This window comes from Shewanella sp. SM21, assembly GCF_025654335.1.
In the GTDB taxonomy this organism is placed as follows: Bacteria; Pseudomonadota; Gammaproteobacteria; order Enterobacterales; family Shewanellaceae; genus Shewanella; species Shewanella oncorhynchi.
In genome coordinates this window covers 57,672-173,014 of the sequence record NZ_JAKKRL010000010.1, presented here as the reverse complement: position 1 = coordinate 173,014, position 115,343 = coordinate 57,672, and the positions used below count along the sequence as shown (strand labels likewise).

At 45.3% G+C, this 115,343-nt stretch carries 105 protein-coding genes and 1 pseudogene (2 of these 106 cut by a window edge); 56 read left to right on the top strand and 50 right to left on the bottom strand.

From position 1 onward, the window contains the following. A protein-coding gene (locus tag L5L94_RS15175) for an EAL domain-containing protein (protein WP_263163841.1) crosses the window boundary here: on the top strand, positions 1–571 show its final stretch. Its footprint begins 950 nt before the window's first position; 571 of the gene's 1,521 nt are visible here — the last part of the coding sequence; the start codon falls outside the window, past its left edge; its stop codon occupies positions 569–571. A 91-nt stretch (positions 572–662) separates the two neighbouring features. Here L5L94_RS15175 and L5L94_RS15170 read toward each other — a convergent pair whose 3' ends face one another. The 4 genes from L5L94_RS15170 to L5L94_RS15155 all read right to left on the bottom strand — a co-directional run bounded on the left by L5L94_RS15170 (position 663) and on the right by L5L94_RS15155 (position 4,031). Further along, positions 663–1,976, bottom strand: coding sequence for an ammonium transporter (locus tag L5L94_RS15170; RefSeq protein ID WP_263163839.1), 1,314 nt, complete (start codon positions 1,974–1,976; stop codon positions 663–665). Then, the gene (locus tag L5L94_RS15165; protein ID WP_105250140.1) at positions 1,973–2,311 is read right to left on the bottom strand and encodes a P-II family nitrogen regulator; all 339 of its coding nucleotides are present in this window, start codon (positions 2,309–2,311) and stop codon (positions 1,973–1,975) included. The genes L5L94_RS15170 and L5L94_RS15165 overlap by 4 nt, the downstream gene beginning before the upstream one ends. 350 nt (positions 2,312–2,661) lie before the next feature. Continuing rightward, on the bottom strand, positions 2,662–3,618 hold the full coding sequence (locus tag L5L94_RS15160; protein WP_263163838.1) for a ketopantoate reductase family protein: 957 nt from the start codon (positions 3,616–3,618) through the stop codon (positions 2,662–2,664). A gap of 50 nt (positions 3,619–3,668) precedes the next feature. After that, positions 3,669–4,031 (bottom strand): VanZ family protein, encoded by a 363-nt coding sequence (locus L5L94_RS15155; RefSeq protein WP_105250138.1) that lies wholly within the window; start codon positions 4,029–4,031, stop codon positions 3,669–3,671. 155 nt (positions 4,032–4,186) lie between these two features. On the opposite strand from L5L94_RS15155, the gene L5L94_RS15150 reads away from it, so the two are divergent. After that, positions 4,187–4,672, top strand: coding sequence for a YajQ family cyclic di-GMP-binding protein (locus L5L94_RS15150; RefSeq protein ID WP_006080274.1), 486 nt, complete (start codon positions 4,187–4,189; stop codon positions 4,670–4,672). Between the two features lie 123 nt (positions 4,673–4,795). On the opposite strand, the gene L5L94_RS15145 is transcribed toward L5L94_RS15150, so the two are convergent. The 4 genes from L5L94_RS15145 to L5L94_RS15130 all read right to left on the bottom strand — a co-directional run bounded on the left by L5L94_RS15145 (position 4,796) and on the right by L5L94_RS15130 (position 8,070). Further along, entirely contained in the window at positions 4,796–6,211 is a 1,416-nt protein-coding gene (locus L5L94_RS15145) for an AmpG family muropeptide MFS transporter (protein WP_263163836.1), read from the bottom strand. Positions 6,212–6,495: 284 nt separating this feature from the next. Then, a complete protein-coding gene (locus tag L5L94_RS15140) occupies positions 6,496–6,816 on the bottom strand; it encodes a hypothetical protein (protein ID WP_028761869.1) in 321 nt (106 codons plus the stop codon). A 73-nt stretch (positions 6,817–6,889) separates the two neighbouring features. Beyond that, positions 6,890–7,474, bottom strand: a complete 585-nt coding sequence (locus L5L94_RS15135) for a peptidylprolyl isomerase (protein ID WP_028761870.1) — start codon at positions 7,472–7,474, stop codon at positions 6,890–6,892. A 29-nt stretch (positions 7,475–7,503) separates the two neighbouring features. Further along, positions 7,504–8,070 (bottom strand): YajG family lipoprotein, encoded by a 567-nt coding sequence (locus L5L94_RS15130; protein ID WP_105250136.1) that lies wholly within the window; start codon positions 8,068–8,070, stop codon positions 7,504–7,506. Positions 8,071–8,297: 227 nt separating this feature from the next. Here L5L94_RS15130 and L5L94_RS15125 point away from each other — a divergent pair, with 227 nt between their 5' ends. The 9 genes from L5L94_RS15125 to L5L94_RS15085 all read left to right on the top strand — a co-directional run bounded on the left by L5L94_RS15125 (position 8,298) and on the right by L5L94_RS15085 (position 16,561). Next, positions 8,298–8,822, top strand: coding sequence for a porin family protein (locus tag L5L94_RS15125; RefSeq protein WP_411569224.1), 525 nt, complete (start codon positions 8,298–8,300; stop codon positions 8,820–8,822). A 215-nt stretch (positions 8,823–9,037) separates the two neighbouring features. Beyond that, on the top strand, positions 9,038–10,069 hold the full coding sequence (locus L5L94_RS15120) for a DUF2804 domain-containing protein (RefSeq protein ID WP_263163834.1): 1,032 nt from the start codon (positions 9,038–9,040) through the stop codon (positions 10,067–10,069). 131 nt (positions 10,070–10,200) lie between these two features. Continuing rightward, positions 10,201–11,067, top strand: coding sequence for a sterol desaturase family protein (locus L5L94_RS15115; RefSeq protein ID WP_263163832.1), 867 nt, complete (start codon positions 10,201–10,203; stop codon positions 11,065–11,067). Positions 11,068–11,236: 169 nt separating this feature from the next. After that, positions 11,237–11,860 (top strand): hypothetical protein, encoded by a 624-nt coding sequence (locus tag L5L94_RS15110; protein WP_131523720.1) that lies wholly within the window; start codon positions 11,237–11,239, stop codon positions 11,858–11,860. Between the two features lie 198 nt (positions 11,861–12,058). Then, positions 12,059–13,453 carry a UDP-N-acetylmuramate:L-alanyl-gamma-D-glutamyl-meso-diaminopimelate ligase gene (mpl, locus tag L5L94_RS15105; RefSeq protein ID WP_263163831.1) on the top strand — a complete coding sequence of 465 codons (1,395 nt, stop codon included), beginning with the start codon at positions 12,059–12,061 and terminating at the stop codon, positions 13,451–13,453. Between the two features lies 1 nt (position 13,454). Continuing rightward, positions 13,455–14,114 carry a flavin prenyltransferase UbiX gene (locus L5L94_RS15100; protein WP_263163829.1) on the top strand — a complete coding sequence of 220 codons (660 nt, stop codon included), beginning with the start codon at positions 13,455–13,457 and terminating at the stop codon, positions 14,112–14,114. Positions 14,115–14,121: 7 nt separating this feature from the next. After that, entirely contained in the window at positions 14,122–14,652 is a 531-nt protein-coding gene (gene hpt / locus L5L94_RS15095) for a hypoxanthine phosphoribosyltransferase (protein WP_028761726.1), read from the top strand. 203 nt (positions 14,653–14,855) lie between these two features. Next, complete coding sequence (locus tag L5L94_RS15090) at positions 14,856–15,794, top strand: ABC transporter ATP-binding protein (RefSeq protein ID WP_263163828.1); 939 nt, start codon at positions 14,856–14,858, stop codon at positions 15,792–15,794. After that, entirely contained in the window at positions 15,791–16,561 is a 771-nt protein-coding gene (locus L5L94_RS15085; protein ID WP_263163826.1) for an ABC transporter permease, read from the top strand. Before L5L94_RS15090 ends, L5L94_RS15085 begins: the two co-directional genes overlap by 4 nt. Before the next feature lie 68 nt (positions 16,562–16,629). On the opposite strand, the gene L5L94_RS15080 is transcribed toward L5L94_RS15085, so the two are convergent. From L5L94_RS15080 to rluA, 3 genes are all read right to left on the bottom strand, one after another. Beyond that, positions 16,630–20,493 carry a S8 family serine peptidase gene (locus tag L5L94_RS15080; RefSeq protein WP_263163824.1) on the bottom strand — a complete coding sequence of 1,288 codons (3,864 nt, stop codon included), beginning with the start codon at positions 20,491–20,493 and terminating at the stop codon, positions 16,630–16,632. 206 nt (positions 20,494–20,699) lie between these two features. Further along, positions 20,700–21,161 (bottom strand): transcriptional regulator AsnC, encoded by a 462-nt coding sequence (gene asnC / locus L5L94_RS15075; RefSeq protein WP_006080290.1) that lies wholly within the window; start codon positions 21,159–21,161, stop codon positions 20,700–20,702. A gap of 95 nt (positions 21,162–21,256) precedes the next feature. Then, positions 21,257–21,934, bottom strand: a complete 678-nt coding sequence (gene rluA / locus L5L94_RS15070; protein WP_263163822.1) for a bifunctional tRNA pseudouridine(32) synthase/23S rRNA pseudouridine(746) synthase RluA — start codon at positions 21,932–21,934, stop codon at positions 21,257–21,259. A gap of 203 nt (positions 21,935–22,137) precedes the next feature. On the opposite strand from rluA, the gene L5L94_RS15065 reads away from it, so the two are divergent. Together L5L94_RS15065 and L5L94_RS15060 are read left to right on the top strand one after the other, a co-directional pair. Further along, positions 22,138–24,054, top strand: a complete 1,917-nt coding sequence (locus L5L94_RS15065) for a peptidase U32 family protein (RefSeq protein ID WP_168824801.1) — start codon at positions 22,138–22,140, stop codon at positions 24,052–24,054. Positions 24,055–24,254: 200 nt separating this feature from the next. After that, on the top strand, positions 24,255–24,629 hold the full coding sequence (locus L5L94_RS15060) for a PH domain-containing protein (RefSeq protein WP_105250128.1): 375 nt from the start codon (positions 24,255–24,257) through the stop codon (positions 24,627–24,629). Positions 24,630–24,772: 143 nt separating this feature from the next. Here L5L94_RS15060 and L5L94_RS15055 read toward each other — a convergent pair whose 3' ends face one another. Beyond that, positions 24,773–27,169: a toxin-antitoxin system YwqK family antitoxin gene (locus L5L94_RS15055; RefSeq protein ID WP_263163820.1), complete on the bottom strand. Its 2,397-nt coding sequence runs from the start codon at positions 27,167–27,169 to the stop codon at positions 24,773–24,775. Between the two features lie 180 nt (positions 27,170–27,349). Here L5L94_RS15055 and L5L94_RS15050 point away from each other — a divergent pair, with 180 nt between their 5' ends. Beyond that, positions 27,350–27,667, top strand: a complete 318-nt coding sequence (locus L5L94_RS15050; protein ID WP_263163818.1) for a cupin domain-containing protein — start codon at positions 27,350–27,352, stop codon at positions 27,665–27,667. A gap of 13 nt (positions 27,668–27,680) precedes the next feature. On the opposite strand, the gene L5L94_RS15045 is transcribed toward L5L94_RS15050, so the two are convergent. From L5L94_RS15045 to L5L94_RS15030, 4 genes are all read right to left on the bottom strand, one after another. Then, a complete protein-coding gene (locus L5L94_RS15045) occupies positions 27,681–28,853 on the bottom strand; it encodes an AAA family ATPase (protein WP_263163816.1) in 1,173 nt (390 codons plus the stop codon). Between the two features lie 83 nt (positions 28,854–28,936). Next, entirely contained in the window at positions 28,937–30,103 is a 1,167-nt protein-coding gene (locus L5L94_RS15040) for a dipeptidase (RefSeq protein ID WP_263163815.1), read from the bottom strand. A 176-nt stretch (positions 30,104–30,279) separates the two neighbouring features. Next, a complete protein-coding gene (locus L5L94_RS15035; RefSeq protein WP_263163813.1) occupies positions 30,280–30,726 on the bottom strand; it encodes a SufE family protein in 447 nt (148 codons plus the stop codon). Between the two features lie 69 nt (positions 30,727–30,795). Further along, entirely contained in the window at positions 30,796–32,145 is a 1,350-nt protein-coding gene (locus tag L5L94_RS15030) for a cysteine desulfurase (RefSeq protein WP_263163812.1), read from the bottom strand. A 347-nt stretch (positions 32,146–32,492) separates the two neighbouring features. Here L5L94_RS15030 and L5L94_RS15025 point away from each other — a divergent pair, with 347 nt between their 5' ends. From L5L94_RS15025 to L5L94_RS15005, 5 genes are all read left to right on the top strand, one after another. After that, positions 32,493–34,193, top strand: coding sequence for a methyl-accepting chemotaxis protein (locus L5L94_RS15025; protein ID WP_263163811.1), 1,701 nt, complete (start codon positions 32,493–32,495; stop codon positions 34,191–34,193). Between the two features lie 280 nt (positions 34,194–34,473). Further along, positions 34,474–35,313 (top strand): MipA/OmpV family protein, encoded by an 840-nt coding sequence (locus L5L94_RS15020; protein ID WP_028761859.1) that lies wholly within the window; start codon positions 34,474–34,476, stop codon positions 35,311–35,313. Between the two features lie 9 nt (positions 35,314–35,322). After that, positions 35,323–35,712, top strand: a complete 390-nt coding sequence (locus L5L94_RS15015) for a DUF3019 domain-containing protein (RefSeq protein WP_219254491.1) — start codon at positions 35,323–35,325, stop codon at positions 35,710–35,712. 1 nt (position 35,713) lies between these two features. Continuing rightward, positions 35,714–36,418, top strand: a complete 705-nt coding sequence (locus L5L94_RS15010) for a response regulator transcription factor (RefSeq protein WP_105250123.1) — start codon at positions 35,714–35,716, stop codon at positions 36,416–36,418. After that, on the top strand, positions 36,415–37,707 hold the full coding sequence (locus tag L5L94_RS15005; protein ID WP_263163808.1) for an ATP-binding protein: 1,293 nt from the start codon (positions 36,415–36,417) through the stop codon (positions 37,705–37,707). The genes L5L94_RS15010 and L5L94_RS15005 overlap by 4 nt, the downstream gene beginning before the upstream one ends. Before the next feature lie 261 nt (positions 37,708–37,968). Here the strand turns inward: L5L94_RS15005 and L5L94_RS15000 are convergent, their stop codons facing one another. The 4 genes from L5L94_RS15000 to L5L94_RS14985 form a co-directional block, all read right to left on the bottom strand. Then, positions 37,969–38,427, bottom strand: a complete 459-nt coding sequence (locus tag L5L94_RS15000; RefSeq protein ID WP_028761861.1) for a CC0125/CC1285 family lipoprotein — start codon at positions 38,425–38,427, stop codon at positions 37,969–37,971. A gap of 21 nt (positions 38,428–38,448) precedes the next feature. Next, entirely contained in the window at positions 38,449–39,222 is a 774-nt protein-coding gene (ompV, locus tag L5L94_RS14995) for an outer membrane protein OmpV (RefSeq protein WP_168824821.1), read from the bottom strand. Positions 39,223–39,454: 232 nt separating this feature from the next. Next, positions 39,455–39,883, bottom strand: a complete 429-nt coding sequence (locus tag L5L94_RS14990; RefSeq protein ID WP_173246641.1) for a hypothetical protein — start codon at positions 39,881–39,883, stop codon at positions 39,455–39,457. A gap of 107 nt (positions 39,884–39,990) precedes the next feature. Further along, positions 39,991–41,031, bottom strand: coding sequence for an NADP(H)-dependent aldo-keto reductase (locus L5L94_RS14985; protein ID WP_105250120.1), 1,041 nt, complete (start codon positions 41,029–41,031; stop codon positions 39,991–39,993). 454 nt (positions 41,032–41,485) lie between these two features. Between L5L94_RS14985 and L5L94_RS14980 the strand changes: the two genes are divergently transcribed. The 6 genes from L5L94_RS14980 to nqrF all read left to right on the top strand — a co-directional run bounded on the left by L5L94_RS14980 (position 41,486) and on the right by nqrF (position 47,417). Beyond that, positions 41,486–42,859, top strand: a complete 1,374-nt coding sequence (locus L5L94_RS14980) for a Na(+)-translocating NADH-quinone reductase subunit A (RefSeq protein ID WP_105250119.1) — start codon at positions 41,486–41,488, stop codon at positions 42,857–42,859. Next, entirely contained in the window at positions 42,859–44,091 is a 1,233-nt protein-coding gene (locus L5L94_RS14975) for an NADH:ubiquinone reductase (Na(+)-transporting) subunit B (protein WP_028759366.1), read from the top strand. Before L5L94_RS14980 ends, L5L94_RS14975 begins: the two co-directional genes overlap by 1 nt. Next, complete coding sequence (locus L5L94_RS14970; RefSeq protein WP_105250117.1) at positions 44,081–44,887, top strand: Na(+)-translocating NADH-quinone reductase subunit C; 807 nt, start codon at positions 44,081–44,083, stop codon at positions 44,885–44,887. Before L5L94_RS14975 ends, L5L94_RS14970 begins: the two co-directional genes overlap by 11 nt. Continuing rightward, a complete protein-coding gene (locus L5L94_RS14965) occupies positions 44,884–45,504 on the top strand; it encodes an NADH:ubiquinone reductase (Na(+)-transporting) subunit D (RefSeq protein WP_028761892.1) in 621 nt (206 codons plus the stop codon). Before L5L94_RS14970 ends, L5L94_RS14965 begins: the two co-directional genes overlap by 4 nt. 9 nt (positions 45,505–45,513) lie before the next feature. After that, the gene (nqrE, locus tag L5L94_RS14960; RefSeq protein ID WP_105250116.1) at positions 45,514–46,122 is read left to right on the top strand and encodes an NADH:ubiquinone reductase (Na(+)-transporting) subunit E; all 609 of its coding nucleotides are present in this window, start codon (positions 45,514–45,516) and stop codon (positions 46,120–46,122) included. 77 nt (positions 46,123–46,199) lie between these two features. Further along, a complete protein-coding gene (gene nqrF / locus L5L94_RS14955) occupies positions 46,200–47,417 on the top strand; it encodes an NADH:ubiquinone reductase (Na(+)-transporting) subunit F (protein WP_105250115.1) in 1,218 nt (405 codons plus the stop codon). Between the two features lie 119 nt (positions 47,418–47,536). On the opposite strand, the gene L5L94_RS14950 is transcribed toward nqrF, so the two are convergent. After that, positions 47,537–47,854 carry an ankyrin repeat domain-containing protein gene (locus L5L94_RS14950; RefSeq protein ID WP_105250114.1) on the bottom strand — a complete coding sequence of 106 codons (318 nt, stop codon included), beginning with the start codon at positions 47,852–47,854 and terminating at the stop codon, positions 47,537–47,539. A 166-nt stretch (positions 47,855–48,020) separates the two neighbouring features. On the opposite strand from L5L94_RS14950, the gene L5L94_RS14945 reads away from it, so the two are divergent. Both L5L94_RS14945 and L5L94_RS14940 read left to right on the top strand, forming a co-directional pair. Further along, on the top strand, positions 48,021–48,338 hold the full coding sequence (locus L5L94_RS14945; protein WP_173246633.1) for a hypothetical protein: 318 nt from the start codon (positions 48,021–48,023) through the stop codon (positions 48,336–48,338). A gap of 252 nt (positions 48,339–48,590) precedes the next feature. Then, positions 48,591–49,793, top strand: a complete 1,203-nt coding sequence (locus L5L94_RS14940; RefSeq protein WP_263163806.1) for a serine hydrolase domain-containing protein — start codon at positions 48,591–48,593, stop codon at positions 49,791–49,793. Between the two features lie 118 nt (positions 49,794–49,911). On the opposite strand, the gene L5L94_RS14935 is transcribed toward L5L94_RS14940, so the two are convergent. The 3 genes from L5L94_RS14935 to yjjX form a co-directional block, all read right to left on the bottom strand. Then, entirely contained in the window at positions 49,912–52,374 is a 2,463-nt protein-coding gene (locus L5L94_RS14935; protein ID WP_263163804.1) for an ankyrin repeat domain-containing protein, read from the bottom strand. A 241-nt stretch (positions 52,375–52,615) separates the two neighbouring features. After that, on the bottom strand, positions 52,616–53,665 hold the full coding sequence (locus L5L94_RS14930; protein ID WP_263163803.1) for a bifunctional helix-turn-helix transcriptional regulator/GNAT family N-acetyltransferase: 1,050 nt from the start codon (positions 53,663–53,665) through the stop codon (positions 52,616–52,618). A 4-nt stretch (positions 53,666–53,669) separates the two neighbouring features. After that, positions 53,670–54,230, bottom strand: a complete 561-nt coding sequence (yjjX, locus tag L5L94_RS14925; RefSeq protein ID WP_263163802.1) for an inosine/xanthosine triphosphatase — start codon at positions 54,228–54,230, stop codon at positions 53,670–53,672. A 258-nt stretch (positions 54,231–54,488) separates the two neighbouring features. Between yjjX and L5L94_RS14920 the strand changes: the two genes are divergently transcribed. Both L5L94_RS14920 and L5L94_RS14915 read left to right on the top strand, forming a co-directional pair. Further along, positions 54,489–57,053 (top strand): acylase, encoded by a 2,565-nt coding sequence (locus tag L5L94_RS14920; protein ID WP_263163801.1) that lies wholly within the window; start codon positions 54,489–54,491, stop codon positions 57,051–57,053. A gap of 451 nt (positions 57,054–57,504) precedes the next feature. Further along, positions 57,505–58,800 carry an aromatic amino acid transport family protein gene (locus L5L94_RS14915; protein ID WP_028761640.1) on the top strand — a complete coding sequence of 432 codons (1,296 nt, stop codon included), beginning with the start codon at positions 57,505–57,507 and terminating at the stop codon, positions 58,798–58,800. Between the two features lie 109 nt (positions 58,801–58,909). Here L5L94_RS14915 and L5L94_RS14910 read toward each other — a convergent pair whose 3' ends face one another. Continuing rightward, positions 58,910–59,353, bottom strand: coding sequence for a GNAT family N-acetyltransferase (locus L5L94_RS14910; RefSeq protein ID WP_105250107.1), 444 nt, complete (start codon positions 59,351–59,353; stop codon positions 58,910–58,912). 213 nt (positions 59,354–59,566) lie between these two features. Here L5L94_RS14910 and L5L94_RS14905 point away from each other — a divergent pair, with 213 nt between their 5' ends. Beyond that, on the top strand, positions 59,567–59,863 hold the full coding sequence (locus tag L5L94_RS14905) for a hypothetical protein (RefSeq protein ID WP_113939800.1): 297 nt from the start codon (positions 59,567–59,569) through the stop codon (positions 59,861–59,863). A 209-nt stretch (positions 59,864–60,072) separates the two neighbouring features. Then, positions 60,073–61,407, top strand: coding sequence for a dicarboxylate/amino acid:cation symporter (locus L5L94_RS14900; protein WP_198572839.1), 1,335 nt, complete (start codon positions 60,073–60,075; stop codon positions 61,405–61,407). 71 nt (positions 61,408–61,478) lie between these two features. Here the strand turns inward: L5L94_RS14900 and L5L94_RS14895 are convergent, their stop codons facing one another. Continuing rightward, a complete protein-coding gene (locus tag L5L94_RS14895; protein ID WP_113939802.1) occupies positions 61,479–61,895 on the bottom strand; it encodes an META domain-containing protein in 417 nt (138 codons plus the stop codon). Positions 61,896–61,966: 71 nt separating this feature from the next. Between L5L94_RS14895 and L5L94_RS14890 the strand changes: the two genes are divergently transcribed. Then, positions 61,967–62,197, top strand: coding sequence for a hypothetical protein (locus L5L94_RS14890; protein ID WP_263163800.1), 231 nt, complete (start codon positions 61,967–61,969; stop codon positions 62,195–62,197). Between the two features lie 36 nt (positions 62,198–62,233). On the opposite strand, the gene L5L94_RS14885 is transcribed toward L5L94_RS14890, so the two are convergent. Continuing rightward, the gene (locus L5L94_RS14885; protein ID WP_263163799.1) at positions 62,234–63,250 is read right to left on the bottom strand and encodes a GGDEF domain-containing protein; all 1,017 of its coding nucleotides are present in this window, start codon (positions 63,248–63,250) and stop codon (positions 62,234–62,236) included. Between the two features lie 168 nt (positions 63,251–63,418). On the opposite strand from L5L94_RS14885, the gene L5L94_RS14880 reads away from it, so the two are divergent. Together L5L94_RS14880 and L5L94_RS14875 are read left to right on the top strand one after the other, a co-directional pair. Continuing rightward, complete coding sequence (locus L5L94_RS14880) at positions 63,419–63,961, top strand: GNAT family N-acetyltransferase (RefSeq protein ID WP_226060231.1); 543 nt, start codon at positions 63,419–63,421, stop codon at positions 63,959–63,961. Positions 63,962–64,022: 61 nt separating this feature from the next. Further along, complete coding sequence (locus tag L5L94_RS14875; protein WP_263163798.1) at positions 64,023–64,373, top strand: hypothetical protein; 351 nt, start codon at positions 64,023–64,025, stop codon at positions 64,371–64,373. Positions 64,374–64,405: 32 nt separating this feature from the next. Here L5L94_RS14875 and L5L94_RS14870 read toward each other — a convergent pair whose 3' ends face one another. Beyond that, entirely contained in the window at positions 64,406–64,810 is a 405-nt protein-coding gene (locus L5L94_RS14870; protein WP_263163797.1) for a GNAT family N-acetyltransferase, read from the bottom strand. A 159-nt stretch (positions 64,811–64,969) separates the two neighbouring features. Between L5L94_RS14870 and L5L94_RS14865 the strand changes: the two genes are divergently transcribed. Continuing rightward, complete coding sequence (locus L5L94_RS14865) at positions 64,970–67,384, top strand: TonB-dependent receptor domain-containing protein (protein ID WP_212599759.1); 2,415 nt, start codon at positions 64,970–64,972, stop codon at positions 67,382–67,384. A 130-nt stretch (positions 67,385–67,514) separates the two neighbouring features. On the opposite strand, the pseudogene L5L94_RS14860 reads toward L5L94_RS14865, so the two are convergent. From L5L94_RS14860 to metK, 3 genes and pseudogenes are all read right to left on the bottom strand, one after another. Beyond that, positions 67,515–67,840, bottom strand: a pseudogene (locus L5L94_RS14860) (transposase); the annotation flags it as partial. Positions 67,841–67,917: 77 nt separating this feature from the next. Then, the gene (locus L5L94_RS14855) at positions 67,918–68,403 is read right to left on the bottom strand and encodes a hypothetical protein (protein ID WP_263163796.1); all 486 of its coding nucleotides are present in this window, start codon (positions 68,401–68,403) and stop codon (positions 67,918–67,920) included. A gap of 155 nt (positions 68,404–68,558) precedes the next feature. Continuing rightward, positions 68,559–69,710: a methionine adenosyltransferase gene (gene metK, locus L5L94_RS14850; protein ID WP_028761631.1), complete on the bottom strand. Its 1,152-nt coding sequence runs from the start codon at positions 69,708–69,710 to the stop codon at positions 68,559–68,561. 445 nt (positions 69,711–70,155) lie between these two features. Between metK and tkt the strand changes: the two genes are divergently transcribed. From tkt to nhaD, 6 genes are all read left to right on the top strand, one after another. After that, positions 70,156–72,150: a transketolase gene (gene tkt / locus L5L94_RS14845; protein ID WP_263139495.1), complete on the top strand. Its 1,995-nt coding sequence runs from the start codon at positions 70,156–70,158 to the stop codon at positions 72,148–72,150. 116 nt (positions 72,151–72,266) lie between these two features. Next, a complete protein-coding gene (gene epd, locus L5L94_RS14840) occupies positions 72,267–73,283 on the top strand; it encodes an erythrose-4-phosphate dehydrogenase (protein ID WP_105250098.1) in 1,017 nt (338 codons plus the stop codon). 135 nt (positions 73,284–73,418) lie between these two features. Continuing rightward, positions 73,419–74,594 (top strand): phosphoglycerate kinase, encoded by a 1,176-nt coding sequence (locus tag L5L94_RS14835; RefSeq protein ID WP_263163795.1) that lies wholly within the window; start codon positions 73,419–73,421, stop codon positions 74,592–74,594. A gap of 221 nt (positions 74,595–74,815) precedes the next feature. Next, complete coding sequence (gene fba / locus L5L94_RS14830; protein ID WP_028761627.1) at positions 74,816–75,883, top strand: class II fructose-bisphosphate aldolase; 1,068 nt, start codon at positions 74,816–74,818, stop codon at positions 75,881–75,883. Between the two features lie 204 nt (positions 75,884–76,087). Next, a complete protein-coding gene (locus tag L5L94_RS14825) occupies positions 76,088–76,825 on the top strand; it encodes a YdiY family protein (protein WP_028761626.1) in 738 nt (245 codons plus the stop codon). Positions 76,826–77,056: 231 nt separating this feature from the next. Continuing rightward, entirely contained in the window at positions 77,057–78,526 is a 1,470-nt protein-coding gene (gene nhaD / locus L5L94_RS14820; RefSeq protein WP_105250095.1) for a sodium:proton antiporter NhaD, read from the top strand. A 193-nt stretch (positions 78,527–78,719) separates the two neighbouring features. Here nhaD and L5L94_RS14815 read toward each other — a convergent pair whose 3' ends face one another. Both L5L94_RS14815 and L5L94_RS14810 read right to left on the bottom strand, forming a co-directional pair. Next, positions 78,720–79,238: a hypothetical protein gene (locus tag L5L94_RS14815; protein ID WP_113939812.1), complete on the bottom strand. Its 519-nt coding sequence runs from the start codon at positions 79,236–79,238 to the stop codon at positions 78,720–78,722. A gap of 10 nt (positions 79,239–79,248) precedes the next feature. Continuing rightward, positions 79,249–80,070, bottom strand: coding sequence for a cytochrome c3 family protein (locus tag L5L94_RS14810; RefSeq protein ID WP_263163794.1), 822 nt, complete (start codon positions 80,068–80,070; stop codon positions 79,249–79,251). A gap of 429 nt (positions 80,071–80,499) precedes the next feature. Here L5L94_RS14810 and L5L94_RS14805 point away from each other — a divergent pair, with 429 nt between their 5' ends. The 3 genes from L5L94_RS14805 (at position 80,500) to L5L94_RS14795 (ending at position 83,295) form a co-directional block, all read left to right on the top strand. Next, positions 80,500–81,249 (top strand): transcriptional regulator, encoded by a 750-nt coding sequence (locus L5L94_RS14805; protein WP_105250092.1) that lies wholly within the window; start codon positions 80,500–80,502, stop codon positions 81,247–81,249. Beyond that, complete coding sequence (locus L5L94_RS14800; protein WP_263163793.1) at positions 81,242–81,796, top strand: hypothetical protein; 555 nt, start codon at positions 81,242–81,244, stop codon at positions 81,794–81,796. Before L5L94_RS14805 ends, L5L94_RS14800 begins: the two co-directional genes overlap by 8 nt. 95 nt (positions 81,797–81,891) lie before the next feature. Continuing rightward, on the top strand, positions 81,892–83,295 hold the full coding sequence (locus tag L5L94_RS14795; protein ID WP_028761621.1) for a hypothetical protein: 1,404 nt from the start codon (positions 81,892–81,894) through the stop codon (positions 83,293–83,295). Here the strand turns inward: L5L94_RS14795 and L5L94_RS14790 are convergent. From L5L94_RS14790 to L5L94_RS14765, 6 genes are all read right to left on the bottom strand, one after another. After that, on the bottom strand, positions 83,276–85,513 hold the full coding sequence (locus tag L5L94_RS14790; protein ID WP_263163791.1) for a PAS domain-containing protein: 2,238 nt from the start codon (positions 85,511–85,513) through the stop codon (positions 83,276–83,278). The genes L5L94_RS14795 and L5L94_RS14790 overlap by 20 nt on opposite strands. A gap of 190 nt (positions 85,514–85,703) precedes the next feature. Further along, positions 85,704–86,411, bottom strand: coding sequence for a TatD family nuclease-associated radical SAM protein (locus L5L94_RS14785; protein ID WP_263163790.1), 708 nt, complete (start codon positions 86,409–86,411; stop codon positions 85,704–85,706). Positions 86,412–86,639: 228 nt separating this feature from the next. After that, positions 86,640–89,831: an efflux RND transporter permease subunit gene (locus L5L94_RS14780; RefSeq protein WP_173246595.1), complete on the bottom strand. Its 3,192-nt coding sequence runs from the start codon at positions 89,829–89,831 to the stop codon at positions 86,640–86,642. After that, positions 89,831–91,042, bottom strand: coding sequence for an efflux RND transporter periplasmic adaptor subunit (locus tag L5L94_RS14775; protein ID WP_113939815.1), 1,212 nt, complete (start codon positions 91,040–91,042; stop codon positions 89,831–89,833). The genes L5L94_RS14780 and L5L94_RS14775 overlap by 1 nt, the downstream gene beginning before the upstream one ends. Before the next feature lie 362 nt (positions 91,043–91,404). Next, the gene (gene srmB / locus L5L94_RS14770) at positions 91,405–92,664 is read right to left on the bottom strand and encodes an ATP-dependent RNA helicase SrmB (RefSeq protein ID WP_105250089.1); all 1,260 of its coding nucleotides are present in this window, start codon (positions 92,662–92,664) and stop codon (positions 91,405–91,407) included. A gap of 236 nt (positions 92,665–92,900) precedes the next feature. Further along, positions 92,901–93,617 (bottom strand): tRNA1(Val) (adenine(37)-N6)-methyltransferase, encoded by a 717-nt coding sequence (locus tag L5L94_RS14765; protein ID WP_263163788.1) that lies wholly within the window; start codon positions 93,615–93,617, stop codon positions 92,901–92,903. A 528-nt stretch (positions 93,618–94,145) separates the two neighbouring features. On the opposite strand from L5L94_RS14765, the gene brnQ reads away from it, so the two are divergent. From brnQ to L5L94_RS14735, 6 genes are all read left to right on the top strand, one after another. Then, positions 94,146–95,558, top strand: coding sequence for a branched-chain amino acid transport system II carrier protein (gene brnQ / locus L5L94_RS14760; protein ID WP_173246583.1), 1,413 nt, complete (start codon positions 94,146–94,148; stop codon positions 95,556–95,558). 120 nt (positions 95,559–95,678) lie between these two features. Beyond that, positions 95,679–96,581, top strand: coding sequence for a site-specific tyrosine recombinase XerD (gene xerD / locus L5L94_RS14755; protein WP_105250086.1), 903 nt, complete (start codon positions 95,679–95,681; stop codon positions 96,579–96,581). Between the two features lie 140 nt (positions 96,582–96,721). Then, on the top strand, positions 96,722–97,447 hold the full coding sequence (gene dsbC / locus L5L94_RS14750) for a bifunctional protein-disulfide isomerase/oxidoreductase DsbC (protein ID WP_105250085.1): 726 nt from the start codon (positions 96,722–96,724) through the stop codon (positions 97,445–97,447). 94 nt (positions 97,448–97,541) lie between these two features. Next, positions 97,542–99,266 carry a single-stranded-DNA-specific exonuclease RecJ gene (gene recJ, locus L5L94_RS14745; RefSeq protein ID WP_263163785.1) on the top strand — a complete coding sequence of 575 codons (1,725 nt, stop codon included), beginning with the start codon at positions 97,542–97,544 and terminating at the stop codon, positions 99,264–99,266. Between the two features lie 17 nt (positions 99,267–99,283). Continuing rightward, a complete protein-coding gene (locus L5L94_RS14740) occupies positions 99,284–99,613 on the top strand; it encodes a hypothetical protein (RefSeq protein WP_113939820.1) in 330 nt (109 codons plus the stop codon). A 34-nt stretch (positions 99,614–99,647) separates the two neighbouring features. Continuing rightward, on the top strand, positions 99,648–100,088 hold the full coding sequence (locus L5L94_RS14735) for a GNAT family N-acetyltransferase (protein WP_263163784.1): 441 nt from the start codon (positions 99,648–99,650) through the stop codon (positions 100,086–100,088). A 68-nt stretch (positions 100,089–100,156) separates the two neighbouring features. Here L5L94_RS14735 and ahpF read toward each other — a convergent pair whose 3' ends face one another. The 4 genes from ahpF to L5L94_RS14715 all read right to left on the bottom strand — a co-directional run bounded on the left by ahpF (position 100,157) and on the right by L5L94_RS14715 (position 105,192). Beyond that, entirely contained in the window at positions 100,157–101,728 is a 1,572-nt protein-coding gene (gene ahpF, locus L5L94_RS14730; protein WP_113939822.1) for an alkyl hydroperoxide reductase subunit F, read from the bottom strand. Between the two features lie 161 nt (positions 101,729–101,889). Beyond that, entirely contained in the window at positions 101,890–102,459 is a 570-nt protein-coding gene (gene ahpC / locus L5L94_RS14725) for an alkyl hydroperoxide reductase subunit C (protein ID WP_105250080.1), read from the bottom strand. Positions 102,460–102,823: 364 nt separating this feature from the next. Then, positions 102,824–104,359, bottom strand: a complete 1,536-nt coding sequence (locus tag L5L94_RS14720) for a leucyl aminopeptidase (protein ID WP_263163781.1) — start codon at positions 104,357–104,359, stop codon at positions 102,824–102,826. An 89-nt stretch (positions 104,360–104,448) separates the two neighbouring features. Then, the gene (locus L5L94_RS14715) at positions 104,449–105,192 is read right to left on the bottom strand and encodes a spermidine synthase (protein WP_113939824.1); all 744 of its coding nucleotides are present in this window, start codon (positions 105,190–105,192) and stop codon (positions 104,449–104,451) included. Positions 105,193–105,298: 106 nt separating this feature from the next. Between L5L94_RS14715 and L5L94_RS14710 the strand changes: the two genes are divergently transcribed. The 3 genes from L5L94_RS14710 (at position 105,299) to L5L94_RS14700 (ending at position 106,857) form a co-directional block, all read left to right on the top strand. After that, complete coding sequence (locus L5L94_RS14710; protein ID WP_106651494.1) at positions 105,299–105,844, top strand: mechanosensitive ion channel family protein; 546 nt, start codon at positions 105,299–105,301, stop codon at positions 105,842–105,844. Between the two features lie 16 nt (positions 105,845–105,860). Continuing rightward, complete coding sequence (locus tag L5L94_RS14705; RefSeq protein ID WP_263163779.1) at positions 105,861–106,304, top strand: hypothetical protein; 444 nt, start codon at positions 105,861–105,863, stop codon at positions 106,302–106,304. Between the two features lie 91 nt (positions 106,305–106,395). Next, positions 106,396–106,857 (top strand): hypothetical protein, encoded by a 462-nt coding sequence (locus tag L5L94_RS14700; protein ID WP_263163778.1) that lies wholly within the window; start codon positions 106,396–106,398, stop codon positions 106,855–106,857. 136 nt (positions 106,858–106,993) lie between these two features. Here the strand turns inward: L5L94_RS14700 and L5L94_RS14695 are convergent, their stop codons facing one another. The 4 genes from L5L94_RS14695 to fccA all read right to left on the bottom strand — a co-directional run bounded on the left by L5L94_RS14695 (position 106,994) and on the right by fccA (position 111,180). Then, positions 106,994–107,281 carry a hypothetical protein gene (locus L5L94_RS14695; protein ID WP_263163776.1) on the bottom strand — a complete coding sequence of 96 codons (288 nt, stop codon included), beginning with the start codon at positions 107,279–107,281 and terminating at the stop codon, positions 106,994–106,996. Between the two features lie 51 nt (positions 107,282–107,332). Further along, complete coding sequence (locus tag L5L94_RS14690) at positions 107,333–108,070, bottom strand: dienelactone hydrolase family protein (protein WP_173497333.1); 738 nt, start codon at positions 108,068–108,070, stop codon at positions 107,333–107,335. A 68-nt stretch (positions 108,071–108,138) separates the two neighbouring features. Then, entirely contained in the window at positions 108,139–109,128 is a 990-nt protein-coding gene (locus L5L94_RS14685; protein WP_105250073.1) for a 2-hydroxyacid dehydrogenase, read from the bottom strand. Positions 109,129–109,386: 258 nt separating this feature from the next. After that, positions 109,387–111,180, bottom strand: a complete 1,794-nt coding sequence (gene fccA, locus L5L94_RS14680; protein ID WP_113939829.1) for a fumarate reductase flavoprotein subunit FccA — start codon at positions 111,178–111,180, stop codon at positions 109,387–109,389. Between the two features lie 498 nt (positions 111,181–111,678). Between fccA and L5L94_RS14675 the strand changes: the two genes are divergently transcribed. Genes L5L94_RS14675 through L5L94_RS14665 form a run of 3 tightly spaced genes read left to right on the top strand, consistent with a single transcriptional unit; the run spans position 111,679 to position 112,985 of the window. After that, entirely contained in the window at positions 111,679–112,089 is a 411-nt protein-coding gene (locus tag L5L94_RS14675) for a hypothetical protein (RefSeq protein WP_105250071.1), read from the top strand. Positions 112,090–112,094: 5 nt separating this feature from the next. After that, positions 112,095–112,664 (top strand): class I SAM-dependent methyltransferase, encoded by a 570-nt coding sequence (locus L5L94_RS14670; protein WP_219254551.1) that lies wholly within the window; start codon positions 112,095–112,097, stop codon positions 112,662–112,664. A gap of 30 nt (positions 112,665–112,694) precedes the next feature. Then, entirely contained in the window at positions 112,695–112,985 is a 291-nt protein-coding gene (locus tag L5L94_RS14665) for a hypothetical protein (RefSeq protein WP_105250069.1), read from the top strand. 83 nt (positions 112,986–113,068) lie between these two features. Here L5L94_RS14665 and L5L94_RS14660 read toward each other — a convergent pair whose 3' ends face one another. The 3 genes from L5L94_RS14660 to L5L94_RS14650 all read right to left on the bottom strand — a co-directional run. Next, positions 113,069–113,254, bottom strand: a complete 186-nt coding sequence (locus L5L94_RS14660) for a cytoplasmic protein (RefSeq protein ID WP_106651481.1) — start codon at positions 113,252–113,254, stop codon at positions 113,069–113,071. 86 nt (positions 113,255–113,340) lie between these two features. Continuing rightward, the gene (locus tag L5L94_RS14655; RefSeq protein WP_263163775.1) at positions 113,341–114,774 is read right to left on the bottom strand and encodes a cytochrome C biosynthesis protein; all 1,434 of its coding nucleotides are present in this window, start codon (positions 114,772–114,774) and stop codon (positions 113,341–113,343) included. 275 nt (positions 114,775–115,049) lie between these two features. Beyond that, positions 115,050–115,343, bottom strand: partial view of an organic hydroperoxide resistance protein gene (locus L5L94_RS14650; protein ID WP_131524696.1) — the 3' portion only. Its footprint extends 132 nt past the window's final position; the window shows 294 of its 426 coding nt (coding positions 133–426); its start codon lies off the right edge, out of view; the stop codon is at positions 115,050–115,052.

Below are 115,343 nucleotides of genomic sequence, written 5' to 3'. Positions count from 1 at the left end.
TGTTCCATTGACCAATTATATCTTCGAAAAGGCATTAAAAGATTTTGCTAATATGAAGGTTGAATCGGGCTTTAGAGTCGCGTTCAACGTGGCGCCAGAGCATTTTACCCAAGATGATATCGAGTCGAAATTTATTCATCTGCGGGATTCTTTGGATCGTATTGGCGTTAAGCCTTTAATCGAAATCACCGAACGGCAATTATTAACGCCGGATATTTGCCAGCGCATTGAAAGCTTACGCCAGTTGGGGATTTTAGTGGCTATCGATGACTTTGGTACTGGGCAAACAACCTTATCTTTGTTACAAACCATGCCATTGGATTACTTGAAAATCGATAAATGCTTCATCGATACCATAGGGCAGGATTCCGTGACTTCCCACGTGCTCGATACCATTATTGAGCTCTCCCATAAGATGAATTATGTGGTGGTGGCTGAAGGGGTTGAAACCCAGGAGCAGGCAGATTATTTGACCAGTCGCCAAGTCCATTTTTTACAAGGTTATCTCTTTGCTAAGCCGATGAAGCTGGTGGATTTAAAGTTATGGTTAGTCGAGCATTTTAAAAAGTAGCATCATGACGTAAGTCTGCCATAAGGGCGCCTTGGTGCCCTTATGGCTATTCAACTGTCTTAAAACTAAAGGTTCTGGCTCGAGGTTCTGATTAAAGGCTATAACCCGTTTCTTCGTGTTCCGATAAATCTAAGCCGTTAACTTCTTGTTCTGTGCTGACGCGAAGGCCGCCAAGTAGCTTACGGATGATCATAAACAGCAACCAAGTGACCACCGCAGTATAAGTGAATGTCGCCGCAACCCCGATAATCTGTACCCCAAGTTGGTCTATCATAGTGTCGTTCACTGCCGCAAAACCGTAGCCGCTAAAGACGCCTAATTGGGTCGAGCTAAATACTCCTGCCAAAAGGGTACCGAGAATACCGCCGACACCGTGTACGGGGAAAACGTCTAAGGAGTCATCGATTTTAAGTTTCTGTTTGATATAAACCGTTGAGTAAAAACACACGATTCCACCGAGTAAACCTATGACTAAGGCGCCTGCTGGGCCAACATAACCAGAGGCGGGAGTGATAGTGCCTAAGCCCGCTACCATGCCTGTGACTATGCCAAGGGCGCTGGGTTTACCAAACTTAATCCACTCAATTGCCGCCCATGTTATCGCGCCCATAGAAGCGGCGAGATGAGTGGCTAGAATCGCCATGGCTGCGGTGCCGTTAGCGCCTAGCGCACTGCCGCCGTTAAAACCGAACCAACCCACCCACAGCATGCCCGCACCTGTGACTGTCATCGTCAGGTTGTGCGGCATAATCGCCGAGTTTAAAAATCCTTTGCGTGGACCTAGCACTTTAGCGGCCACGAGCGCAGCAACCCCTGCGGTGATATGCACCACGGTTCCGCCCGCGAAATCATACAGTCCTAGCTGTGCTAACCAGCCACCGCCCCAAACCCAGTGGGTGATCGGCGCATAAACCAGTAATAACCAAGCACCTGAAAAGATAAGCACAGCTGAAAACTTCATTCGCTCGGCAAAACCACCGATGATTAAGGCTGGCGTTATGATGGCAAAGGTCATTTGAAATAGCATAAACAGCGGCTCGGGAATATCCCCGCTAAGACTATCGCGACCAATACCTGACAGTAGTGCTTTGTCTAAGCCACCGATGAAACTGTTACCTGTGTCGAATGCGAGTGAATAACCTAGCCCGAACCATAAAACTGACACTAGGGCGGCAATAGAGAAGCATTGCATCAATATTGAAAGCACGTTTTTACTGCGAACTAAACCGCCGTAAAACAAGGCTAATCCTGGCAGGGTCATCAACAACACTAATGCGGATGAGCTTAAGATCCACGCTGTATTTGCAGCGCTAAATTGACCATCATCGGCGACGGCATTCGTCGCCAATACACTGAATAATATCAATAGGTATTTAATACTGAGTCTGAAGCTCACTAGCATCATAGGGCATCAACTCCTTCTTCCGAAGTGCGAATGCGCACCACTTGTTCTAACGAAGTCACAAAGATTTTGCCATCACCCACTTTGCCCGTATGGGCTGCAGCAATAATGGCATCAATAACGGCATCTTCTTGATCGGAATGAATGGCAACTTCGAGTTTAATCTTAGGTAAAAAGTCCACTGCATATTCAGCACCACGATACAATTCCGTATGGCCCTTTTGGCGGCCAAAACCGCGTACTTCAGTGACTGTCATGCCATGGACGCTGAGCTGAGTTAAGGCTTCACGTACATCGTCTAATTTGAACGGTTTAATGATAGCAGTGACCAGTTTCAATTTTCTCTCCAACAAGCTGTAGACTCAATTTATTGGAATAAAGCAGGAATTAGGCCATATAGATAAAGCATTTATTATCATTGCGTTAACATTAAAATGCACCGAAATAGCTTAAAATTTTGATGCAAAACGGTGCAAAGCAAAGTTAATCCGCCCTGATTTGGTGCGTATCATTGGTGCAAGTTAAATTTGCTTGACTAGCATGAGTGCGGGAAAAGCCGAGTGAGTATGGCACTAGGGGAATTCGCGTTTTAATGCGGTAAATAAAAAGTGGGGATTTAGCAAAAAATTAAAAATTATATAAATTAAACATAATGTTATATTTAGTTTTATTATGTAATTTTTCTTGCTTAAGCTTCTAGCTGTTTGACGCGCGCCCAGAGGTCAGCATTAACTGGCGCACTTAAACCGTGCGCTCGTGCACGCTCACAGATATAACCATTAATTTGGTCTATTTCAGTTCGTCTTTGGTGTGCAATATCTTGGTGCATCGATGAGAAATTCCCCGCAGTGAGGCGGATCACCTGATAGACCCTGTTGTGTAACAATTGTTTATCGAGAGGCACGCCCTCGAGTGTGGCAACCGTGACTAACTCGTCGAGAATGCCTTTAATCATGTCACTAAAATCTGGCTCGGCGAGTGTGCCATTAGGACATTGATATAGTGCTGTAAGCGGATTAATCGCGGCATTAACGGCGAGTTTCTGCCATAGACAAGGCACAATGGCATCCACCCATTCACTGTTGGGGATAGCCGCCAGTAAAGCATTGCGATAATGCTCAGTGAGCTCTGTACCTGCAAAATGCCCAAATTGAGTTAGCCCTTGTCCAGTTTGCCTAATTTGCCAACTGGCTTGACGTAACACCCCTTGGGAAGTTGTCCCTAGGCTTAGCCCTCTGTCATCAGCTTGCGCATCAATTAGCGGCGCTAGGGCTAAATGAGGTCCCATTCCATTGTGTAACAACAAAATGTGGCATTGTCTGGGCAGTTGGTTAAGTAAGGGCAAAAGTGCATCGAGCACTTGATAGGCTTTGACGCAGACAATCACGAGGCGGATATTAACGAGCGCATTGGCCGCTAAGATAGGCACAGAATACTGGAGTGCTTGTGTTTTATGTTGATTATCATTGGCCAGCGCTAATGGAGTGACGCTAAGTGTCTGCTGTATAGATGCAATTGAATCGCGGCCGATAAGACCAACACTCATGCCCGCTGTAGTCAGTTGGTGGCAAATAAGCTGCCCAACGGCACCAGCACCTAAAATCGCAATATCCACCACGCGATTTATGTTCACAGCATGAGTCATATCTGTAGCCTTAAGGTATCGGTCATCAGTACCAGTTTGAAGCGCCTGAGTTAATCTTCTCGCAATTGCGCTGCGCGGAAGTATTTGCCATAGGCCCAATTGCAAAAGTAAAACAGTGCAATACCCGAAAAGTCGGCAATAACATCACCCACAGAAGCGCTACGGTAGGGCAAACGTGATTGCACCAACTCAATTAAAATGGCGTAGCTTGCCAGTGTGAGAGATAACCAATACCACTTAGGTTTGAAAGCAAGATAGGTGAGATAGGAGAGGCAAAAAAAGCTCCCAAGATGGCCTACCTTGTCGATATTCGGAATACTTTGCGAATAGGTTGGTCTGGAAAATACCAGATAACTGATCACGACAAAGGCTACGGCTAAAGCCAGCTTAAATAGGGTATTTTTAGTTATCACAAATATGTTTGTATTAGCTTAGAGTGGGGCAATGATAGGAAAATGTGTGGCTAAAGTCACCCATGATTACGCTTTTATTCTAGGCTTTACCTTCAACTTAGGCTTGTGTGTGGGTAAACTAGCTGCATATTAATTTGATATGGGACATAAAAACTATGCCTTCAATGGATATTGTGTCAGAAGTGAATGAAGTTGAACTGCGTAATGCGGTTGATAATACTAAGCGTGAGCTGGCGACACGTTTCGATTTTCGCGGTAAAACGGCTGACGTGGAATATAAGGATCATGTGGTCACGTTAACCGCTGAAGATGACTTCCAATGCCAACAATTAGTGGACATTTTACGTATGCAACTGAGCAAACGTAATGTGGATCCGTCTTCGATGGAAGTCGATGAGAAAGCCATCCACAGCGGTAAAACCTTCTCCCTAAAAGTGAAGTTTAAAGAAGGTATAGAAACCTTAATTGCTAAAAAACTGGTCAAGCTAATTAAAGACAGCAAACTTAAAGTACAAGCGTCTATTCAGGGCGAGAAAGTACGAGTTACAGGTAAAAAACGTGACGATTTACAAGCTGTCATGGCGTTGGCACGTGAGTCTGAGTTAGGCCAGCCTTTCCAATTTGATAACTTTAAAGATTAATCGAGCAGAATTGGTTTAACGTGATGCAGTATCGCGTTTGCCATTTCGTCTTTAAATATAAAAAAGCCCTCACACTAAGGTGTGAGGGCTTTTTTATATTGATGACATAAGTGCTATGAGACCTTAATCCGAGTTTGTTGGTGCACTTTTTGACGAATCATCCATTAATGATGTGCTTGGATGCGGGGCATACTTGTTGACTAAGACAACCAAAAACAACACTGGAAAGCCAATAACACTGGCAGCGACAAAGAAGTTCACATAGCCAAATGCGTCGACATAAGCGCCCGAGAAGCCCGCGATAAATTTAGGGAAAAGCAACATAATCGAAGACAGTAAGGCATATTGCGTTGCACTGTAGCCGTTGCTAGTGAGACTCGAGAGATAGGCAATAAATGCCGCCGTGGCTATCCCAGCGCTGAAGTTATCCACGGAAATAGCAAAGGTTAAAAAGGGCACGTTGTAGCCAATCACTGCCTGCCACGCGAATAGCAGATTGGTTACGGCAACCAGTAAGGCACCGAGGAAAAGGATTTTCATAGTTCCGAAGCGAGCTAACAGAACGCCGCCAAAGGCTGCGCCGACTAAGGTCATGATCAGGCCATAGATTTTACTTAAATAGGCAATTTCTTCCTTAGTGAATCCCATGTCCACATAAAAGACGTTCGCCATAATCCCCATCACAATATCCGAGATCCGGTAGCAAGAAATCAGTAATAAGATGAGGATAGCGCTGCGGCCATAGCGTTTGAAAAAGTCGATAAAGGGTAAAATACTGGCCGTATATACCCAAGATATGCCCGCTGCGATAATTCTAGGATAACGTGCACTTAAGCGTTGTTTTAGCGCTAATTCAGTGGTATCGGCGGCGCGGGTATCGACTTCGGGTTCGCGGCTAAAAAGCGTGGTCAAAATCCCAACAGACATCAATCCTGCCATAATCAGGTAAGAAGTTTGCCATGCCACTAAGTTGTATGCCGTGTTACCGGGTTCAACCCAAGCCGCTATGGTGAGTGCGCCTGCGGTGGCGATAATCATGGCGCTGCGATAGCCCACTTGATAGGCCGCTGCTAGTGCGGCTTGCATCTTTTCTGGGGCTGATTCAATCCGAAAGGCATCAATAACAATATCTTGGGTGGCTGAGGCAAAGGCGACCATTAATGCGAACAGTGCCAAGCGCTCGAGATCTTTGAGAGGGTCACTAAAAGACATGCCTAAGATGGCACCAACCAATAACAACTGAGCGAACAGCATCCAGCTACGGCGGCGGCCTAGAAATCGAGTTAGCAGCGGCAATGAAAGCCGATCGACTAAGGGTGACCAAGCCCATTTAAACGCATAGGCTAAGGCTATCCAGCTGAAATAACCGATTGAAGTGCGATCAACACCAGCTTCACGCAACCAAAAGGATAACGTTGAAAATACCAGCATTAATGGTAGACCAGCAGAAAAACCCAGTAATAACAGGATCAAAACCCGCTTGTGATAATAGACACTGAGGGCATCGAGTGTACGTTGAATAAAACCTGTTGCGGACATAGGCATGAGTCTAAGTGTTTAATCCGCTTAGCTTACGGGTAAGGTGCCATAGGGTTCAAGGGCTAATGGTATTCCTTTTACTTTGGAGTCCCGTTTAGCACTATAAGATGGTTGAATATGGCTCGAGAGTTAACTGCTTGTAGCTAAAAGTTTACCGCTTATCTTTATCGCTAGCATAGATCTTGATAGTAAGGAGAGCGTAATAATGTACACACGAGGAATTGGTTTACGAAATAAAAAAGGCCCTATTACAGGGCCATTTTTTATCGATAGGAATGCTGAACTTAAGGTCTTATCCCGATGCATCCCTGCGGCACTCGGCCTCCTAAACTCAGGTAGTCACAGCAATCATTTACTTGCTTACGCAGATATTGATTACCGCGGATCACACAGTCAGGCCACCTGTTAAAGCTGTGGAGCAAGTGCCAAAACACTTTTTCAGTTTCAGTTTGCGCTTCGCCAGTCGAATTCAGTTGCTGCCATTCTTCTAACGTGTCCCATAAGTAAAGTTGCACTTCATGGAAGTCGAGTTCTTCACTCAAAAACGCTTTTCCATAGAAGGCGAGTTGGGGCGCTTTATTATCGATGAACTCAGTTGCCGTCATCGTTTGCCTCCTTTCTGTTTACTATCACAGTATAGATGCAAAATTAGCGCTTTTGCTCGAAATTATATTTTGATTACTGTTTTGGTAATAATTTGGCTTTTTTCAATATGATAGGGGTAACAGGAACATCGGGCCAATTGAGCTTAGTGTTAGTTCCTGTCTCAACGACAGCCATAGCTTCGAGGACGGTTTTACCTTCAATCACTTCACCAAATACGGCATAACCCCAACGACGTTTAGAGGGATCGAGTTTAGTGTTGTCGGCTACGTTAAAGTAGAACTGACGAGTGGCTGAGTGCGGCTCGTTTTCACGTGCCATGGCGATAGTGCCCATGCTATTTGTTAGGCCATTTCCTGATTCGTTGACTATCGGCTTACCCTCGGGGAGCTCTTCATACTTGGGGGTGAGTCCGCCGCCTTGCACCACAAAGTCACTGATCACGCGGTGAAATATTGTGTTGTCGTATTCGCCTTTAACGACATGAGTTAAAAAGTTATCGACAGTGATTGGTGCACGAGTTCTATCTAGCTCGACCACGATTTTGCCTAAGCTAGTATCAAATTCGACTCTGGGATACAAGGTATCGGCCTGAATGTCGAGTGCGAGGCTATGATGACTCATAAAGATGAGTAAGAGGGCTGATATCCAACGGAGCATATTGATTTCCTTATAATAAACTGACGCTGTTATTTTTGTAGAAACTGATTAAGCTCAGGATCGTTTAGAATCTCGCCGGTAAGTTGGCCGAGCAATTTGTTCATATCCAGTTCTAAGGTTGCAAAATCGGGCGTTAAAGGACCTTTTAAAGTGCCTTTGGCTTTATAGCGTTTAACCAGCTCTTGGGTGGAGTTTTTGGCTTGAACTGCGATTAACACACTGTGTTTTGCCTCATAGCCAAAGGTCTTTTTAGTGATATCCATTTGCAATTCTTCTAATTGAATTTGCACTGAATTAGTTGCGCTTGGGTCGATTTGGTAGCCCGCTTGAGCAAAACCTGCGCGGAATACTTCATCGAGTAACAGTTTAGGCGGTTCGCTCGGGCCAACTAAACGTGTTTTTGTCCCTTCTTCAATAAAACGAGCAACATAATCGACTGTGCGTGTATCTACCGTTTCAAGAGCGATAGGTACAAGTTGCGCCGTTTGTTGGCTGATATTGGGCACTTGAGGGCTGAAAGCCATATGAGTCGGATTTTGGCTGGCACAGCCCGCGAACAGCAGGGGGAAAGTCAAGGTCAGTAATAGCCGTTTCATGGGATCTCTCGTACAAGTAAAAGTGGCTACAGCATACCAGAAATCACTTTTGATGCCACAGAACACCGTGATTCAGTTGAGGTACAGCTTTTATTGCTAATATCTTGTGCTCATTATTCACATCCGTGTTTTCTGTGCATTCACATCATTTATTCGCATAGTTACAAGGCATGGAAGGCAGGTTAAATATGGAAAAAATATCATTCACTTCGTTATTTGTTGGCCTGATGCTGGCGTCAGGCATGATGAGCTCCAATGCGCTCGCGGGCGATTCTGCCCATATACTGGGTGGTAGTTTAGGTTACGGTACCCAAGAGTTTGAAACTAAGAACGGTAAATATGATGCGGGTGACACCTTAACCAGCGACTTATATTACCGCTATATGCTCAACGAGTATTTTGGGTTTGAGGCGGGTTATTTAGCGGGTTCAGGTGGAGTGGCGAGTGCGCTTGTTAGCGTCATCAGTGAGATAAAAGATTTACGTTACCAAGGTGTTAGAACCGCCGCTTACGGTGAGTATGCTTTGTCTCGTGGTAACAGCCTGTATGCCAAATTAGGCGCTGCTTATACTCAAGTCAGCTATGAGATAGATAAACAGGATATGGACTCGGATGATGTCGGTTTTTATGGCGCCGCAGGCTGGCAATATCGATTTAAGTCAGGATTTGGTTTGAATTTGGAATACCAATATATCCCGATGAAAGAGCTTGAATTACAGGGGATCAACTTTGGTATTAGTTACCGATTCTAATCTCTCCTTATCCAACGATTAAAGCGCCTTTAGGCGCTTTAATCGTTTTACAAACAAGGAATTTAAAACATTAAACCGAATATTGACTGGCAACAAAATAACAACATTTTGTCCTTGCACTCTTTTAATGCAATGGGGGACAGGTTAGAGTAAAAATTCGATGTTTAGAATGAGAGAGCATAGATGCTCCCGCGTCTTTTTTGTAAGGCTTAGCCATGTTAACGATAGCAACGCAAATCGCCCCAGATAGCCTGATCAATTCGAAGGGGTTACCCCATTTTGGTCATTTCGATGGCATAGTCAAAACCCTAGGTTTAGCGGACTTTACCTATTTTGATACCATGGATAAACCTGCTTCAGCGTGGGCTAAGCATTTCGATTATAAACAATTTCAGTTTGTCTCTTTGGTCACGCCGCGTTATGTCCTAGGCATCGCGCTTGCCGATATTGCCTACGTCGGCAGTGCTTTTTGTTATTTATACGATATAAAAACCAACACACTCACCCAGCTTGATTGGTTAAAACCTTTGAGGTTTGGCTATCAGATGACGCCATCGCCCGCCGAGGGGCGAAGTAGTATTGGCCGTAAAGGGGCGCAGTTAAGCTTTGAAATTGTAGAGGGCGGTTGGCGGTTAATCATTGATACTAAAAACATTCAAGCCGATGTAACTTTACACTCAGCCCCCTTAAGTTTGCCTATGGCTATGTGTAGTCCTACTGGATACAACGGCTGGACTTACACACAAAAGCATAATGGTTTGACCGTTAAAGGTAGTTTGACTGTGGGTCATGAGCCGCAGCCGCTGAATCAAGCTTTAGCAGGCTATGACTTTTCGGCGGGTTACATGCGCCGTGATACCAGTTGGCGCTGGGCGTCAATTAACGCGCGGATCCATGAGGGCATTATGGGACTTAATTTAGCGGCGGGTGTCAATGAAACTGGGGCTACTGAAAATGTCTTTTGGATTAATGGTGAACGTCATTTACTCGGGCCAGTGCAATTTGAGTTTGATCGCCATGCCACGCTCGGCGCCGAGGTTTGGCGAGTCTACAGTCAAAATGGCCAAGTGGATTTGCAGTTTGCGGCGCGCAATTGTCGCAGTGAAAAGCGTAATTTGCTCTTGCTTAAGAGTAATTTTCGCCAATTCATCGGTCATTTCAGCGGCATGATTACCGATAATCAAGGACACAGTTACCAGATAAATAATGTTCTGGGGCTCGCCGAAGATCACTATGCCCGCTGGTAGCTAACGGCGACTAACGGATCGCAGCTGCCTGCGTTGTGGCGTTGAATGCGGTTTATAGAATGCAGTCAGAATTTTTATAAAAGTAACAATAAAAATAACCATAAAATAAAAATAGAACAGGATGATCTTATATGGATATCGCCTCGCTGATCCAGCACCCAGAATTGTTACTGCTGGTGCTCGCACCTTTGTTTTTCGTGTGTATTTTGCTGGAATGGTACTTTGGCGATAAAAGACAAAGGCTACCGTTAAGTGCACGTTATCGCGGCCAAGAAGTGCTGTGTAATTTCAGCCTCGCGGCCATGCATCAAGGTGCTGATTTACTCACTGGTTTGTTGATCGCTAAGCTGTATTTGGCGATTTTTGGTTGGAAGTTACTCGATATTGAAATGGGCCCATTGAGCTTTATTGCTTTGATGGTCGCGCAGGACTTTTGTTATTACTGGTTCCACAGGGCGAGCCACAGAGTCCGCTGGATGTGGGCGGCTCACGTGGTGCACCATAGCTCTGAGAATATGAATTTTAGCACTGCGTTTCGTCAGAGTTTAATGTATCCCTTTGCAGGCATGTGGGTATTTTGGTTACCGCTGGTGGTCATAGGTTTCGATCCAAACTGGGTGGTGTTTGTGGTATTACTCAATCTGGGATTGCAATTTTTTGTGCATACCCAAGCGATTAAATCACTCGGACCGCTGGAATGGGTCTTCAATACTCCATCACATCACAGGGTGCATCACGGTCGTAATCCCCAATATATAGATAAAAACTATGCGGGTGTGCTGATTATTTGGGACAAGCTGTTTGGCACTTTTGAGCCCGAGGTAGATACTGTGATTTACGGCATAACTAAGCCAGTGAATAGTTTTAATCCCTTTAAAGTGACTTTTAGTGAATGGCGAGACATGTTTGCAGAGGTCACAGCGACAGGGTTGAGTGTTAAACAACGACTGCGTATCTTGTTTGCTCCACCTTCCAGCAGTTTAAAAAGCGAGGAATAACAATCCACTGCATTTTCCAAGTTAAATAGCGCAAATGGCTAATAGAGTCTTGAATTTAGCCTTGCTAGCCTATATTCCGTTTTTTGCCACTGTTTTGGTGTAAAAATGTACAATCCCATACTTTGGTGGTACTTTTTGGGGTAAGGAATTTAACTCGGGAGGACTTATCATGATGGATGAACCTCGATTATCCGCGGAGGAGCTTGCTTGTTTTAGCGAACTTTTTTCGCCGACTCGTGTGGGCACTGCCTTGACTAACGATCCCCTGATCAATCATGTGCTCACAGTCACAACTGAAGTGCCGCAAGTTATCGCCTCGATTCTCGGTAAGGCAAAACTCACTCTATTGGCCGAAGTCGGGCCCTATAAACTCTGGTTTCCGCTACTGATGAAAGTGGATGACTTTGGTCAGTTTCAACCCACTTTAGGTGTACCTGAAGTGCTAGATGCCTCGGGAGTGGAGCGCAGTTGGCGGTTAACTCAAGCCGATGATGTGTGGATATTCGACCACGATCAAGGTGAGCAATGGTCTGTTGCCTCGCTATCTAGTTCTGGCATGGCCATTCGTGCTAAATCACAGCAGCAATTTAAACAATTGTTAGGCAGTAAAGATCTGCAATTACAATTGCCCAATGGCGAGACTATGCGCGTCGATATCGAGCCTATTCGTAGCGAGAAAGGTCTGGCTTTCGTTAAGTTTCAGGCCGAAACCGAAGAGCGTGAAGCGTTACGTCAATTCTTATTTAGTCGTCACCGTAGCCAGCACGCTCAGCTCTACCGTGACTTACGTTAGGACCTGCATTGCGACAGTTTTCGGCCTTGTGTTAGTTGACCTGTTATCTAAAAATCTCAGTTCTGCAGCTCAAATGTGAAATCTACGGATTTAAAAACTGTCATTTGCGATTGCAGTGCTTTTCACCGATTGTTACCTGCCAATCTGTCGCCCGATGGATTAGAATGGCGGTGAATTCAACACATCAGAGCGAGCGGTATGCACGTACATATTTTAGGGATTTGTGGAACCTTCATGGGTGGTCTAGCGTTATTGGCTAGGGCCAAAGGGCACAGAGTGACGGGCTCGGATGCCAATGTCTATCCTCCAATGAGCACGCAACTAGAGGACCAAGGCATTGAGCTTATTCAAGGTTTTGATCCTAGCCAGCTGGGTGAAGCAGGGCACTATCCTGACTTAGTTGTCATTGGTAATGCCATGAGCCGGGGTAATCCTTATGTGGAAGCTGTGTTGAACATTGGCATCCCTTATACTTCTGGCCCGCAGTTTTTAGCCGATCATATTTTGCCTGAGCGTTGGGTGCTGGCAGTGTCTGGCACTCACGGTAAAACCTCGACATCTAGCATGTTAGCCTGGATTTTAGATGATTGTGGTTATGAGCCTGGGTTCTTAATCGGTGGCGTACCGCAAAACTTTGGTGTGTCGGCACGTTTAGGTAAGACCGCTTTCTTTGTGGTTGAGGCCGACGAATACGACAGTGCCTTCTTCGATAAACGTTCGAAATTCGTGCATTATCATCCGCGTACCTTAGTGATCAACAATCTTGAGTTCGATCATGCCGATATTTTTGCCGATCTGGCTGCGATTCAAAAACAGTTTAACCACTTAGTTCGCACCGTTCCTGGTGAAGGCAAGATCATTTGGCCCGCCGATTCCCATGCTGTTAAGCAAACGATTGATATGGGTTGTTGGAGTGAGCAAGAAACCTATCATTTAGCCGAATCGACCAGCGGTTGGTATGGCAAAGCGTTAAGTGATGATTGCCATCGCTTTGAAGTATTTTTTGATGGCGAATCTCAAGGCATTCTCGAATGGGATTTGATTGGTCAACACAATATTGAAAACGCCATGATGGCCATTGCTGCCGCACGCCACGTGGGCGTTAAGCCGAGTGCTGCAATTGAAGCTTTAGCTAAGTTTATGCCACCTAAGCGTCGACTCGAATTACTCGGAACCGTTAACGGTGTGAGCGTATATGACGATTTTGCCCACCATCCGACGGCCATTGCGACCACGTTAAAAGGCATGCGGGCTAAGGTTGGGCAGCGCAAGATTACTGTGGTACTCGAGCCGCGCTCAAATACCATGAAGAGCGGTGTCCATAAAGACACCTTAGCTTTTTCTATGATGCAAGCCGACGAAGCCTTTTTATATCAAGCCGATACCATCGACTGGAATATGAAAGAAGCTATGGAAGCGGCGGTGATCCCTGTGACTGTGTTACATCAAATTGATGATGTGGTCGCGAAAGTCGCAGCAACCGCCAAAGCAGGCGACACCATAGTGGTGATGAGTAACGGTGGTTTTGGTGGGTTACATAAGAAGCTGCTGGCCGCATTAGAACAGGCTTCAACTGTAGAGCAGGTTAGCTAAGATGGCCTACGCAAAGTCGACTAAGGCGATTAGCTTAGCTTGGACGGGCGCCTCGGGTGCTCCCTATGGGCTTAAGTTACTCGAGTGTCTGTTGGTATCGGGATATCAAGTGTTTATGATGATCTCCAGTGCCGCTCGAGTGGTATTGGCGACGGAACACGGCTTACAGTTAAGCGCCAACAGTGACAAAGCCCATGCCCAGCTGTTGGCTTTGCTGCACGAAAAAGGCGTGATTATTGCTGGCGAGTTAGTGGTATTAGGCAAAGATGAGTGGTTTTCACCGCCTGCATCGGGTAGCGCTGCACCTAAACAAATGGTGATTTGTCCTTGCTCAACGGGGACGTTAGCGGCAGTTGCTACCGGAATGAGTAATAATTTACTCGAACGCGCCGCCGATGTGGTGATTAAAGAGCGCGGCCAACTTATCCTAGTACTGAGGGAAACTCCTTTTAGTGCCATACACTTAGAGCATATGTTAAGCCTTTCTCGCCTCGGCGCGACCATTATGCCCGCTGCACCCGGCTTTTATCACAATCCCAAATCGGTAGAAGATCTGGTAGACTTCATGGTCGCTCGAATTCTCGATCATTTGGGCGTTGACCATGCATTAACGAGTCGCTGGGGTTATGACAAACAGTCTAACCGCGACCTCGACAATTGAGACTTATATGAAACACACCACCGAAGTGATGATCTCTGCTGAAGAGATAAGCCAGAAATTGGATCAAATGGCCGAGCTAATCAATGCCCATTATGCCCACAGTGAACGTCTGCTGATGGTAGGCTTGTTAAAAGGCTCTGTGGTCTTTATGGCTGACCTGTGTCGCCGCATTAAAGGCCATGTTGAAATCGATTTTATGTCGGTTTCCAGTTATGGCAATACTATGACCAGCTCACGGGATGTGAAAGTGCTGAAAGATGTGCAATCAGATATCGCCGGTCGCGATGTGCTGATTGTGGAAGACTTGATTGACTCAGGTAATACGTTAAGCAAAGTGCGCGAGATGTTGTTACTGCGGGAGCCTAAGAGCCTTGCACTGTGCACCCTGCTGGATAAACCTGAACGTCGTGAAGTGGATGTGAAGGTCGATTTTATCGGTTTTACTATCCCTGATGAGTTTATCGTAGGTTATGGTATTGATTATGCCGAGCAGTATCGCAATCTACCTTATATCGCCAAAGTCGTACCACTCGATTAAGTGTCCGATACAGTTTAAAACTCCCGCAGCAGGCGGGAGTTTTGCTTTTTGCGGCAATATAAAAAGTATTAATGATTGAATCATTAAAGATTGTCTTTTCAATCAATTAGCTATTTTTTTGCTTTAGTTCTGCAACCCATCATTGTAATTGTGTTTTTTAGCACCATCTTATTACTTTCTAATGTGTAAGGATCGGTACAAATATGGCGAATATTACCCATGCTCTGGTACTCGAAGGGCTTAAAAAAACCTATAAAGGCGGCGTCGAAGCGGTCAAAGGCATCAGCCTCACCGTCAATCAAGGGGATTTCTTTGCCTTGCTAGGCCCCAATGGTGCGGGTAAATCCACCACGATTGGTATTATTAGCTCCTTAGTGCAGAAGAGTTCAGGTACGGTCAAAGTCTTTGATTATGATATTGATAAGCAGCTAGAACACGCCAAGCTCTGCATTGGTTTAGTGCCACAAGAGTTTAACTTCAACCAGTTTGAAACCGTGCTGCAAATTGTGGTGAATCAAGCGGGTTACTATGGTGTGCCAAAACCTATCGCCCTTGAGCGTGCCAAAAAATACTTAAGTCAACTGGATCTGTGGGAAAAGCGCAATAGCCCTTCGCGGGAATTATCCGGCGGCATGAAGCGACGGTTAATGATTGCACGCGCTCTGATGCACGAACCTAAATTATTGATTTTAGATGAACCTACCGCAGGTGTGGATATTGAACTGCGCCGCTCTATGTGGGAGTTTCTCAAACAAATTAACCAGCAGGGCGTGACGATCATCCTGACCACTCATTACCTTGAAGAAGCGGAAATGCTTTGCCGTAATATCGGCATTATCGATAAAGGTATTTTAGTGGAATGCACTAGTATGAAGGCGTTGCTGAGTAAGCTGAATATGGAGACGTTTATTCTCGATCTTCGTCGCGATACAGAAACGGCCCCCGTGCTCGATGGCATGGCTTGTCGCTTAACCGACTCTCATACCTTAGAGGTGGATGTAGCGAAAGAGCATAATCTTAACGATGTCTTTAGCCAATTAAGCGCAGCCAATATTGAAGTGCTATCGATGCGTAACAAGTCTAATCGGTTAGAAGAACTCTTCGTCGAACTCGTGAAGAAAACTCAGGGAGCCTCAGTATGAATCAGCTCTACTTTATTGCCTTTAAAAGTATTTTAAGTAAAGAGATCAATCGTTTTACGCGAATTTGGATCCAGACCTTAGTCCCTCCAGCGATTACCATGACCTTGTATTTTTTGATTTTTGGTAACTTAGTCGGCAGCCAAATTGGAGAGATGGGCGGCGTATCTTATATGGAGTTTATCGCCCCAGGTTTGATCATGATGTCGGTGATCACTAACTCTTACTCGAATGTTGCTAGCTCATTCTACAGTGCTAAGTTTCAGCGTAATTTAGAAGAGCTGATGGTGGCTCCTGTGCCCCATTATGTGTTGATTGCTGGCTATGTTGGTGGCGGCGTGGCGCGCGGTTTGTGTGTCGGCCTAATAGTGACGCTTGTGGCCATGTTCTTCGTCGACATTAGCTTGCATCATGCCGGTTTAGTGGTAATGACAGTGTTTTTAACCTCAGTGTTATTTTCACTGGGTGGATTAATCAACGCTGTTTTTGCAAAGAGTTTTGATGATATCAGTATCATCCCTACCTTTGTGCTCACCCCATTAACCTACCTTGGCGGCGTATTTTACTCCCTGTCACTCTTGCCCCCTTTCTGGCAAGGTGTGTCGGCACTCAATCCTGTGGTCTATATGATCAACGTGTTCCGCTATGGCTTTTTAGGCTTCGCCGACATCAGCGTGCCATTGTCCATCGCCATTATGATCGGTTTCTGTGTCACACTTTGGACCTTAGCGTATTACTTAGTCTCGCGCGGAATCGGCCTGCGTTCCTAGACATATTTCTTTAGAGCTTAATAGAAAAAGGGAGCCATTAAGGCTCCCTATTTACTGTCAACAACTCGTTACTTCATACGACGGCGCATTGCCGCCAGTGGTAACAATAAGGCGGTTAGCCAACCGAGTGAACCTCCTCCATTGTCTGTATTTTTATTTGGTGCAGCAACCGCAGTCACTTCACCAGTATTACTGTTTAATGTGCCATCATTCGCAATAACAGTAAATGTATAGGTTCCCTGCTCTTTTGGGGTAAAGCTAATATTTTTTGCTGCAGGATCAAAAGTCACTGTAGGACCTGATGTCTGTGTCCAAATATAGGTGAGTGCATCGCCATCGACATCTTTAGCATTTGACATGACGGTGATTTTTTGGCCTGTAGGCAAGGTTTCTCCTGTTGGGGCGACAGTTGGTGCATCATTGACATTAGCAACTGTCACAGTCACTTTAGTCGCTTTTGATACGTTGCCATCGGCATCTTCGACGCTGTAAGTGAAGCTATCGGTGCCAAAGAAGTCTTTCTTAGGCTGATAAGTTGCAATGCCAGCTTCACTGATAGTGACAGTACCATTGGCAGGTGCGTCTACTACAGTTGCTTTAGACAATGTACCTACAGGAGCAATATCCAAAACACGCTGTGCACTGGCGGTTATGCCATTGCCTGTGATTGATGCGCGAGCAACTTTTTGATCTGGATTGATATCATTTGCGAGCAAATCAATTTCTATTGAGGTTTCTTCTGTAGCCTCTGCCATATCGCCAGTGCCAAAGGAGAATTCTGTCGCTTTAGCCAGATAGTCGATAGTAACATTACCTGCCGTTGTGTTTTTCAGCGTCAATGTATTACCTGTTACAACCGAATCACCTTCACCATTAAAGTGGTAAGTTGTTCCAATTGTTCCGCCTATATTTTCAGCGCCGATAGTGACGTTTGAAGGCATATTTGGAATATTTATGTAATTGAATACAACCTCTTCAGTATTACCTGTCTTAATCCAAATGCTAAACGTATAAGGTGTATTTGATGTATCACCATAGAGTTGGCCTTTATTCCACTCTAAAGCTAACCATTTAACTCCATCATCATCTGTGAATACACCAACGGCTAAGTCACCACCGCCAGTATCGCCAGCAGATTTATCTGATAAATCAAAATCTGACCAGAAGGGCGCTAAAATGTTATTTGGGTTACTGCCATCAGGTAGCTTTTTGTTCGCAAATGTACCACTTGCACTTCCTCCTCCAACAATCGCTAGACCATTGTCAGACATAGTGATGCTGGTATAGCTAACACCATTGTATTTAAAGCTAGGCACAGTAAAGGTGAATGCTTGTTCATCACAACCTTCTGGACAAGTAATTGGTTTGACCCCTAGACTCACTATGCTTGGGAAACCAGCAGAGCCCTTAGTTGTCGTCATTTTAGGAAGATTAAGTGACCCAACCCAAGTAATGTTGCCTATATCTTCGTTGATTTGTAAACCATTTTGCGTCGCGCCAGCTAAGCTAACTTTTACATCATCTTTCGATGTTAGTTTCGTGCCTTCTGGTGCTTGCGCTGTAATAGTTACTGTACTGTCAAATGAGTTATTGTTAATCACAACTGATATTGGAATCGCATCGGTTGCGTTAAGTTCGGTTTTCTTGCTCATAGTCGAAATCAGTGAGGCATCACTTGACTCTTTAGCTAACACAGCCAAAGGTAAGTGAGCATCTTGCAGTCCTTCGGTGCTGCTTATCATTACATTACCAAAAATCCACTCACCATATTCTGCGAAAGTTGAGTCAACGGTTACAGTAAACGTGGCAGAGGCTCCTGCGGCAAGTTCTAAGCTAGAAGGTGATACTGTTATACCTGTACTATCGGATGAAGTTGATAAGTTCCAAGATGTTTTTGCGTCACTCTTGTTATATACCGTTCGAGTGAAAGTACATGGACCAACACAAGAGTCTGATGCGATGGATGGTTTGTCGAACGTTAATATAGCTTTGGCTGCAGCATCTAAATCCATACGTCCAGCACCCATACCAAATGGTGTGGCTGGTGTTGTTGCATCATCATCTAAAATATCATCAAATTTAGCTGTTGATGTTAAAGCAGTTTTAATATCGTTTGCAGACCAATCTGGATGTAATTGACGCATCATAGCTGCAGCACCTGCTACGTGCGGGCTTGCCATACTGGTGCCAGAGATCATATTAAAGTCTTCACCACCATCATCAGGAGAAAAAGCTGACAGAATGTTGGTACCAGGTGCTGCAATATCCGGTTTAAGAATATTTTGGTTGCCATCAGGACCGCGTGAACTGGTGCTATTTAGGTTATCAGCAAGTTCAGAAACCATGATGCGTTTAGTTTTTGCAACTATCGTACCTGTTGTTGCAGCATCTCCCATGGCTTCAATTACGGCTAAACCTGCATCTTTCGTAATCATGACTGCAGGGAATGGTTCACCAGGCATAGACATAGTCGTTGGTGCACCTGCCGCATTGTTATAAACTACAAGGGCTTTAGCGCCTGCAGCTTTTGCGTTTGTGGCTTTTAATGAGAAGTTACATGTTCCGCGAGAAATCAATGCAATGCCATCTTTGAATGAATCCGCAGCAAAGGCATCACAACCATTGGCATTTTCAGCATCTAAATTAACGGCCGCAATCACTGGAGCGGTAATATCTTCTGAAAGCACTGCATCAGAACTTGGGATAGCAAGTAAATCACCACTACCGGTATTAAAGCTATTAGCGAAAAAACGCCCTGTTGTAGTGTTAGCAACAGTTATTCCTGATTCAATACAAGCAGGGCAGCCGATAGTTTGAGGACCATTACCATCGTTACCGGCAGCGCTAACTACAACAACACCCGCAGCTTCTGCAGCTTCAAACATGGTTTTGTATGGGCTGCTAGCTGGATCACTACCAGCACTTCCCCCCCATGAGTTGTTGATTACATCTGCACCATCATTAACAGCATGCTCTAAGGCTTCCATTAACATGATGTTAGAGCCGGTTCCGCCTGTGCAATCAGGCTTACTGTAAAGAGCCTTGTAGACCATAAGGTAAGCTGCTGGTGCTACGCCAGATAGTTGAACGGGAATATCTTTATAAGTAGTTGATATCTTGTTACCGACAGCGGTACCTGCAACGTGAGTTCCGTGACCACCATAGCTAAGTGGACTCATGTATTCATTAGGACACACAGGTGATGTTGGCTGTGACCAACGCGCAACGATCAGCTTGTTGTTACAGAATGAAGCATCGACAGTCGAGCAGTAGTCATCCGATGGTCGACTACCGCTGGGGGCTGTGAAGCCTGCATCGGTAAACATGGGATTTTCCGGACGAATACCGCCATCAATAATAGCAACTTTCATTCCTTTGCCCGCATTAGCCATGCCGGAAACGGCTTCCCACATAGCCGGGGTATTAATCACTTGGTGTGATGCATCCATGCTAGTTTCATATATAGCCTCTGGGTATACAGCTTTCACTCCAGGCATTTTGGCTATTTTTTCAACACTTAGTCCTTGGCCAACAACTGTTATACCGTTAAAAAGTGTTTGGAAATGACGTTCCACTTTTGCATTTGGCGCAATTTTAGCTAAATTGCTAGCAAAAGCGTTTTGCTCTTTAGCTAGGTGACTTGAATAGCTTTTGACATTAGTAGATTGAATATCTAGTTTTTCTTTTTTCGAATTTAAAGCTGTTGCTGCGAAGTTGCCGATGCCGCCTCTATACTTAGCTAGTGCAGGAGATTCCATCTCAACAATAAAACGTTGTGGAGCATCGAGGTTAGTGGCTGATGTTTGCTGTTTAGTATATTTATCATGCGCGCTTATTTCTGGAGAGTAAGGTTTAAATGTAAATTCACTGTTAGCAATAGCTGCGCTTGAGAGTAGTGCAGCGGAGATAGCGATCGATAGTTTTGTCTTCACAACTTCTTCCTTGTCAATTAATGCTTTCAGCACTTTATTAAACGTGCCCGTAGCTGAATTGTTATAGTTTTTGCTGCACTCTTTGGTGTCAGCAATGAAGTTGTAACACAAAAGTATCGTATGGTTAACACTTTTGCGGTAAAAAAGATGTTAATCACACTTTGGTATTTGTTATGTTGTTTGTAGGTGTTTGCTGTTTTTCCTGTTTAAGGTTTAACCGCTCTGACGATTGGGTTTTGTAGGCTGATCAAGGTTTCTGTCGACTGGATTTCATCGATAGATTGAATGCGATTGATGAGTACGTGCTGTAAACCATCGATGGATTGGCACATGACCTTGACGAAAATACTGTAGTTGCCTGTGGTGTAATAGGCTTCGACGACTTCTTCGAGAGCGTTGAGTTTGGCGATAGCTGCGGGGTAATCGCCAGCACTTTTAAGGTTGATACCGATAAAACAGCAAACGTCATAGCCTAGGGCTTTAGGGTTTACCGTGATTTGCGCACCTGTAATGATCCCCGCTTGCTTCATTTTTTCTACCCGAACATGGATAGTGCCGGCGCTAACGCTAAAGCGTTTAGCGAGTTCGGCAAAGGGTGTGCGGGCATCCTGCATTAGGGCTTCGAGGATATGATTATCGAGTTGATCGCGCTGAAATGCGGTATCCATAAATAAACTCTCTATAACGTAGTGAATTGTCATAAAGTTACGTTTTTTTATGGGGAATTGCTACCGATTTTGCCCGTATTATTTGATTTTAGTGATCATTGTTCACCCAAAGGCTCACAAAAAGGGACTTTTGCGCTAAAAGTCATACTGACACCTGAGTAGGGATGTTTGATGGTGAGCTCTGCTGCATGTAGTAATAGTCGAGGCGCTAAGGATTTTGCCAGTGAGTCGGCATAAAAACCATCACCTAAGATCGGATGACCTAGCGCCATCATATGCACCCGTAATTGGTGTGAGCGGCCTGTGATTGGCGTCAGTTTAACCAGCGTTGAGCGTTTGGCGCGGCTCATTACTTGGTAGTGAGTCAAAGACGGTTTGCCAACAAGATGATCGACTTTCTGTTTAGGGCGATTTGGCCAGTTGCAGATCAGTGGATAATCAATGCTGCCAGTGTCATTTTTGACATGGCCTGCGACCCTTGCATAATAGGTCTTGCTGGTTTCTCTATCGTGGAACTGACGTTTTAATTCCCGCTCGGCGCTACGAATAAGGGCGACAACTATCACACCAGAGGTCGCCATATCGAGGCGATGGACGATTTGACAATGGGGATGCTCTGCTTTTACCCGGGCATAGACACTGTCGTAATGGGCGGGGTCGCGACCGGGCACAGACAACAATCCTGAAGGTTTGTTGATGACGATAATGTCTTTATCTTGATAAAGAATATCGAGCAAAGGAGTGGTCGGTGGTTGGTAAATAAAATCAGTCATAAATAGTGCCTATTCGTCAATGCGGGGCAAAGATACTCTGCTCGGCTTGAGGGTGCAAGTGTGAGGCCCAAAGATCGGCTGTGCCATTATCCTCGCTGACAAAAGTAAAGCGGATTAGTTGATGATTTGCTGATAGAGCTGTATTTGAGTTTTTGTTATACTCCCGTCCTTTTCGTTAATGATCATTTTGAGTCTGTGAAGCCATGAGCCAGCCAGAGATATACACTCCCGAGAATCTTTCTCACGTCCACAACCGTCTTGAGTTATTGGCGCCTGCAAAAAATGCTGACTACGGTATCGAAGCCATACGCCATGGTGCCGATGCGGTATACATAGGTGGTCCTGCATTTGGTGCGCGGGCAACGGCGGGTAACAGTGTTGAAGATATCGCGCGCCTGTGCACTTATGCTCATCAATACCATGCTCAGGTATTTGTCGCCCTCAATACCATTTTGATGGATAACGAACTGGCCGACGCCGAAAAACTCATTTGGCAATTGTACGAAGCGGGAGCTGACGCGCTGATTGTGCAGGACATGGGCGTATTACAACTCAATTTGCCGCCGATTGCCCTGCATGCCAGTACCCAAATGGATAACCGCAGTCCAGAAAAAGTGGCGTTTTTAGAGCAAGTTGGTTTTTCTCAGGTGGTGCTTGCCCGTGAATTGGGCTTAAGCCAAATCCGTGATGTCGCCGCGCATACCAATATGCAACTCGAATTCTTTATCCACGGTGCTTTGTGTGTGGCTTACAGTGGTTTGTGTAACTTGAGTCATTCCTTTAGTAACCGCAGTGCTAACCGCGGTGAATGCTCGCAAATGTGCCGCCTGCCGGGGAATCTTAAAACACGTCAAGGGGATGTATTAGCGCAGAATGAACACTTATTGTCTTTAAAAGACAATAACCAAACTGAAAACCTCGAAGCGCTCATTGATGCGGGCATTCGCTCGTTTAAGATTGAAGGTCGCTTAAAGGATTTAAGTTACGTTAAAAACGTCACCGCGCATTATCGCCAAAAGCTGGATGCGATTATGGCGCGTCGCCCTGAGTTTAAGGCTTCATCCCACGGCCGCTGCGAACATAGTTTTACCCCTGATCCTGAAAAGACCTTTAACCGTGGCAGTACAGATTACTTTGTTAACGAACGTAGCCAAGGAATTAAAGATTTTCGCTCGCCCAAATACATAGGCGAAGAAGTCGGTAAAGTGGTCAGCATAGGTAAAGACTTTATCCAAGTGAGTTCGACCCATGAGTTTAATAACGGCGATGGCTTAGCGTTTTTCCCCGCGAATTTTGCTATGGCAAAACAATCCGATGACAAGCTGCAAGGCCTGCGGGTTAACCGCGCCGAAGGGTTAAAACTGCATATATTGCAGGTGCCAAAGGATTTAAAGGTCGGCATGACTTTGTACCGTAACCATAACCAAGCCTTCGAAGCCCTGTTATCGAAAGAATCTTCTAAGCGGATTATCGGCGTCGATTTACGGTTGAGCGACACCCAAGAAGGACTGGCACTGACATTGACGGATATCTATGGCCTTACAGCCACAGTGAATTTAGTGGTAGAGAAGACGCCTGCGACTGATGTCGATAAGACCTTACAAAATACTCGCACTCAGCTGGGTAAGCTCGGCAGTACCGACTTTGTTGCCCGTAGCATTAGTATCGATACGGCCCAAGCTTGGTTCTTGCCTGCATCTGTGCTCAATGGTCTGCGCCGTGATGGTGTGGCCGCTCTAGAGGCTGCTCGTGTGCAAGGTTATGTGCGTCCATTGCCGTGGAAGCATAATCAAGATGCAGTCTATCCCGTCAAGCATTTGAGTTACTTAGGTAATGTTGCCAACGAAAAGGCTAAGGATTTTTATCAACGCCACGGCGTAATTGAGATCCAAGACACCTATGAGAAAAATGGCGTCACCGAAGACGTGCCATTGATGATCACTAAGCATTGTCTGCGCTTTAACTTTAATTTGTGTCCGAAGGAAGTACCAGGCATCAAGGCCGATCCTATGGTGCTTGAAATCGGCAATGATGTGCTCAAGTTGGTATTCGACTGCCCTAAATGCGAAATGATGGTGGTCGGTGAAAACCGTCAAGTGCGAGGCCAGAAGCACCTTTAATATTTGTCATTAGGAGCATTGCCCGAGTGCAATGCTCCTAGCACCTATTCAGCTACATCCACGCACCTACACCAGCCTACCTCTCATTGATGTTGCTCTCACCAGCGTCACTCTCATATTTTCATCAAAGCCTTATATTGCACATGCGGTAATGAGCAGATATCTTATTGAAAATAATATCAATAATAAGGGATGTTAAAATGGGATTGTTAGACGGTTTACTCGGTAATGCTGCTGAGGTTGATTTACAGGAATTAGCCGAGGAATTAAGGCCTATCATGGGCATTCAAGAAGAATTAAAACTCGCCTACAAAGTGATCCGTGATTTGTTTATTTTCACCAATAAACGCCTGATCTTAATTGATAAGCAGGGACTTACAGGCAAGAAGGTTACTTACCATTCAATACCTTATAAATCTATTACCCATTTTGAAGTGGAAACGACAGGGCATTTTGATATGGATGCAGAGCTTAAAATTTGGATCTCAGGCCAGAGTGAACCTTTAGTCAAAGAACTCAAGCGTGGCACGGATGTCGTGGGTATTCAAAAGACTATTGCCACTTTTGCACTTTAGTCTTAGTGCTGCGACTTAGATTCATTTAGTGCTATCAAGCTTGGAATTGTTATCGCAAGCTGACGGTTAATGTGAGTAAGGTAAGCCAAGTTTTATCTGGGCTTACCTATCCTCGCTATCGAGTGTGATTCAAATCTGCTTGATTAATTTAACACTATCCTACTTGTGCTAGTGGAGTGCTCTATCGGTTCGCCCGCCATAGTATAGGTTTCGGAAAGCTTGAGTTTGCCTTGCTCATCGTATTGATTGTGGATGCCGACCCAGAATTGCTCCTGTCCTTGAATTTGTAAATTACCTTCTTCTGCAATCTGGCGATTGGGATGATAGCGTTTCATTGCATAAAGCTTGCTTTCATCATCAAATTTTAAGTGATAAGCCAATATGGGTTCTTCGGTGTGAGTGGCGACATCTGCTATTGTTTTATCTTCTCGCTGTTTTGTCGCGGTATTGCCATTGGGTGCGTGATACTTCTGACGAGATAAATATGCGTTATTTCTACTATTGCTAGCATGATGTTCGCTGTCATCCGTACGGTTATTTGGTCCGTTACTTTGCCCATCAGCATCGTCTTCATCATAGTCATAACTAGGATTTTCTGGGCTATCCCATTCAGGTTCTTCATCTTCCTGAGTTGCTATATTTTCATGAAAATCAAAGTAGTGACGGCTTTCTATCAGTTGTCCTTGTTCATCTAGCCAGGCTTCGCGGTACACTTTTCCTTGGGGCGTAAAACGTTGCCAATGGCCGATATCGAGGTAACGACCATTAGTAATTTGGATTGTGCCAGTTTCTAAAATTAAACCTTGAGGGGACAAGGATTTAGAGCTAAATAAATCCTCTTGCGTACGGGTGAGTAACCAGCGAATGGCGCCATCTTCATAGTATTCGATGCGAGTATCGGCAATACCTTCTTGATAGTATTCCCTTTGATTATTATCAAGATTATAGCCGCAGCGGGTATTCGAGTGACTCTGATAGGATTCGAGGATCCCTTTGTTATTATAAAAGCTGGACTCTTTGAGGTAGCCTTGGCCATCACGAACTTCATATTCAGAAATTGTACGTATCGTGCCATCTTCATAAAACCAGCGAGCTGTGCCATCACGGTTGCCCTGTGTGTGCGGTAAGTACATCTGAATTTGCTGGTTTTCGTGGTATTCAATAAAAGGGGCTACCGAGAGATTATTTTTATATTGGCCTTCGGCCGAAAGCACGCCACTTTTATAATAGCTTCTAAATAGACCTTCCCTGAGTCCCTTTTCAAGATAGATCTCAAGGGCGAGTTGACCATTGTCATGATACCAAAGGGCCATGCCTTGTTCTTTGCCATCCTCAAAATAGATTTTTTCTTCAATTTGGCCATTGGGATACCATTTTACATGTTCGCCATGTAATTGGCCTTCGGTATTGAAGGGTTCACGCCATGCAGGCTTACCTGAGTCGTAAAACTCTTCAATGACTTTACCCGTCACATCGTTACACACTTTTTGTTTAATTGCTCCATTGGGATGATACCAAACGGCTTCATATTCATAGCCTTGGTTGTAATATCTTTCAGCTTCTAGTGAACCATCAGGGTAATATTGTTTTTCAATTCCGTGGATAACATCTTGCACTAAGGGCCGGATCAGCTGTATTTGTCCAGATTCATAGTGGCGAGTTAACGTATTGATATAATAGCCATTGCTATCTTGTTCGGCGGTTTCTTTAAGCTGACCATTGCCATAAAAGTATTGAATAAATTGACCTTGGGGATGGCGATCGTCTATTTGATTGATCTTGCCCTCATGGTCGTACCACGTTTGTGTTCCAAGTTGCTGATCATTAATAAAGTTGCCTTCAAATAACAGGGTACCTAGGGCATTGAATTGACGGGTCACGCCATTACGTTCGCCAAAATAGTTTGAATCGACGGCTTGGGTAAGTCCTGGGCTTTGGGTGATGATTCTAAGTATACCCGCACCATCTTCAGTATTGAGTTGGTGAAAAGTGCGGTGCAGTTGGCCTGTTAGGCTGGCGTAATCTTGAATATCGCCTTGCACTATATTGTCTGCATCGAGGGTAAAGTGGCTTATCAATAATGCATCGAGATTGTTAAGCTCAACTTGCCACAACGCCTTTATTTGGCTGTTCTTTTTGGGGGTGATACTGCACACTTTTACCTTGTCGAGCCAAAAGTGCTGCTCGGGGAAAGGGAATTGATTGCTGATTTCGAGGCGGTCGAATTCGGTATGGTGGAAGTCGCAGCATTCATTGGCGTTTTCCCAGCCCAAGAGTTCTATGACTTGGGGCGTATCGTAGTGATAGAGAGTTAAGCCGTGGTCGGCATTTTCTTCGCAAGAAGTCGCGTCTGCCTTTGTCGCATGAATTTTTAAGCTGAAATGACGCTGGAATAGCGGCGCAGCAACTGACGGCTCCTGCGTTAAATCTTGTTCTTGGCTGAGTGTTTGTGATTCAGTTTGAAGATGAATGTCTTTTGGAACGCGGCTAGTTTGGTTTGAGGGAAATAACTTGGCTTTGAGTGCGCGAAACAACGACATTGGGGGAAATCTCCATATCCATATGTAAAACAATAAGCTTATCTGAGGGATACTCATGGCAATTGAGTATTTCTGTGCGCATATCATAGCGGTTTATGGATTAGTTTCTCAATGCTTGATTGCTCCAAATACCGTTTAATCAGAGTGGCACATTAATAAAAGCAGAGGAATAAAGACAAAATGCTTGATAACTTTTTTGCAAAATTTCCCACAGATTTATCGGTGGAAGTGTTTGAAAAACTGGCGGGCAATAACACTGTGACCATTGAGCGCATCGTTTCCAATGGGCAATCTACGCCCGAAGGTCAATGGTACGATCAAACTCAACATGAATGGGTGATGCTGCTCAAAGGCGAGGCGACGCTTGAATTTGAACAAGGTGAACCCGTTACGCTAACCCCTGGAGATTACTTAACGATTCCGCCCCATCAAAAACATCGAGTCGCTTCGACTTCTATAAGTTCAGAAACCCTATGGCTCGCGGTATTTTACGATTAATTAAGGCTATAGGTTAACGATTCTGCCATAGCCAACTGGGCGTATTGAGTAAGTCTTGGCCTTGGATCTGCGTTTGGCCTAAGGTTTTGTCTAAGGCTAAGGTATTGCAGTGTTCAAATTGACTTAAGGCATTAATAAGCCGATTAGCATGGGAAACCACCCACAACTGGCACTCTTCCGATACCTTAGCGATTAAGCGTGCAAGCGCAGGTAATAAGTCGGGATGTAGGCTAGTTTCTGGCTCATTTAACACCATAAGCTCTGGCGGTCTTGGGGTCAGTAGGGCGGCGATTAACAGCAAATAGCGCAGGGTGCCATCCGACAATTCACTGGCATTGAGTGGCCTTAATAAGCCATTTTGATGAAATGCGAGTACTAAAATACCGCCCGCTTGGGGTTCAATGCGAACTTTAGCACCGGGAAACGCATCGCTCACCGCATGATCAAAAGCCGTTTTATCACCTATCTCAAAAATGGTTTGAATTGCTGATGCAAGGTCGCGCCCATCGTGGTGCAATACTGGCGTGGCTGTACCTAATTGTGGACGACGGGCTGGCGCTTCTGCATCGGTTCTGAAGTGATCGTAAAAGCGCCATGCGCGGATACTGTCGCGAAGCTTGAGCACTTCAGGGCTGCGCTCTGGATCGGCAAGTTCGGTAAAAATACTGTCGCCGGTTTGCAGGTGTGCGCCTAAGGTTATCCAGCCTTGTCCGTCAGCACTGCGACTCTTCACCATAGGACCACGGCGCTCAACCAATACAGTTGAGGGTCTATACTTAGGCCCGTTCCAAATGGCTTCGCGCTTGATTTGTGGATCTAAGCCAAACAGCGTAGTGGCGTCGGGTTTGGGTAAACCGAGTTCAATAAGATAGCTAAAATCTTCGCCAGCAAATCCAAGCTTTAGGCGTTTTGGCGCTTGCCTGACGGTGGCTTCAATGGCGGTGTCGCCTGCTAGCATATTTTTGGTGGGGTTTTCTGGTCCCGCCCAAAAGCTGGAGTCGAGTCCGCCTTCTTGGGCTAAAGCATTGACAACGCCGCCTTGCGCCGTTTGTGCGAGTAAACGTAGTGCCTTGTATAGATTCGATTTACCACTGCCATTCGCCCCAGTGATCAAATTGAGTTGCCCTAGGGGCAAGACGATTTCACGCAGAGAGCGATAATTGAAAATAGCGAGTGTGGTCAGCATAGAATATCCAAGACTGAAACAAGCTGATAAGCCAGTAAATTTATCGACAAAGTAAATTAAACATGACGATAAAACAATGGCATTTACAGTAGCACTTTGTTGAGCACTCTTTGCCAGTTACCACCCATAAAACGGTCGCGGTCGGTAGATTTAAAGCGCGCCTTGGCTAAGGCATCGTCGATACGGCTCATGCGGTCGATATGATTCAGCTCGGGGATTACTACATGCCTTGGCTCTGCATCAAAACCTAGCACGCCTTTCGCCCTCAGGCTGTACCACCATTCTTGATATTCTTTAATGCCTTTGGCGTTGTCATTGCCGAGTGCCAGTAGGTTTTCTTGGCCTCGGAGCGGGAAGTCATTAGCGATTGCCACGCAGTCCACTCCACCAACACGCATAACGTATTCCAGTTGTCGAATATAATCATCAATCGTGGGCACGGCATTATTGGTAAGCCAGAAACTCATCATAAATACGCCGAATACGCCGCCGCTATCGCCGATGGCGCGGATCACTTCATCGGGAGAACAACGGGCATGGTTTACTATACCGCGCGCTGCGCCGTGGCTTTGCACTATGGGTGATTTAGTGATTTTTGCGACATCTAAAGCGGTTTGAGCGCTGGAGTGACTCACATCGACTAAGATATTGGCATGATTGAGTTTGGCGATAAGCTCGTGCCCGTGGGCCGTGAGTGGTTTATTGAGTCCGCCACTGGCATCATTATCTAAGGCGCCACCGGCAAAGGTATTGCCGTAATGGTGGGTGAGTTGCAGTACGCGTAGCCCTTGTTGATGAAACTCATCTACCCGCGCCCACTGGTTAGCTTCACTGTCTTCTTCGACACAATCTGCGCCTTGGATTTGAAAGTATACCGCAGTGCGCTGGCTGTCGCGGGCACGTTGAATATCTCGCCCCCTCAGACCTTGCAGTAAAATATCGGGATGATCGCTCACCCGTTTAGCGGCCTGCTTAATGCTTTCCATACAAGCTTTATAGGTGCGTTTGTAGTTTTGAGTGCCATCGGCTTGTTCTATGGTCTCAATAGCCGAAATATCGCAAAGATAGGCATCGAGCTTAGCGGCAGTTACATCATTTAAGTCATCGGGAAGGAAGGATAAACCATCGACATATATCCGCCTTTGTTGGGCGGCAAAGCTAGGTAAACTGGCGAGTGGACTTAACAGAGTTGCTGCGCCAAGACCTTTAAGGAGTGTACGACGGTAGTGATTGACTGCCTTGATGGGCATGCTCGGTTCCTATCAATAACGCAAATGTAACTTCTTTATACCTTTTTAGGGCGTAGAAGTCTTTGATTAAATCCCTTTTTTGGCCTTTGCCCCTGAGCAAGAGTTGTGATTATTTGTTGTTGCCGAGTGGTTTCAATTATTGCTTGTCGCAGTAAATGAAAACCCTCGGGTTATGATTATCGAGTGGCTTCAAGCATTGCTTTTGCCAGTGAGTTAAGGCCGTTGGTGCGCGATGGGCTGAGCTGACCTTCTAGGCCCAATTGTTTGAAGTAAGCTATAGGATCAAATGCTTGGATTTCAGCGCGGCTTTTACCATGGCAGGCGCCAAGCAATAATCCAATCAATCCCTTAACGATGCGGGCATCGCTGTCGGCTAAATAATAGTGCCTGCCAGCCTGTTCTAGATGATAAATCCACGCATCACTTTCACAGCCTTTTACTTGAGCGGCCTCGATGCGAAGCTGAGGGCTTAAACTTGGTAAGTCTTTCCCTAACAACATAATTTGGCGATATCTTTCCTGCCAGTTAGGGGCATTGGTAAAACGCGCCAGCAAGGTTTCGGCATCTTGCACTAAATAGTGAAAATCGGCCTCATTTGGCATAGGCATGATTGAATCTGTCATAGGGCTAAATCCTATCTAACTTATTTTGAGCATCGTATGAGTGGCGTAGAGCAGTGGCTAAATGCTGGATTACAGCAGCAAGTCTTTTACCGAGGCTAACGCGGCAATAAAGCGGTCGATATCGTCTTTATTGGTGTAGATACCGATAGAGGCGCGGCAACAGCCCTTAAGATTCAGACTCTGCATTAATGGCATGGCGCAGTGATGGCCGCAGCGCACGGCAATACCTTGTTGATCCAGTAAAATGCCCACATCTTGGTGATGTTCATCGGCAAGATTAAAGGCGACGACGCCGATATTGTCATCAAAGGCGCCGTATAAATGCACTTCACCGAGCGCGCGCAATTGGCTTTGTAAATAGTTAACTAGTTCAGCTTCATAAGCTTGAACCTGCGGAGTGAGCTCGGTTTGTAAAAATGTAATGGCCGCGCCCAAACCTATGACTTCAGCAATCGGCGGTGTGCCCGCTTCTAAGCGATTCGGCAGGTTGCCAAATTCTGTCGCCTCAAAACTCACGCGTTTAATCATCTCGCCGCCAGTTAATAGTGGCGCGAGATTATCTAACGCGTCGAAACGGCCGTAAAGCACACCAACACCAGTGGGACCATACATTTTATGCCCCGAGAAGACGTAAAAATCACAATCGATTTCAGTCACATCCAGCGTTAAATGCGCCACTGCCTGCGCGCCATCAACTAAGGTGATAGCACCTTGTTTTTTCGCTAACTGCACTAGCTGAGCCACGGGATTGACTGTACCTAGGGCGTTGGAAACATGACATAGGGCGACGATTTTAGGCTTTAACTCGAGCAAGGTTTTATAGGCGTTAATATCTAAGCGGCAATCCTGACAGAGCGGGATTGGTTTAATCATTGCCCCTGTGCGTTTCGCCAGTTCCTGCCAAGGCACTATATTGGCGTGGTGAGCGGCGGCGTCGATTAATATCACATCGCCAGCGCTTAATTGGGTAGTCAGCCCAAAGGCGACTAAGTTGATTGATTCTGTGGTGCCGTGGGTAAAAATGATTTCTTCGCGGCGTTTTGCCTTCAAAAATTGTTGCAACTGATCGCGCACGTTTTCATAGCTTAAGGTCGAACGCGCTGATAACTGATGTGCAGCACGGTGTACATTCGCATTGTCGTTAGCGTAAAACTGCGCCATCACATCTAACACCATTTGCGGTTTCTGGCTGGTGGCTGCGGTGTCGAGATAACACAAGGGATAGACATCAAGCAGTTGATTTAACGCTGGGAATTGCGACCGAATCTGAGCATTTAGCTGATATGCCTCAGATGAGCAAAGTGTCACTGTGGTATCAGGCATAGCACTCGCTGAGGCATGGGCTGTTTCAATGTCAGCCATTGTATTCGTCGCTGTGTTAGTCACAGTATTTGGCGTAGGCGATGCAGGTTGAGTCATAGATGAGGCTAAAGGCAATGAAAAAGGCCATGGGATCTTCTGTGATCTGCCATGTGAATGCAAGTTTTAGCGGTTTGTTGAGGCGTTGGTATCGGACAGTGGTATTGAACGCCTAATTTCACCAAGGTCTGTTCAAACTGTTGCCTAATAGATATTTCGCACGCCTTAAACGGTTTTAGACTCTAACGCATCATTGAGCTTAGCTATGATGCGATTTTTCTAATGTTTAAGTTTTTCTTTTAAATTCAGCTAATACTTTACGCTTAATTCATCCACCGAAAGTTAAAACTCCGACTATCCTAAATTGGACGTCCTTCGTTGTCAGTGTTTTGCTGGAGAGTAGTTTTATGGTGAAGCTTTTAAAAGACTTACGGATTAAACATAAGATGATCGCCCTCGTTGGGGTGATGTTAGTGCTGATCTTGATTTTGTCTGGATTTAGTCTGTTGAAGATGCAGCGTGTATCGGAGGAAATTCATGGCATTGCAGAAGAGAATATTCCATTAGTCAGGCTATCGACAGACATCACCATTAAGCAGCTTGAAAGCTCTGTCATTCTAGAAAAAGCGTTTCGTGCCGCGGACATTGAAACCGCATCGAGCCAGCAAATTTTAGTGGCTTTTATTGCGGATGTTATCAAGAACAATGAAGACATTAGCAAGGAGTTACTCTCGACTCAGTCTATGCTCAATGAGGCATTAAAAGAGGCTGAAAATCCGCAATTACATGAAAAAACTCAGCAGTTAAATCAAGAGATTGGCACTATTATTCAACGTTTTGGTAATTATGAAGCCCTGCTTGCCACTGTGATTACTGGAATACAGCAAAAAGAAGAACCTGCAGCCTTGGCTAAGCGGGTTGAATCTTTAGAGATTGCGCAAAACGAATTTAATACTGAGCTGAGGCAATTCGTTGAGCGTTTAGAGCAAATGACCCAAACTGCGGTTTCTGTGACTGAGGAAGAAGAACTCAGGGCGATTTATGGCTTAACGATTATTTCGATAGTGTCTTTAGTCATAGGATTATTGATTGGCATCGCTTGCAGTCAATACATGGTCAAATCTATCAATCGGTTACGTAATTCTGCCGCCATGATGGAAAAGGGCAACTTTAACCAAGAGTTACGTGTCGATTCCAAGGATGAATTAGGCGAACTTACCGTCAGTATGAATCAAATGGCGTGGACCTTAAGTAAAACTGTTGGCCAAGTGATTGCTCGAAGTGAAGAAATTGCCTCTATGGTGACCGAGCTTAATGCGGTGGCCGAGAACAATCGTGAGGCCATGTTGAGGCAGCAAGATAATACCGATCAAGTAGCTGCTTCTATGACCCAAATGGCGGCAACGATCACTGAAGTGGCGAGCAGTGCCGAAACCGCTTCGTACTCAGCGGGACAAGCCGAGCATAAAGTGAAAGAAAGTTGTGAAGTTGTCGATGCGAGCGAAAAAATCTCGAAGCAGTTGGTTGCCAGCGCCCAGTATTCAAATCAACTTATTCAACAGGTTCAGGCAAGTACGGGAAAAATCCTCAACTTTGTTTCAGTGGTCGATGCGATTGCGGGGCAGACGAACTTATTAGCTTTGAATGCATCGATTGAAGCGGCACGGGCGGGAGATCAAGGTCGTGGTTTTGCTGTCGTTGCCGAAGAAGTGCGGGCATTGGCAACGCGCAGTCAAACGGCCACGCAGGAGATCAGCGATCTTATCCAAACACTCGTGAAAGATGCCAAATCCTCAGTCGAATCCTTCGCCAATAACGATAAGCAAATCAGTGAGTCATCACTGCTCGTTAATCAAGCCAAGCAACACTTATTTGAGATTTTAGATGCGTTGACTGAACTGACTCAGGCTAATACTCAAGTCGCGACCGCTAGTGAGGAGCAAGCCGTGACCGCCGAAGATATTAGTGAGCGCATTAATGCGATTCGTGATTCGGGTGAGTTGGTACTCAGCAGCGCTAACGAAACAGCTAAAGCCAGCGAGTCACTGTCTAAGCAGGCGAATTCATTGAGGGAAACGATGCAGCAGTTTAAGGTGCGAGTTGTTTAAATGCATTAGCCCATAATTCAGTGTGCCAACGACTGACAGTGGTTAACTTAACTGCGCCACTTCATCTTAGCTTGAGCCTCATTTGTGCCTTAACTCAATGTGAGGTGTGTATATCCCCAAACAATTTGAAGATGCAGGATTCAAGTTGTTTGGGATATAGGTCTCTCTTGTTATCCGACACACAATTGCCGTAAAAATGATACTGGTTGTGCAGTGACTTGCAACAAACTGTTGTAATATGTAGCGCTAAATAACGACTAAAAATGTGAATTAAATGGGCATGCGTATTCTTTGGCTTCTTGTGTTAACACTGAGCATTCTTCCTAGAACCGCTGCAGCATCAGATATTGCGAGCAGTGTTACTGGAGGAACTAATCGCCTTGCAGACGGCGGTGATTTTGAGCTGGGCATGAGTGTTTACGGGATTAATCAAGTCGATGTTCGGCAAACGGATTCAGGTTCTGCACAGTTGTCGCTGTTAGTCAGTGGCATGTACCAGTACAAAGGGCTGTTTGTTGAGATGATCCATCAATCTCAAGATGGCATTAATTTGGGATTTAATCTGTGGAGCTCAGAGGATTGGTCATTAGAACTGCTATTGGCTAACTTGCAAGGTTCTTGGTCCCGTCCTGATGTGGATCCCAGTACGCTGGATGAAGCTGGCCGCAATGCTTATCTACTATCGGAAGATTCTCTCTATGTTGGTGCCGGTTTTCGTGCCACACGTTATTGGGGCGATAACTATGTTTTTCAGTATAGATTAGTATCTGATTATTATGATGATCAAGGTATTCAAAGTTCTGCCAGATTGGGTAAGTCTTGGCAGGTTCGTAATTGGAATTTTCACGTATTGGGGAGCGTAGGTTACTCATCTGCCACCTTGAATCGCTATCTTTTTGGGATCAGTAAGGAAGAAGCCACTGAACGCTTTCCCGAGTATCGACCGGATAGCTCTTTCAGTTACGGCATGGAGTTAGGGGTTGCCTATCCGCTGAGTGAAAATTTTGTCTTTCGGGCCATGTATCGCTTCAATGTGTTATCCCAAGAAGTGACCGACAGTCCCTTCAATCAAGCGAGTTATACATCGTATTTTAATGCTTCTCTTAGCTATGTGTTTTAGGAGGAGGGCATGAACCGATTTTATCAATTGTTAGCGGTAGTGATGCTGAGCGCGCCTTTTTTGGCTTGGAGTCAGGATGATGCCGTTATTTTTACCGCAACCCCAGAACGCTGCATTGCACTGCATAAAGGGCAAACTTGCTATCAGGATGTATTGTTTCGATGGCAGACACCCGCGAGCGGCGAGTACTGCCTCATACTGACAGACCGTCAGCACCAGTTAACCTGCTGGACTGGCAAAGCTTTGCAAGAATATCAATATAGTTTTGAAGGGGATAAAACGGCGACTTTTAGTCTTATCCGTAATGATGATGTGCAACCGCTCGCGCAAGTTAAAGTGGTCGTGACATGGGTTTATAAGGCCCCTAAACAGAGTCAGTCCGGTTGGAGGTTATTCTAATATGTCAGTTGCAAAGCATATCTTAGTCGTAGAGGACGATACCTCACTGGCAGAGTGGATCAGTGATTATTTACTGGATCACGGTTACGGAGTCACAGTGGCCAGCCAAGGTGATTTTGCCTTAGAGATGATAGCCGATGAGATGCCTGACTTAGTGCTACTCGACGTGATGATGCCCGTTAAGAATGGCTTCGATGTGTGTAAGGAGGCCAGGGCATTTTATACTGGGCCCATTTTATTTATGACGGCTTGCGTTGAGGACGGCGATGAAATCCGCGGGTTAGATGCCGGGGCTGATGATTACCTCACTAAGCCGATTCGACCACAGGTGCTGTTAGCGCGGATAAAGGCCCTGTTACGCCGAGTGAGTGATGAGGAGCAAAAGCAGCAATTAGTGTTTGATTCTTTAGTGTTAAATGCGACGGCAAAGTCAGTCACCATTGATAAACAGCCGCTGGATTTGAATGCCAATGAGTTTGATGTTTTGTGGCTGCTGGCATTGAAGGCGGGCACGATAGTGAGTCGCAATGAATTGGTGGCCCAACTGCGGGGCATTGAATACGATGGCCTAGACCGCTCGGTGGATATTCGCATATCGCGCTTACGCAAGAAGTTGCAGGAAGCGTTGAGTCAGCCCTATAAAGTAAAAACCATTCGTGGCAAGGGATATTTGTTTTGCCGCGATGAGGCCGAGCAAGCTTTATGAAGAAGTTAATGACTTCTCTGGTGCTGGTCGTGCTGGTGGCCATTGCCAGCCTAGGCTGGTCGATAAGTGAGTTTGCAACACTTATTGATCCTGATAATGAAACGCCTAGCCCAGCAACTCACCTCGCGGCATTAAAACTGCTGGGCGGCTCACTGGCGCAAACCTTAGATAACGATCCCGCTCCAAATAATGCGTTTATAGACAACTGGAATCAGCGAAATGCAGATCAATTGTCTTTGGTGAATGAAGCGGATTTTGTCTTACCCTCAGCCCTAAAGACAGAGTTTTATTCAGGGGAATCATTACTGCTGGAGTCCGATGATGGCATCTCTTTGCACTATTTATTGCCTAAAACGGGTCAGGTGCTGAATATCAATACCCAGATAGTGACGCCCGCTGATGTGAGTTTTAACGCGAACAAGCTGTATACCATGCTTTTTTATGGCGGTGTGGTGGTGATTTTATTGGTGTGGGTGTCTCCTTTAATCCGCCAACTGGTTAATCTCAGTAAGGTGACTCAAGCATTTGGTATGGGAGAATTACAGCAGCGAATTGTGGTCAGTAAAGCGTCCTATATAGGCACAATAGAAAGTGAATTCAATCGCATGGCAGATCGCATCCAGCAATTGATCGATGACAATAAATTGCTTAGTCGGGCAGTTTCCCATGATTTAAAAACTCCGATTGCGCGGCTGCGATTTGGTATTGCGGCGTTAGAAGAAACCCAAAGCGAACAACTTAGGGTGAAGTATTTTCAGCGATTGAACCGCGATCTGGACACTATGGAAGAGTTGGTCATGACACTGCTCAGCTATGCCCGTCTCGATGAGGCGAATATCCAACCTGATTGGCAACCTATTGAGCTTAATACTTGGTTGCTGGAAAAGTATCAAGGCCAAGTATACTCAGGGTTTTCAGTGGAACTCATCACCTGCCCAATACCGTTGAACATCAAAACAGATCCTAAGTACTTGTCAATGCAGGTGAATAACTTGCTCAGTAATGCGCTGCGTTTTGGCCGTGCCAATATCCGGCTGATGTTGGCATCGGAAGATGGGATTGCGTGGTTACACGTTGACGATGATGGCCCTGGCATAGATGAACAGGAATCTGCTCAAGTGATTAAACCTTTTGTGCGTGGTCAGCATAGCCGCGGAAATTCCGGTCATGGCATGGGTCTGGCGATTGTCGATAGAATTGGTTGTTGGATGGGTTCGCCATTACGTATTGGCCGTGCTCCTGACTTGGGTGGGGCTCGCATGTCACTAAAATTCAAGGCTGAAGTTTAAAGTTGGGGTTTAATATGATTGGTGTAATGCGAGGTTTGAGTCGTTTTTGTCTGTTTCTTTAACATGAGCTGAAGCGAGCAATGCGGTTAGGCCTGCGTCATCTAATCTGCTGAGTTGATTTAGAGACAGAGGCAGAATGACTCAACTCACTATACGAATGAGTGCTTAACGAATTGGTGCTAAACAGGGGGGATTTATAAATAAAACGCACCAGCCTTGATACCTAACGAGAATCTAGACTGGTGCATTTTTGATGAGCAATTAACTTTTCACATTGACATTGTTAAGTATGTAATCTGTTTCATAGATGCGGGAACTCGCATTTTCTGGCTTGCTATGTAAACCTGTGACTTCGACCATGACAGAGGTTTCTTGATTCATCGTTGAACTCCCCCACAAGATATCCTTACTCGCGCTCGCTCCTACTCCAAACTGGCCAATTGCATCACGATCGGTTTGTTCGTGAGTAAAAGTGAAGTAGTTATAACCCGCTTGTTTGCATAACTCTGCTGACTTACGCATGACGTACTTTCGGGCCAATGCGCGGTCAGTGTTGGTATTGCCAACAAAGCTTATCTGCCAGCTATCGGGTGCAATCTGTGCGGTTTCAAATCCTTTACCGAAAGACCAAAATTGCTTTTCGGTATCGTAGGAAGTGGCACAAGCTGAAAGCATCAGAGCTAATCCAGCACATAAAAACGTTTTTCTGATAAGTGTCATGGTCTTGTCTCGTCAGGTTGTTTAGAAGCTATAGTTCACGCCAAGGGTAGTCACCCACTGGTTGTTACTGTCTATTAGCGGAGAGTCTGCCATGTTGGCACCTATGTGCGAGTAACCTGTGGCTTGAGTAATATCTAAATGCTTAGTGACTGGAATAACCAAAGCGTAGCCTAGCTTATAGGCAAAGGTGCCGTCGGCTTGATAGGCAGGGCGCTGCGCCGTAGCTTCAGATGACGTCACACCTGTGTAGTAGTTTGCAAAGTCTTTACTGAAGTAGTGCACACCCGCATAAGGCACCAGATCACCGAAGCCTACATTTATTGGATGGTAATAGGTGATATCAGCCTGAAAACCATCATAAATATTGGTGACATCGTGTTGGAATTTAGTTGATAGCGTGCCATTTCCTAAATGAATGTCGGCGTTTAAACCCAGATCACCACTGAATTTGCGATCCTTCATGCCCGTTAAAATATCCGCATCATCGGCATCAAAGCCGGGATTGGCAACGGCAAAGATACTGAAATTAACGGCACTATCGTTCGTGCCTAAAAAGCGGTAGTTGATGCCGGACAGATCGGCGTTGAAGTCTTCACCATGGTAGCCGCCATTGAGGTAGGCACCTGTCTGGTGATCTTGACCCTTATAAAACTGACTACCAGTAGCAACACCTGCGCCAGCAAAGAACTGATCTTGATGACTATAGATATTACCGTTACGAATGTAGGTATTGCTTTCAGCAAGAGCGTGGCTTGACATCAAAACACTTGTGATTACAAAGCAAAGTTTTTTCATTTTTTTATCCTTAAGACATCTGTCTAGTGACTGTGATGCCACTATATTTCACTTCTTAAAAGGACTCTGTATCCGAATGTAACCTAGATAAGGTTTGAAAGGAGGGGAATCTCTTATTAAACGAGGAGGGATTAGGTTTGTAATAAGGTTTTAAGATTATTAATTTTTAAAATTGATAGCATCAAGAGCGTTTCTTGATGCTATTAGGTCATCGAATTAACCAAGTAGCAGACTAATTCCAAACTTTACACTGATTACAAATAGCGACACCGTTATATAGGTCATGCGTTCTTCTACTTTTACAGATACTGCATGGCTGACCGTCAGCATTTTCATCTAAGATTGCAGCATGTTCTACTTGGGGGATTTCCTGCGGAACTACCTCTGAGCCACAATGTTTACACCTTCGGGCTGCGCATTTTATTTCTTCAGCGCATTCTGGGCAGTCACGATAAAGTGATTTATCTTCTTGAACATTTTCATTTGTGTGTGCTTGAGCCTCATTTTTCGTGATTGCAGGCATACAAGCAACGCAAATAATGCCAATCAATGGACTCACAATAAATGAGATGAAGAACCATAAAACGGCTGATCTGTTTTTACTGGAAGCTATAATTGCAGTGACAAAACATAGCATTAGCCAAAAAAGTATATAGAACATGATAAGGTCCATTTAATTAATTGAGGTGTGATTCTACCGCTGAAAAGCCTATAGCATCAGGTGCATTTACCTGATGCCATAGTTCCACTATTTAACCCGATTATCGACTAAGGGCAAGGTAATCTAAATTGATCGGACAGTTGGTTTAATCGCACTAATAGCTCTGGTGATAAGGTGACTTTTAAACTGTCGATGTTTTCTTTCAGTTGATATAAGTCGGTGGCGCCTATGATATTGGAGCCGACAAACTTACGTGAGTTAACAAAAGCTAACGCCATTTGTGCGGGCGTGAGTTTGAACTCGCGGGCCAAATCGACATAGGCTTTTGTCGCCTCCAGAGCCATTTGCGAACCTGTATAGCGGGCGAAACGCTTAAACAAGGTCAGGCGCGCGCCTTCAGGCCATTGGTCGTTGCAATATTTTCCCGTCAAGGCGCCAAAGGCCAGTGGCGAATAGGCCAGTAATGGCAAGTTTTCGCGGTGACTGATTTCGCTCATGCCGACTTCGAAACTGCGATTAAGCAAGTTATAGGGATTTTGCACACTCACAATACGCGGCAAGCCATGTTTTTCGGCGAGTTGCAGGTACTTCATCAAGCCCCAAGGCGTTTCGTTCGACACACCGATATAGCGCACTTTACCTTGGCGGATCACTTCGGCGAGCGCTTCTAGGGTTTCAAGTATCGGTGTTTGATGTTCATGCTCTTGTTGATCGTAAAACAGTTCACCAAAGAAGTTGGTATTACGGTCAGGCCAATGGATTTGATAAAGGTCGATAGTGTCTATTTGGAGGCGTGCTAAAGATGCATCGACCGCTTGGTGGATGTTGTTCCAGTCCAGCGCCATATTTTTGCGAATGTAATCACTTTTACCCCCCGGTGCGGCAATTTTAGTGGCGATCACTAAGTCGTCTCGGTTACCGCGGGCCTTAATATATTGCCCTAGGATACGCTCGGTTTCCCCTTGGGTTTCCGGCTTAGGTGGTACGGGATACATTTCCGCCGTATCGATAAAGTTGATGCCATTGCCTATGGCGTAGTCCAGCTGTGCAAACGCTTCGGCTTGGGTATTTTGTTCGCCCCAAGTCATAGTGCCCAAACAAATTTTACTGACCTCAAGATTAGAATGCGGTATGCGTCTGTATTCCATCTATTTCTCCTACGGAAACTCTCTTAGTTTGAGGCTACCAAGCTTTTGCTGTAAAGCAAAGGTTAAACCATAGGTTGAAATGTTAGTGCGCTAAAAATAGCCAGCAAGTTTAGCCATCCTGCCCCATTTTGAGGCATGCCATTGGCTGAAGTTTGTTCGCTGAGTTGCTCTTTTAACGGTTTTAGCGCTTTACTGCACTGAAATGGAGATTTTGGCTTATTTTTGTAAACCTTAGGTACTACTAAATCAGTAATGACGTATTTATGAATAAATTGTTATAAAACTACATTTGCAGATTACAGTAAGCAAGGATGTGAATCTGTGTCACAAAATTGCGTAAATTTACGTATCTAACTTACGAATTTGCAGCGGAATGTGACGCCAATATCGGAATCTGCGTTAACAAATCTCTACCCTAAATTTATCTAAAAATTTTTCATGGTTGATATTTGTGATGGCAGATTTTTCAAACCAAATTGTAACGATCAAAAAAGGCCTCGACTTGCCGATTGTTGGTGAGCCGCGACAGGTCATTGAACTCGGTGCTAAGCCATCCCAAGTGGCTGTTCTGGGAGAAGAGTTCGTTGGGCTTAAGCCGACGATGTTGGTCGAAGAGGGTGATTTTGTTCAAAAGGGCCAAGCCCTATTTGAAGACAAAAAAACGCCAGGAGTCTTGTTCACTGCACCCGCTAGTGGCCAAGTCGTAGCGATTAACCGCGGCGAGCGTCGAATTCTACAATCAGTCGTCATTCGTTGCGATGACGGTGAAAACCGCGATGGGCAGATTTCTTTCGATATCCATCAAGACATCGCCGCTCTCCCTCGGCCAACCGTTCAAGACCAGTTGGTGAAGAGTGGTCTATGGACTGCCCTGCGTACTCGGCCTTTCTCGCGCGTGCCTGCGCTCGATAGCACGCCAGCAGGTATTTTCGTCACCGCTATCGATACTAATCCACTGGCCGCTGATCCCCGTTTGATTATCGCCGAGCAAACTGAGGCTTTTAAAGCTGGCTTGCTGGTGTTGAGCCGTTTAACCGAAGGCAAGGTTTACCTGTGCCAGGATAAGGGCGAAGCGATTGTTAAAGAAGCATTACCACAACTTGAGGTGCGCCGTTTTGATGGTGTTCATCCTGCGGGTTTAGTGGGCACTCATATTCACTTTACTTTGCCAGTGAGTTTAGAACGTCAGGTATGGCATATCGGTTATCAAGATGTGATTGCCTATGGCAAGTTATTCCAAACTGGTGAGTTGTATACCGACCGCATCGTCGCCTTAGGTGGCCCGAGCGTGCTGAACCCGCGTTTACTGCGCACTCAGTTGGGCGCTGAGCTAAGTGCCTTAGTGAGTGATGAAATCAAACCTGGCCATAACCGCGTGGTATCGGGATCTGTGTTATCTGGCCATACCGCGGCGGGCGTACATGACTTTTTAGGCCGATTCCACAACCAAGTATCAGTGTTGAGCGAAGATTCGCAGCACCATGTTCTCCCTTGGGTGCGCGGTGGTTCTGACAAATTCTCCATCACTCGTGCCGTAACATCACGTCTGTTTGGTGCGACTAAATTGTTCGAGTTTACGACTCATCAGGGCGGTTCAGCTCGCGCCATGATGGCTTTTGGTCAGTTAGATCGCGTGATGCCCCTGGATATTTTACCCACCTTACTCGTTCGAGACTTAGTGGTGCGTGATACCGACGAGGCGCAAGCCTTAGGTGCATTGGAGTTAGATGAAGAAGATCTGGCGCTGTGTACCTTCGTATGTCCCGGCAAATATGACTTTGGTAAAGAATTACGTGCCTGTCTAGATGTTATTGAGAGGGAAGGTTAATGACCAAACAAGTGAAAAAACCTGATTTACAGGACGCCTCTGATTTACAACAAGAGTACTACGCAACGGGTAAGTCGATGAAGGGCTTTTTGCGCTCACTCGTCATTGCCAATGGTCGTAGCACTAAGGGCCAAGTGCATGTGCGTGACGCGATTGACGTGAAACGTACCATGACGCTAGTCGGTTTGTGTTTACTGCCCGCCATTTTATTCGGTCTATATAACATTGGCCTACAGGCACAGCTTGCGCTCGCGGGAGGATTATCGACACCAGATATTTGGAAGTTAGAAATCTTTAATACCCTGTTTGGCAGCCTTAGCCAAGACACTGGGATATTAGGTTTATTCCTCTATGGTCTTAGTTTTTATCTGCCGATTTACCTGACAGCACTGCTCACCAGTTTGTTTTGGGAAGTGGTGTTTGCGCGGGTTCGTGGTCAAGAGTTGCACGAAGGCTTCTTCGTGACGGCCCTGCTGTTTACCTTAATCTTGCCAGTATCGACACCGTTGTGGCTGGTGGCCATGGGGATTTCCTTTGGTGTGGTTGTGGCTAAAGAGCTGTTTGGCGGCATGGGATATAACTTCCTTAACCCTGCGCTGGCGGGCTTGGCTTTTATCTACTTCGCCTATCCATCTGAAGTTTCAACCATTAAACAGCTCGTTGCCGTTGATGGTTTCTCTGGTGCAACGGCGCTGGCACAAACCGCAGCGGGCAAGTTGAGTTTTGCTGATTACTCTTGGTTTAGCGCCTTTAGCGATCCTAACTGGTGGAACAACTTTTTTGGCTTTACCGTGGGCGCGATTGGCGAAACCAGTACCTTAGCGATTTTGATCGGCGGTTCATTATTGCTGATCAGCCGCTTAGCGGATTGGCGCATTGTGCTCGGTGTATTGCTGGGCATGATAGCGACAGCAACGCTGTGTAATTACATCGGTTCTAGCAGCAATCAAATGATGGCAATGCCGTGGACTTGGCATCTTGTCACTGGCGGTTTTGCGCTAGCAATGATGTTTATGGCCACCGATCCTGTAACCACTTCGTACACTCGCCAAGGCAAGTTTGCCTACGGTGCTTTGATTGGTTTTATGACTGTGCTTATCCGTGTCGCTAACCCCAAAATGCCTGAGGGCGTGATGTTAGCCATTCTGTTCGCCAACCTTTGGGCGCCGCTGTTCGATTATCTGGTGGCCCGCGCCAACATCAAACGGAGATTAAAACGTCATGGTATTTAAGAAAGATACTGTGGTGGGGACCATGATCTTCACCATCACGCTCTGCCTCCTGTGCTCTTTTATGATCACAGGCACTGCAGGCATATTGAAAGAACGTAAAGTTGCCAAAAAACGTGACGAAGTACAGCGCTATGTGTTGATGGCCGCCGATGTGAACTTAGGTCAGGGCAATGAGTTTAGAGAAATTTTCGCTAAATCCGTTAAGCCATTATTGATCAACTTAGATACAGGCAAGGTGGACTCAGACGCTAACGTCCTCGATTTCGATGAGCGTATGGCGGCAATTAATCCTGAGACTTCAAGTGCGCCGAAAAAAGATATTGCCAAGATTAAAACCCGTGCGAACGATGCCCGCGTGTTTAAAGTGCTCGATGCCAACGGCAAGTTAGACAGCGTGGTTGTGCCTTTCTATGGCAAAGGTCTGTGGTCGATGATCTACGGTTATGTGGCGGTTGAACCCGATTTCAACACCATTAAAGGGCTCGTCGTGTACGAACACGGTGAAACCCCAGGTATCGGCGATTTTTTAACTGATCCTAAGTGGGTGTCACTATGGAAGGGTAAGCAATTGTTTGATGAAAAAGGCAAGTTTTCGATACGTCTTGTGAAAGGCGGCGCTAAAGAAGGCGATATTCATGGTGTCGATGCGGTGAGTGGCGCGACCATGACGGGCCGCGGCGTGCAGCGCGCAATGGAGTTTTGGTTTGGCGTTGAGGGCTTTCAAACCTTCTTCAATCAGCTGAAAGCGACGGCCACGCAGGGTGAATTGCAAGGTGAGTTGGGAGAGGCAAAATGAGCAACACTTTATCCATGCGTGACATGTTAACGGGGCCAGTGTTTGCCAATAACCCCGTCGCGATGCAAGTGCTGGGCGTATGTTCGGCACTGGCGGTCAGTAACTCAATGCAAACCGCTGTGGTGATGACACTGGCAGTGACCTTTGTGTTGGTGTTTTCTAACCTGATTATCTCTGCCATCCGTAACTTTATCCCGACCAGTGTGCGGATTATCGCGCAGATGACGGTTATCGCCTCCTTAGTGATTATCGTCGACATGGTTCTGCAGGATGTAGCCTATGAGTTATCTAAGCAACTTTCTGTATTCGTTGGGTTAATTATCACTAACTGTATCATCATGGGCCGTGCAGAAGCTTTCGCCATGAAGTATCCACCGCATTTAGCGGTCGTCGATGCGCTCGGTAATGCGACAGGCTATGGTTTGATTTTGATCAGTGTCGCCTTTGTACGCGAGCTGTTAGGGACGGGTAATTTATTCGGTCACCCTGTGTTCACCACCATCGAAAATGGTGGCTGGTACTTGCCAAACGAGATGTTCAAGTTACCACCGAGCGCCTTCTTCCTGATTGGTGTGTTGATCTGGACTATCAATGTGATCCAGCGGAAACGGGGTTAAGGAGCAGATATGGAACACTATATAAATCTATTTTTGCAGGCCACTTTTATCGACAACATGGCGCTGTCGTTCTTCTTGGGTATGTGTACTTTCTTGGCCGTGTCTAAAAAGGTGTCAACCGCCTTTGGTTTAGGCGTTGCCGTGATTGTGGTGATGACCTTAGCCGTGCCGTTAAACCAGCTGATTTACGTCAAAGTGCTCGCACCTGGCGCTCTGTCTTGGGCGGGATTACCCGGTATCGATTTAAGTTACCTGCAACTGATCACTTTCATTGGTGTGATTGCGGCGTTAGTGCAAATCCTTGAAATGTTTTTGGATAAGTACATTCCTAGTCTGTATGACTCCCTTGGGATCTTCTTACCTTTGCTCACAGTGAACTGCGCGATTTTTGCCGGGGTGATCTTTATGGCGAACCGTGATTACAACTTCGGTGAGTCAGTGGTGTTTGCGATGGGCTCGGGTCTTGGTTGGGCAGTGGCGATTGTACTGCTGGCGGGACTGCGCGAAAGAATGAAATTCAACGCGATTCCCGAAGGCTTACAAGGTATTGGTATCACCTTTATTACTACAGGCTTGATGGCGCTGGGCTTTATGTCTTTCTCAGGGATCTCGCTGTAACGCTACAGTAGGCGAGCCAAGAATTGAGAAAGTGAAACCAGATTCTTTTTAGAAAAGAGCTAGAAAAGGGTAATACGATGGAAATGGCAATTGGCATAGGCATGTTCACGCTAGTGGTCTGTCTATTGGTGATAGTGATTCTAATCGCCAAAAAGAAATTAGTGGCTACGGGTGAAGTGACGATCAGCATCAACGAAGATGCCGAAAAAAGCATTCAAGTTGCCGCGGGTGACAAGTTACTCGGCGCTTTGGCGAGTCAGAGTATTTTTATTCCGTCTGCCTGTGGTGGCGGCGGAACCTGTGGTCAGTGCCGAGTGAAAATCAAATCGGGCGGCGGTGACATTCTGCCGACTGAAATGGGCCATATCACCAAGAAAGAGGCTAAAGAAGGTTGTCGTCTCGCCTGCCAAGTCTCAGTGAAAACCGATATGGAACTTGAGCTCGACGAAGAAATCTTTGGGGTGAAGAAGTGGCAATGTCAGGTGATCTCTAATGATAACAAGGCAACTTTTATCAAAGAGCTATTGCTTGAGTTACCCGAAGGTGAAGATGTTCGCTTTAAAGCGGGGGGTTATATTCAAATTGAAGCACCAGCCCATGTGGTGAAATACGCTGACTTTGATATTCCTGAAAAATACCGTGGCGATTGGGACAAATACGGCCTGTTTGACATTGTCTCTACCGTTAATGAAGAAGTGTTGCGCGCTTACTCTATGGCCAACTATCCCGATGAAAAGGGCCGCATTATGCTGAACGTGCGGATTGCGACGCCGCCATCGGCCAATGTGCCAGCGGGCAAGATGTCATCTTACATCTTCAACCTGAAAGCGGGCGATACAGTGACCATTTCAGGGCCATTCGGTGAGTTCTTTGTGAAGGAAACCGATGCGGAAATGGTGTTTATCGGTGGCGGTGCCGGCATGGCACCTATGCGTTCACACATTTTCGATCAGCTTAAGAGTAAGAAAACCACACGTAAAATGAGCTTCTGGTACGGTGCTCGTTCGACCCGTGAAGTGTTTTATCAAGCGGATTTCGATGCTCTAGCGGCCGAGAATGACAACTTCGTTTGGCATGTGGCGTTATCTGAGCCATTGCCTGAGGATAATTGGACTGGCTACACTGGCTTTATTCATAATGTGATTTATGAGAATTATCTTAAAAATCATAAGGCACCAGAAGACTGCGAGTACTACATGTGTGGTCCTCCAATCATGAACTCTTCAGTGATTAAGATGCTTGAAAGCCTAGGCGTTGAACCAGAAAATATCCTACTCGATGACTTTGGTGATTAGGTTGTAAGTGAGTAATAAAAAATCGCGTTAGGCCCAGCTTAACGCGATTTTTGTTTATAGGGCTTTTTATCATTTTGCAGTTTTTAGCTTTCGCATCTTGATGCTATTTAGCACCTCACCTAGCTAAAAGATTTGCCGCCGTGGCGGGTTAAATAGCTCACCATGCGCTCACTCTCAGCGGTATAGCATCCCATGCGGAACTCACCCTGCCAGTAAGCAATATCGAGCGGATGATACCCCTGCGAGTTTGGATGATTCACATTGGCCCCCGCATCCACCAATAATTTGAGCAGTTCAAAAGACTGCAACTCACAGGCATGCAAGAGTGCCGTCATCCCGCCATTGTCCACGCCTTCAAGATTAGCGTCATTTGCAATAATGCGCTTAACAGCAAGCGTATCTTTGGCTTTAACCGCATCGATGAGTTCAGTGCTCATTTGATCGCTATTTAACCTCATCCAAAGGATTTAATTTAAGTGGATTTAGCCTAGGTTTCTTTAACTTGTGGGCGAAACTCCGTAAGCTGAATAGCTTATACCTAAATGCTTATATCTACAGGTATAACTTATCATGGATGTAATAGTTGTAGGATAGGAGGCTTGTTTGAAAAAGTTAGCAGTAGTATCACTTATCTGTTTCTCCCTCTGCGCATGCTCTTCACTCAATGAAGTTAAATTGGATTCTCAATCGGTATCCAGCTACATAGGTGAAAAGGTCAAAGTCACCACAATATCTGGCGAACAAATGGAATTTCAAGTCGAAAGTGCAACGGAACAGCATATCGAGGGAGAAGGGCAACTAGTCAAAATTGAAGATATACAGACGTTGGAAGTTGAGGAGTTTAGCCCACTAAAATCGATATCACTTTCTGCAGGCTTATATATGGTAGGTGCGATAATTATTACTATTGTCGTTTTATAGCCATTTTGAATGTGTATTCGCTGCAACTTGAGATATTCAGTCTACAAACTGGGGCAGACTGCCACTTGGTTTATACTGCTCGGATTAGCTTCGTCGCCCTAGGTATCACTTTGTTGTGTCATTTTTATATGGAATATTTCCTTTATAATTCAATTGTAAAGATTAAATTGTATTATCCATAAAAAGCGCTTGTGATAAGCTTGCTTTTTTCTAGCAGGCAGCATTATTTGTTAATTACGTTAAGGATAACCCATGCGTTTGAGTGTCATCAGTACCCTGTTGACTGGTTTTTTATTATTCCCAAGTGCCAATAGTTTTGGTCTGTTATTAGAAACAGGTGCTGAACAAGAGCAAATCGGGCAAGGCAGTAGCTCTATTGCCGTTGAAAGCCAAACCGCATCTTCAGTATCGAAGGTGGCGGAGATCAAGACCTTAATCCAAACCGCGATAAAGGATTCGCCGCAGCCATTTAGTGGTAGTGTTATCCTGCTTGAGCAGGGCAAGCCGCAGCTTGAACTGCAAAAGGGCGAAGGCATTAGTCAAGATTCGCGCTTTGTGATGGCATCGCTCTCTAAACAAATCACTGCAACCTTGATATTGCAGGCGGTCGATGCGGGGAAACTCGAGGTAAACCGTTCGCTTAATCATTATCTTTTTGGTGATGCTGAAGGGAATAATAAGGCGCTAAAAGGCACTGTGGCGGGGGCAAATCTAAGTGCGGATGCACTTAATTCCAGTCGATATGACGAGCGGATTACGCTACACCAACTGCTGACTCATACATCGGGTGTCGATAAACTGGGTAAGGCCAATCGATTCGAGCCGGGAAGCCAATTTGAATACTCCAACTTCGGTTATTCACTTTTAGGGCAAGTGCTTGAGAAGGTCAATCACCAATCCTTTGCCGAGCAAGTGGCGCAGTTTGCAACGCGATACCAGCTTAATGGCCTGAGTGCTGAGCTTGGCAGTATTGAGACTATTCGCGCCAAAGTGCCTTCACTCGCCGTAGGTTTACAGGAAAGCGAGGTGATTGCCCCTGCTGACTTAGTGCTTGATGAAGCTTTGTTACCTGCCGGGGGATTGATTGCTTCAGCGCCAGCTTATGCCGCCTTTCAGCATCTATTACATTCTGGCAAGTTGATGAGTGCAAAGAGTTATCAACGGATGACAACGGCGTATACCGAGATCCAATTCTTATGGCCGAATATGCGCTATGGCTATGGGGTGAGGAGCAATAAGGACGATGGCCTCGTCGAATACAGTCATACGGGCTATTTATCTGGCTATATGTCGATGACACTACATTATCCCGAATTTAATTTGGATCTGGTGATGCTGGAAAATCTATCACTAAATCTTAATGATCGCGCTCGAGTATTTGAACTGCATAATCAGATACGTCAAATCATTCGTAGCCAGTTACTGCTTGCTAAAGCGTCTAATGTTAAGCCTTAAGTCTCTCCATTATGTTGGCTAATAGGCGGCTAAGTCAGATGGTGTGAGTCTCGAAAGCATAAAGCCCCAAAGTTAGGGCTTTATGCTTGGTACTCGTTGGCAGTTAAGGTGCTAATCGTTACCAAAAGCGCTTTCTAAGTGCGGTCTCGATATCAATCTCAACCCTAAAGTACTGCAAAATCGTCCAAACTGAATCGACTAAGGCTTCGGTAAGCGCTGGATAATCATCCTCGATAATTCCGTTAATTTCTTCGACGGTTTCATCGATATATTCCTGAACACCTTCCTCAAATTCGGCCTTTGTCGCTTGATTGCGGAAAAAGCTAAAGTTGTCGAGTTTTTCTATCAATTGATCAATAAGGACTCTCACCGAATTGAGTTGTTCAACTGTGATCGTCGGATCGGTGGCGATCAGTTTAAAAAAGCTCTGCACTTTGGTTTTGAGATCGAATAGCGTTGGGATTTGATCTCGATTTGCCGCCGCATTACTCACCTCTAATTTGGTTTGCTTGACGGGCGCAGGTGTCACATTCACCTCAGATGCTTGCGGATTGGCCGTCATAGGATCGGCATTGCTCGAAGCTGTTGCTGGTATTGCGCGATTGTGGGCTATGGTTGTGGGGGCTGGCGGTATCTCGCGCCCCAGTGTTTGTAGCAGGCGGCGCTGGAAATAGCTTTGCGGCAGGGCTTTGCTGAGTGCTTGCTCAAGCTGAGTTTCACTGTAGGAGGCTATTTGCAGCAGCGCTTCGAAAATCTCTTTATATTCTTGCTCAATAGCCGCTATTAGCGGGCTATTGCCTAAGCTATTGGTCACGGTTAAGTCGGCGCCATATTGCTGCAAAAGTCTTAAGATCCGCACCGCTGTTGATTCAAAGCGGGGGAACTCGATTGAACTGCCGCCTATCACAGCGCAAAGGGCGGGGGTTGTGTCTTCGGCATTGATGGCATTGGGGTTGGCGCCATGTTCGAGTAGCGCCTCTACGCAGGACTGTGCGCCGTAGTAACTGGCGCACATTAATGGCGTAAATTGCTCATCCACCGACAATTCTTCTAACTTTGCTCCATGGCGCAGTAAGAGTTCTACGGTTTTTCGCCGCATAGGGCCGGTAATTTCATCCCACCAGTAGGTCGAAATCGCCTTGTGTAGAATGGGCGAATTATCGTGGCCGCAATGGGTAAAAATATCCCCGCCTTGGTGAATGAGCCATTCAAGTAGTTGGATTCGACAGGAGATGGCAGCCGCGGACACATAGTTAGTGTTGTAGATATTGGTGAGGCTTAAATCCAGCCCCTTGGTGAGCAGATATTCCATCACTTGGATAAGCGTTGCTTGATCTTCTTTCCCTGAACCACGCTGGCAGATAGTGAGTAAGGTTGGTTCATCCACCGCCCCAAATTTTTTATTGATATCCATACCATATTGCAGGAACAGATCGAAAAACTCGGGCAGAAAGGTTTTCTTTTCGACCATTGGATAAACCAATAGTCGTAAATTCGACCAGACTAACATTTCATAGGATTTACCCGTATTCACAAATTCGGCATTTGGATTAGCGCCATATTTGAGCAACAGTTCAAGGGCTTGGTAGATGTAACTCCGTTTATTCGGATCGGTAAATTGGGCATTATTAATATATTGGTTGAGCAAGGGTGAATGGTCGGCATCAGGCGGTGTCATCCTATAGATGCGATTGATATCGACGGTGGCCTTAATCAGTTTTTCGATAATCCTAAGGTCAAATTCTGAGGTCAATGCCGCATAGACCAAACTTTTGGCGTGAGAATCGGCTTTGAGCTGCGGATAATGGTCTAACAGGTATTCAGTGTAGTCTTGCGCTTTGGCGTAAACGCATAGTTCGAGTAAATTGGCATCATCCCAGAAGCTGCTATCGTTGGCCATAATATAGCGTGACTTTTTAAATGCAGGGAAGCGTTTAACCAAGGGAGAAAATGTTTCTACTCCCCAAAATTCGCTCGAAGAAATAATGTTTTCAATCAGGCTTAATTTGCCAATGTCTAATGGGATATCTTTATTAATGATATGCAGGAACAGATCTTTATTGCGTTCATCATATAATATTTCTAGTGGGTGATTTAATTCACCATTAGTCCAAAAGCTCACCGGTTTATTGATATCTAAGTTAGCTGCAAGTAGAAGATCGATCATGTCTCTACGTTGATGGTCTTGATAGATATATTGCGGATTAGGATGAAATAGGTAGTTGAGCCAGCAATTATTATATTGATTTTGAAAGTAAAGATTGGCACTAGAGTCTAGGTATAGGGTAACGAGTTCTGAGTTGTTATATTCAATAGCCGAATGCAAGGCACTGAAACCATTACATTCTATTTTAGCGCCTTTGCTGAGCAAGTATTTTATAAGCACTAAATCGGACTGAGGACTGCAAGATAGTGGAACTAATATATTGCAGGGCGAAACATTGAGATCAATAAAGTTGAGATCTCCACTATCGGCAAGAAATTGATCAACTTTCTTTATTTTAGCCGAGGTCGAAAGCGTGTTATCTAGGCATATTTCCCGAAGTGTGAGTTTCTTATCACTAAAAATCCAACTGAGCATAATGTTCCCTATTTAATGCCGTTAACAAAATGGTATCAAACACCTTTCAATTTATTAAAAGTTGAGTGAGGTAAAATTGCCATATTTTAATGCATTTAAGTTAAGAAAAACTATGCCCTAAGACTGATAATTAAAATTATCCTGTTTGAATAACATTTTTTGATACAAATTGATAATACCAAACAAGTTGCATGATGACATGTTTGGCATTGTTACTTTGATTGGAATTCTGCTTCATATCCTATTGATTAAGATCTAGCAGCATCGGCATTTCGCAGGCGTCGTGGCCTGTGTTCCCTAGGGGAGCCGACAGATGTACAAAGCCTAATTTCTCATAGAGTTTTACGGCTTCATTTAGTACAGCGGTGGTTTCTAAATAGCAGCTTTGATAACCCGTTTCGCGGGCGAAATCGAGTGCCATTAACGCAACGCGTGTTGCAAGTCCTTTGCCGCGGATTTCTGGCATAAAGTACATTTTTTGCAGTTCGCAGACGCCATCATTGTTAGCTAAAGGCGCAATACCGGCGCCGCCTAGAATGCGGCCCTCTAATTCAATAATCCAATAGTTGGCGCCCGCTTGGGAGTAAATCTGGCTTAGGCAATCTAAGGTCGGGTCCGCCACGCTATAGCCTTTATCTGCGGTTAAGCCGTATTCGGCCGAAACATCGCGGATGACTTTGGCAATTGCGGCATCATCTTGGGCTGTGGCTTGGCGAATGTGGCAACCACTTTGCTGCTTGGCGTTATGTACGGCTTGGTTATATAACACGAGGGCCTCTTCGATTTGTGAAGTTTGCAATGGAGTCAGTTGGGCTAAGATCCCTTGGAATAATTGATTCTGCTGAGTATCCAATTTAACGAGTAACTTCTTACCCGCAGGTGTCAGTTGCACAACTAAGCAGCGACTGTCCCGTGCATGTACCTGACTCTGGGCAAGATGTTTATCGATCAAATGCTTGATAGCGCGGCTCGCATTGGACTTATCTATGCTGAGTTTGCAGGCAAGCTCTTTGATGGTCAGGGGCTGCTTGCCTATCTCAAACAGGGCATGGGCTTGCACGGGCGAAAGGGGTAAATCCCCAAATGCGGCGTTGAGCATGCCTAAATTTCTCACCAGATAGCGAGACAAATGCCTGAGTTGGGCGGATGAGCCTGACTCAGTCGTTTGCTTAGTTTGAGTCACAGGCTTCGCGGGATCTTGAGCCAATGGTGCGTCTGTTTGAGCCATAGTCGAATAGGTTTGGTTGCATGTCACAACTAAGTTAGCGGGCTTTAATTCCTCTTGCAACATATTACTAACAATCTACTGTGTAAATATCAGGATTCAATAATGGCGCCATGGCGAGAATAATCGCTTGGGTGTAATTACTTTCACGGGTCGCATGGCCGTGGGTGAGTAAACCTATGGCACCGCCTTTTTGCTTAATATTGATTGTATTGAACAACCTATCCATGACATCCCCGAGTTCTTCCCCCGCTTCTAATGCCCGATAAACTTGCATTGGTAAAGGTAAAATCGCACTGCGGCCAATTGCAAGCTGGTCTTTATGGCCAATCGCGATATAGGCGAATGTGGCAGGGCCAAAGTCGAAACAATCGACACCGCCTTCCATCGCAAAATAGTAGTCGGCTTTAGTCTCTTGCGGGTCCTGCTGTTGACAATAGCGCACCCGATTGATCGCCCCTTGGCGAGTGTCGAGATCTGTCATTGGCTGCGCCGCAACACCAGAAGGGGCATCCATACTGCTGGCTTCTATGATGCTCTCAGGGAACAGCTGTGCCATGGCGTTAGTTGCCGCGTTGATTTTTACTGGGTTTTTAGAACCCACTTTTATCTTAACAATGTTTTGTTGCATATAAGTTATTTATTTTGGATTTTAATGTGGACGCTCGTTTGAATCATTGCTTAAATGGTCTGAGGTGTCTAAGTGTTTGGGTTTTCTATTCTGCCACAGTCGTCGGCGAAGCTCAGTAAAAAAGCCAACAGTAGGGGAGGCAATAGCCAGCCTTAGGGACTAGGAAGCGACATGCAACTATTGCTCCTTCAGTAATTTGGGCTGGAATAGGCAGTAAGGCTATGTCATTGAAGGAACCAAAACCAAGAGATAATAATAATGAAATTCAACAAACTCGTGATTGCTATGGGAATGGCCTGCGGTGTAATACTGACCGGCTGTAACGATAGCGAAGATAGCACTACGCCTACCGAACCTGGAACTCAACTGCAAGCTTTTGCCCCCAATGGTTTACTCAAAGCCAGTATTCGCCGTACGACCTATGGCGTGCCGCATATCCAAGCTGACAACTTAGAAAGTTTAGGTTTTGGTAGCGGTTATGCGCAGGCACAGGACAACTTATGTGTATTAGCCGATGGTTTTATCAAGGCGAACTCACAGCGTTCTATGTACTTTGGACCCCATGCGTCGATTGACTTCACTACGGGTCAACCCACGGCGGAAGATAACGGTAACCTTATCTCAGATTTTGCCTATAAAGCGCTAAAGATCAGAGCGCAAGCCGAAGAAAAATGGCCGAAATTTAGTGAAAATTCTCGGGCACTTATCCAAGGTTTTACCTCTGGTTATAACCAATATATTGCTGATGTTGAAGCGGGCACACAAACGGCAGAACCTTTCTGTGGCGGTCAGCCTTGGGTGAAACCCATAGTGCCAGAAGATGTGGTGACTTATTTGTTTTCTATCGCCTTATTACCGGGCGCAGCTAACTTTCTCGATCTGATTTTTTACGCTAACCCAGGAGATGCACAGGAATACATGCCGCGTATCGTTGGGCCAGCGCCTAGCCAAGACCAAACTGCGTTTGTGGCCGATATGCAGTCTAAGTTGATTGCCCGCGCGGCTCGTATCACGACACCAGAGACCAATCCCCGCGATTTAGGTTCAAATGGTTGGGGTTTAGGCAAGGATAAAACCGAAAATGGTAAGGGCATGGTGCTAGGTAATCCGCATTTCCCGCATACGGGTAACCTGCGTTTTTGGCAATCCCATATTACGATCCCAGGGCATTTAGATATGATGGGCGGCTCGTTAGTGGGTATGCCAGGACCGATTAATATTGGTTTCAATAAAGATCTCGCTTGGACTCATACCTTCTCTACTGCTGAGCATTTTGTGATGTATAACCTTGAGTTAGTCTCGGGTGATCGGATGCAGTATTTGTTTGATGGTAAACCTATGCCGATCACCAAAGAGACAGTGTCGGTTCTAGTGAATGCAGGTCCTGCGGGCATGCTGGTCGCCGAGAAAGATATTTATACTACGGCCAAAGGCCCTATGGTCGAAGCTCCTCCCGCTTTAGCGCCTTTTGGTTGGGATGATGGCAGTGCCTTTATGATCCAAGATGCTAATATGGGGACTATGGACCCTGTTGACCATTGGTTAGCCATGAACATGGCGACGAACAAAGGAGAGTTCCAACAGGCATTTAAGGACTACGATGGTGTAATCTTCAATAACACTATGTACGCCGATAAAGAGGGCAATGCTTTTTATATCGACGACTCAACTGTGCCAGGATTATCCGAATCGGCAGTTGTGTTGTTAAAAACCTCACCGGATATTAAAGCGGCTAAGGCTAAGGCCGGATTTACGATTTTACCCGGCAACACTTCGTTGTTTAGCTTCGATGGTCCAACGCCCTATGAACGTGCGCCCAAGCTTGAGCGCAGCGACTTTGTGCAAAACTCCAATGACTCCTTTTGGTCGACCAACTTGAATGAACCGCTGACTTACTTCTCGCCTATGTACGGCGCAGAGGCCGGACAGCTATCACTACGTACACGGATGGGCTTGAGTTTAATGCAGGACGCCGCGGGGGCTGATGGCAAGTTCAGCTTGGAAGAACTCGAAGCGGCTGTGCTGTCGAATCGCAGTTATCTCGCCGAGTTAGTGCTGCCTGACTTGATTGCCCAGTGTGATGCCCAAGGCAGTACACCTGTGGTGGTGTCGGCGAGTTTATCTAAGGATATCTCTTCGGCTTGTGCGGCATTAAAGGCGTGGAACGGTAAGCAAGATAACGACAGTAAAGGTGGTGCTTTACTACGTGAATTTGCCCATCTATTCAGCCAAACAACCATGTTGACCCAAGGATTCGATCCCGCTAATGCGGCAACGACACCTAAAACCTTGACTACGGATGGTAGTGCCTTAAAGGCCTTGGCTCACAGTGCGCTTAACCTTGAAGCCGCAGGCTTTGCCTTAGATGCGCCATTGGGGGATGTGCAATTTGTGGAGAAATCTCTGCCAGATGGAACGCCAAGTGGGTCGCGTTTACCTTGGCCGGGTAGTCATAATGCTGAAGGTGGATTCAACGTGTTTTCAACCAGTTTGTCGGGTGATGACACTTTGATCCCGCAGCACAAATATGCAGCTGCGATGGATGTGGTCACTGGCAAGGCAATGAGTTCTGGCTTAACGGCGAAAGGGTATCAAGTGCGTTATGGTTCAAGTTGGATGATGGCGGTGAACTTTACCGACGAGGGGCCTGTGGCGCGGGGGATTTTAACTTACTCTGAGTCGAGTAATATCTTAATGCCTGCGTTTGCCGATCAAAGTATCTTGTACTCGAGTGCTAAAAGCTTCCGTCCTTTGTTGTTCAAAGAGGCTGACATAGCCCCTGCTGTAGTGTCGACGACTGAGTTGACACTACAAAAACCATAAGTCAGATTTTGCGCTTTAATCGTTAGCGGCTCACTTCGGAGTTGAATCTGGATGAGCCGTTTTTTATGCGTGTTTGCGACTGATAGCGATTTGTAAAAATTTAACATTAACGACTGTGATCTCGATCTACCTTAGGTGTGAGTATGCGGCGACTAGTCTCATTTTGTTGATTTTTGTGACGCACGCCCGGTTAGCTGTTTTTCTCGGCGCTTATGCAATGTCACTGGATTTGGCTTGAGGTGAATACCTTGTGTTTTTAAGTGGCTTTTTATGTATATGTTTTGATGCTTTATTGAAAACTTATTACATTAAATCAGCGATCTAGATCTCAATATCAGTTTATTATGAAATTCCCTTACATAAAGCCGTGTCAGATCAACTTTTATGGGCTTTTTTTGGTTATCCTTAGCGCGAATTTATTATGCTAGTCACACCGTAAGGTAACTTTTATATGCAAAAAGATGCGACCAGTGTTCTTGGAACACCTCAAAGCACACAGAATCTAGATTCAACGAAACACTTACCTTGGACTCGCCAAGACACGACTTGGATGTTGAGTTTGTTCGGCACTGCCGTTGGCGCTGGAATTTTATTTTTACCTATCAATGCGGGCATGGGCGGCTTTTGGCCTCTTGTGTTAATGGCAGTGATCATCGGTCCTATGACCTATCTTGCCCACCGTGGTTTATCTCGTTTTGTTTGTTCATCAAGCATTCCTGGTAGCGACATTACTCAAGTAGTTGAAGAGCATTTTGGTGTTGGCGCGGGTAAAGCCATTACCGTACTGTATTTCTTTGCTATCTATCCGATTGTATTAATTTACGGTGTAGGTATTACCAACACTGTTGATAGCTTTATCGTCAATCAGTTAGGCATGGCATCGCCACCACGCTTCATTCTATCGGGTGTATTGATCCTCGGTATGATGGCTGTCATGGTCGCAGGTGAGAAATTCATGCTCAAAGTGACACAATTGCTGGTGTATCCGCTGGTGGGTATTTTGGCCTTTATGTCTATCTACCTGATCCCTGAATGGAAAATGGATGCTTTACTCGTTGTACCAGAAGCGGGTGCATTTTTAGGCACAGTTTGGTTAACGATTCCAGTTTTAGTGTTTGCCTTTAACCATTCTCCAGCGATTTCGCAGTTTTCTGTGTCATTGAAACGTGACCATGGCGCGAATGCTTCTCGCAAAGCTGATGTTATTTTACGTAATACTTCCATGATGTTAGTGGGCTTTGTGATGTTGTTTGTGTTCTCTTGTGTGTTGTCATTATCACCAGCACAATTGGCCGAAGCGAAAGCTCAGAATCTGCCGATTTTGTCTTATCTCGCCAACGTGCATTCAAGTGGTTTTGTGAGCTACTTTGGTCCATTAATTGCCTTTATCGCAATTGTGTCTTCTTTCTTTGGCCATTACATGGGCGCGACAGAAGGCATGAAGGGGATTATTGTTAAGCAGTTAGACACGAATAAAAAAGGCATTTCAGAGCAAAAAATCAACAAATTTATTCTGGTGTTTATGTTTGTGACGATTTGGGCCGTGGCAATCAAAAACCCAAGTATTTTGAATATGATTGAAGCTTTAGGTGGCCCAATTATCGCGGCTATCCTGTACTTGATGCCTATGTACGCTGTATACAAAGTGCCAGCATTAAAAGCGCACCGTGGTCGCATCAGCAATATCTTCGTGGTTATAGCGGGTTTATTGGCAATGACGGCTATTCTGTTTGGTTTCTTTCGTTAAGTTTTAATCTTAGTAGGAACGCGGTTTGAATGTGAATCGTGAGTCGTAAAAAGAAAAGGATCGTGCCATTGGCCCGATCCTTTTTTATTACGTATAACATTTGAATCGCTTATTTTTCTTCGTACATTAAGTAGTAACTCTGCTTCATCCCTAACGCTTGATAGGTCTGCTGTGCGGCGAGGTTTTCTTGCTCGACATATAAACGGAAGCTTGCGGCACCGCCATTGGCTTCGGCCAGTTGTTTGACTTCGCTGTAGAGTTTGGCATAGATGCCTTGGCGACGATTTTTCGGGCGAATATACACACTCTGGATCCAGTAATAATCCTTGGCGCGCCAATCGCTCCATTCAAATGTCACCATGAGCGAGCCGACTAGCTCACCTGCGATTTCAGCGACCAGGTAAAACCCTTTTTGCGGGCTCTCAAGTAGCGTGCCCACACCTCGAGTCAGTGTCGCTTCATCTAAGGCTAGGCCTTCGGTTTCTTGGGCCATGGCCTGATTAAACTGCACTAAGGCGATTAGGTCTTGAGCCTTAGCTTTACGAATCAACATACTACAACTCCTAGGCGGTTATTTGGCAATACCGCTCTTGTTTAGTAAACAACATTTTGTGATTCACTTTAGCATGGAACGACGAGGGATAACGAGTTTGGCAGTGGCAGGTTAGGCACTGATATTATTTATTGCTGTGGATATTTGTACGACTAAAGTCTTATCTGCTAGGCTTATCTCTAGTGTCCTTTCGCTGAACTAAGTGAGTTAATGATGGGATTTATTAAGTCTACTCGCCGCTATAAACTTAAGATTTTACCCGTCTATGATATTGCTGCTGATGAACAGATAAATCATCGTCTGCATTTTATTTTAACGCTGTTGAGCTTTGGTTTATGGGGTTTAGTTTGGTGGTGGTTAGTCTTAAAAGCTAACGGTAAGTCCGACTTTATTTTCAGTGGTTTTGATGACGATTATTGGAGTTATTTGATTGAGCGTGAGCAACCGCCTGCGTCGCTTTATCGTCAGCAAATAGCACCAAAAAAAGTCACAGAATATTTTGATGCTTAAGCAGGAAAACTAACATTTCAGCGGCCAATTTAACAAAGTTGGTTTGGTTAATATTACTGATTTTAAGGCGGTTTAGCTCAACGTGACCCAGATCATCCCTCGATTAAAACCCCTCTGCTAGACTCGGCGATTGCCCCATTTAGACTGAGAAACTAGCGTGCTAGTTTTGGTCTTTGCCCCATCATAGTTTTGAATTCAAGGTTATCAATATGACAAAACAAAAGTCGTCAGCATTAGGCCGTGTTTGGTCTCGCTGGATGTCAGTGCCGCTGTGGCTGCAAATTGTTATCGGTATGGTGCTAGGTATTTTAGTGGGCATCATCTTCGGCGAGCAAGCGACTCACTTAAAGCCGATAGGCACCTTGTTTGTTAATTCCATTAAGATGCTGATTGTGCCATTGGTGTTTTGCTCACTGATTGTGGGCGTCACTTCGATGCAGGATACGAACAAGATGGGGCGTATTGGTTTTAAATCTTTTGCGTTTTATCTCTTTACCACGGCTATCGCGATCACTATCGGTTTAATTGTCGGTTATGTTCTTCAACCCGGTGCTGGTTTAGGTTTGTCATTGGCAGATGGCGCGGCTCAAACTGCCAAAGAAATACCTTCTTTAGTCGATACTTTGATCGACATAGTACCGACGAACCCTATTGCGGCTTTAGCAAGCGGGCAAATTTTGCAAGTTATAGTATTTGCGATTGTTTTAGGTATCGCCTTAGTGCTGATTGGCGAGCATGGAAAACCTGCAATTAAAGTGTTCGAAAGTTTAGCTGAGGCCATGTATAAAATGGCCGACATGGTGATGAAGCTCGCACCCTACGGTGTATTTGGTCTAATGGCTTGGGTAGCGGGGGAGTATGGGATTGATATGCTCTGGCCACTGATCAAAGTCATTATTGCTGTGTACCTTGGCTGTATTATTCATGTGATTGGATTCTATAGTTTGTTACTGCGCGGATTTGCGAAGTTAAGCCCGCTGCAGTTTTTTAAAGGGATTAGCAATGCCATGTTAGTGGCGTTTACCACGTCGAGCTCTGCAGGCACGCTCCCTGTGAGTATGAAGTGTGCGAGTGAAAATTTGGGAGTTCATAAGAAGATCTCTAGCTTCGTGTTACCGCTAGGCACCACAATCAATATGGATGGCACAGCGTTATACCAAGGGGTCACAGTACTGTTTGTGGCACAGGCGTTTGGTATCGACCTGACTGTCGTCGATTATCTCACCATTATTTTAACGGCGACGTTGGCCTCTATTGGTACTGCGGGTGTGCCCGGTGCGGGTTTAGTGATGTTGACTTTAGTACTCACAACCGTAGGGCTTCCCTTAGAAGGAGTGGCATTGATTGCGGGAATTGACCGTATTTTAGATATGGTGCGTACTGTGGTAAACGTCTCCGGTGACTTAGTGGCGACGACTGTTATTGCAAAGTCTGAAGATGAGCTGGATATGGCGCATTATAATGCCGACATAGATCAAAGCGCCGTAATAGCCGAACAGAATATCGCCCTCGAAATTGCAGCGGCTAAGAGTGTCAAAGCATAGGGACCTTTTATTGCTGGTTCGTTAACTAAAAAACCGCCATTGGCGGTTTTTTATGCTGACAAGTTTTATGGTTACTTCATTTGGCTTAACACTAACACTGGCTTGTCGTCGCTGTTAAGTAAGGTAAGTCGGCCTTGCACTAATTTTGCTTTGGTAACTAATGGCATAGCTTGCATCACTTTGTGCTCTTGCTGCATTAGGGCATCCACACAGGCTTTCATTGTGCTACCGGCAGGAGATAGCTTAAGCTCTTCGCCTTGCTGAGTATATTGACCGAAAAAGTTATTGCAGCTGTTGTTGCCATGTAATTTACCTTCGGCCTCAAAGGTGATTTGCGCTGGGCTGTAATCGATAGTCGGTTGGCCTTGGACCATTTCAATGTGCCAGCGGCCTTCTAATGGAATGGTATCATTTGGGGCTATATCGGCACTTTGGCAGGCGGTGATGCCTAAGAGTAATGCACCTAAGATGAATGTTTGTTTTAACATCGTTGCGGTTCCTTTTTCCATGATTATGGCCATAGTGTGACAAGTTTTTCGTAAGATCTAAAGGGGTTTATATGACAGGCTCATTTAAAAGTACTCTGAATTTGTTGAAGTTTTTACATCGGTTAGGTGTATTGATGCTAGTTTGTGGACTTGGGTTTTATATGTTGACGCAATGGAGTCTAGAGATAAGCGGCATGTTATTGATCTCAAGTCTGATTGGTTTAGGGTTGGTCTTAATGTCGCCCTATCCTGTGGTGCTGTTTATACAATGGGCGAAGCGCCAAGATGAGCATTCTAAGTAATTTTGTACTGCCTAATTAAGCTTAAATTTCATTAAATCAAAGCGCCGCCGAATCTGCGGCGGGATTATCGTATAAGCTTGAGTCTATAGCGGGCTTAACTGGCGTGTCTTCAACCTCTGGCTTTGGTGGTTGCATTGAATCGAGTTTACCCCGCGCAAGTTCCATCATGGGCGCGAGTTTGGCGCTGGATTCTGGAGTGAAGAAACTGTAACTCGCATCGAGTTTAAGCTGGTGGTTTTGTTGTTCTAGCTGTTTTTCTACCCGCTTCATAATATGCTGAATATCCCGCTCACCATCGACAAAGGCCAGTACCACAAATTGCGTGGTGTTGTAGTGGGCGGCAACGTCGGCGGTCCGTATCGTATCTTGGATCAACTTGCCTAATAGCCTGTGGTGATTATCTTCGAGGGGGATGGGCGTGTTATCCGGACTCAGTAATTCAAAAAAGATGATGCCTGCATGGGCACCAAAGCGGCGGCCTAAATTGAGCTGTCTTGGCGCCATCATCAAAAAACCATAATGATTGAGCATGCCGGTTTCTTGGTCGCGCATCGAAAGGGATTCAATGCGATGGTTCTGGCACAGCAGAGATAATTCCTGTTGCAGCAATATCTGAAACGGTTCGAGCATAGCGGCATTGGCTAGTGGATCTGCCATATGTGGGTTGAGTACGCACAGGGCGCCAAATTGGCTGCCATCGGGCCAAGCTATTGGGCGCGAGAGAATGTGCTGAATGCCATCAAAATCCCGTGGTAAATCATCCAACATAAAGCTGCCGAGGTTTTGATATAAACCGTCGGGTTGGCTATTTTGTATCTGTTTAAAAAGTTCGAGTTCTGCGGAGTACAAAGTACCTGCGGTAAATTGTGGTGTTTCAGTGATTGCGCTGACAATGATCTCAAATCCTGCGCTGGTCTTTTGGAATATAAAAACCGTGTTAGTGTTGTAATAGCTGTTGATTAGCTCACATTGGTGCATCCAGCGAGTGAGATTCACTTGTTGATTGTCGCTATCAAGTAAACTCAAGTTGGGATTAATGGTTTCGGGCAACATACAAACGCCTAACTAGGGCTAAATATTCATTAAGTTTGGGAAATAAAAGGGGATTTAGCAAATCAAGGCACTAAATAATACCTTGTTCTAGCTGTGTCTATTAATCCAACCGAGTATACTGACGGCCTTAAATTGGGCCTAAAGCCAAGATGATGCCGTGAGAACACTGTGAAGATTAGATTAGCCTTACCCCAAGATGTTGATTTATTAGCGATGCTAGAGAAAAAACATCTCAATGACGAACTAGCTTCCGCCAATATGGGACTGCAAGGGCAAGCTTTTTCCCACAGTGAATTGAGCGAATTAGTGCAGCATCATTGGGTCGTAGTGGCGCAGGTTGAGCAGCAGATCGTCGGTTATGTGATTGCCGGCCGTTGGGGATTTTTCGAACATTGGCCCATTTATCGCACTTTGTTGAATCGTTTGCCGCAACTCGATTGGGATGGACCAAAATTAACTAAGACTAACTCATGCCAATACGGGCCGATTTGGGTGCAGCAAGCCTACCGTGGACAAGGGATTTTTGAGGCATTAGTCAGTGAAATTCGTCGCCAAGTTGCCCCGCATTTTAGCTATATGTTGACCTTTATCGCCGAAGATAATGAACGTTCCTTTGCCGCTCACTCGGGTAAAGCGCACATGCAGGTTGTGGATTTTTTCACCGTTTCGGCAAGAGATTATTATTTAATGGCGGCAAAGACCCAAGCTTAGTTGTTCAACGATAAGAATTAAGGGTTAAATCTCTACTGATATCAATAACGGAGATAAATACATGCGTGTGCAATTTGTTGAGTCATTATTAACGACTTATGCCAAGGTCAATTTATCGGCTTGGGACAGCTTGAGGTTAGTCTTATCAGAATGCGCTCACCATGAGTATGAGGCGAGGGGATTTGAAGTCGAGTTTTTATCTGACTTAGGTGCATTGCAACATTATTGGGTACAAGTGGGAGATATTTGGCTCGATTGTGGCCGAATCAATGCCTATTCGACGGTGATTACGCGACTGACCGATAAGGAACTTAGCCGTGTAAACTCCAAGAGCGCGTTAGAATGCGCTATTTTATCCCAAGAGCAGATTGGTCTACTGTGCATGCAAAACGCCCATTTCGACCATTGCTAAGGGCGCTTATTCTGCCTCAACCACCTTTTTGATCAATACTTCTTCATCAGAAAGATGCGCTGAGGGGTAGTGGTGACTGTGCCTATGATCTCAAACCCTTGTTTTTCATAAAATACAGGGGCTTGAATCGATAAGGTATCCACTTGAGCTACCAAGCAACCCCGTTGTTTCGCCTCTGCTTCAGCAAGCGCCATCAGTTTACGCCCAAGCCCTGTGCCTCTGGTTTGGTCATCAACCCAGACAACATTGATTAAGAAGTTTTTATAGATAGTTCGGCCACCCACACCACCAATCAACTTGCCAGCTTCATCACGTGCAATGACAGTCAAAGGTACTGATTTCTCTGGTCCTAAGAGCCCAGCATTATATTGCCGAACGCCGTCTACCAGCGCATCCACAATCGCGGTATTTTCTTCACTCATAACTTCAAATTTCATGTCAAAAACTCTTTCTTGAATGTGATTACTTTACAAAACGTAAATGTTATGTCTGTTGCATTCAACTTTTGATTGATCTCACTAATGTTAATCATTATCATTCGCGAAATCATTTATAGGTTACATTTGTAAACTAAGTTTACTAAACAGGAGAGGTTTATGTTATTTCGTCAAACTTGCTTGGCAGTTGCCATTACCGCTGTATTTGCGGGTAATTTTGTCCAAGCCGAAGAGGCTCCCGACAGAAAAATGGAAGTTATGGTTGTTACTGCCTCTGGATATGAACAGAAATTGGTTGATGCACCTGCCAGTATTTCTGTTATCACCCAAGAAGATTTGATGATAAAACCTTATACCACTCTCCTAGATGCAGTGCGTGACTTGGAAGGGGTTGATATTGGTGAAACCCGTGATAAAACAGGGCAAGGTACCATCAGTCTACGCGGTATGGGATCTGACTATACCTTAATCCTTGTCGATGGTAAGCGTCAGAATAACCATGGTGATATTTATCCAAACAGTTTTGGTGGCAATCAATTTGGTCATGTACCACCACTTGATGCTATTGATCGAATTGAAGTTATTCGTGGGCCAGCATCAACGTTATACGGTGCAGATGCTCTAGGTGGTGTGGTGAACATCATCACTAAAAAAGTGGGCGACGAATGGTCTGGCTCTATCACTCACAGCCGAACTCATCAAACCAATGATGCCTATGGTGAAGATATCACTACCGATTTCAGCGTGATGGGTCCCCTCATTAAAGGCGTTCTTGGGTTATCGATTCATGGCAGTATTTATGATCGAATGGGGTCTACACCAGAGTATGCACCAGTAGATTATCCCAATGGAGAAGTACGCACTCGTTCACTCGGTTTTGGTGGTGGCGGTAAAACCGTCGATAACGAAAATCATATGTTAGGTGGGAGTTTAAGTTGGACACTAAATGAACATCACAAAATTTGGTTTGATTTAGATTCCTCATCTCAAGATTATGATAATACACCACTGATCAATGATAACGGTGAACGAGAGTATCCGCTTGGTACTGTTGATAATATCGATAGTCTCTGGATTGCCAGTAACTTCTGCAAAGGCGGCGTAGGTTCCCGTGAGGCTGCTTGTCTAGCCAGCGGTGGTGAATGGGCAAGACGATCAAATCCGCGAGCGGGTTACAGCGAGACTCAAAAATTTACCCGTGATGCTTGGGCATTAACCCATGAAGGTGCTTGGGATTTTGGTACAAGCTTTGTGTCACTATCCTATGTAGACACACAAAATAATGGCCGCACACTGCCATTTACCACTGCTGAACGAGTATTACTACTGCAGATGATTGATGGTAAAGGGGATTACACCGGCATGACTGAAGCCGAACGTAAAGCGATTGCTGAATCCACTTTCCTGCCTAGACCTAAACGCGAAATGGCAAGTAATCAATATACGCTTGATATGAAACTCGATATTCCATTTGAAGCTGCAGGAAATCATGTCGCAGTGACGGGTGCGCAGGTGATTCGTGGTGAGTTGAAAGACGGTGTATTTGGTATGGAAGAAGGTACGCCGGGCGCAGTACAAGAACATAATATGTGGTCTGTTTTTGCTGAAGATACATGGAGCATGACTTCTGATTTATCTGTTACTGCGGGTTTACGTCATGATGATCATGAAATATTTGGCAACCAACTCAGTCCACGTCTATACGGCGTTTACACCATTAATAATGAGTGGACTGTAAAGGGTGGGGTGAGCACAGGTTTTAAAACACCTAAAACCACACAATTGTATGATGGTGTCGTTGGCTTTGGTGGCCAAGGAACCTCACCGCAATTTGGTAACCCAGATCTCGAAGCTGAAACCAGTGTGTCCAGCGAAGTCGCCCTGTATTGGTCTCATCCAGATGGCCATAATTTTAACGTCACTATCTTTAAAAATGATTTTGACGATAAGATTGCTTCACAACCCTGTGGTAAAGGTACGAGCATAGAATGTTCCGATGCGGGTGAATATGCTGATTTAGGTTATGCAGTCAGTAGCAAAACAGTCAACATAGATAAAGTTACTATTCAAGGTGCTGAGCTCGCGGGACGTTGGGAAATTCTAGATGCCTTAACGTTAAATGCTAATTATACCTACACAGATAGCGAGCAGAAAAGCGGTGCAGAGCAAGGCCGTCCACTCGGCAACAGTGCCAAGCATATGGCAAACGCGACATTAAAATGGGAGTTGACCGACTCATTTAACGTATTCTTGACCTCAGAATACCGTGCTAAACGTTATCGCTCTTGGGATATCATTAATGATGCTGCACTTTACTATAAGGGTTATAACGTGTTCCATCTTGGTGGTTCTTATCAGGCGAGTGAGTTTGTCACCTTCAACATGCGAGTAAATAACTTGTTTGATAAAGATTTTACTTCATACGATATTGTCTTCACCGAATGTAGTGACACTAGCACCACTTGTGTCTCTGACGACAATGGCCAAAATGGATACACAGCATCTTACGTTGATGATTTTAATAACAAAGATAAGGCCCGTAACTTCTGGGTTGGTATGAATGTACGTTTCTAAACGAATACCCTGTGCATTAGCCATTATTTGATATTCATGGGCGATAGATAAAACTGAGAGTTACCCGTTTGATAAAGGTATCCACTATCAATTAAACAATAGGGTAACTCTCATTACTCATTACTCATTACTCATTACTCAGTGCACCTGCACTGTGCTGGTGAGTCCGCACTATCGAGCCATCAATAAAAAACCATTCCGTGTCAGCAAGGTTCGCTAAGGTTTTGAGTAAATAGGCCTGAATGTCTTTTTAGACTATAAATAAAACCGTCTAAAGACCGTACTCCAATGGCTCAACTCTTTGGGTAAATCTTGCCAAGGGATACCTGTTAGAAGGCGGTAAAGAATGCCTTCGAATGTTTGTCTATGTTCAGGTTTATCATAAACACGGCCTGTGCTTTTCATTAAATGAAATAGTGTTTCCCAGCGTGCATTGGTTAGCATCAGTATTGGCATGCTGTCTAAAAATTATCCTCGAAAGCTCAATAGACCCTAGATGAAGTCAGAAAAATTAAAGGTGCTAGCGTATAAGCCTAAAGAATCAGCCATTGCCCGTTTGGGTAAGTACCAATATAACCAAAGGGGATTCTTCCACAGAGATACCAAGATAGGCGTTCACTCGTAAAGGCTGAAAGTTTAACGTCAGCTAGGAGCAGTGTTGCGAGCGTATTAGCGTCATCGGATGTCAGCGCGCATATTTCTGCAACGGGAATAATTTTCCAAGTGGCGAGGTAAGCTGACTTAGAAATGTCATCGACTTCGCTGTCAGAAATCCAAGCATGCACATCATTTACTACTGCCTTTGTTTTTAACGAATTTGCCAAGTCATGATCAGTTACACACAGGCTTTCATAGTGGATTTCGTAAGGTGTTTCAAAAAAGGCTTCAGGATCGGATTCAAGAAAAGCGGCGATCTCCTCTAATGTGCCGTATGTCTTTGCTGTTTCCTCTGGCAGACCTACGTTGGCTGCCCATGCACAAGATTGAAGTTGCTGTAATAAGATGGCGTTATCGGTCATGGGGTCTGTGCACTCTAATAGTCTATGTATATGCTGCTTTTTATCTTGCCATATTTGTCTTAGCATTATTAATCTAACTAAATGTCAGACATAAAAAAACCGCTGGGTAGCGGTTTTTCATGGGTCTTAAGTGTAAAAATTGAAATGAATTAAGATTATAGACCCGCGTCAGCGCGCAATATTTCGGCTTTATCAGTCGCTTCCCATGGGAATTCGCTGCGACCAAAGTGGCCATAAGCGGCGGTCGCTTGATAAATTGGACGTGCTAAATCTAGCATGGCCGTTAAACCGTATGGGCGCAGTTCAAAGTGTTGACGTACTAACTTGATCAGCACTTCTTCAGATACTTTACCTGTACCGAAGGTCTCGATGCTGATAGAGGTCGGCTCTGCCACACCAATAGCGTAAGACACTTGGATTTCACAGCGATCAGCAAGACCTGCTGCAACGATGTTTTTTGCCACATAACGGGCAGCATATGCCGCGCTACGATCCACTTTTGATGGATCTTTACCAGAGAACGCGCCACCACCATGACGGGCCATGCCGCCGTAGGTGTCAACGATGATCTTACGACCGGTTAAGCCGCAATCACCTACTGGACCACCGATAACAAAACGGCCAGTTGGGTTGATAAAGAACTTAGTATCTTTGTTTAACCATTGAGCCGGTAATACTGGCTTGATGATGGTTTCCATCACGCCTTCAATTAAGTCGGCTTGTGAAACGTCATCTCTGTGCTGAGTCGATAACACGACTGCATCGATACCGACAATTTTGCCATCATCATAGGCAAAAGTGACTTGGCTTTTCGCATCTGGGCGTAACCAAGGTAGCGTGCCATTTTTACGCACTTCAGACTGACGTTTCACTAATGCGTGAGCATAGGTGATAGGTGCAGGCATCAGAATGTCGGTTTCGTTGTTAGCATAGCCAAACATTAACCCTTGATCGCCAGCACCTTGCTCTGCAGGGTCTGCGCGGTCTACACCTTGATTAATGTCGGGTGATTGCTTACCAATGGCGTTTAATACTGCGCACGAGTCTGCATCAAACCCCATATCTGAATGGGTATAACCAATTTCACGCACCGTTTTACGGGTGATTTCTTCAATATCAACCCAGGCAGAGGTAGTTACTTCACCACCTACTAATACCATGCCGGTTTTGACATAAGTTTCACACGCTACGCGTGCTTTTGGATCTTGAGCCAGAATTGCATCTAGCACAGCATCAGAAATCTGATCTGCAATCTTATCGGGATGACCTTCTGAGACCGACTCAGAAGTAAACAAGTGCTTTGCCATAGTAGGAAAATCTCGTCGTTAGCATTCAAACGTGTAGAAGCATCTACATCTAGACGGCTATTTTAGTTTAAATCCGATTGCCGATCACCCCCGATAATAAAAAATCCTCTCAGATTGTGACCTGAAAACGACTACGCTCAGTCATAAATAGGTTATTTTTCTTATATTTCATAGTATTAAGTTTGCTATGTTTTTGAGAAATTTATTTCTCCATTACAAGTGATCCTTGCTATGCCCTCTCAAGTAAACGCGAGCAAAGTGACTGGCTTGTTTCTGCGACTTGTATACCCAAGCGACCTGAATCCTGCATCTTCAGGTTGTTTGGGTATATATTCGGCCATCTTTTGCTGAGTGAATGGTAATTTTAGTTTGCGTCACACTGGCATGTAGGGGAAAATATGCATCCAAATTGCCCGCTAGACCCCACAAACAAGCAGGAGAGAGCATGTCTTCCCGTAAAGTACTCGCAAACGCAATCCGTGCGTTAAGTATGGATGCAGTTCAAAAAGCAAATTCAGGCCATCCCGGCGCCCCAATGGGTATGGCAGATATTGCTGAAGTGCTGTGGAATGATTTCCTTAAGCACAACCCGAACAATCCGAAATGGGTAGATAGAGATCGTTTTATCCTCTCTAACGGTCACGGTTCAATGCTGATTTACTCTTTACTTCACCTGACTGGTTATGAATTACCAATTGAAGAGCTAAAACAGTTCCGTCAATTGCATTCTAAAACACCGGGTCACCCAGAATACGGTTACACACCAGGTGTTGAAACCACAACGGGTCCACTCGGTGCGGGCATCAGCAACGCTGTCGGTATGGCGATTGCTGAGAAAACCTTAGCGGCACAGTTTAACCGTGATGGTCACGATATCGTTGATCACTATACTTACTGCTTCCTCGGCGATGGCTGTTTGATGGAAGGTATTTCCCACGAAGCCTGTTCATTAGCCGGTACTTTAGGTTTAGGTAAACTGGTCGCATTTTGGGATGATAACGGTATTTCTATCGATGGCCATGTTGAAGGCTGGTTTACCGATGATACGCCAAAACGTTTTGAAGCTTACGGCTGGCATGTGATTACCGGTGTTGACGGTCACGATAGCGCGGCAATCCGTGCTGCTATCGAAGCGGCGAAAGCGGTGACTGATAAACCAACAATGATTTGCTGCAAAACCATTATCGGTTTTGGTTCCCCCAACAAATCTGGCAGCCACGATTGTCACGGCGCGCCACTAGGCGATGCAGAAATCGCAGCCGCCCGTGAATTCCTTGGCTGGCCACATGCACCATTTGAAATCCCTGCTGACGTTTATGCGGGTTGGGATGCCAAAGAAGCAGGTGCTGCCCGTGAAGCGGCGTGGAACGAGAAGTTTGCAGCATATCGCGCAGCTCACCCAGAACTGGCTGCTGAATATGAGCGTCGCGTTCTGAAAGGTGAATTACCGGCTGATTTCGAAGAAAAAGCGCAGGCATTCGTGCAAGCATCACAGGACAAAGCCGAAGGCATTGCGAGCCGTAAAGCCTCACAAAATGCTATCGGTGCATTTGGCGCTATGTTGCCTGAACTGTTAGGCGGCTCTGCTGACTTAGCGGGTTCTAACTTGACACTGTGGTCAGGTTCTAAAGGTATTCAAGACGACCCAGCTGGTAACTACATTTACTACGGCGTGCGTGAATTCGGCATGAGTGGCATTATGAACGGTGCTTCGCTGCATGGTGGTTTCATCAATTACGGCGCAACGTTCATGATGTTCATGGAATATGCTCGTAACGCAGTGCGTATGTCGGCACTGATGGGCATTCAAAACATCTTCGTTTATACCCATGACTCTATCGGTCAAGGTGAAGATGGCCCAACGCATCAGCCAGTTGAGCAATTAGCTAACCTGCGTATGACGCCAAATATGGCCGTATGGCGTCCATGTGATGCGGCAGAAACGGCAGTTTCTTGGAAAGCTGCGATTGAGCGCCGTAATGCACCTACGTCACTGATCTTCAGCCGTCAAAACCTGAAAGCTCAAGCGCGTACCGCTGAGCAATTAGCTAATGTGGCTAAAGGTGCTTATGTACTGCAAGACTGTGCGGGTACACCAGAACTGATCCTGATCGCAACTGGTAGCGAAGTACAATTGGCAATGGATGCAGCCGCTGCACTGACTGAGCAAGGCAAACACGTTCGCGTAGTCTCTATGCCATCGACAACTGAGTTCGATAAGCAAGATGCTGCTTATAAAGAATCTGTATTACCACGTGCTGTGACTAAACGTGTGGCTATTGAAGCGGCGCATACCGATTTCTGGTACAAGTATGTCGGTTTTGAAGGCACAGTTGTGGGCATGACCACATTTGGTGAGTCTGCACCGGGTAACGTGCTATTGAATCACTTCGGTTTCACCGTTGAAAATGTGCTGAATGCTGCAAAATCATTGGGCTAATGGCTCAAGGGATTAGATTCAATACAAAAGGTTAAACTTTTTAAGTGTTAATCTGTATAATGCGGCCTGCAATCGTTTGCAGGCCGTTTTTGTATTAAGAGGAAATTGAGACCTCAATGATCCGAGTCGCTATCAATGGTTATGGCCGTATCGGCCGCTCTATTCTCCGAGCTTTATATGAGTCTGGAAAACGGCAGCAAATGCAGATTGTCGCGATTAATGAATTAGCTAAACCTGAAGCCATTATTCATCTGACCCAGTACGACACCACCCACGGTCGGTTTGCGCACAAAGTGAAGCTTGTTGATGATCATATGCTGATTGGCGACGATGCGATAAAAATTCTCCACGAGCCCGATCCGGCAAAACTCCCTTGGCACGAGATGGACATAGATATTGTCTATGAAGCCACAGGCGTATTAGTCGATCGTCAAAGCTGCGAAGCCCATATTCACGCCGGCGCTAAACAAGTGCTGATAAGTCATCCATCCTCAGCTGATGTCGATGGCACGATTGTCTATGGGGTGAACCACGATTTACTCCGCGCCGAACACACTGTGGTGTCCAACGCTTCTTGCACCACTAACTGTATCGTGCCTGTGATCGATGTGCTCGATCGCCACTTTGGCGTTAAAAGCGGTGCCATTACCACTATCCATTCGGCGATGAACGATCAGCAAGTGATTGATGCTTACCATGATGATTTGCGTCGAACCCGTGCTGCTGGTCAATCGATTATCCCTGTCGACACTAAACTTGCCCGCGGCATTGAGCGGATCTTGCCGCACATGAAAAATAAGTTTGAAGCGATTTCGGTGCGCGTGCCCACCATCAACGTGACCGCCATCGATTTGTCCGTGACCTTAGAAAAAACCGTCGATATTGCCACAGTCAATCAGGTGCTGGAATCTGCCGCCAATGGGCGATTTAACGGCATCTTAGGCTATACTGATGAGCCCTTAGTCTCATGTGATTTCAACCATGATCCGCGCTCCAGTATTGTCGATGGTACCCAGACCCGCGTGAGCGCCGGTCAGTTGGTGAAGTTACTCCTGTGGTGCGATAACGAGTGGGGTTTTGCCAATCGTATGTTAGATACGAGTTTGGCGATGATCGCGGCCAAGCGAGGCTGATAAAAGTAGATTATTCACTTGTGGGTCACTGAATTTATGCCAATTCGACGGGATGTCGAGCGCCGAGCGGCAGTCAATTCATACCGGCTATAGTGTGAAACAGTTTGTTTTTTGATTATAAAAGGAAGCGTTACCATGGCAATTATCAATATGTCAGATCTGGATCTACAAGGTAAGCGCGTGCTTATCCGCGAAGATCTTAATGTCCCTGTCAGCAATGGCGTCGTCACCAGTGATGCACGTCTGCGCGCCTCTCTACCGACTATCGAGTTGGCCCTTGAAAAAGGTGCGGCTGTGATGGTGATGTCGCATTTAGGTCGTCCGACCGAAGGCGAATACAATGCTGAATATTCTATGCAACCTGTGGTCGATTATTTGGCAAAAACCCTGTCTTGTCCTGTGCGTTTAGCGACCGACTATTTAGATGGCGTTGACGTTGCCGTGGGTGAAGTGGTTGTGTTCGAAAACGTGCGTTTCAACGTGGGTGAAGGTAAGAACAACGAAGCCTTATCGAAAAAAATGGCGGCGCTGTGTGATGTCTATGTGATGGACGCCTTCGGTACTGCACATCGTGCCCAAGCATCGACTCATGGCGTGGGCATGTTTGCCCCAATCGCCTGTGCCGGTCCATTACTGGCACAAGAATTAGATGCCTTAGGCAAGGCATTAGATAACCCTGCGCGTCCAATGGTGGCGATTGTCGGTGGCTCTAAAGTGTCGACTAAGCTGACCGTGCTAGAAAGTCTTTCAGGCATAGTTGATCAGTTAGTGGTTGGCGGCGGTATTGCCAATACTTTCATTGCAGCGGCGGGCTACAATGTCGGTAAATCGCTGTATGAAGCGGATTTGATCGACGAAGCTAAGCGTTTAGTGGCTAATGCTAAGAGCCGTGGCGCCGATATTCCTGTGCCGACTGATGTGGTCGTTGCGGGCGAGTTTAGCCCAACAGCAGCGGCAACGTTAAAATCGGTTAGCGAAGTCGCTGATGGCGAAATGATTTTCGATATTGGTCCAGATAGTGCTGAAGCACTGGCTAAAATCATCGAATCTGCTGGTACTATCGTGTGGAACGGCCCTGTGGGCGTGTTCGAATTCGACCAATTCGGTGAAGGTACTAAGCGTATTGCCCAAGCGATTGCTGATTCAAAAGCGTTCTCTATCGCAGGCGGTGGTGACACTTTAGCTGCGGTTGATAAGTACGGTATTGCCGATAAAGTGTCTTACATTTCGACTGGCGGCGGTGCTTTCCTCGAGTTTCTCGAAGGTAAAGAATTACCGGCTGTGGCTATGTTAGAAAAGCGCGGCGCTTAATATTAAGTTTTAAAAAACGCGGCGCATAAGACGCCGCGATAAGCTCTGATAACATCAAAGCTTTGATAAAAGTAAAAAATTATAAAAAAACCGCCCGTATTCATCTAAGGTACTTAATTTAAGTTGTTTATTTAAGGTACAGAGTTGAATGCGGGTATAAAAATCCATCCAAACGATAGCGACCTCGGTGATAGATATCACCCTATTATTGGAGTTAAAAAATGGCGTTAATTTCCCTACGACAACTACTTGATCACGCAGCAGAACATGGATACGGTGTGCCTGCGTTTAACGTTAACAACTTAGAGCAGATGCGTGCCATCATGCAGGCCGCTGAAGCAACAGACAGCCCTGTGATAGTGCAAGCTTCTGCTGGCGCACGTAAATACGCTCGCCCACAGTTCTTAAAATATTTGATGGCAGCAGCTCTTGAGCAGTATCCAGATATTCCAGTGTGTATTCACCAAGACCACGGTACCGATCCTGATATTTGTCAGCGTTCTATCCAATTAGGCATGTCATCAGTCATGATGGACGGCTCTTTGATGGCTGACGGCAAAACGCCTGCATCGTACGAGTACAACGTTGATGTTACCCGTCGTACAGTGGCATTTGCCCATGCGTGTGGTGTGTCAGTTGAAGGTGAAATCGGCTGTTTAGGCAGCTTAGAAACTGGCCAAGCTGGCGAAGAAGATGGTGTTGGTGCATCAGGTATTTTAAGTCACGATCAAATGTTGACTAGCCCTGAAGAAGCGGCGCGTTTCGTTGCCGATACCCATGTTGATGCACTCGCGATTGCTATCGGTACTAGCCATGGTGCATATAAGTTCAGTCGTAAACCGACGGGCGATGTACTGCGTATCGACCGCATCAAAGAAATTCATGCGCGTATTCCTAATACTCACTTAGTGATGCACGGTTCATCTTCTGTGCCACAAGAGTGGCTAAAGATCATCAATCAATATGGTGGTCAGATCCCAGAAACCTACGGCGTACCATTAGAAGAAATCGTAGAAGGTATCAAACACGGTGTACGTAAAGTCAACATTGATACCGACTTACGTTTAGCATCAACGGGTGCCGTTCGTAAATTCTTAGCTGAACACCCAAGTGAATTTGATCCACGTAAATTCCTGAAAGCATCAATGGAAGCCATGGCCGATATCTGTACGGTTCGCTATGAAGCTTTCGGCTGTGCAGGTCAAGCATCTAAGATTAAGCCATTGTCTTTACAAGCAATGTATAAAGCGTACCAGTCTGGCGCGTTAGATCCTAAGATCAATATGTAAGCGTTATTGCTGAGATAAAAACCCGCTAAAGCGGGTTTTTTATACTTAAAATAGCTGCAATTTTCATTTTTTAATCGTAAATGTTAATATCGCGCAGATTTTCAGGGGAAAATACTAACCCTTATTAATATGTGCTTATTCAGCATCGCTGGGACGAACAGATATTTATAGGGATTGGATTTAACGGAACAGGAACGGATAAACATGAAGAAAGTACTGACCGCAGCACTATTAATGACTGCACCTTTTATGGCGACAGCTGGGGCCGATTTTGTAAAAGGCGATGAGACATTCGCAGGTGAAGCTGAGCTTGGTGCAACCTTAACCACAGGTAACACTGAAACCTCATCATTCAAAGGGCGTTTAAATCTTAAGCATGAGCTTGGCGATTGGGAGAATCAGTACTTACTCGAAGGTTTATATAAAGAGGATACAGGTTCTGTTACCGCGAAACGCTATTTAGCGGGTGCACAAGGTAACTACAAGATGACAGATCGTAGCTACTTGTTTGCTAACGGTAATTATGAAGTTGATCCGTTCACCGGTTATGATTACACGCTATCTGGCGCAGCGGGTTATGGTTATAGATTCTATGATACTAGTAAGACCTTTTTAGATGTCGAAGTCGGTCCAGGTTATATCTATCAGCGTCTTGATACAGAGCAAGCACTTATCGAAGGCCATGACACCAATGACAGCGTCGTTGCGCACGGTGTGATCAACTTTGAAACCGAAATCACTGACACCTCTAAATTCCAACAACGTTTCGTTGCAGATTACGGTGATAAGCTCGATGCCCGCTCTGAAACTTCGTTAACGGCGAATATTATCGGCGCATTAGCAATGAAGTTTGCCATTATTGTGCGCTACAACAGCGAGCCGTTGGATAATAAGAAAAGTACAGATACAGAAACCAATATGACCTTGTTATATTCCTTCTAATGCAGTGACGCTGATTAGAAACTAAAAAGCACCTTTGAGGTGCTTTTTTATTGGCTCTTTTTAGACTAAGTTAAATGTTTCTTTATTAGTTATCGCTGTAGTTATACAAAAATTAATGTTTTAAACGCCTTTGGTTATAGGGTAATGCATAGAAAGTTGCGTTTTATCAACATTTACTATGCCGAAGCTATGGTAATTTTCGACTAATTTCCTACGTAGAGATGAACTTTAATGAAATTACAGCGGTTGTTTAAAGGCAGTGGAATGGCGTTCTGGAGTCTATTCTGCGTTGCAATATTGAGCGGATTCTCACCTGCAGCATGGGCTATGACAGAAGGGATAGAACGGCTTAATTTAACCGCATCGAGTGTGGGTTATGTTGCCGTCTTTGTGTTTGTGCTTGCATACATAATGGTGATGGCTGAGGAGTCGTTACATTTACGCAAGTCGAAACCTGTGCTGGTCGCGGCAGGGATTATCTGGGGCATGATAGGTTTTGTGTATGTACAAAATGGTATGTCTGAAGTGTCGGAAGCGGCATTCAAACATAACTTGCTTGAATATGCAGAGCTTCTACTCTTCTTACTCGTGGCGATGACTTATATCAATGCTATGGAAGAGCGAAATTTGTTTGATGCCATTCGTGGTTGGCTTGTCGGCCGTGGGTTTAGTCTAAGAACCGTATTTTGGTTGACGGGGTTTATGGCGTTCTTTATCTCACCCGTGGCAGATAATTTAACGACTGCGCTATTGATGTGTGCCGTGGTGATGAAGGTGGGGGCAGGGCAACGCAAGTTTATCACCCTAGCCTGTATCAACATTGTTGTTGCGGCTAATGCGGGTGGCGCGTTTAGCCCGTTTGGTGATATCACGACCTTAATGGTGTGGCAAAAAGGATTAGTGCACTTTAGCGATTTCTTCCATCTGTTTATTCCTGCTTTAGTGAACTTTGCATTACCCGCTGCCATTATGAGTGTGTTTATCCCACATTTTGTGCCAGAGCCAGAAAAAGAGCATGTTTATACTAAGCCGGGTGCTAAGCGAATTGTTGCGTTGTTTTTACTCACAATCGCTACGGCAGTGTGTGCTCATTCCTTCTTAGGTATGCCGCCTGTATTGGGTATGATGACGGGATTAGGTTTCTTACAATTCTTTGGTTTTTATCTGCGTAAAACCTTCAATCGTTCCGTTGCCCGCGAACGTGCAAAGGCTGAATTGCGTCAGGACGAGCAGCGTCTTCAGCAGCTTGGTAGTGTGGTGCCCTTCGATGTGTTTAGCAGAATCTCCCGCGCTGAATGGGATACCCTGTTGTTCTTTTATGGTGTAGTGCTATGTGTGGGTGGCCTTGGCTTTATGGGGTACTTGAGCTTAGTATCTGAGGCTTTGTATTCCAATTGGGATACGACTTATGCCAACGTGGCTATCGGTCTGTTGTCTTCTGTTGTTGATAATATTCCGGTGATGTTTGCTGTGTTGACGATGAACCCTGAGATGGCCTTAGGCCAATGGTTACTGGTAACGTTAACCGCAGGAGTTGGGGGCAGTTTATTGTCAATTGGCAGTGCTGCAGGGGTCGCGCTAATGGGACAAGCTAGGGGGATTTACACCTTTGGTGCCCATTTGCGTTGGACACCTGTCATTGCGCTGGGTTATATCGCGAGCATTTTAGTACATATGTGGCTCAATGCTGCGATGTTCTAAATAAAAGTACTGAGCATTCATCTTTTGGGCTGTATTGACGTTTGTGAGTCGTTTTGTAGCGGATAATATCGCGAATTATTTAGCGAACAACATCGATCTAACAAAATTCAATCGCATAACGTCTAGATATCAATGAATAAAATAGAGGCATCCGATGGATGCCTCTATTTGTTTGGATATGTCATTGGAAGGATTATTGCGGTAGCACTTGGATTAAATCCAGCTCGTTATTGGCTTTTGCACCGTAGATCTGAATCGCGACTTTAATTTGTGTTACTGAACCACTTGGATCCTGCTGAGCCCAATCTAAGCCAGCTATCTCAAATTGATATTGACCGCTTGTGACTTCGGTTAATTTACCGCTGCATTCTCCAAGACTTTGGCAACGATAATTTTGGGTAACATGCCAGTGTTTCCATGCCTTCGGATTCGAGGATTCCTTGGCTTTGTCGGGGAACCCAAAATAGTAAATATCATAGGTTTTTGCCGCAGTGATCGCTTCTTGTTGCGCATCCGTCAGTGAAAATTGAATTGTCCCTGTACTCGAGTCAAATTGCTCAAGCTTGAGATTTATTTGCGTTGCTTCATCAATGTTTACTGCATTTTCGACGGGAGGTGGCTGCGGAGTTTCAGGCTCAGTGTTATTGCTGTCACTGCCACATCCTACGAGCATTAATGTCGCGAGGGTCAATGTGAGTAATGGGTATTTCATCACAGTCTCCTTAATTGAAATGCCCTGTATGGCAAGTGGTGCATTCCATGTCTGTTTTTACACTTGCCGCTGAGCCTAGTGTGCTAGTGCTACCGTGACAAGTTTGGCAATCTTGTGCATCTGGTGTTGGTTTACTACCAACAAGGGCGCCGATATTCTCCCCTTGATAGGCACGATTTAATACATCGACTAAGTAATAAGCCATAGACGCGGATAAGCGGTAACAGCGTTCACCTTTTTTCGCGAATGGTAAGCCAGAAGCCTTTGACCAGTTACTGATAGATGAGTGGCATAACACGCTCTTGGCTTTTGATGAACTGCCCACAAGAGCCGTTTTTTCTGCTGTCGAGCCAATACCAGTAACAAATTCAGGTGAAGATAAAGGGAGCGTTGTATTTTCGTAGTAGCGGAAGGTATTGGCTATCACGGCGTTATTGTGACCATTAATGTCATCTAAAATATTCACTAACATGCCTATCGCATTAAGATTACCGCAGAGTGTGCCTTGGCCCGTTACCCCTGCAAAACCATAGGCGGCTAATGCCGTTGGAATTGTTTTGAACTTGTCTACATCGGCACTATTAGATTGGGCTAGCATAGTCACAACGGCATGAAAAACTTGGTGCATACAACCACCACCCGTTTCATAGGCCAGTTTTGCTGTTGCCATTGCATCAAGTGGAACGTATTTAAGTTTCTCACCTATCGCTAATTGATATTGACCATCGGCATTCGTTGCCGCGAGAACCGATGTCCCCATGAGTGTTGCCCCTGCCGCAGCGGTGCTAATACCAATAATACGGGTTAATGCTTGACGTCTATTTATGCTCATTATGTATTTCCTCTATGTAGGATTACTTCTATTTATCAAATGCTAAAGATAAATTGATGACGTAAATTCTAAGCATGCTTGAGATAAATATTGTGATTTACGCCGGAGGATATTTGCCTTTTACATGAGCGGTAAATAGCGTTACTACAATAGAATTAACCGACTTAAATTCTGCATTTAAATTAACTAAACAGATTGCAAGGTGCTCATCGTCCCGATATTTATTATATTTATGTAAATTTATGCCGAATTTCCCATGTGCTAAATGGCATTTATTCCTGTGAGTTAACGCATGTTTTTACCTAATAGCGCTGAACTTGGAGGTCGTCTCACGAAAATTAACTATTTGCTGACTTGGGTTAGCAAGATCACATTAATCATTAGTTAGTTTGCATAGACTTAACTTTGTGTTTTTATGGAGTTGAGTGGATGTTGATGCAATTGGGAGACTGCAGGTTTGATCGGGAACGAGGCATACTGATTGAGTTGTCTCGCGATGAATCTTGGCATCTTCCTCGAGCCGAGTTACAAGTACTTAATTTGCTTGTTGAGCATCAAGGTAAGTTAGTTTCTAAGCACATGCTGAAGACAGGGGATGGAAAACATCCGCCGCTAACTGATACCTCTGTGGCCCGTGCTGTTTTTATGCTTCGCAGCTTTCTTGGACCTCAATATGAGGGCTTGATTGAAACCGTGAAAGGCCAAGGTTATTTACTCCAACCATCTAATGGGACTGAGTTTAGAGGTGTTAATTACCTCAGATTGCACACAGTGCCTTTGTGGAGTGCCTTAGTGTTATTCGGGTTTATGTTAGCGTTTTCGGTGTTTTATTTGAATCATACGGATCACAGCAAGCCAACCCAAGCACTTATGACCTCAATATTACCTTTGGCTTCAGGCCAGCAAGTACGATTACACTTATTTGCTGATTCCAATACTAATAACACCTTACTCTTCGAATTAGGTGAGCGCTTAAGTGCAGGATTAATCGCCTGCGGTCAAAGTGATTGGGCTGATGTTTATGCTTCTTTGTCCCATGATAAACAAGTGCTTAATATTACTTTTCGAGGCGAAAAACTCGGTCAGTCAGTGATCCGTAATATTAAAATCAGTGATTTCACTCGACCGAAAACCTTTATCGATGCTGCTTGGCTGCAGGAGGTTAACATCTGTGGCTAAATGGCTAAAGTGGACGATTAATATTGTTATCTTGTCGGCATTGATTATGGCCTGCGGTGTGATATACAAACAGTCGGCTACCAATCAGACGATGATTTTAAATTGCAGCTCTGAATTATTCGACCGCCATTCTAGTGTCAATCCCAGCGGCAGCTCGAGTGTTAGCAGTGACGGTAAATTTTACCTACTCGTGGATGTTTTGATTGCCGCTGACAATACGCAGATCAATTATCGTTACTTTAATATTGACGGTACGAGTGCGGGCAATATTTTAATGCAAGGCAAAGTAGACAGTATTGAGGCCAATAGCATGACCTATAAAGTTACCGTGAAAACGAAAACGGAATCTGAAATTGAAAAGCAAAAAAATTGGCCAGAACATATGAAATATCTATCCTATATCAGCAGCTTACATTTTAATGACTCGGAAATGCACAATCTCAGTATCGAGGTGTTAGATATGGATGACACCAAAGATTATGCCGTGGTCCTTTTTCAGCCTAGCAATACCATTTGTGGATGCAGAATCGTAAATAGTCGAATTTAATCAGTGAATTTGAGTTTATTTCAGTTAAGATTAGTGCTCTTTGATTTGTGATTACTGTGGTGAGTCTCCTGTGAGGGATTCATGAAAAGGGTGTTGTGTCTAAGATACGTGTAAAGCAAGAAGAATCCCTGTCGATTAAGTTCAGCCATCAGATGGAAAAGGGCGATAATCGTCAGCTTGATCTCTATTTCTTTTTACCTAAGGAAATGGGCATAGGCTCGCGCACGCTCAATGAAGAAGAGTACTACTACAGCTCAATAGTTGGACGTCGCTCATACTATTCAGAAGGCTTGCACTTACCTCTGGTGCAGGGGCGTTTTGCCAGTTTAAATCGCCGTACTGTTGAAGAGTTCAGGTTGTACCTAAATCTCTTCGCCTATCAGTTTGCGGTTGCGGTTGAAAACGATGTTAAAGAACTCAATCAAATCACAGATGTAACCCATTTTTATTTTGCCCTCGACGAATTACGCGAACAAATTGCCCAGTTGCTGAAAAAGTTTCGTCGTAACGAACCAGGTGATCCCAAATGGAAATCTTACTTTGAAAATGCTGATAACTACTTGTCTTGGTTTTGTGAGCAGCAGTTACTCAAAGTGCTCGCTTATGCCACTCGTACCAGTGATTTCAACGATATTTTAGAGCGGGTACTCACGCTCTGCCGTAATGAATGTGCCTATCGTGATGAGCATAAGTACAACTCAGCGCAAACTAAGCAAGATCCTAACCGTATCTCTAATAAGATGTTGTTATTGCGCCGTTTAATTCAACAAGGGGTGGTACTCAAAGAAGAGTTAAAGCCTTTAGGGATTGGCCTTAAAAAGTTTACGACAGGACTGGCGACCGCGTTAGTGATGTTGGTGGTGTCTGCGTTGATAATTCAAGCGCAGGGCGCCTTTAGTGGTTTTACTATTGCACTAGTGCTGACTTTGGCTGTGATCTATGGTTTCAGGGAAATCTTTAAGGACGATGTGCGCAATGCCATGTGGCGATTTATTCAGCGGGGCAGACCACGTTGGAGCCGCATTTTACGGGATACTACGAGTCAGGCGGTTATCGCTAAGCAGTTGGTATGGCTTGAGTTTATGCGTCAGCAAGATCTACCCGAAAAAGTCAGTGACATTCTAAAGCACAGACATAGCCAAAATAAGGTCGATGCGGAAATTCTGCACTATAAAATCGCCACTAAGGTGAATCAGAGTGAATTCCAAGCGGGATATTCGACTATTCAAGAGCAAGTGAGCTTTAGCTTAGTGCCTTTTGCCCGTTATTTAGAACGGGGTAAAGCGAAGATTTATAAGGAAGTTGAAGGCAAAATTAGTTATGAATCGGTTGAGCGGCGCTATCAAGTCAACCTGATTTTAGTGTTGCGTGATGGGCGCGAAGCCCCGCAGTATATTCGCTATAAAATCACCATGAACCGCTCGGCAATCATAGAAATTACCCAGAGTCAGTTGCCTGACTCAGTTAATGCACCCGAATCTACGATTGATGACGAGTAAAGGCCTGACCGATATTCTGATCGTTATTTTGCTTCGCCCGTTTTAGGGCGATTTCGGCATTATTCAAATATTGCTCTAATGTCTGGCCTTCTTGATAACCCGCAATACCAATACTAATACCTTCCCCTAAGCCATTACCATTGAGCTTTTCCATCATATTGAGGGCAAAGTTGTGCGCATGGGTGGCGTCTGTGTCAGGTAACATCACAATGAGCTTCCCTAGCTGCCAATGCAGAATTTGATAATTAGCTGGAATTTCAAGCAATAATTGCACTTCTATTTCTTGCTGACGATTTGCCAGTTGGTCGATATCACTCATGTGGCTTAGCATGCCCTCTGGATTGATATCCATTAACAGTAAGCTTGAGCTGAGACGGCTTGGTGGCGGCAGAGAGTTAAAGTAACGTTCTAAATCTGCCAAATTCAGCAGAATAGTACTGCGATGGGGCACAAGGTTACGCTTCTCTGTGCCTCGACCACGCTCGGCGGCTTGCTCTAAAGTGCAGACGATATAATCAATCTCACCATCGGCGGCCACATGGCCCTTCAAGGTGGCTTGCAAACAATTGGAATGCGCCTGTTTAGGTGAGCATAGAATTTGCCCTTGCCACTGACCTTGCATGGCAATTTGGGCGCTGATCCTCTGCCATTGATTGCCTAAATCATTCGCGAGTAATGACGCTAAATCTTGATTTAAATCGCCATTGAGTTGCATTAACGCATCGAATACAGGATTGATTTTAATCAGTTTACCGTTAGCATCTGTGAGGGCTGTCGCGACTGTGTTATCGCATAAAAGCTCACTGAGAAAAGCATTTTGTTTGCTGCTGATTAACTCACTGATGTCCTCAAGGGTGATTAATAGATGTGGTGAGCCTCGGCTTGCCTTTGGTGCTTGGCGGATATGAACGCGTAACGTAGGGCCATTAATACTGTCTAGACTGATTTCACCAGACCATTGACCGGTTTTATGTACCTGCTCCATTAACTCCGTGTAGGTTTTATCATCGAGGCATAAGGTACGCTGTAGGCTTCGGTCTGTCAGTTCATCTAATGGTACTAAGGTCGCCTGTGCCGCTTTAGTATTGGCGCTGATGACTCTGGCATTTTCGTTGACCATCATAAAGCCGATGTCACTATTAAATAAGCCATTAGCAACATCAATACTGTATTGGCGTGAACGCTGTTGTAAGCGATACATGTGGCTGAGTAGTACAACCCAAGCGGCTAAAACCGTTAATATTAACGATGCCACAATGACAATGTTTTGCCATTGTGAGAAACGAGCAGCTATGTCTGAGTTGCGCACATAGGAGAGTAAAAAATATTCTCTGTGAGTCTCAGGTTGGGCTGTAAGTTCGATTTTAAGGTAAACAAAAGTGGCTTCTTCACCGTGGAATTGTCCAAAGTTGCTCATGGACATATCGCGCCACAGGGCCGGATAGCTCTGTCTTAAACTTGCTCCTAAGGTCTCTGGCATATTGCTTAGAGGGGCGAGATCGCTCGCGCCAGCATAGAGTAATCCTTGAGTATCCAGCACTAACATAGGGGACTTATTGCTCGAAAAGGCTGGTTTTATGGCCTCCAGCATTTTTACCATAGAGTTGTACGTCACCAGATAACCGATAGAACTCTGATCGGGCTTCTCGAGCCACGCCATTTGATACATATAAGGTTCAAGCATGCCGTCTATCGGAACAAATTCCAGCGGCGAGGTATAAACTTCTTTGCCACCCATGCTCCGACTCGCTCCAAGTAAGGTCGGTGGTAAGGCATCTTTATTGAAATTAGGGGGAGTTGAGAATTTATAGTTACCTTGGGGATCGTACAGTGCAATGCCGAGTAACTCAGGAATATGTTTTACTAGATCTTGCCAGTTTTCCTGCAATTTAAGTTGTTGCTTGGCGGTAGGATTGCTTAAGTATTGTTTTAGCAGTTCCCCATTGGCGAAAATTTGGGTTCGAAATTGCTGAAAAGACACTTTATCTGCGATCAATGAGCCTATGGTTTGCAGTTCACTGTATCTTTGCGTTGCCCACTCTTCTTGCAGGCGTCGTTCACCTAACGTAATGATTAAGTGAGTTAAAATAATCATGCCAATCACCAGCATAGAAAGCTGGCTTGCAATAGCGAGTAAGCGTTGATGCGACCAATAGATCCCTTGGGTTAAAGAGAGCAGTGGCGCAGCGGGATACGTGCTTGGGTTATTCTTCAGCATGAACCGATTATGAGTGGGTGAACTGTTAATTTCGCTATGTTAACACGAAAGAATTGTTACGACAGTGCCAAGTTACTCAGCAAGATTTCTTGAGTAAAAGTTAAGACGATTCACACATGTACCACTCACGTAATCGACAGTGTTATCTGCTTGGGTATTTCAGTCGATTTTGGCTGTATTAGAATGTCGTTTAGCCTAAGGCGCCTAATATGCGATGCTTGAATTCGCAGCCGTAGGATTCAACTTGTTCACGACAGATGTCGATATCAACACCCGCTAATCCTTCGATGGCTGAAACTTGTACCGTTTCAATATAGTGTGGCGCTAATGCGATGAAAGCATGTACGGCGGCATAGGAACCGGCGAGTTTGGGGCGACAATGTTCCATATAGGCGGCTTCATTATCCGCATTGAGGGAAATGGATAAACTATCAACGCAGTTGGCCAGTTCTGGCAAAATATTGCGCCTATGGACTAAATTACCTAAACCATCGGTATTAATACGTACTCGTCCGCCTCTTTGTTTAATTTCTTTCGCCACCTCAAGCAAAGTTGGAAGATTTAAGGTCGGTTCGCCATAGCCACAAAACACATATTCTTCGAAGTCTTTAACATCGCCAAGCAGTGGAATAATTTCTTCGGGCTTAGGTTGGTGACACAGTGCCAGTTGATATTCGTGGATCTGTTTACTGCCATTATGTTTTGGACAAAACGCACAGCGCAGGGTGCAGCGACCCGTAATATTAAGGTAGCGACTGCGACGAATATCATAGACAAGCGTTTCAGTCGCACAGGTTTCATTTGTGCAAACTTCATCTGTTATGTGACCGTTCGCTAGGGTTTCTGTGGTGACAACTTGTGGTTTATCAATATTTTGCTTGTGCAGATGCTCAGACATAATGATGGGTTTCATTTTAACGATAGCTGACGACTTAAACACAGTGTAGCGAAAGCCTGATGCGATAACTGTCAACTAGATCGCAACTTGAAAGCTCAAGCCACTCGCAGCAGACTCAAAATGACATAGATGATTGAGAGGTTATTGACTCGCACAGAGGATTAAAAAGAGAGCCTAAGCTCTCTTTTTAAGTTTCAAGACATTGATTAACTGCTTCTAGTTAACTTCCTATAGATAGTCTTTTTTATAGTCAGTGGGGACTGGCGGCTCTAAATGCTCAGGTGTAAAGTCCACTTCATGGTCTTTTTTAGGCTGCCACCACCAATGGAAGAAGCGGCTGCTAGTGCGCTTAATGTCGTCGAGTATGATGTACAGCAAGGGCACTAAAATTAGCGTCACAAGGGTCGAGAACAGGATACCGAAGGCGAGGGATGTCGCCATAGGGATCACTATTTGCGCCTGCAAACTACGTTCGAGAATAATAGGCACTAAGCCGACGAAGGTGGTGAGTGACGTCAGGATGATCGCCCTAAAACGATAACAGCCTGAATCGACCGCCGCCTGCCTGACCGATTGCCCTTGCTCCCGCGCACGGTTCACAAAGTCCACCAAAATCAAGGAGTCGTTCACCACCACTCCCGCTAATGCCACTATGCCGCAGAGACTTAACACGCTCATCGCGAGTCCCTGAATTAAGTGACCAAACAGGGCGCCGATAATCCCGAAGGGGATCACAGACATGATGATTAACGGCTGACTGTAGGATTTAAGTGGCACGGCCATCAAAGCATAAATGGTGAACAGCGCAAAGAAGAAGCCTTGCATCAAACCGACCATGGCATTCTGTTCATCCAAACTGCCACCGTCCAGTGCAGTTTGGATTTTAGGGTACTTGGCCTGCAATTGTGGCAGGTAATCTTTTTGGATTTCTTGCACTACTTTTGAAGGTTCAACGATGTTTTTGTTGGCATTTGCCGTGATGGTAATCGCTCTCTTGCCGTCAACACGGGTAATTGAGGCGTAGGATTCACCTTTTTCAATTTGTGCCACGGTCGAGAAGGGAACCGAAGTGCCCGTTGGCGTGCGGATCAGCATATTTTCAAGATAACCCACAGTACGACGTTGCTCTAATGGGTAGCGCACCATCACCTTGATTTCTTCTTTATTACGTAAAATACGTTGGGCTTCATAACCATAGAAACCGTAACGCACTTGGCGAGCTAAATCGGAAAGGGTCAGGCCAAGGGCTTCAGCCTCTGGACGTATCTTGAGGCGAATTTCATGACTGCCCGAGGAGAAGTTGTCGGCAATATCGTACACGCCTTCGTAGCTGGCGAGTTTTTGCTTCAACTCTTTAGAGGCAGCGGACAGTTCATCGAGGTCGCTCGAGGTCAGTCTGAAGGAAATATCGCCACCGGCATCGTTGGTGCTCGCGTTAAAGCTGAGTTTTTTGACCGACAAAAGCTCGGGCAATTGTTCACGCCACGCGGCAGCAATCGTCACTCCATCGACTTCACGGTCTTCACCTTTCGTCAGTTCGGCAAAAATGAAGGCCGAGGTACGGGAGCTCATATTGATAAAGCTATGCTTCACCACTTGATAGCCGTTATCTTTCTCCATTTTTTCGTTCATCTTGTACAGGGCTTCTTCTATGCTCTGTACCACTTTTAAGGTGTTACCTTCGGAGCTGCCTTCATCCATTTCAAGTTCAACTTGAATAAAGTCTGAGGGAATGTCAGGGAAAAATACCCAGCGCACTTTGCCACTGGCGACTAAGGCAATAGACAGAATTAATACACCGATAAAGGCCGCGACCACGTTGTATCTGTGTTTGATACAGCGCTCGAGGAAGTTGCGATAACTGTGGTGAATAAAGTATTGCACTCTGTCGTTAAAATTGGCTTTTAGGTGGCCAAAGAATCCCTTTGGTGCGCCAGGTTTTTTAAACTTCATGTGCGCTAAATGCGCTGGCAGAATGAATTTAGACTCTACCAGTGAGAAGGCTAAACAGAGGATGACCACCATACCGATGGATTTCCAGATAATCCCCATAGGGCCAGAAACCATTAACATGGGAATAAATGCCGCAATTGTGGTTAAGACCCCGAAGGTCGCGGGCATCGCCACTTTTTGCGCGCCACGGATCACGTTCTCAACCGAGTGACCGTGGCGTTCGACCTCTGTGTAGGCACTCTCGCCGATGACAATGGCATCATCCACCACTATTCCGAGCACCAAGATAAAAGCGAATAGGGTCAACATGTTGATCGTCATGGAGAAAGGTTCGAGCGGCATGACCAACATAGTGCCGAGGAAACACACGGGTATCCCCATCATGACCCAAAATGCTAACTTCAGATCGAGGAACATGGCTAAGATGATAAACACCAACAAGGCACCGTAAAACATGTTCGACATCATCATGTCTAAGCGGCCCTGGAGATAGTGGGTCATATCACCCCAAGTATCGAGTTGAGCGTTAGCTGGCAGTGTGGCGCGGCGCTGCTCTACGTACTGTTTAACTTGGTCTGCAATGTCTAAGGCGTTTTGATCATCAATGCTGGTGACTTCAATAATCGCAGCGGGTTTGCCGTTAAAGCGGGTATATTCCAAACGTTCTTCAAAATCATCTTTGATGGTCGCCACTTGTGGCAGCATCACACGGCTACCGTCTGCGCGAGTTGTGACGACTATATTGGCAAAGTCATCGCCCGTGTAGGCTTGGCCTTTGGTGCGCAATAGAATATCACCATCTTGAGCACGAATAGAGCCACCTGGTAAGTCTAAGGAGGAGTTTTGCACTGCTAATGCGACTTGTGAGAAGGTCAAGCCGTACTCTCGTAACTTATTCTCAGAAACTTCAATACCGATTTCATAATCGCGCACCCCTGTGACTTTCGCACGAGTTACCGCGGGGAGTTGGGTTAAATCGTCACGAACCGATTTAGCCAATTCTTTCATATCGTGGAGTGTCATATCGCCATAAACAGACACCCAAATGACGTTATTCTCAGGTTTGATTTGAGAGATATTCGGTTTTTCGATGTTCACTGGGAAGGTTGAAATTGCATCTAACCGCAGTTTGGCTTCATCGAGAATGGTCTGCACTTCGTAACCGTCTTCAACTTCAACGGTAATCGAGCCAACGCCTTCGCTAGCCACAGAAGTCACTTTCTTGATGCCGTTGATATCTTGGATGGCTTCTTCAATCTTGATGTTGATGCCTTCTTCGATTTCCTGTGGCGCCGCACCTGGATAGGCGACGGAAATATTTAATAAATTGAGTTCGAAAGAAGGAAAAACCTCTTTATTAATCAAAATACTGCTGAACAGGCCGCCGATGAGCAGAACACACATTAATAAGTTCGCGGCCACACTGTTGCGGGCGAACCAAGCTAAGATCCCTTTTTGAGTGTCCATTATTTGACTCCAGCGGCCGCAAGACTCGATTCAGGAGTATTTTCTTTTGGTGTCTCAGTGGGCAATGCCGCTTCACCTAAGATTTTGACCATTTGCCCATTTGCCATACTGTTGAAGTGGGTCGTAGCGACGCGTTCGCCCGTTTTTAGACTGTCTTTGATGAACACATTTTCTAAATCACTACGAACCACATTTACTTGGCGCATTTCAATGATATTTTTGTCGTTGACTAGGGCGACTTGGTCGTTACGAACCACATGGCGGGGCAATTTGACTATGCCATCGACAGTGCGGCCCTTGATGACTGCATTGACGAAGCTGCCGTATTTAAGCGGTAAGCTACCTGGCACTTTATTCGCGCGCAGATAGGGATCTTTGATTTCTGCGACTAAATACACCATGCGATTTTCGGCATCGATAACACCTTCACTGCGGATAATATTGCCTTCCCAAGTATTTTCTTTGCCCGCCAAAGAGGCGCTAAGCGTGACTTGGGTATCGGGATTATCGACGGACTCTAGATAGGCTAAATCATCATTAGAAATGGGTAAGCGGATTTCGGCAACGCGAGTGTCGTAGAGCTCACCTAGATTAGTGCCTAAGCTAACGTATTGACCTAAATCGACATTTCTAACTTTGATTATGCCATCAAAGGGCGCGCGAATAACCGTGCGCTCAAGGTTACGTTGGGCTCGCGCCAGTGCTGCCTGCGCATATTTTACGTTAGCTTGTTCTTTTTTGAGTTGCGGGATACGTAGACCTAACTCAGGGGGCAAGCCCTTGTCGTAGCCTTTGAATTCGATTTTAGCGACTTCACCACGGGCTATTTCTTCGTTCAGTGCGGCGGTGGCTTGGGCCAGCGTCGCTTCGGCTTGCATTAAGTCAGCCTCGTAATCTGAGGGCTCGATTTGTGCTAATTGGTCGCCTTTCTTGACTATGCCACCTGCAACAAAATGAGGGGAGATAGTGAGCATTCTGCCTTGAACTTCGGTCACGAGTTGGGTTTTATACTTTGGGGTAACCACGCCGTAGGAAGGTAAGTTTAGCGATACTGTTTGCTGAGTCACTTGCGTGACATCAACGATAGGAATGGGCATCTCTTCAGGTTTTTGTTCTGGCGCCTCCTTCGTTTGCATTAATAAGGCTGCGCCAAAGACAAACAGCAGCAGAATAAGAAAAGGAGACAGTCTCCTCAGTAGGGTCTTCATCATATAATGGTTAAATCCATGCTAATCGCGTAATGGGGTTAAAGTAGCAGAGTCGGCCACGCCAATAAATTTATTTTTGTAAATTAAATGTTTCTAAAAGTGATGCCGTGACAGATATGCGCATCGTGCATCGATATTTGGGCGAAAATTAGAGCAGAAAGGTGATGAAAGGTTCAGTTAGGTGATTGGAATATATTGAAATAAGAATGAATACGCATTGGGGTTAACCGCTCTAAATCCGCCGCATTTCATTCTATATAATTAAGCGTAACATGATATTTTTAGTAAAATCACCCACGTAAGTTATATTTTGGTAATAAAAAAGCCGCATATAGCGGCTTTAGTTTGGTGAATTTAAGCGGGTGTTACTTTTTCTTACGGGCGATTTTACTCGCTTTCTTTGCCGCTTCTTTCTTGCTCGTTTTCTTCGCAGCTTCTTTCGCTTTCACTTTGGCTTTTTTCTTACCCGGTGTGCGCGCTTCTTTATTCTTTGGACGCAGCTCTTCGATCACGCGGCGTTTCAACGGTTGCTCGATATAACGCTCGATTTTACCGACGATACGCATGTCGTGGGCTTCGGCAAGCGAAATCGCGGTACCTTTTGCGCCAGCGCGGCCAGTACGGCCAATGCGGTGGATATAAGTGTCAGCAGAACGTGGCATATCGAAGTTGATCACATGAGTGATATCGTCGATATCGATACCGCGTGCAGCCACATCGGTCGCTAACAAGACATTGACTTCACCTTTAGTAAAGCGACTCAAGGCTTGGAAGCGTTTCTTCTGTTCCATATCACCACGCATAAAGGCGCAGGGAATACCGACTTTAAGTAACTGGCCTTCTAGGCTAGAAACGATGTCGCGGGTTTTCACAAATACGATAGTCCGTTTGACATCTTCTTGGCGTAGCAAATGGCACAACAGCGCAAATTTATGCTCTTTATCATCGGCTAAGTGAATCCATTGGTGGATCTTGGCTTTTTCACTGCGAGGGGCTTCAACATCGATTTCAATCGGGTCGTTTAACACTTCACGGGCAAAACGTTGTACACCGCCGCCTTCTAAGGTGGCAGAAAACAGCATGTTCTGTTTGCGGCCTTGGGCCTCAATAGCAATGGCTTGCACCACAGAAGAGAAGCCCATGTCTAACATGCGATCGGCTTCGTCGATAATTAAGATATCGACTTCTTGGGCGTTGAAATTGCCTTTGTCTAAATATTCCATCAGGCGGCCTGGGGTCGCGACCAGAATATCGACGTTGCCTGCTAAGGCTTCTTCTTGTGGTCCATAAGGAACGCCGCCAGTAACGATAGCAATATCTAAACCTTGGCCTGTGGCTAGGTGACTCGCATAACGGTGGATTTGACTGGCTAACTCACGGGTTGGCGTGAGGATTAGCACTCTTGCTTGTCCAGCAAAACGACGGGGAAAGTCGATCAAATGTTGTAGCGATGGCAGTAAAAAGCTCGCTGTTTTACCTGTTCCTGTCGGGGCGCGCGCAAGAATATCTCTTTGCTCTAAGGCGTAAGGAATCGTTTCTTGCTGAATCGTGGTGGGTGAATGATGCCCCATGGCATTAAGTGACTCTAATAAGCTAGGGTCAAGCTGGAAATCTTCAAATTGCATGCGCAGCGTCTCGACGGATAATAGCGAAGCATTATAAAGGTTATGGCGGTTAACTTAAATAACTTATCTAGATCTCCTGTGTTTATCTTCTGTGTCAGTAAAGTTTTATGGTAATTGGCATAAGTTAATTACTTTTAGGTCAATGTATTAGCATTTAATTTGTGAGAAATTGGACCTTTCGTTAAATTTGCCAAACTTAGCGAGCTTTACTTAATGTGTCAGGATTGGACTCGATATCAGTATTTAAGGTAAAAATCTCGAACCAATTGCACCATGGTTTGTGTGTATTGGCCTGAACGTTCACGAATAGTGATATCACTGAGCTTTGGAGCCATTTGTGGATGAGTCTTGTGGGCGAGTACGCAGAGTACTCGATTAGCGCTTTTCCCTACAATGCTGATAAGGTTGGTTATTTCAATCAAATTGAGCTGAGAGTGCGTTAATATTTCGTCGAAACGGGCCATACTCTGCATTGGTAATATGAGACTTGCCTTTCCTTGCGGTGCTAGGCACACATGAATGGCATCGAGTAGTGCGGTAAAGCTTAAGCTATCAGTGTGACGGGCCATAGCGCGCTGGGATTGTATCGCTTGCGTGCCTTGCTCAAAATAGGGGGGATTACAAATTATGTGTTCAAAATACCCTTGATACTCAGTTTGTTGGCAAAAGTCTTGGATGCTGCAATTAACTAAGGTCAGTCGATTGGCCCAAGGACTATTGTGGAAGTTATGTTGGCAAGCATGGGCGGCATTGGTGTCTAATTCGACACTGGTGATATGTGCTTGACTGCGCTGAGCTGCCATTAAACTGAGTAAGCCGCTGCCTGCGCCTATATCTAAGATTGATTTCGCGGTGGTCAGTTGTGCCCATGCCCCAAGGACGACGCTGTCTGTGCCTACGGCCATGCCGCAATTCATGTCATCGATATGAAATTGTTTAAAAGTGAATGCCATGGGGAGTTAATTTTGCCGTTCTAAAGTAATTTAGGCCCAATATTGGGCGCGCAATATTCTAATTCTAGCCCTCGTTTTTAGCTAATGTTTTTAAACAGTCGCATCTGTCCTAGCTGTATGAATGTGTGTCGCCAAATCATTTACTATTTTACGTGGCAATACTGATTTCACTTAATTAACGCTTTAATTTATTGCCTTAGAAACCTTTTATTAGCAGTTAATTAGCATTATTTCGTTTTTTTTGCCTGAACGGACTTGTTGTCTTGTATTGATGCTTTAAGTCTGGTATTAGTTTCGCCCCCATTTTTAATCACTTTTAAGATTAACGGATAGGTAAACGAGTTTGTTGGTGAATTAGTCGTCAGTTAGGCTACATAAACGTTCGCCATAGTTTATAAACTCGGCAGATATCGAACATATTTACCACGGAATTGTGTAAACATAGATTTGCACTCCGGATGGGCTTTGTTTTAGCTATGGCTAATCGACACATAATCACTTAAGTTTGTAAAAAAACAATAAGACAAGATGGGGCTTCCAGTGCAAGACAATCAGATGAGTATCGGAGATACATTAGGCTTAGGTTTTATGACCTTTGCGTTCTTTTTAGGTGCGGGAAACCTAATTTTTCCACCATTCGCGGGTATGTTAGCGGGCGAAAATATGCCCCTCGCCATGTTGGGTTTTTTGATTACCGCCGTAGGTTTACCTTTAGTTGGACTGATTGCTGTCGCTAAGGCTCAAGGTAAGGTTATGGCTATGCTGCCAGTATTTGCAGCAACGACATTGGCCGTCGCGATTTACATTATTATCGGCCCTGCTTTTGCTGCGCCGCGTACGGGATTAGTGGCTTACGAGATTGGCGCTAAGCCATTTATCGATGACACTACGGCAACGTTTTTGCTGGGCAGTTTGGAATTAAACCTGACGCAACTGCTATACACATTAGGTTTCTTCGCTGTCACTATGTTGCTGGCGCTTTTCCCTGGTAAGTTGCTCGATAGCGTAGGTAAAGTATTAACGCCTATTTTATTGATTTTGTTGGTCGGATTAGCCGTTTCAGTGCTGTTTTTACCTGCATCCGAAGTGGGCCAAGCAGTGGGGGATTACCAACAGCATCCGCTGACCAAAGGTATTTTGGAAGGCTATAACACTATGGATACGTTAGCATCCTTGATGTTTGGTATGTTGATTATTGATATCCTGCGTAAAAAGGGCATTGACCAACCCAGTGATCAAACTAAGTATCTCATTCGTGCAGCCTTTATTGCCGCCGCTGGTTTAACTTTTGTGTATGTGTCCTTGTTCTTTTTAGGTGCAACCGCCGGCGATATCGCTATCGGCACTAAAAATGGCGGCGAAATATTAACAAATTACGTGACCCGCGAGTTTGGGGAACTAGGCTCAGTCTTGTTGTCATCAGTCGTGACTTTAGCTTGTTTAACCACTGCGGTTGGGCTAGTGAGTGCGTGTTCTGAGTTCTTTAATGAGCTAATGCCTAAACTGTCTTACCGTTTCCTGGTGATCTTTTTAAGCTTGATATGCGCTGTGATTGCGAACGTGGGCCTAAGTCAGTTGATTGCTATTAGTATTCCCGTATTAATGACGATTTATCCTGTGGCTATTGCTCTTGTGGTTGTGACTTTCCTGACCGCTTATTTTGCGAATCCACAGTTTGCACATCGTGCAGTACTGAGCGTGGCACTGTTTTTCGGCATCTTCGATGGTCTTAAAGTGGCAGCGAAAAGTTTGACTGACGCTGATGGTCAAGCCATGAATGGCTTAGCACAGGGCTTTATCCATATAGTGAATGTTATGTCTCCAGTGTTATCTAAGCTGCCACTCTATGAAGAAGGTATGGCTTGGTTATTGCCGACCATTGCGACGATTGCACTGTGTTTAGTATTCGGTCGTGGCCGTGGTCAAACGGCTGCAGCCTAGGCTTTGCATTCGAGTTCTCGTCTTTATGCTTAACTCAGTTAAGCTTATGCAGGCTTAGACATATTTAAATTAATATCAACGGCGTATCATTTGATTACGCCGTTTTTTTATGGAGTATTTGTGCCTAAAACCTATATGCCAGATCCACTTATCGATGCTTTTCTTGATGATCTTTGGTCAAGCAAGGGACTGAGTGATAACACGCTATCGGCCTATCGTACCGATCTACGCCATTTTGATCGTTATCAAGGTCAGCAAGGCGTGACGTTACTCGCGGTTTCTCAGGCCGATGTTAGGGCATATCTGGCCTTTAGAGTTGAGCAGAATTTTGCGCGTACCAGTAGCGCTCGGCTGCTCAGCAGCTTACGGCGTTTCTATACTTATCTGGTGCAGACCAAGCAGATTTCAGCCGATCCTATGGCCTTAGTAGAGTCACCTAAGTTAACGCGCCATTTGCCGGATTCTCTGAGTGAGTCGCAGGTTGACCGTTTACTGTCTGAGCCCAATGTGGATGATGCCGTCGAATGCCGTGACAAGGCAATGCTAGAGCTTTTGTATGCAACTGGCCTCAGGGTGAGTGAACTTGTCGGCTTGACCATGGAGCAAATGAGTTTGCGCCAAGGCTTAGTACGTATTGTGGGCAAGGGTGGCAAAGAGCGTCTTGTGCCGCTGGGGGAATTGGCTATTACCGAAGTGGAGGGCTACATGAAATTTGCTCGCCAAGAGTTGCTCGGTAATAAACAATCTGATGTGGTATTTCCGTCGAAACGCGGGCAGATGATGACGCGGCAAACTTTTTGGCATCGGATTAAACTTTATGCTCTGCGTGCGGGGATTGAAACTGCATTATCACCGCACACTTTACGCCATGCTTTTGCCACTCATTTGCTCAATCACGGTGCCGATCTGCGGGTTGTCCAACTGTTATTAGGTCACAGCGACTTGTCGACCACACAGATTTATACCCATGTCGCACGGGCAAGATTGCAGGAATTGCATCAACAGCATCATCCTAGAGGCTAAAAAAGGATTTAGTTACAGCATAAATTTGCTTTCCGCGCGGCTTGTCTGTAACTTTTTGCCCCTATACAGGGTCTATTGAATATCTCGAGTTAGAACGGCCCCAATATCTCGTTGTAGTGACACAATTTATAGGATGTCCCATGAAGTTGACCCCAGCATTATCCTTAGTTTTTGCCCTCCTAGTTGCACCACTTGCCAGCGCTGCCACTGCGACGTCTCCCGATACCGCTGCGATTAAGCAAAAACTCGGTGAGATGTTAGATGTTGAAGTCATTTCTATGCAGGACTCACCAATTGAGGGCTTGTATCAAGCCATGACCAACCGCGGCGTGCTCTATATTAGCCGTGATGGTTCAAAACTATTCCACGGTAGTGTGTATGATATCGATAAGGGCATGAAAAACTTAACCGAAGCCGCATTAGCGGGTCCGCGTTTAGAAATGATGAAGCCGCTTGAAGAGAATATGCTTGTCTATAAAGCGAAAAACGAAAAACACGTGGTCACTGTATTTACCGATGTTAGCTGTGGATATTGCCGTAAACTGCATAGCCAAATGTCTGACTACAATAAACTTGGTATTACAGTGCGTTACTTAGCCTTCCCGCGCGCGGGTGTGCCGTCAGCTAATGCCGATGAGATGCAAGCTATCTGGTGTGCTAAAGATCCATTAAAAGCCATGACTGATGCTAAAGCGGGCAGCAAAGTTGCCGCGGCAACATGTGATGCTAAAATTGCCGAGCAATATGCGTTAGGCACAACCTTTGGTGTCAATGGTACGCCTGCAATCGTATTAGAAGATGGCAATATGATCCCTGGTTATCAACCGCCTGAAGACTTATTACGCACCTTAGAGGCACGTCAGTAACAGCCTAAAATGTAAAATTTATCCCACGAAAGGTGAGCTTAAGGCTCACCTTTTTGTTATCTTATTGCCACGATTTCATGAGAGTTTGAGTCCCTTGATCCATAAGATAGTCCGTCGCCCAACCGTTGATGATAGCCATTTACCCGCTCATCTTTCGCCGCTATTGAAGCAGCTTTACGCCCGCCGTGGTGCGCTAACCCACGAATGCGAGCTTGTCCTTAAGGGTCTATTAAGACCTGAAACCATGAAAGGGTTGCCCGAAGCCGCGGTGCTTATCGCCGATGCAATGCAGGCGAATAAGTCGATTTTGATCGTGGGTGACTTTGACGCAGACGGCGCGACCTCAACCAGTGTGTGTATGTTGGCGCTGCGGATGATGGGCGCGGTGAAAGTGGATTATTTGATCCCCAATCGCTTCGATTACGGCTACGGCTTAAGCCCTGAAATTGTTGCAGTTGCGGCCTCCAAACAGGCTGAGCTACTCATCACAGTTGATAATGGCATTTCATCAATTGACGGTGTTGCGGCGGCCAAAGCCTTTGGTATGCAAGTGGTGATTACCGACCATCATTTACCCGGACATGAGTTACCCGCTGCCGATGCGATAGTGAACCCTAACCAACCGGGCTGTCCATTTGCCAGCAAATCGATAGCGGGTGTCGGCGTGGCCTTTTATTTGATGACGGCATTAAGGGCTGAATTACGGACGCGAAACTGGTATCAAACCCATGGTATTGCTGAGCCTAATTTAGGCACACTACTCGATATCGTTGCCCTTGGCACCGTTGCCGATGTGGTGTCACTCGATGCCAATAATCGTATTTTGGTTGAAGCAGGTTTGCAGCGCGTGCGAGCTGGGCGTTGCCGTGTGGGGATTACTGCGTTGCTTGAAGTGGCTAAGCGAAATCCGGCGCGCATTGTCGCATCTGACTTTGGTTTTGCCGTGGGCCCAAGACTGAATGCCGCAGGCAGGCTGGATGAAATGGCACTTGGGGTCGAAACCTTACTCTGTGAAGACATGATGTACGCGCGGCGTATGGCGGCCGAGCTCGATGGGTTAAACCAAGAGCGTCGTGAGCTGGAAGTCGGCATGCAGCAGGAAGCCTTAAAAAGCCTAGAGCACTTAAAGCTTAACGAAGCCGAGTTGCCTTGGGGAATTGCCTTATTTCAAGAGGATTGGCATCAGGGCGTGATCGGGATTTTGGCCTCGCGCATTAAAGACAAATACCATAGACCCGTGATTGCCTTTGCCGATGCGGGCAATGGTGAAATTAAAGGCTCGGCGCGTTCGATCAAAGGCTTGCATATGCGCGACTTATTGGAGTTAGTGAACACTCGCCATCCGGGACTGATTATCAAATTTGGTGGTCATGCAATGGCGGCGGGTTTATCGCTCAAAGCGGGCAGTTTTGCGACATTTGCCAAAGCCTATGATGATGCGGTGCGTGAGCAGCTTAAACCTGAGTTGTTAACGGGCGAGCTTTGGTCCGATGGCGAACTCACTCCCGCAGAGTTGAATCTTGAAATGGCTCAGTTACTGCGTAATGCGGGACCTTGGGGACAAGCTTTCGAAGAGCCGTTATTCGATGGTTACTTTACGATAGTGCAACAACGTCTTGTCGGTGAGCGCCACCTTAAGCTCGTACTCGAAACCCAATGCGGCACTGTGATGCTCGATGCCATTGCCTTTAATGTGGATTTGCACACTTGGCCAGATGCGACGATTAATCATGCTCGTGTTGTGTATAAACTCGATGTGAATGAGTATCGCGGCAATTTTTCGCTGCAACTTATGGTTGAGCAAATCGAAGCTATGTAAGATGACAAGGAGTGAAGTTGAAATCATTATCCGATAAAAAAATCCGCCAGCTACTTAAGCGTTTTGCTTGGATATATGTTGTCTGCTTAAGCATACCGTTTATCTCAACCTTACTCACCACTAAGGCTCAGGGGCAAATGCTACTTATGGGGATTTGGCCCGCAGCCTCCTTGTTTTATTTTCTCGCTTACCGTTATTTAGCTAAATCCTTTAAGTATGAAATCAATCGCCACTTAGCCTTTAGTTATCATGGCGGTGGCACTTTAGCGGGGGCTTTGTATTCGTTAGCTAAAGTGGTGTTATTGGCGATGGCATTTATGATATTTATGAGTGCCAATAACACCTGAACTGACGTTAACGGAAAATTTCGGAGAAAGGAAAATGCAGCAGGAAACAGGATACAGAGTCAGTACAGATCAAGCTGAAATGAATCTTGAGGTTATCTATGGCTTTATTAGTAATAGCTATTGGGCGCAGGGCATGCCAAAGGCGCTGCTACAAAAAGCGTTAGCCAATAGTCTGTGTTTTGGGGTATTTGATAAGGGCAATCAACAAGTGGCTTTTGGCCGCTTAATTACAGATAAAGCCACTTTTGCCTATCTTGCCGATGTGTTTGTACTTGAGTCGCACCGCGGCTTAGGTTTAAGCAAATTGATGATAACAGCGATTCTTGAACATCCTGAATTACAAGGTTTAAGACGGATAATGTTAGCCACCCGCGATGCCCATGGACTGTACGCCCAGTTTGGATTTAAAGCGGTCGACACCCCTGAAATGCTCATGCAAATTAGGCCTGCTAAGCCTTATCAATGCCTTAGTTAACATCAAAAAAATAGCCAGCAAATGCTGGCTATTTTTTTGCGTTAATTTTGATGTCAGTTGACGAAGCCTTAAGCGGCTTTGGTCGCGGCGGTTTCTTCATCGCTGTGGCGAATTAAGTAATCAAATGCGCCCAGTGATGCGGTCGCGCCACTGCCCATGGCAATGATAATTTGCTTGAAAGGTGAGTTAGTGACATCACCTGCGGCAAAAATACCTGGGACTGAGGTTTGTCCGCGCTCATCGACTATGATCTCGCCCCTTGGGGTTAAATCGATCGTGCCCTTTAACCATTCCGCATTCGGTACTAGCCCAATCTGCACGAAGATACCTGCAAGTGCGACATGGTGACTCTCGCCAGTGGCTCTGTCTGTGTAGTTCAGGCCATTAACCCGAGTACCATCGCCAGTGACTTCAGTGGTCATGGCTTGGGTAATGATTTTAATGTTACCCATAGAAGCCGCTTTACGTTGCAGTACATCGTCAGCGCGCAGGGTTTTATCAAATTCCAGCACAGTCACATGTTCTACTATGTTGGCAAGATCGATAGCCGCTTCGATACCTGAGTTACCGCCGCCGATCACCGCCACACGCTTGCCCTTAAATAATGGGCCATCACAATGTGGGCAGTATGCGACGCCTTTGCCGCGGTATTCTTTCTCGCCGGGGACGTTCATTTCACGCCAGCGGGCACCTGTGGCTAACAATACGGTACGGCTACGTAATTTAGCGCCGCTTGCCAGTTCAAGCTCGAACAAGCCATCTGTTGATAACGACACAGCTTTTTGGTTGTCCATGATGTCGACTTCGTAGTCTCGTACATGGGCTTCAAGGTTTGCCACTAGTTTTGGACCTTCGGTCGCTTTGACCGAAATAAAGTTCTCGATACCGACGGTTTCAGCGACTTGTCCGCCAAACTTGTCTGCAACAATACCGGTGCGAAGTCCTTTACGTGCTGCATAAATAGCTGCCGCTGCGCCGGCTGGGCCGCCGCCAACGACTAAGACTTCGAATGGCGCTTTTTCATTAATTTCATCGGCCTTACGGCTTGCGGCATTGGTATCCAACTTATTTAAAATCTCGCCAATGCTGATACGGCCAGCTGCAAACACTTCGCCATTTAAGTAGACAGAAGGCACAGCCATAATGTTTTTGCTGGTTACTTCTTCTTGGAACAGGGCACCGTCGATCATCACGTTGGTGATATTCGGGTTAATGGCCGCCATCATGTTCAGTGCCTGTACTACGTCTGGGCAGTTTTGGCAGGTCAGTGAGACGTAAGTTTCAAAGGCATATTTGCCTGGCAGATTGCGGATCTGCTCAATAATATCATCGCTGAGTTTGATTGGGTGTCCACCCGTGTGCAGTAATGCCAGCACGAGTGAGGTAAATTCGTGACCCATAGGCAGACCAGCAAAGCTGATTTGCGTATTAAGCTCTGGGTTAATCACTGTCATCGCCGGGATGCGTTCGCCCTGAACTTCTTTCAGGCTCACCAGAGAAGATAGGCTGACAATGTCTTGCGCTAAGCTTTTTAATTCTTGAGACTTTCTACTTTCATCTGCAGACACGACAAGTTCAACTGGTCTCTTGAGGTTTTGCAGATAGGTTTGCAGTTGATTTTTTAAATTCGCATCTAACATGTGATGACTCCAAAATCGCTTAAAAGGGAGAAAAGGGGGCCAGTCTAGGCCCTTGCAGGGGCGGGCTTAATCCTTTGCTGCGTGGCGCTACAACTGTGTCGGCTGTAACGCCAATCAGCTTGGGATGCTAGACTGGCGGGGTTGAGGCTTTGCAGGCTAAATTAGATTTTGCCAACGAGGTCTAAAGACGGTGCTAATGTTTCGTCACCAGGTTGCCATTTAGCTGGGCAAACTTCGCCATCGTGAGTAGCAACATATTGAGCTGCTTGAATTTTACGAACTAGCTCTTGAGCGCTACGGCCGATGCCTAAATCGTGAACTTCGCTGACCTTGATTTGGCCTTCTGGGTTAATCACGAAAGTACCACGTAGTGCTAAACCGTCTTCTTCAATCATCACGCCGAAGTTACGGCTGATAGTGCCTGTTGGGTCAGCCAGCATTGGGAAGTTGATCTTCTTGATGGTGTCTGACGTGTCATGCCATGCTTTGTGAGTGAAGTGAGTGTCAGTTGATACTGAGTAAACTTCAACACCCATTCCTTGCAGTTTTTCGTAGTGATCAGCCATGTCGCCTAATTCAGTTGGGCAAACAAAGGTAAAATCTGCTGGGTAGAAGAAGACAACAGACCATTTACCTAACAGGTCTTGTTCAGTTACTGGAACGAACTCACCATTGTGGAATGCAGTGGCTTTGAATGGTTTGATTGTGCTGTTGATAATTGATTGAGTCATTTTATGCTTCCATTTAGTTGATGATGGCTTAAGTTCATAACGAGGACATTTGCTTGCGTCCTGTCGATGTGAAGCATATTACCGACTCGATTAAAATTAAGATAACGGATAAAAACTATTATCTTAATCGGTTTAGTAGAATGACGATGCGATTAGGTCGGACTCAATCGGTTTTTCTGCGACGGCTGCGGGTTTGGCGTGATTGGGTGTAGTCTGGATTTAGCCGGCTGGTTTTTGTTGATTGAGATAAGATAAATTTCGAGCATAAAAAAGGGATATCAATGATATCCCTTAAAGTGTAAATACAATTAAAACAAGATACTGAGGTTCTAGGTTCTAGGTTCTAGGTTCTAGGTTCTAGGTTCTAGTTCTGTGCTTTGGGTTGAGTTAACCAAGTGCTGAGTAAGCGCACGCCGTAACCTGTTGCGCCCGCAGGCACAACAGCGGTATCAGTGGCGGTTAAGGCATTGCCCGCGATATCCAAATGTGCCCAAGGCTGTTCGCCCGCAAAGCGTTTTAAGAACATGGCCGCAGAGGAAGCACCCGCGCTGCCTTCTTTACCTGTGTTTGTGAGATCCGCGATAGTGGATTTAAGCTCATCCGCATAGGCTTGATCTAACGGTAAGCGCCAGACCTTTTCGCCAACCTGTTGACCTGCATAAGTTAGCTGCTGCACTAAAGGCTCTGAATCGGTAAACAAGCCTGCGTAAACATTGCCTAACGCACTCACTTTTGAGCCAGTCAGTGTCGCAACATCGATAATCACAGATGGCTTATAATTTTCTCTGGCATACCAGAGGCCATCAGCCAGCACTAGGCGACCTTCGGCGTCGGTGTTGAGCACTTCAACGGTGAGACCTTGGGCGGTTTTAATCACATCACCTGGGATCATTGCATGACCTGATACCATGTTCTCCGCCATTGGCATAATTGCTACTACGTTGACTGGCGCTTTTTGAATCGCCATGGCTTTAATAGTGCCAAGCACAGTGGCTGCACCCGCCATATCTGACTTCATCCGCGCGATTGAAGTACCTGTCGCCTTAATATTGTAACCACCCGAGTCGAAGGTGATGCCTTTACCGACCAGTGCGATTGGCGCGTCTTTGCTACCAGGCCAATGGGCGACCACTAACTTAGGTGGGCGCTCGCTGCCTTTACCTACAGCAGCTAAGGCGCCCAGTTGTAGACGTTCGATATCTTTGGCTTCTAATACCGTGACTTTAACGCCGAGGGATTTGAGTTTTCTGGCTTCGTTAGCAAAGCTGTCGGGATACATAATGTCTGCAGGTGCGTTTGTCAGATCGCGCGCTAAAAACACACCTGCTTCAACCGCTTGCAGATTTTTATGGTGTTTTTGGTTGCGACTTAAATCATCGACAGCGATTTGGTAATTCTTCTCGGCACGGGGGCTCGCTTTGAACTGAGTATAACGATAACTGCGTAGTTCAATTCCGTGTGCAAGCTCAGAGGCAAATAGCGGCGCGGCAGTTAAGCCTTGGGTGAGTACACGCACTGTGGCTTGGGGAACCGTATCGAGTTTAGCCGCAACATTGCCACCGATGGTATTAATGTGGCCGGGCGTTAAGTTTTTTGCATCGCCAATGCCGACCAGTAAGACCCGTTTAGCATCAATTTCGCTGGGTACCAAAATCTCGAGGATTTCCCCCCGTTTGCCGGAAAAAATATTATCCGCCGTTGCTAGGTTTAATTGATCTTGGGTCGACTGAGGTAAAAAGTCGATCCCATAGGTAGTAGAATCAGCACTTTGGAATAGCACTAATGTATCTGAATTCAGTGAGCTACGAGTGTCAAAACTAAAACTTTCGGCGTTAGCATTGAGAGAGTTAAGGCACGCCAGCGCCATAACGCTTAACATCAATTTATTATTATTTTTCATGGTGACAGCTCATATCATGGAAGTGTGAGAAGAATATCAAAGCTCAGCCTTAGGGTTAACTAATTTACGCTATTTTGCTGATATTAGTATTAAATCCAAGGCCCAAAGCGTGTCAATGATCGATCAAGGGCAAAACCCAATTGTTGCGATAAAGATTGAGCACTACTTTTAAGGGCCGAGGTGCCTAAAAGCTGTGGCGATTGGCTCGCAAAAATCACCCAATTCCCGCCGCCTGTGAGACAAGCGTTCACATGGGCAAAGTGTTGTTGTAAGTCGGCTAACAACTCGCGATTTTGGCTATGTTCTTTCCAGCAGTTCAGCACTAAATACCCATTGGGTTTGATGAGGTTAGTGCACTGCTCAAGGAATATTGGCGAAAGCTGCCCTGTTTCAACGCCTTTGGCTGTGTAAATATCGGCAAAAATTACATCCACTTTTTTATGATCGCCAGCAGCTAAAAAAGCAATAGCATCATCATTGATAAGATTGAGCTTTTTACCTATCGGCAGCTGAAAATAGCGCTTAGCTAACTCAATCACCGCGGGGCGTAATTCCACCGCTGTTAACTTTATTGCCGCGTCGAAATTGCGCAGTGAGTGAATAATCGAGCCGCCGCCTAAACCTAAAACAATAGCGCTCTTAGGCTTACAAAACAGTAAAACCAACAGCATGGCTTGCACATAAGTGTGCTGGGGAATATGGGGCGCCGCCTTGAGGATCTTACTCTGCTCATCGTTATCCCCAAAGGACAGGATCCGTGAGTCGTCGTAATCGATTACACGAATCGGGCCTAGTGCGTCTTGGGTTTCATGTAAGAGGGTCGAATCGGCCATATTGGATTAATTACTCGGTTTAGCTGTTTGGCTTGTTTGCACGGGCTATAACTGCTCGCGCAAAAAAGTTAGAATTCAGACAGTTTTAGTTAATTGAGCCGCTATTATGACAAATCAAATCCTGCTTGCCTGTATTTATCTTGCAGTGTTTATCTTTTTACAGCGCGCCTTAACCCATTGGGTTAGAAAACTCGCGCAAATGAAGCAAGTGAGTGTTGCACGGACCAGTTTAGTGACCCGTTTTATTTCCTATGTGATGTTTTTTATTACTCTGTCATTGATGGCGGTCTCGCTCGGACTGGGCTATCAGGATGTGTCGCTATTTGTGTCATCCGCCTTTGCAGTAATGGGCGTAGCATTGGTTGCTCAATGGTCGATATTGAGTAATTTAACCGCTGGCGTGCTGATCTTTTTCGTGTTTCCTTACCGTATCGGCGAGCGCATTCGAGTGGTTGATAAGGATGAAGATATTAGCGGAGTGATCATCGAAATCGCTTTATTCCATGTGCTTATTCACCGCGACAATGGCGATACCATTACTTATCCCAATAACCTCATGCTGCAAAAGGCAGTGTTAAAGCTCGCCGATCAAACTCCCTTAGCCGAACGTCAGGCCTTACTCGAAGGCAAAAAGAAGTTTGATCCTGAGTAACAAAGGATATAGATACATGGTCATTGAAGAAGATGTTGGCAAATTGATTGATACTGAACTTTATAGTTCATTACTCGTCTATGCAAAAAAGAATAGCAAAGTAAATGTGAATGAATGTGATCTACCTAAAGTGTTATTAGCCTATGATGCACAAAAAATAAACGCCGCCGAGTTTTCTATTTTAGAGATGGAGAAGATAGTGTCATCGAACATGACACTATTTACTCGTTTCTTCGATAAAAAAATTGATACTTTTATTGATGCACCAGATGAGCAAGAGAGCAATGATGATGTTATCGCAACACTGCCTTTTTATAAAAATTTCTTGGTGATATATATTATTGAGTTCTGCCTCTTAATTGAAAAGCAAGATGAACTAGAACATTACCTTAAAAAAATAAGAGTACCAGGCAGCAAAAAATATTCACGAAAATTAAAGGAGATAATGACTGCTTTGTAATTGAGAACAGTCAGAGTAATACGCGTATATAATTTTGAATAAACTTGATAGTTCTGGTCATGGTTGGCAATCTTAGTTATATGGAGTTCGTATGTTTGCAAAGTCAATAACCATTTTTCCTTTTGGTGATATTTCAGGAAAAGGTCAATCAAAAATCTGGGAAAGGAAATTAGATATACCTTATTTAGGGGATGGCTTTCTCATACGTATTTGGGGGACAAAAGAGGGACCAACAGTATCCCAATGTGAGGCATTCGATAAACTCATCAATAATGCCGAGCAGATTAGAAAAGATGCAACCACTAGGATTATTCACTTTCTTACCTCTTCAGACATTGTTCCTGCAGAAATCCAACTCACCTCATCCAATGTTTGGACATTTTTGTTGCCATGCTTGATCGAAGTTAATGCAAATAATGAATACAGCCTTGGTGTTGGTAAGCTAGGTTCAAATGCCATTTCCATTGGATATGATATTTCTTGGGGTAAAGGTTTTCCCCTTTTGCAGATAGGTGTTTTAGATGGCTTTATCGATGAAATATATTCCGAATAGTGATTATCTGCTTTTTACTAGCAGTTTAATATATGAAAGGATGAATCACTAAAACCATAATATTAGTTAAGGTTTTAGTGATTCATTTGATTTTAAAAAGTTAGATCGTTAGGTGTATTTTTGGCAACACTAAACGCTATTTTAACGAGGCGATAAAGGCTTCAGACTTTTGGCGGTAGGATTCTTCAAATGCAATGATAGCAGCTATGGTACCAGAGCCCAAAAGCACTTGTAGAGAGGGGATAAGAGTAGCTATGCCCACTGTCGACCAAAAGTTAAGGCTAAATCCACGTGCCATCCAAAACTGACTCGCTAGGCCAATTAATGAAAGCACGACGGCTAATAACGAAATAACGGTTGTTACTCGGGTAATCATTAATAGTAATGCTAAGTTTTTTGAGGATAAATTTTTATAGGGTTTCATTTTTTTACTCTTTCCTTAAGTATTTAATATCTTGTACGTTTAATTTATAAACTAGTGCAGTATTCTTTGAAAAAACGCGACCGCTTGCAGGTACATTTGCAGTGCGAGTGCGGGATCATAGCGTTCGCCTTCATCACGCATAAAGGCGTGTTGGGCGTTGACTTCAAGCCAAGTGAAGTTACGGTTCAGCGCCATTAATTGCTGGTGGATTAGTACTCGGCCTTCCGCGGATACGTGGGGATCTTGCTTGCCGAACACTAACACTAATTCCCCTTGAATATCACCGCTGCGGCTCAATGAGTCATTGCCGTAAGCGCAGGGTAGGGTGTTGGAATGAATGTCGGTAGGATAAAGGCAAAATGCACCTAAAATAGCGGGGTTGAGTGCGGCGCGGTAGGCTAAGTGGCCGCCGATACACACGCCCATAGAGCCAACTTTGCCATTGCAGTAAGTTTGTTGAGTGGCAAAATCGATCAGTGCTTGGGTATCGCTATCGTGGTGTTCTAGGGGTTTGGCAAATTTATCGGCGTTACCTTTATCTTTACCTGATTCATCATAGGCCAGCACTGTGCCTAAAGGATTCAGTTCATGGAACACTTCGGGTACTAACACCACAAAACCGTGGCCAGCAAGAATAGTAGCGGTGCGGGCGATGGGCGCAGTTTGCTGAAATATCTCGGAATAAAAGATGATACTTGGGAATATTCCCTGTGCTTCTGGGCGATAGATATAGGTGCGCATTAGCCCTGAAGGCGTGGAGATATCCTGAATTTCCTGAGTCACTAACATATTTATATTCCTCTATGAGGCTTCAAACGTTGAAGCCTCACTTTAGCAGTCAGGATTTTATCTGTCAGTTAAAACAATTCGTTACCTGAGAGTTCACCGGCACATAGTGCTTTTATATTGCTCAAGGTCGTTTTGGCAATGGCGCCTAGGGCTTCTTCGGTGAGGAAGGCTTGGTGACCCGTGAAAATCACGTTATGGCAGGCTGATAAACGACGGAATACATCGTCTTGAATAATTTCATTCGATTTGTCTTCGAAGAACAGGCCCTTTTCGTTTTCATATACATCGAGCCCAAGCGAGCCGATTTGCCCCAGTTTTAATGCTTCCATTGCGTCGAAAGCATTGAGTAAACCACCGCGGCTGGTGTTGATCACCATGACACCGGGTTTCATCTTGGCGAAACTGGCTTGGTTTAGTAAATGACGGTTATCCGCGGTCAACGGGCAATGCAAGCTGATGATATCGCTGTTGGCATAAATAGAGTCGAGATCTTGATATTCAACATTCAGCGCGATGACAGCCGGATTGATAAAGGGATCGAAGGCAATGACTTTACAGCCAAAACCGAGCAATACCTTGATGGTTGCTACGCCGATTTTACCTGTACCAATCACGCCGACGGTTTTGCCGAACATGTTAAAGCCGACTAAGCCTTCGAGGGAGAAGTTGGCATCGCGAGTGCGTTGGTAAGCTTTGTGGATTTTTCGATTCAGTGTCAACATCAGTGCGACTGTATGTTCGGCCACGGATTCAGGAGAATAAGCTGGTACGTTAACGACTTGCATGCCTAAGCGTTTAGCGGCAACTAAATCGACGTTGTTAAAGCCAGCGCAGCGCATGGCGATAATTTTTGTGCCACCCTTAGCGAGTTCGACCAGAACTTCTTCACAGAGTGAATCGTTGACGAAGGCGCAGACAATTTCAAAACCTTCGGCAAGCTTCACTGTTTGCATGCAGAGACGATAATCGAAGTACTCAATTTGTGCACCAAACGCAGCATTTGTGCGGTTAAAGTGCTGCATGTCGTAATGTTTTGCGCTAAAAAATCCAATTCTCATTTCAGTCACCTAACGGGTTTGCTGATGTCATTATCTGGCAAAGAGTGTAAGTGAGTTAGGGCTTTTTGTCCTTAGCCTTAGAAAATTCCCCGTTAAAAGAGTGAGCTTTATCATCAATTGGGAATAAAAAAAGCGAGCCCCTGACGGCTCGCTTATTGATTGACTGCTTTTACTTGAAGTGTTCAAGCTAGGGCTCTCATATTGAAAGTCGTACTATATGAGCTGAGGGTTAGTCCTTTAACCCTCCGTTATTGCATTTTACTTTTTGTCTTTAGCGTATTTAGCTGCAGATGCACCCGCGATACGGCCATAAGTAACGATATCGGAAATAGCATTACCACCTAAGCGGTTAGCACCGTGAACGCCACCTGTGACTTCACCTGCTGCATATAAACCATCAATAGGCTTGCCCGTTTTTTCACTCTTCACTTCGGCTTTAGTATCGATCACAACACCACCCATAGTGTGGTGAACTGCTGGCGCGATTTCGAGAGCGTAGAAAGGTGCAACAACTAATTCACGTGGTAAATCAGGACGTTCAAATTGAGCATCTTTACCTGATTTAACAAAGCCATTATAAGCTTTCACTGTTTTAGCGAGTTCGGCTGCTGGAATATCTAACTGTTTAGCCAGATCTTCAATTGTTTTGCCTTCTTTAACAATGTTCAGGTGCACATAGCCTTCGATGGCTTTTAAGCTCTTACGGATAGAGTCATCGAATACCAAATAAGCACTTTCGCCTTTTTGTTGCAGAATCGCGGCAGACGCTTTGTCACGGGTGGTGATTTCGTTCATAAAGCGGTTACCTTCACGGTTAACCACAATCGCACCGTTACCACGTACCGCTTCGGTGATCATCACGCCACCAGCAGGTGAATAAGTTGGGTGAGCTTGAATAAACTCTAAGTCGCGAGTTGCAGCACCCGCTTGCAATGCCACGTCTAAGCCATCACCTGTTGCACCTGGGTGGTTAGTCGCTTTAAAGCCTTTTAACTTAGGATCATATTTAGCTACACGATCGTTATTTTTCGCAAAACCACCCGCTGCGATAACGACAGCGTCAGCTTTGACCACGTAATAACCTGTGTATTCACCCTTCACCAATACGCCGGTAATTTTACCGCTCGCATCTTCAAGAATACGTACTACACGGCTGTTTAAGCGGATGTCAGTACCACGTTTCACTGCATTGTCCCATAGAACTTGTGCTACGTGTGCACCCACGCCAGCGCCGCCTGTTGGACGGTGACTACGGTTAACACTTGCGCCACCCATACGACCTACGTCAGTCATATCGGCACCCATAGAGGTTAACCAATCGATAGAGTCTGATGAGTTGTTGGCTAAGGTTTTGACTAATTCAGGATCGTTAATATTGCGACCACCTTTCATGGTGTCGTCGATCATGATTTGTTTCTTGTCTGCGATACCTAGTTTAGCCTGTGGCTTAGTTTCTGCAGCGTTCATACCGCCAGCAGCAAGTTTAGTGTTTCCGCCTGGGATAGGTTCTTTTTCAAGCAGGATAACTTTAGCGCCTGCATCACGGGCTGAAACGGCTGCAGCAAGACCTGCACCACCTGAACCTATGATCACGACATCAGTGGTTTCTTTTGCGCCAGCGGCAATGGCTTTATCTTGAGCAGCTTTGTCTGCATCAACAGGCACAAACTTACGTTCCCACTTACCACCGTAAGGCATATCGAAGCCGAAGCTGTGACAAGCATCGCAATAGGTGACTGATTTTTCATGACCTTTATGGCAGCTAGTACAAGCAATTTCGCCAATTAGGTGAGATTTATGGGGTGATACTTTATCTTTAGGTGCAGCGGCGGCCAGTTCTTTTAAATCACCGTGGCAGCTAACACACTGAGCATTTTCATGGGTAAGGTTGTCGTTGGTGACGCCACCTTTGTCTGATACGTGGCAGCTGTCGCAGCTACCCATTTCACCGTGAAAATCGGCTAGCACTTCTGGTGCTGCATAGGCAGTACCTGCCATAGCGCCAGAGATCAGCATGGCTAGTGCTGTTTTTTGAATCTTTCTTGTGAACATGATAGTTCCTCCGCCGTACATTCATCTACTTAATAAGGGTTATTCATCGTGGCGTGATATTTATTTTTTACGCAGCTCACGCACTGTTAGAGCATTCTCCATTTGCAAATTTAGCACTATCTAAAGAGGTATATGTGTGTTCAGATCACATAACCTTTGTTACAGCGAAAATAACATATTTAAAATGTGCAATCGGATGGGAAATATTAATGAAGTTGAGACTAATCACTGCTTCAATACGGTATAACATGCGTGAGTTAACATATTGAATGGATTGATTTTAACTTTATAAAATAAAAAAGGCATAAATTATGGCTTTGGTGGTGTGTTTTATCTATTTGTATTTTATAGATATTATAATTTAATCTTGTATATTGAGGAGATGCCTTACTTATTTTTATATATTCTATAAATAATGTTATTTCAAAAGCCTTTATTGTATAAAATTATATTATCATTTTAATTAAATGTTACGCAATTGATTCTTAAGGGGTTGTAATGCACAAACAAGGCATATCAGAAAAACGTTTTTGGTTTCAACGTTTGAGTAAAACCAGTTTAAGGGCATTACATATTTTAGGGATCGTTGGTGTCGGTGGTGGTATTTTATTAGATGTCAATAAAGTGCAATGGTTGAGTTATTGGTATCTCGCGATGACGACGGGCAGCATATTAATGTTGTGGGAAATCGCACGGGATTGGCGCTGGCTGATCCAGCTTAAGGGAGTGTTAACTTTAGTAAAAATAGGCTTGCTTGGCCTGTTTGTGCCGCTGGCTCATTACAAACCTGAGCTGTTAATCGTGATACTTTTTTTGTCAGTGATCGTGTCCCATGGCCCTGCAGGGCTCAGGCATTATTCTATTGTGCATCGTCGGCAAATTGACTCGAAAAAAGAAATTAAGGGCTAATTGATATGTCTGTAACCCATACGTCAACTTTAACGCCTGCTGCGTTAATCACAGAGTTCGCTTGGCCTAATCCATCTGTGTCTAACTTAGACTTGAGTTGCTTCGATGGACTTAAGGTGCTCGATCTCGCTTGCGGTTCTGGGCGTAATGGTTTGTGGTTTTTAGCGCAAGGGGCTGAAGTGACTTTTATCGATCGAGATTTGTCAGCCATGTCACACATTGATCAGGCTAATGCTTACAAATTACAAAGGGATTTAGAAGCAGAGGCAGGACCATTATTGCCGGTTGAAGAGTACGATATTGTCTTAGTATTTAATTATCTGCATCGTCCATTACTGCCACAAATTGCTAAGGCGGTTAAGAGCACAGGCCTTATTGTTTATGAAACCTTTACAATGCAACAGGCGCAGATAGGTCGGCCACGCAACCCAGATTTCTTACTTACTGAAAATGAACTCAAATCAGTGTTTGCTAACTGGCAATCTTTACATTACTTTGAAGGTCGATTATGTGATCCGCAGTCCACTCAAAGCAGTTATAAAGCCCAGTTGATTGCGCGAAAACCTACAACGTAAATTTATTGATTGAGACTCAGAGGTCGTAGGATGTTTCCCTATCCAGAGCAATATCGCATTGCAACGCCGCCGTTGACGACCGCCTTTATGGTGGCGTGGGCTTTATTCAGTCACAGCTTATTTTCCGATGCAAATCCTGTCGCACTCTATCCGTTGTTAGCGCTATTTCCCTTGGTGATTGGATTACACTTATATTTGATTTTGTTAGCAAAAGGAATGGGGCGACTCGATCAGTGTTTCTATGCCTTAGTGCATATCCCACTGGCGTTTGTGGTGTGGACATTCACTATTATGCACGTGAATGGTAACGCTTTTTCTTAAATTCGCCTGACGTTTTAGAGAAAATAACAAAAAAAAGCGCCCTGATAATCAGAGCGCTTTTTTTGATTTTGTATTGCTAACAATTAGGCCGTGGTGTTGATGTTGTGGCCTGCATTGCCTACGGGTTTTGGCGCCGCAGCTGCAATTAAATCTACCGCGATTTGACCTTCGGCTTTTTGCTGCTCTTTGGCTAACTGAGCAACCTTAACGCCAATTGCACCATTTTCTAGATTCGGTGCGATAGCTTGTGTATTCAGTGAAATTGACATAACTAACCTCAATTGTAAGCTGGATCCCTTTATCGGCAAACCCAAGGTTAACTTTAGTCGTTACACATGAATTTGCCAATTTGCAATTATTTTGCCTTGGCCGTGAGCAGTTTGCGGCCGATAACAATTATTGCTGTAACGCCTAGCGAGCCTAAAATCAATCCGAGTGCCAGACTCACATTTTGCAGTGCTGTTGGGTCAATAACCAGTGCGATACCCATACCCAACATCATCACGCCTGACATAAGTTTCAGGGTTTGGCCTTCTTTTTCGGTCAACTTACGTTTGCCTAAGGTCGCACTGAAAACGATAACAATAATAGCCAGCGGGATCACATATACAATATTGTATAAAACCAGATACATATAGCGTTCAATGTCTGGCAGATTGTGCATAGATAGCACACTGGTGTAGATCATTGGGAAGCCTGCAGTGCAAAGTAATTCATAGGCGTTGGCAAGGATAGCTAATACGGTAGAACCTATGAGTAACGCGCCTAAGTTACTGGAATTGGATAGTTTCCCCATGCGTTTTATCAGACTAGTACGATTTTCTGCCGACATTGATAGTGTCACTTCTCCCTTAGTAAAGAAGTAATCTTTGATATTGATGGCTCCTGCGATCAAAGCTAAACAACCCGCCGCTAAAATGATCATACCGCCATCACTGCCTGCCCCCAGCAGTTGGAAGATGTTTAGCCATGCCGTCATAAACAGGAAATATATAAAGCCGGAGAAGAATACGAAAATCCCGCCGACGAGTAACATGCGGCTGCGACTCTTGGCATTAACCATTATCGACAGTAAAAATAGCAACACAAAGAAGGCGCAAGGGTTAAAAGCATCGACACCTGCGAGCACTAAGGTGAGTAACGGCAGAGACATAGTCTCAGGTGTCACTACTCCCACTAAAGGTAATTCAACGGGTTGAACTTCTGGCTCTGCAACGGGCTCGCTTAAGCTGGTGGCATCACAGGTGCCTTCGCCAGTATCTGTGCCACAAGTGCCAAAGAGCGGTGCATCTGTTTGAGCGCTTGTGGTTGTGCTGGTGGCTCCTTTGGTGGGGAGGTCAGCGTCGCTCAGTTTACCGCCAAGGGATAAATAACAATTCTTCAGTCGATTGACTAAAAATTCACCCGTTACCGCTTCACTTGAATATCCCACAATGGCCTTTTCACAACTTGCCATATAGGGTACTGAGCGTGCTTCAGTACTGGTTTTGGAGGCAATATTTTGCCAAATATCCTGTACGCCGGGATCTGACACCCTATGGGATTCGAGTTCTATCCAAGGGTATTTTTGCGGTAATGAATTAATGAAGGGATGGGCCTCTGCACAGTGCGGACAGGTTTTTGACCAAAAGAAATACAGCTTAATTTTGAGTTCACCCTGAGCATTCACATAGTGCCACGTTCGATCCGCTGAGCTTGAGGGTGTTGTCTCGGCCCAGCTTGGGATAGAAAAGGCAAAGAGGAATAATAGCGAGCAAAAGAGAGATAATTTCGATAGATATTTTGTCATAGCGCCTCCCACAGAGAGTGGGTTTAAGTATCGTCAAACGGTTCGATTATCTCTTACTCTACTTAAATCAATCATTTTGATTAAATTAGATATTAAGAAGTGTTAGTTAACTCGCGAATAATAATTTTTTGGGAACTGAAACCAGTTTATCTCCCTGTGAAATGGTGTGATGCACACTCACTCTCAGCTTGAGCTGTTATTGGCTAATAAAGAATAAAGCACCCGAGGGTGCTCTATTTCTGACGTTATCAACAGTTGTCGATGATGGGTTATGGTTAGCCTAGCGTTACGCCATTTACGCTAAGTTTCACGTCGATATTATTGCGCGTGGCGTTCGAGTATGGACAAACTTGATGTGCGTGACGCACGAGGGCTTCTGCGGCTTCTTGCGGTAAATCTAAGCTGACTTCTAAGGCAACCGCTAATGCAAAACCACCGGCGTCATTAGCACCTATGCCAACAACTGCACTGACTGGCGCTTCGGTAATATCCACTTTGCCGATTTTTGCGACGTGCAGAACGGCGTTTGAGAAACAGGCGGCATAACCTGCGGCAAACAGTTGTTCAGG

Coding starts and splice junctions, on each gene's coding strand:
- L5L94_RS14975 (WP_028759366.1), top strand. CDS start 42,859: ATGACCAAACAAGTGAAAAAACCTGATTTACAGGACGCCTCTGATTTA.
- L5L94_RS14950 (WP_105250114.1), bottom strand. CDS start 47,854: ATGAGCACTGAACTCATCGATGCGGTTAAAGCCAAAGATACGCTTGCT.
- L5L94_RS15160 (WP_263163838.1), bottom strand. CDS start 3,618: ATGACTCATGCTGTGAACATAAATCGCGTGGTGGATATTGCGATTTTA.
- L5L94_RS15090 (WP_263163828.1), top strand. CDS start 14,856: ATGGCGAATATTACCCATGCTCTGGTACTCGAAGGGCTTAAAAAAACC.
- L5L94_RS14805 (WP_105250092.1), top strand. CDS start 80,500: ATGTTGATGCAATTGGGAGACTGCAGGTTTGATCGGGAACGAGGCATA.
- L5L94_RS14715 (WP_113939824.1), bottom strand. CDS start 105,192: ATGGCCGATTCGACCCTCTTACATGAAACCCAAGACGCACTAGGCCCG.
- L5L94_RS15010 (WP_105250123.1), top strand. CDS start 35,714: ATGTCAGTTGCAAAGCATATCTTAGTCGTAGAGGACGATACCTCACTG.
- L5L94_RS14780 (WP_173246595.1), bottom strand. CDS start 89,831: ATGGACACTCAAAAAGGGATCTTAGCTTGGTTCGCCCGCAACAGTGTG.
- L5L94_RS14895 (WP_113939802.1), bottom strand. CDS start 61,895: ATGTTAAAACAAACATTCATCTTAGGTGCATTACTCTTAGGCATCACC.
- L5L94_RS15150 (WP_006080274.1), top strand. CDS start 4,187: ATGCCTTCAATGGATATTGTGTCAGAAGTGAATGAAGTTGAACTGCGT.
- L5L94_RS14815 (WP_113939812.1), bottom strand. CDS start 79,238: ATGAAATACCCATTACTCACATTGACCCTCGCGACATTAATGCTCGTA.
- L5L94_RS15170 (WP_263163839.1), bottom strand. CDS start 1,976: ATGATGCTAGTGAGCTTCAGACTCAGTATTAAATACCTATTGATATTA.
- srmB (WP_105250089.1), bottom strand. CDS start 92,664: ATGCAATTTGAAGATTTCCAGCTTGACCCTAGCTTATTAGAGTCACTT.
- L5L94_RS14890 (WP_263163800.1), top strand. CDS start 61,967: ATGACAGGCTCATTTAAAAGTACTCTGAATTTGTTGAAGTTTTTACAT.
- L5L94_RS15135 (WP_028761870.1), bottom strand. CDS start 7,474: ATGCTCCGTTGGATATCAGCCCTCTTACTCATCTTTATGAGTCATCAT.
- L5L94_RS15110 (WP_131523720.1), top strand. CDS start 11,237: ATGATGGATGAACCTCGATTATCCGCGGAGGAGCTTGCTTGTTTTAGC.
- L5L94_RS14655 (WP_263163775.1), bottom strand. CDS start 114,774: ATGACAAAATATCTATCGAAATTATCTCTCTTTTGCTCGCTATTATTC.
- ahpC (WP_105250080.1), bottom strand. CDS start 102,459: ATGACTCAATCAATTATCAACAGCACAATCAAACCATTCAAAGCCACT.
- tkt (WP_263139495.1), top strand. CDS start 70,156: ATGTCTTCCCGTAAAGTACTCGCAAACGCAATCCGTGCGTTAAGTATG.
- L5L94_RS14910 (WP_105250107.1), bottom strand. CDS start 59,353: ATGTTGATTCGTAAAGCTAAGGCTCAAGACCTAATCGCCTTAGTGCAG.
- L5L94_RS14710 (WP_106651494.1), top strand. CDS start 105,299: ATGACAAATCAAATCCTGCTTGCCTGTATTTATCTTGCAGTGTTTATC.
- L5L94_RS14785 (WP_263163790.1), bottom strand. CDS start 86,411: ATGTCTGAGCATCTGCACAAGCAAAATATTGATAAACCACAAGTTGTC.
- L5L94_RS15055 (WP_263163820.1), bottom strand. CDS start 27,169: ATGTCGTTGTTTCGCGCACTCAAAGCCAAGTTATTTCCCTCAAACCAA.
- L5L94_RS15025 (WP_263163811.1), top strand. CDS start 32,493: ATGGTGAAGCTTTTAAAAGACTTACGGATTAAACATAAGATGATCGCC.
- nqrE (WP_105250116.1), top strand. CDS start 45,514: ATGGAACACTATATAAATCTATTTTTGCAGGCCACTTTTATCGACAAC.
- L5L94_RS14965 (WP_028761892.1), top strand. CDS start 44,884: ATGAGCAACACTTTATCCATGCGTGACATGTTAACGGGGCCAGTGTTT.
- L5L94_RS14940 (WP_263163806.1), top strand. CDS start 48,591: ATGCGTTTGAGTGTCATCAGTACCCTGTTGACTGGTTTTTTATTATTC.
- L5L94_RS14825 (WP_028761626.1), top strand. CDS start 76,088: ATGAAGAAAGTACTGACCGCAGCACTATTAATGACTGCACCTTTTATG.
- L5L94_RS15030 (WP_263163812.1), bottom strand. CDS start 32,145: ATGACTCAACCTGCATCGCCTACGCCAAATACTGTGACTAACACAGCG.
- L5L94_RS14885 (WP_263163799.1), bottom strand. CDS start 63,250: ATGTTGCCCGAAACCATTAATCCCAACTTGAGTTTACTTGATAGCGAC.
- L5L94_RS14865 (WP_212599759.1), top strand. CDS start 64,970: ATGTTATTTCGTCAAACTTGCTTGGCAGTTGCCATTACCGCTGTATTT.
- L5L94_RS15115 (WP_263163832.1), top strand. CDS start 10,201: ATGGATATCGCCTCGCTGATCCAGCACCCAGAATTGTTACTGCTGGTG.
- L5L94_RS14775 (WP_113939815.1), bottom strand. CDS start 91,042: ATGATGAAGACCCTACTGAGGAGACTGTCTCCTTTTCTTATTCTGCTG.
- L5L94_RS14905 (WP_113939800.1), top strand. CDS start 59,567: ATGGGATTTATTAAGTCTACTCGCCGCTATAAACTTAAGATTTTACCC.
- L5L94_RS14700 (WP_263163778.1), top strand. CDS start 106,396: ATGTTTGCAAAGTCAATAACCATTTTTCCTTTTGGTGATATTTCAGGA.
- L5L94_RS14720 (WP_263163781.1), bottom strand. CDS start 104,359: ATGAAAAATAATAATAAATTGATGTTAAGCGTTATGGCGCTGGCGTGC.
- L5L94_RS15125 (WP_411569224.1), top strand. CDS start 8,298: ATGCTGGCGTCAGGCATGATGAGCTCCAATGCGCTCGCGGGCGATTCT.
- L5L94_RS14810 (WP_263163794.1), bottom strand. CDS start 80,070: ATGAGCATAAATAGACGTCAAGCATTAACCCGTATTATTGGTATTAGC.
- asnC (WP_006080290.1), bottom strand. CDS start 21,161: ATGGATACCGCATTTCAGCGCGATCAACTCGATAATCATATCCTCGAA.
- L5L94_RS14835 (WP_263163795.1), top strand. CDS start 73,419: ATGGCAATTATCAATATGTCAGATCTGGATCTACAAGGTAAGCGCGTG.
- metK (WP_028761631.1), bottom strand. CDS start 69,710: ATGGCAAAGCACTTGTTTACTTCTGAGTCGGTCTCAGAAGGTCATCCC.
- L5L94_RS14970 (WP_105250117.1), top strand. CDS start 44,081: ATGGTATTTAAGAAAGATACTGTGGTGGGGACCATGATCTTCACCATC.
- L5L94_RS15000 (WP_028761861.1), bottom strand. CDS start 38,427: ATGACACTTATCAGAAAAACGTTTTTATGTGCTGGATTAGCTCTGATG.
- L5L94_RS15130 (WP_105250136.1), bottom strand. CDS start 8,070: ATGAAACGGCTATTACTGACCTTGACTTTCCCCCTGCTGTTCGCGGGC.
- L5L94_RS14915 (WP_028761640.1), top strand. CDS start 57,505: ATGCAAAAAGATGCGACCAGTGTTCTTGGAACACCTCAAAGCACACAG.
- L5L94_RS15060 (WP_105250128.1), top strand. CDS start 24,255: ATGGGATTGTTAGACGGTTTACTCGGTAATGCTGCTGAGGTTGATTTA.
- L5L94_RS15050 (WP_263163818.1), top strand. CDS start 27,350: ATGCTTGATAACTTTTTTGCAAAATTTCCCACAGATTTATCGGTGGAA.
- L5L94_RS15065 (WP_168824801.1), top strand. CDS start 22,138: ATGAGCCAGCCAGAGATATACACTCCCGAGAATCTTTCTCACGTCCAC.
- L5L94_RS14765 (WP_263163788.1), bottom strand. CDS start 93,617: ATGGCATTCACTTTTAAACAATTTCATATCGATGACATGAATTGCGGC.
- L5L94_RS14875 (WP_263163798.1), top strand. CDS start 64,023: ATGCGTGTGCAATTTGTTGAGTCATTATTAACGACTTATGCCAAGGTC.
- L5L94_RS14935 (WP_263163804.1), bottom strand. CDS start 52,374: ATGCTCAGTTGGATTTTTAGTGATAAGAAACTCACACTTCGGGAAATA.
- L5L94_RS15005 (WP_263163808.1), top strand. CDS start 36,415: ATGAAGAAGTTAATGACTTCTCTGGTGCTGGTCGTGCTGGTGGCCATT.
- brnQ (WP_173246583.1), top strand. CDS start 94,146: ATGGGGCTTCCAGTGCAAGACAATCAGATGAGTATCGGAGATACATTA.
- L5L94_RS14675 (WP_105250071.1), top strand. CDS start 111,679: ATGCACAAACAAGGCATATCAGAAAAACGTTTTTGGTTTCAACGTTTG.
- L5L94_RS14695 (WP_263163776.1), bottom strand. CDS start 107,281: ATGAAACCCTATAAAAATTTATCCTCAAAAAACTTAGCATTACTATTA.
- L5L94_RS14735 (WP_263163784.1), top strand. CDS start 99,648: ATGCAGCAGGAAACAGGATACAGAGTCAGTACAGATCAAGCTGAAATG.
- dsbC (WP_105250085.1), top strand. CDS start 96,722: ATGAAGTTGACCCCAGCATTATCCTTAGTTTTTGCCCTCCTAGTTGCA.
- nqrF (WP_105250115.1), top strand. CDS start 46,200: ATGGAAATGGCAATTGGCATAGGCATGTTCACGCTAGTGGTCTGTCTA.
- L5L94_RS15100 (WP_263163829.1), top strand. CDS start 13,455: ATGGCCTACGCAAAGTCGACTAAGGCGATTAGCTTAGCTTGGACGGGC.
- L5L94_RS15120 (WP_263163834.1), top strand. CDS start 9,038: ATGTTAACGATAGCAACGCAAATCGCCCCAGATAGCCTGATCAATTCG.
- L5L94_RS15015 (WP_219254491.1), top strand. CDS start 35,323: ATGAACCGATTTTATCAATTGTTAGCGGTAGTGATGCTGAGCGCGCCT.
- L5L94_RS15140 (WP_028761869.1), bottom strand. CDS start 6,816: ATGACGGCAACTGAGTTCATCGATAATAAAGCGCCCCAACTCGCCTTC.
- ahpF (WP_113939822.1), bottom strand. CDS start 101,728: ATGTTAGATGCGAATTTAAAAAATCAACTGCAAACCTATCTGCAAAAC.
- L5L94_RS14985 (WP_105250120.1), bottom strand. CDS start 41,031: ATGGAATACAGACGCATACCGCATTCTAATCTTGAGGTCAGTAAAATT.
- fba (WP_028761627.1), top strand. CDS start 74,816: ATGGCGTTAATTTCCCTACGACAACTACTTGATCACGCAGCAGAACAT.
- L5L94_RS14670 (WP_219254551.1), top strand. CDS start 112,095: ATGTCTGTAACCCATACGTCAACTTTAACGCCTGCTGCGTTAATCACA.
- yjjX (WP_263163802.1), bottom strand. CDS start 54,230: ATGCAACAAAACATTGTTAAGATAAAAGTGGGTTCTAAAAACCCAGTA.
- L5L94_RS14690 (WP_173497333.1), bottom strand. CDS start 108,070: ATGTTAGTGACTCAGGAAATTCAGGATATCTCCACGCCTTCAGGGCTA.
- L5L94_RS14665 (WP_105250069.1), top strand. CDS start 112,695: ATGTTTCCCTATCCAGAGCAATATCGCATTGCAACGCCGCCGTTGACG.
- L5L94_RS14705 (WP_263163779.1), top strand. CDS start 105,861: ATGGTCATTGAAGAAGATGTTGGCAAATTGATTGATACTGAACTTTAT.
- hpt (WP_028761726.1), top strand. CDS start 14,122: ATGAAACACACCACCGAAGTGATGATCTCTGCTGAAGAGATAAGCCAG.
- rluA (WP_263163822.1), bottom strand. CDS start 21,934: ATGACTGATTTTATTTACCAACCACCGACCACTCCTTTGCTCGATATT.
- mpl (WP_263163831.1), top strand. CDS start 12,059: ATGCACGTACATATTTTAGGGATTTGTGGAACCTTCATGGGTGGTCTA.
- L5L94_RS15045 (WP_263163816.1), bottom strand. CDS start 28,853: ATGCTGACCACACTCGCTATTTTCAATTATCGCTCTCTGCGTGAAATC.
- L5L94_RS14900 (WP_198572839.1), top strand. CDS start 60,073: ATGACAAAACAAAAGTCGTCAGCATTAGGCCGTGTTTGGTCTCGCTGG.
- L5L94_RS14920 (WP_263163801.1), top strand. CDS start 54,489: ATGAAATTCAACAAACTCGTGATTGCTATGGGAATGGCCTGCGGTGTA.
- L5L94_RS14930 (WP_263163803.1), bottom strand. CDS start 53,665: ATGTTGCAAGAGGAATTAAAGCCCGCTAACTTAGTTGTGACATGCAAC.
- L5L94_RS15040 (WP_263163815.1), bottom strand. CDS start 30,103: ATGCCCATCAAGGCAGTCAATCACTACCGTCGTACACTCCTTAAAGGT.
- L5L94_RS14660 (WP_106651481.1), bottom strand. CDS start 113,254: ATGTCAATTTCACTGAATACACAAGCTATCGCACCGAATCTAGAAAAT.
- L5L94_RS15085 (WP_263163826.1), top strand. CDS start 15,791: ATGAATCAGCTCTACTTTATTGCCTTTAAAAGTATTTTAAGTAAAGAG.
- L5L94_RS14855 (WP_263163796.1), bottom strand. CDS start 68,403: ATGACCGATAACGCCATCTTATTACAGCAACTTCAATCTTGTGCATGG.
- L5L94_RS15145 (WP_263163836.1), bottom strand. CDS start 6,211: ATGTCCGCAACAGGTTTTATTCAACGTACACTCGATGCCCTCAGTGTC.
- nhaD (WP_105250095.1), top strand. CDS start 77,057: ATGAAATTACAGCGGTTGTTTAAAGGCAGTGGAATGGCGTTCTGGAGT.
- L5L94_RS14685 (WP_105250073.1), bottom strand. CDS start 109,128: ATGAGAATTGGATTTTTTAGCGCAAAACATTACGACATGCAGCACTTT.
- L5L94_RS15035 (WP_263163813.1), bottom strand. CDS start 30,726: ATGACAGATTCAATCATGCCTATGCCAAATGAGGCCGATTTTCACTAT.
- ompV (WP_168824821.1), bottom strand. CDS start 39,222: ATGAAAAAACTTTGCTTTGTAATCACAAGTGTTTTGATGTCAAGCCAC.
- fccA (WP_113939829.1), bottom strand. CDS start 111,180: ATGTTCACAAGAAAGATTCAAAAAACAGCACTAGCCATGCTGATCTCT.
- L5L94_RS14980 (WP_105250119.1), top strand. CDS start 41,486: ATGGCAGATTTTTCAAACCAAATTGTAACGATCAAAAAAGGCCTCGAC.
- epd (WP_105250098.1), top strand. CDS start 72,267: ATGATCCGAGTCGCTATCAATGGTTATGGCCGTATCGGCCGCTCTATT.
- L5L94_RS14790 (WP_263163791.1), bottom strand. CDS start 85,513: ATGCTGAAGAATAACCCAAGCACGTATCCCGCTGCGCCACTGCTCTCT.
- L5L94_RS14870 (WP_263163797.1), bottom strand. CDS start 64,810: ATGAAATTTGAAGTTATGAGTGAAGAAAATACCGCGATTGTGGATGCG.
- L5L94_RS15020 (WP_028761859.1), top strand. CDS start 34,474: ATGCGTATTCTTTGGCTTCTTGTGTTAACACTGAGCATTCTTCCTAGA.
- L5L94_RS14990 (WP_173246641.1), bottom strand. CDS start 39,883: ATGTTCTATATACTTTTTTGGCTAATGCTATGTTTTGTCACTGCAATT.